A 114,720-nucleotide genomic window follows, 5' to 3' on the forward strand; every position below is an offset into this window, starting at 1 on the left:
TGCTCGCGATGACGGACCGACATTCAACACCTTCATTGACTGTCAAACCGCTATCGCGAGCAAGCTCGCTCCCACAATAAGCGCTGCGTGTTCTACATATTCCCAAAAGCCCTGAACACACCAATCATGGCCGGACCAATGGCGACCAGGAAAAAACTCGGCCACAGACAAAAGATCAACGGAAAGATCAGCTTGGTGCCTATCTTGGCCCCCATTTCTTCCGCCGCCTGGGTCCGCCGATCACGAAACTCATCAGCGTAGATGCGCAGGGTATCGGCCACACTGGTACCAAAACGGATACTTTGCGCCAGCAGACTGACCAGCCCCTGGATATCCTCCAGGCCGGTGCGCACGGCCAATTGCTTGAGCGCCTCGGTGCTGGTGATGCCCGCCCGGATCTGCGCATTGACCAGCGCCAGCTCCTCAGCCAACTCAACCTGACTGACCGACATTTCTTCAGCCACCCGTTCAATCGTCGTGGGCAGGGCCAGGCCCGACTCGACGCAGACCACCATCAGGTCCAATGCATCCGGGAACGCGGCGCGCAACCGGCCTTGTCGTGCCTGCTTGCGTTTGCCGACATAGATCGCCGGCAGCAACCAGCCAATGCCTGCCACGAGGGTCACCGCCAACAGGCCGATGACCACTGAAACCTTGACCATCGGCAACAGCAACAACGCAACGCCGACCAGCAACAACGGCAACATCAGGCGCACGGCCCAGTACATCTGCACCGCCGAGGCAGAGCGGTAACCGGCGTGGGTCAACAAAGTCTGGGTAGCGGACGTGTGGGCTTGGTCGGTCGAGGCAAAGCGCTGACCGACCCGTTCCAACAAGAGCTGCAGGTTACTGGGCGCCTCTTGCCCGGTATTGCCACCGTAACCACGCTTGATCAGCGCCAGGCGCCGCTGCACCGGATCCTGCAGGCCCAGCAACAATAGCAGGAGCGCGACGGCCGCCAGCACTGTACTGAGGCCAATCGCGGCAATGAACAACAGGCGCGCCAGTTCTTCGTTACCGGTAAACCGACTCAACAATCCGAGCAAAAAGTCCATGACTGAAACCTCTCGGCGCGACAGCGCTTAAACCTGGATCCGGATGATTTTTCTTATCCAGAAAATCCCGATCAACATGGCGCAGAACGCGCCGATGATCAGCTTGTGCCCTATGGGGTCATTGATCAGCACCGGCATGTAGCTGGGGCTGGTGAGCACGATGGCGATCGCCAGCACGAACGGGATCGCCACCAGCACCCAGGCCGACATGCGCCCTTCCGCCGACAGCGTCCTGATCTTGCGCTGGAAACGAAAACGTCCACGAATCAGGCGGCTCAGGCGCTCCAGCACTTCGGTCAGGTTGCCGCCGGTCTCGCGGTGGATGAGGATCGAGGTCACCAGCATCATCACCGTCATGCTCGGCATGCGCTCCAACAGACCGAGCATGGCCCGGCGCACGTCGTTACCATAGTTGATGTCGGAAAACGTCATGCCGAATTCCTGGGCGACCGGCCCCTTGTGCTCCTCGGCGACCAGACGCAGGGTTTCGTTGAACGGGTGGCCGGCGCGCAAGGCCCGGCACATGGCGTCCAGCGCATCCGGCAAACCCTCTTCGAACGCGGCGAAACGCTTGCTGCGGTCACGCAGGATCTTCAACACCGGCACCCAGGTCACCGCAAATGCCGCCAGCAGCGCCATCCACCAGACCGGCGAGACCATCAGCACCAGGGCACCGGCCGCCACTCCCAGGATCAGACCGAGCAGCATGACCCGATAAGCCCGGTATTCATGACCGGCCTGCTCGATCAGTTGCGTCAGGTTGGCCATGAACGGCAGTTGTTCCAGACGGGCTTCCAGGGGCGACAGGCGCGTCAGGTATTTCTGCCGCAACACAGTCTGCATGTTGGGCAAGTGGTTGGCCTTCTCCAGCACATGCAAGCGCCCGCGAATGCGCTTGCGCATCTTGCCGGCCTCGCCGAACACCGGCACCACCACGCCCTGGGACAGCAGGAACACGGCAATGAACACCATGCCAAGGAAAATCAGGATGAACTCGCCGGGAATATTGTTCATGACGACCGGCCCTCCATCCACTCAGGGCGAAACAAGGTCAGCGGCAACTCGATGCCACGTTTGGCCAGCACATCGCGGAAGGCCGGGATCATGCCACTGGGCCGATACTCCCCGAGCACCTCGCCGTGCTCGCCGATGCCTTGGCGCACGAAGGAGAAAATTTCGGTCATGGTGATGACCTCCCCTTCCATCCCGTTGATCTCTTGCATGCTCACCACGCGTCGCTTGCCGTCTTCTTGACGCTCCAGTTGGATCACCACATCGATGGCCGAGGCAATTTGTTGACGCATGGCCTTGATCGGAAAAGTCGCCCCGGTCATCGACACCATGTTCTCGATTCGCCCCAGGGCATCCCGTGCTGTGTTGGCGTGAATGGTGGTCAGGGAGCCGTCGTGGCCGGTGTTCATCGCCGTGAGCATGTCCAGCGCCTCGGCACCGCGCACCTCGCCGATGACAATGCGGTCCGGACGCATGCGCAGGCTGTTGCGCACCAGTTCCCGCTGGCTCACCTCGCCGCGCCCCTCGATGTTCGAAGGCCGGGTCTCCAGGCGTACCACGTGGGGCTGCTGCAGTTGCAACTCGGCCGAATCCTCGATGGTGACGATGCGTTCGTTATGGGGAATGAAACTGGAGAGCACGTTGAGCATGGTGGTCTTGCCGCTGCCGGTCCCGCCGGAGATCAGCACGTTCAGGCGACCGCGAACAATGGCCTTGAGCAGCAAGGCAATGGCCGGGGTCATGGTGCCGACCTGGATCAGGCTGTCGGTGTTGAGCAGGTCCACGGCGAAACGCCGGATCGACATGCTCGGACCGTCGATGGCCAGCGGCGGAATGATCGCGTTGACCCGCGAACCGTCCTTGAGCCGGGCGTCCACCAACGGTGAGGATTCGTCGATACGGCGTCCCAGGCTGGACACGATGCGGTCGATGATGTTCAGCAAATGCTGGTCGTCGCGAAAACGCACATCGGTACGTTGCAGCTTGCCGAAGCGTTCGACATAGACCGAGGCAAACCCGTTGACCAGGATGTCGGACACGCTATGGTCGGCCAACAGCGGTTCCAGCGGCCCGAGGCCGAGCACTTCGTCGGTGATCTGCTTGATGATCAACTGTCGGCTGGCGGTACTCACCGGCGCCGAATGCTCCTCGAGCAGGCGCTGACAGATATCGCGGATCTGCCGCGCGGCCTCGACTTGTTCGAGGGCATCGAGCAACGACAGGTCCATGACCTTGAGCAATTGCTGGTAGATCTTCTCCCGCCATTCGGCCTCCACCGGGGTGACCTGGCTGCGGGTTTCGTAAAGCACATCCGGAATGGCCTGCTCCCAGGCCATCAACGCGTCTGTCGGGTCCGGCAGGCCGTCATTGGGCGGGGTACCCACTGAGGCGCCAGGTTTGGCGGGCTGTTTGCGCAAGCGGTTACGAAAGTCGCTGATCATGGGTCATCCCCCGAAAAAACGGTTGAAGGCACGTTTAAGCAGGCCCTTGTCTGTGGCCATCTGGTGACCGACCAGGTCTTCGGTCAAATCGCGCAAGGCGGCGGTGATGGCCGCCTTCGGCGCATGCAGCCCCAATGGCACGCCAGTGTTCTGACTCTGGCTGACCAGGTTGAAGTCATTGGGCAATTTCGACAGGTTCGCGCAACGCAGGGCTTCGCCGATGTCCTTGAGGCTGACGGCGGCGGATTTGTCATAGCGGTTGACCACGATCTGCAACTGATCGCCGCGCACGCCCAGGTCTTCGCGCAGGATCCGCACCAGGGCGCTGGCATCGCGCAGGTGGCTGACGCTCTGTTGCACCACCACGTACACCCGGTCCACCTGTTCCAGCACCGAGCCGGTGAGGTGATCGATCTGCCGCGGCAGGTCCACCACCACCCAGTCATAACTGGCACGGGCCAGTTGCAACAGGGCATCGAGCTGTTCGGGTTGGGCGTCCTGGGGCAGGCACAACTCGCCAGCCCGGCCACCGAGTATGTGCAGGGTCGGACTGAAGTGACTGCAAAAACCCCGCAGCGCGACGCTGTCCATGTCGTCGATCTGCTGCAGCACTTCCAGATGGCTGTGGGACTGCGCCACGTCCAGGTAATGGGTCACACTGCCAAATTGCAGGTCCATGTCCAGCAACAAGGTATTGCCCGCTCGAGCGCTGAGCTGCTGGGCCAGGTTGCACGCTACCAAGGTCCCGCCTGAGCCGCCCTTGGCGCTGATCACCGCGACCAGCTTCCCTTCGTTCCCGCTGCCGAGGCGGACTTCCATCACCAGGCGATTGAGCGCCGCGACCAATTCCGCATCGGCGACGGGTTCGGGCAGTACATCCCGAGCGCCGGCCTGCATCGCCAGACGCATGCCCTCCTGCTCGCCCAAAGGACCACACACCAGCATCGGTGGACGTTCATGGGCCGGACGCTGCAACAATGCCGACAGTTCTTCGCGCCACAGGTGGCTGACGCGAAGCAGCAGCAGGTCGGGCATGCGCTCCAGGCCGTAGAGCGGGTCGACATGCCCATTGCTGACCAGGCGTGTACTGACCTCAAGGCCAGGCATACGTTGGCAGACGCATTGCAGGTCGCGCAGGGCCGTGGCATCGCGGCTGCTGATCAGTATCCGCAGCCCGGCTCTGCCAGTCGTGGTCGAAAGCGGAGTTTCCCTGGTGTTCAGCATGGTGTGATCTCCCCGGAATCGGAATGACGCCCAAGGCTTTCGCGTGGCAAGGTTGCCCTGAAGGTGGGCAAGGTAATGGGCACGCCTAAGCCGGGAATGAACAGGTTGAAAACGAAGTTCTGCACGCTCAGCCGGACATAGCGGACGGCACGAAAGCCCGTGCTGCCGGATGTATCGGCGGGGTTCGCCACCACGGCGCCATTGACGTCCAGGTAAGTCAGCGCCAGGTTCGAGGTCGCCAGGCTGGTGATCAGTTGGCTGGTACCGGCGTCCGTCGCGGCGTTGAAGATAGCCCGGCGCAACACCACCGGATCGCTGATATTGCACACCGCCGCCAGGCGCACCCCACGCCGTGCCGCTTCATCCAGCGCGTTGACCGTAAAGTACAGCCGGCCCATTTCCACCACACCGAACAACAGGATGAACACCAGTAAGCCCACGAAGGAAAACTCCACGATGTAGGTGCCGCGCATGTGTTTATGGTTCATCACAGCGCCCTCATGACGGTGGTCGCGACCAACTGGATGCCCAGCGGAATGGCATTGCCGAAAAATCCTGGAATCGACCCGGTGCAGTTACCCGCACCGATCACCGGGCAAAAGGTGTAGGTAATGGTGACGCGCACATGATCGATGCCCTCGGCGGCGACCTGCACGTTAGCCGTGGTCAGCCCTGACACCACAGCGGTGCCGGCAGCACTGGGCACGCCATACACCGCGACGTTTTTCGTCTGGGTCAGTAGCGTGTTGTTCAACGTGATACCGCCGAGAGTGGCGTTCCACGCCTGGCTGGCGACGAAGCGGTCGGCATCGCGGCTGGCCTGAAGTAGTACGTTGTACTGGTAGAGCATGCGGCCGAACTCGCCGAAGGCCAGCAGCAACAACAGCAGCAACGGCAGCACCAGGGTGAACTCCACCAGGGCCACGCCTCGCTGGGCTTGCGCCGGTTTGAAATGAGAAAGTCCCATGACGCCTCCTACGAGTCGGTACTCGGAGTGCCGCTGCCGTTGAGGTAGGTTTTGTAGAGCTGGATGATCTGTGGGCCCGAATCGGTAGACGGCGTGGGACCGGGTACGTTGTCGCCCTCGCACTCCTGGACGAACTGGCCGAAAACCAAGGAGTCCGAGCCCCCGCCATCCACCGGCTGCACAACGAAATAGCAACCGAATCCCAGAACCGGAATCGAGGTGGAACCGCCCTGCTTACCGGTGCAATTGCCAATCACGATCTTCAGCATCCGACGCTCGAAAACCCCGTTGCTTTGGCAGCCGCTGGCGCCTCCCGCCACGCAGGCGGCAACCTTGGCCCGCCAGTCGTTGTAGTCCTGTATTGCCTCGCCGCCCGCCGAGAGGTCGCCGTTGCTCGACGTGACGGCTTTGCCTTTGTATTGCGCCTGGGAGAGTGCATCGTTGTAGGTGATCGCCGGGGTGCCTGAGGCCGTGACCAGATCCGGTGGGTAGTCCGAAGAACTGACCGGGCCGTTGTAGATACCAAAGCGAGTGTTCAAGCCTTGGGAGGTCGGGCCGGCTTTATTGCCTGGCGCAGTCTGGACGTTATCCCCGACATTGCGGCAAACCGAGCCACCGCCGGCCAGGTCTTCACGGACTGCACTGCCGCCTGAGCCGAAATCCAGCAACTGGAAGTTGCCCGGGCCGATGGGTGATGTGTTCCCCGCAGCGGTTTTCAAGACTTCCAGGTCGCCAAATTGATACCCCCAGAAGTTGCCGGCGGCGGGGTTGTATTGAGTGGGATCGCCACAAACCATCAACGGCGCCAGGTCACAAGGCGAGGTCGGACTGGGCCCGGCAGTGGCAATCGCCGCGACTCGCTTGTTACCCAAGCCAGCGCTGCCCATCGTTTGCACGAAGCTCCAGAAAAACCCGCTCAATTGATAGCTGGACACCGACACCCGTACGTACTTGGCATCGGTAGGTCCTGGGTAGGAGAACGGGCCGTAGACGCTGCTGGACAACTCCACCACGGCAAACGCGCCGGGGTTGCCAGCAATCGCCGTTGCCAACTCGGTGTTACCGGCGGCGTTGGCATTCCTGTTGAGCGTGTCCAGGGCCGCCGCGCGGGTGGTGCTGGCCATGTTGATGCCGCCGCTGACCTGGCTCAGGGTCTTGGCACCGCCCAAGGCGGCGGCATCCACCGCATTTTGCAGGCGCGTCTTGTTCAGCAGCATGTGCCCGCCATCCAGGGCCAACGCCGCCATCATGGAAATCGCCACCAGCGCGATCACCATCAGAACACTCACCGCCCCTCCCTGGCGCCGGATATTGGCATTCATCATCGAGCCCTCATCTGCAACATTTGAGGATCGGCATCACCACGGCCCGGGAGAGCCTGGCATGGAGGCGTTATTCAGCGAACATTGATCACGCTGCTTTCAATCCCGCGGATCAGCGTGATCGACCCGCCTTGGGGCTTGGCACTGCGCTGCACCACAGGTTTTGGCGGCGCAGCGGCAGCCACCGCCATGACCGGCGCAGGGGCTGGCGGGGCAACGGCCACGGCCTTTTTCTCCAGGTTCAGCGGGTTGCGCAAGGCCAATTGCAGCTTGCCTTCGGTTTGCGCAGTGACCAGCGCTTCCGCTTCGCTGGCGGACATTTCCAGCGTCACGGCCCGCACCACCACCGGCTGGGTCTTGTCGGTGCCCGCCGTCTGGTCCACCGCCAGCACCCGCAGGTTTTCCAGGATGGTCCGCGACGTGGCGCTGTTGCTGCCGGCGCTGGTGGTCTTGGTTGCCAACACATCGACCCGGTTGCCCGGCAAGAGGAAGCCGCCCACGCCGACCACATCATCCACGCGTACCGATATGGCCCGCTTGTCCGGCGCGATCAGCGAAGCCAGGGTGCTGCCGCCCAAGTGCTCGCTCAGACGCGCGCCTCGCACGATGTCGCCGCGCAGGATGTCGAAGGTGGCAATCTTGCCCACAGCCTGTTCGCTGGAATCGAAGGCATCGTCCGGGATCGTGTCCATGGGCATGCGCACGGTGGTGACTTGCTGGGCCTCGACCATCTGCCCGAAGGGGATTTCCACCGTGGCGACCACCACGCTTCGCAGGTGATCATCGGGGGTCGCGTTGAGTCGCGCGCTCAGCCAGGAGTCAGCCATCCATGCGGCACCAAGGCCCATTACCAGGGAAACGCCTATCAGCGGAAGCGTACGAGAGCTCATGTCGGTATCTCCAGATCAAAGGAAGTCGAGCTGAACGAAGTAGTTGTGCCAGGCCCATTCCAGTTCTTGCGGCAACAGGGGGCCGGAACCGCCCAGGTAACGCTGGCGGTCGAGCGCCATGTTCAACAGGTCACGGGGATGGCAAGGCACCAGCGGCATGCCTTCGCCTGCATACAGCCGCTGCAGGACATAGCGCACCAGCAGCGGATCGTAGGGGATGCCCAGGCGTTCGCACTCCTGGCGCCAGATGCGTTCGTATTCCTCGGGCTTGAGGTAACCGAACTGCACCTTGTAGCCGATGCGCCGCAGGAAGGCCTCGTCGGCCAATTCGAGGGGGTTGAGGTTGGTGGAAAACACCAGCACCAGGTCGAACGGCAGCTCGCAATGCCGGCCGCCCCCCAGGTTGATGAAGTCGCGCTTCTCCTCCATGGGCACGATCCAGCGATTGAGCAGCTCGGCCGGGGCCATGCGCTGGCGGCCCATGTCATCGATGATGAACAGCCCGTTGCTGGCCTTGAGCTGCAACGCCGCCTGGTATTGCCGGGTGAACGGGTCGTAGCGCACGTCCAACTGCTCCATGCTCAGCTCGCCGCCGGTGATGACGATCGGGCGTTTGCAGCACAGCAGCCGGCGGTCGATGCCTTCGTTGAGCATCAGGTTGTTCGCTTGGCCGTTGTCATCCAGGCGCTGATGCACCTGCGGGTCGTAGATCTCGATCACCGACTCGTTGATGACGATGGCATGGGGCACCCAGATGGCCTCGGCGAACAGCCGGATCAATCGGCTGCTGACGTAGGTTTTGCCCGTGCCCGCCGGGCCGTAGATCATGATCGCCCGCCCGGAATTCAGGGCGACGCCCAGTTGGTCGAGCATGCCTTGGCTCAGCACCAGGCCGGCCAAGGCTTGGTGCATGTCCTTGGCGGTGATGCGGCCATGGTGAATGGTCTGGATCTTGATCAGCGAGCGATAGGTGCTCACCGGAAACGGGGCCGCGCCGATGTAGCCGCTACGGGCCAGGGCATCGCGGGCCGAACTGCGGCCGCGCTCGGTCAGGCCATAACGCAGCGTCTGCACGCCCGTTTGTCCCAACTGGCCCAGCACTTCGACGCGACCGTCCTTGCGCAGGAACGCCAGGACTTCTTCCAGTACCGCGCCGGTCAGGGCCAGGCGCTCCACCAGCCGAGTCATGTCCAGCACACCGGCATCGTGCAGATGCTTGCATACCAACTCACCCAGGAAACTGTCGGTCAGGCCGGTGTCGCGAATGGTGCATGGCTGTGGCGCCAGGCGTTGCACCGCTTCCCGTTCGCTGGGGTAGGCATCGCTATCGTTGATGACGTGCATGACTAGACTCCCCAGCCGCCGGCAACCAGTTGCCAGTAAACGCTGTTCAAAGTACCGATCAGGATCGCAATCGAATAAGGAAAGGGTTTGCCGGCCACTTCATCCGAAGTCGGCGCCAGATAAGACTGGGCGCGCACAATCAGCCAGTAGCGCCCCAGGGTCTGGAGCAGTTGGCCGCGGGCCAGGACGATCAGGAAACCGCACACACCGCCGGCGATCAGGCTGAACAGCGCCGCCCACAGTGCGTAATGAAAAGGCAGGAAGCTGCCGACCATGGTCATCAGCTTGACGTCACCGGCGGCCATGCCACCGACGGCGTACATGGGCAGGAACAGCCCGAAACAGATCAGCATGCCCAGCAGGCTATCGCCCAAGCCGCCGATCCCGCTGGTATAGACCTGGCCGGCCAATCCCAGGGCAAGGCCCAACAGGACCAGTGTGTTGGGAATGCGGTGGCGAAGCAGATCGCTCACCACCGCCACACCCAGCAGTCCTAGCAGCAGTACCGTCGACACCAGCAGTTCCATGGACATGATGCGTCTCCCTAGAGTGGTTTTCGTTAGCAGGCGACGTTGCTATTGACGACCTGGCATAGCGCCCGGATCTTGGTATCGACGGCGCCGCCCAGAAGGACGAATGCCGCCGCCACCAACACCGTGATCAAGCCACCGGCCACCGCGTATTCAACGATGGTCAGGCCGTCTTCATCTTTGGCGAACTTGCTGATCGAAGTACTTATTGTCTGGAGAGTCATGGCATGGACCTCACGCTCGTAAGTAGTACTGCTACGAACTTAAGTTGGAGGGGACAGCGCGAAGTCCATTTGATTTATTCGTTGTACTCACTGCAAAAGAGTCGCAAGCGTTATTCCTTGAGAGTTGCCGTGTCCCCGTCAACGCAAGTGGCTGCTGTCAGCAGGCAACGTTGCCGTTGACCGCCTGGCACAGCGCACGGATCTTGGTGTTCACGGCGCCGCCCAGGAGAACAAACGCGGCGGCCACCAATACGGTGATCAACCCACCAGCCACGGCGTATTCCACAATGGTCAGGCCATCTTCATCTTTGGCGAACTTCAGTACCGAAGCCTTGATTGTTTGAAGAGTCATTTCGCACACCTCATCGGGGTTGTTTTCTCAAGGGGCAGTACATTGCGAACTGCCTGATGCAACCCTAGTCAGCAGGTGGTGATAGCCGTTAGGAGGATTTTGCACATCGCTAGGATTTTTTTGCGGGGGCGAGAACGGCTGCGAGGTCGGAAAACCCATCCGTGCCGCAGCGCAAACGGGCGCTCGCCAGCATTGCGTGGCAAGGGATGACGCTAAAAGATCGAATTTTTATAAAAATTTATTCGGCGAAGTGATAGCACAGTGACAATACTGCTAGCTAAAGGGCAGAAAGAACCTGTGAGTAGTCGTCCTATGGCGTCAATCCCGACTGAAAAGCCGAAGCTGTTATGGTTCGATCTGACTCATGATCGGTCCACCCAGGAACTCGTCGCCCAGTTCCAGGACGCGTGCGACTGCACGCTGGCAAAAAACGCCATGCTGCCCAGCGGGGAACAGGTCGACATGATCTGCATCCACTTCGATCGCCCGGACACCCCAGGCCTGCGGCGCCTGCTGGAGATCAAGCGAACCGTTCCCACCATCCCCATCACCATGTTCACCGTGCAGCACTCCGAAGAACTGGCGGTATGGGCCATGCGCTCCAGCGTCTGGGAATACATGGTGTTGCCCCTGTCTGTCGCCGAGAGAAAGCGCTACCTGACGGCCGTGATGCAACTGTGCGAGCTGCGCCGCACTGCCAATGGTCGGGGAAAGACCTCGCAGATCGATCACTCCCCAACCCTGCCCGACAGCATCCGCCTGACCGCTGGACACCAGAAGCACCAGGCCCTCAGCCACATCATGCTGTACATCGACCAGCATTTTCGCGAAAGCATCGATCAGCGCGATCTGGCCAAGCGCTGTGGCATGACGACGTTTCGCTTCAGCCGGGTGTTCAAGGAAGCCAATGGGCTCGGCTTCACCGACTACGTGCTGAACAAACGCATGAGCTTTGCCAAGGAACTGCTCGACAACAGCCAGATGCCCATCACCAGTATCGGTTATGAAGCAGGCTTCAAGGACCCATCCTACTTCGCCCGCGCCTTCAAGCAATACGCCAATTGCACCCCCAGCGAATACCGTCTCGCGTACCAGATGCGCAGTGCAAGTCCTGCTGCGCCGCCTCCGGATGAGGCGGCCCTGGAAGCGATTGAAAACCTGGTGCATAGCCTTGAGGGATAAAAGGGGCCCTCACTTCCTTTAGTTCCATTGTGCCCGCGCACTTGTATCCAAATAATAAAATTCGCACCCGCCAGATTAGAAAAAACAATACATCCCCCATATTTACGGCGCCTGGGCCGCCAAGCTGAAACAACATGAATCATCATGTCGTTATCGGTAATTCTTTTTAGACTGAAACCAACTCTGCCAGCCTTGCATAATGCCGGCCGTTTCCAAATGGATTAACAGGTTTCGTCCGTGGACCGCTCCAGGTACAGCGGAGCGAGTTCTCTAGTTGGCATGTTTTATCCAAAAATCAAATAGAGCGCTGATGTATATATGAAGGCAATCAGTTTAGTGAGCGCGCAAAAGTTGAGCTTGGTGAGTCTCGACGAATTCAAAACGCTGCCCGCCGATGGTGTAGAAATAGAAATCGTCCTGTCCGGCATCTGCGGAACAGATTTGGCGGTATTGTCAGGGCGCGAAGAAGGACAGGTGGGAATCGTTCGTGGTCACGAAGCGGTCGGCGTCGTTGTCAATGTAGGAACAGATGTTACCCGCACGCGTAAAGGTATGCGCGTGGTTGTAGACCCCAATGAATATTGCGGCAATTGTGCGTACTGCAACTCAGCCAAAACCCATCTATGCAGTGGTGGTTCAAATGCGGGCCTGAACATCGCCGGGGTCAACAAGCACGGTACATTTGCAGAGCGATTTATCACACACGAGCGTTTTGTACACGGCATCCCGGACGACATGAGCTGGGAAACAGCCGTCTTGATTGAACCCGTAGCGTGCATCTTGAACAACATCGAGCAGGCGTCCATCAAGGCGGGAGATCGGGTGCTGCTTCTGGGATCGGGCCCAATGAGCCTGGTCGCACAAATACTCTTGCGCGGCATGGGCGTCCATACCCGTGCGACCGATTTGAACACCTTTCGAATTGAATTCGGGCACTCCTTGGGTTTGGACATCATTCATCCCCGGGACCTTGAGTGCCTTGGGCCAAACCAAGAAAAATTTGATGTCGTCATCGATACCGTGGGTAATCAGCTCGAAACCGCCGCCAGTAGAGTCAGCCGAGGCGGCAGGATTGTCCTGTTCGGATTTAACGGGGACTACAAATACTCGCTCCCTGCAAAGCATTTTCTGGTCAATGCCATCAGCATCATTGCCGCGGGCGAATACAACCAGCACTTTCCCCTGGCGCTGCGTATTGCCCATGGGCTTCCAGAACTTGGAAAACTGGTCACCCATCTCTATCCCCTGGAAGCGTATTCAGCAGTCTTTGACAGTTTGTTGAATGATCCTTGCGCCCCCACGATAAAAAGCGTCTTCACACCCAATCCCAAGCACCTGTCACGCTAAAACTCACAAGTACTCCAAGTGGACTCGCCTTATGAAAGTTACTGTATTTAGTCAGATCTCCATTGACGGCAAACTGACGCTCGGCAATGAAGCATCGAGCAAACCGCTTTTCCAGCACTTCGACGATGAGGACATGCGTTTTATTCACAAATTCCGTGGGGAAGTCGATGCGATCATGGTCGGGCGCAACACGATTATCACCGACGATCCCCAATTGACCAATCGCTACGGGAGTGGTCGCAACCCGGTTCGCATCATTCCGACGACATCGCTGAACTTTCCAGCGTCGGCAAAAATTCTAAGTTCTCCCGAGCGAACGATCATCGCGACCACAGAACAGGCTCGTGACCACGAGATGATCGAGCAAATCCGCGCCCATGGTAAAGAGGTACTTTTTGCGGGCAGCGCACGCGTCGATTTCAAACAGCTTTTCCCGATGCTGGAAGCCCGCGGAATAAATCACATCATGGTCGAGGGTGGCGGCCAACTGAATTGGCAGGTATTCAACCTCGACTTGGTCGACGAAATCATGCTCATGCAACTCCCCATCATTATTGGTGGAGCGGACACCACTACGCTAATAGATGGCGAAGGCTTTCAAGATATTGAAATGACCAAATCATTCAAGCTGCATGAATTTGAAGCACGCTCGAACTATAACTTTCTGCATTTCAAGCGCGCCCCTAAACAGCAGAGCGCACATTGATGCGGGCTATTCAAGGCTTCATTTTTGATATGGATGGCGTTCTGGTTGACAGTGAGCCCGTCTATATGAAACAGGAAAGAGACGCTTATTCGCGTCATGGCGTAGTGCTCGATGAGGCAGAACTGTCACGTTTTGTAGGCACTACGCAGCGTCATATGTGGAGTACCATCAAAACCGAATACGGGCTTGCGGATTCCCTGGACTGCCTTATGACGGAGCATCATCGGCAGTTAATGGAGGTGTTACATTCAACCCCCTTGCCTCCCATGCCAGGGGTGACAGAACTTCTCGATGCATTAAAGAAAGCAGGAATACCCTGTGCAGTCGCCTCCTCTTCACCTCGAGAACTCGTTGAACTGATTTTGCGTAACGCCGGGCTACGAACTTTTTTCAATGAAGTCGTTTGTGGCAATGAGGTTAAGCACAGCAAGCCAGACCCCGAGATTTTTCTCATGGCCGCCAAGCGCTTGGGTATTGCGCCCTCTTCCTGTGTGGTGATTGAAGACTCCGCCCATGGCGTGGCGGCGGCAAAGGCCGCCACCATGTTTTGTATCGGCTTGCTCAACCCCAACTCTGGGCGGCAGAACCTGAGTGCGGCGGATTTATGCGTGCACCAGCACAGTGAAATAAGCCATTGGTTTTCCGGGCGATAAAAAATATGAAAACACTGAACATTTCAGACTGGACTTGGATTAACGTACCCGAGCGATCGACCATCAGCGATCGGGAAATAATTATCCACACTTCGCCCGACACTGACTTCTGGCGAGGCACTTACTATGGCCTGGAGTATGACAATGCACCGGCCATCGTGGTTGCAAGCCAGGAACGCTACTGGACATTGAAAGCCAAGGTATCCTTTTCCTCAGATACCTACTTTGACCAATGCGGCCTTCTTATCTATCAAGATAAAGACAACTGGATGAAAAGCGGCATCGAGTATCAGAAAAACGGTTTTCAACAACTGTTCTCTGTCGTGACCAACAATGGTTTTTCGGACTGGTCCATGGCTGACTTCGATCGTGTCACCCAGACCATGTATTACCGACTGAGCCGAAGAGGCAGTGACTTCCTCCTTGAAAACTCCGTTGACGGGAAACAGTTCTGCATGATGCGGATGTTCCACTTGTTTCATGCAGAAGAACTTGTCCAATTCGGTTTCTTTGCCAGTAGCCCAGGCGATTCATCTTTCGCAGCACATTTCTCAGAGATTGAATGGACTGAAGGCTGTTGGAAAGAGCACGGCGCTCCACGTTTCTAATCTCAAGAGTTCTATACCTGATGCTGTCTGCGCTCCCCCCTAGTCGCCACGCGCTCTACGCTTGTTATGCCGCCATGATGTGTCTGGCCATGGCACTCAATTTTCTGCCGGTCTATCTGACCACGTTCAGTGATGCCTTCGGCCCCTCGTCAGGGCTGACAACGGAGCAACTGGGACGAATTCCCGCAGTCATGTTTCTCAGTTTCATAATCGCCATTTTGATCACCGGGCCATTGGCAGACAGAGGGAACGCCAAGCTGATCATTCTCTCTGGACTGATGACCACTGCAGCAGGCCTGGGCCTTATGGCTTTCGCCCCCTCCTATGCCTTCCTGCTACTGGCCGTTGCCATCATGGGTTTCGGTGCGGGTGTGCTGGATATGATCCTCAGCCCCATTGTCGCAGCCCTACAACCCGAACGCCGGAGTGCCGCCATGAACTGGCTGCATTCGTATTTCTGCATCGGCGCGGTAAGTGCCGTGCTGATCGCAAGCATTGCGTTGAAGTGGGATATTTCCTGGCGCATGGTTGCCCTGGGCTTGACCATTGCCCCGCTTGCAACCTTTCTATTGTTCATGCGATTAACCTTGCCGCCCCTGATACAGGAGCACGTGCAGCGTGAATCCATGCCCACGCTTATCAGGCAGCCCTATTTCATTGCCTGCATGATCGCGATCTTCCTGGGTGGGGCTACGGAAACGGGTCTGTCCCAATGGCTACCCGCCTTTGCTGAACAAGGGCTGGGCTATTCGAAAGAAGTGGGTGGCTTTGCGCTTGCCGGTTTTTCAGTGGGCATGGCCCTCGGGCGCATGGCCGCCGCCTTGCTGCACGAGCGAATACCCGCCGTTTCACTGATGCTGGGCTGCTGTGCCGTTACCGTCGTCCTGTTTTTCGTGATCAGTTTTGCCCCCAACCCCGCAATCGCGCTAACCGCCGCCATCGCCGCAGGCTTCTCAGGGAGTTGCCTGTGGCCAACGATGCTCGCCATTTCGGCAGATGCCTACCCTCAAGGTGGCGCAACCATGTTCTCTGTGCTGACTGCTGCGGGTAATGCCGGGTGCAGTCTGATTCCATGGCTCGTGGGGATTGTTTCAGCGCATTCGAATTTGCACATCGGTTTGTTGACGGTCACTCTCTGCCCCGCCGCCATGATGCTCTTACTCGTATGGATGTCTCGCTGGCCGCATAGGCTTGCCCATCCGTCCCGGAATTAGCCATGGCCGGGGAGCGACCTTGTCGATCGACCACTCCCCAACCCTGCCGGACAGGCGCCCCGACTCACGGGGCGAGCTTTCTTCTCTCGATAGGAATGGACAGGACAATGCTGGTACGCGTCTCTCCGTACGCGTTGATTTTCGCAATGATGTCCTCGATCTCAGCCATGGATCGGGCGTAGATCCGGATCAGATAGGAATCGTTTCCCGTGATGTGCAGGCACTCGACGACTTCGGGTATGTCGGTGAGTGTCGCGATCAATTTGGCTTTCGCCGGCTTGAGGGTGGTGATGCCGACAACAGCCGATATGCCATACCCCAGCTTGGTTGGATCTAACTGAGCGCAATAGCCCTTGATGACCCCTGAGTCTTCCAGTTTGCGCAACCTGTCATTGGTGGCAGGAATAGAAAGACCCGCGTGCTTGGAAAGCTCTGTGATGGAAATGCGACCACAGTCCTGTACCTTACCCAGGATTTTGACGTCTATACGATCCATGTGCGTTTTCCCCGGTTAAAAGTATAAAATTTAATGAAAAGCCCGCGTTTTTCATTAAAAAAAGCATGCACCAAAATAAAGCATGGCGCTAGTCTATTTCCAGCCTGAAAAACCTGAAAAGAACCGGGCAATCAATAGCCCTGCTCTTTAGCGTGACCCACTCATAATAAAATGTTCTCTCCAGGGATGGTGTTCGCATGGAAGATGAAAAAATAAAGTGTGGAAAAAAGTCATACTCTTTCGCCCATTACATTGGCACGCAAGTCCTAAGTCTTCGCAGCTTCAAGAAGGATCAGGTCCTGATGTACCTGACGGGTGTCTGTTTCTTTTCGCTGGGTGCCAAATGTTTCATCATCAGTCAACTGGGTACCGACCCATTGGACGTCCTGATCATCTCGATCGATAAAATACTTATGCTTGGCATGGGCATCTGCTCGGCGATCGTATCCCTCTTCTTCCTGACATGGTGGATGCTCTGGAACAAAAAATACCCGCCGATAAGTCCCTTCGTTACAACTACGCTGACAGGCCTGTTGATTGACCTCTGGACAGGGTTGGGACTCGGAGAGTATTTGATCGCCAGAATGAATGAGTACACGTTATTGGCGACGGGACTGATCTTGTGCGCCTACTCTTCCGCATTGATCATCATGAGCGGTATTGGCATCAGAATCATGGATCTCGTGGTACTGACCATGGTCTCCAAATGGGGCTGGTCCTTCACCAAAGCCAAAATGATCATTGAAATTGGCATCTTTTCCAGTGGTTGGCTGTTAGGCGGTCCCTTCGGCGTGGGAACGATTGCATTTCTGTTAGTGATCGGCCCGCTTATTCAACCCTTCATGAATATGAATGCCAAGCGCTTTTCACTCAAGAATCATGGATTGATTCGCGCTTCGTCCGCTTACTAATACCTATGAAGATAACTGCCGTCCATGGCGGCTGGATTATTTCGCCTCGACTTTTTTAACCGATGATATCGATAGCAACTTCCGTGATGAGGAGTGAGAGATGGACACTACAAAAAATAAAAACTGGACCTTGGAAAGCAGCCCGGCAAAACTGGAAGAAATCCTTCCAGGGGGCGCCGTCAAGTGTCATCTTTCCCCACGAAACTGTGTCATACAGGAAGGCAAGGTAGGTTTTTGCAAAGTGCGCGGAAACCGAGGCGGCAGACTCGTTACATTGAACTACGGCAAAGGCGTTCATAGCACAGAAGAAACGATTGAAACCGAAGCCGTTTTCCACTTCGCTCCTGGGGAGCGGATCCTGTCCCTGGGCAATATCGGTTGCATGCTCAACTGCGGCTACTGCCACAACTGGAAAACCTCACAAGCCAAGTATGTAACCGACAAGGATGTTTACTACTACACCCCTGAACAGGTTGTGGAAACCGCACTCAAGCACGGAATACGTGTCATTTCCTGGACGTATAACGATCCCGTTGTCTGGCATGAATTCATCCTCGACACGGCGAAGCTGGCCAAGGAAGCGGGCCTGATCAACCTGTATAAATCGGCGTTTTTTATCAGTGAAGAAGCCATTGATGAGTTATTGCCGGTCATCGATATTTTTTCGATTTCGCTGAAATCCATTTCCCCGGAGTACTACCGCAAGGTCACAACCGGCTGGGTAGAGCCAGTCCTGGCCGGCATCAAGAAAGTCTATGACGCTGGCAAATACGTTGAGGTCAGTACCTTGATGGTGACCGACATCAGCGATGACGAGGAAACGGCCAGGAAAATCAGCCAGTGGGTACTCGATGAACTGGGCCCGAATGTACCGCTGCACTTCGTCAGGTTCCACCCCGACTACAAAATGAGCAACAGCATCCGTACCCCCGTGGACAGGCTGCTCAAGGCACGGGAGGTGGCTCGCAGCATGGGCGTCGAGCATGTCTATCTGGGCAACGTGAATGATGTCGAGGGCACCAATACCAGCTGCAACAACTGTAACGCCCTGCTCGTCACCCGCTACGGTTTGAACGCTGAAATCATCGGGCTGGACAGCAAGGGTTGCTGCTCTCAATGCGGGCACGATGCGCATTTCAAATTACTGGGCGAACACCAAGCCAACATCACTGTCGAGCTGCCAGAGGATGAACTGAGCGCTCACGAGAAGCGAAAGTTCGAGTGGCATGGGGATATCGTGTCGCTGCACGCCCAAGTGCTCAATACCGAAGATTTCGAACAGACCGTCTACCTGCGACGTAATTATACGGACGGGCACAACAGCGATTGGAAATCACTGACGCTGCGGCCGCATGAAAGCTATCGATTCATTATTGCCAAGGCTCGCATCGATGAAACCGGTCCTGAGGTCTGGCTACCCAAAGGGGTGAATTCGAATCTTCATGAAGTATTCGACAGGGCTCACTTCCCGACAGAGTCGATTGAAGAAATTGGTATTTCGCAAAATGACATTACCCCGACCATTGGTTATGAGGGCAAGCAAAACATGTATGAACAAGTCATCAAACTGGTCAGCCAAGCATGAAAGTGTCGACTGAAATACTTCATATCAAGGTGGATGACCGGGACGCCCGTCCTTCGGTAACGCCCATTTATCAGTGCAGCGCTTTCAGCGCTGACTCGGCCTTCTTCTACTCAAGGAAGGCCAATCCCAATGTGACTGAACTGGAGCAGGTTGTCGCGTCCTTGGAGGGCAGCGAATATGCCCTGGCCTACAGCACCGGGATGAGCGCCATCTACATGGTGTTGGAACTGTTGAAACCGGGTGCTTCGCTGGTCATCAACAAATACATCTATGGCTGCTCTTATAAATTGTTCCAGCGGTATGCGGCCCGCATCGGCGCGCACCTGACGATTCTGGATCTCACCACACAAGAGGGGCTGAAGGCCTTGCCGGCGAACGTCGACATGGTCATTTTCGAAACACCGACCAACCCTTTCCTGAAGGACATTGATATTCATGGGGTCAGCAGGGCCGTCAAGCAAAACAACCCCCAGGCGCTGGTGGTCGTTGACAACACCTGGGCCACGCCGATCTTCCAGAAACCGTTGAACTTTGGCGCCGACATCTCACTGTACAGCGCAACCAAATACTTCTCTGGACACAGCGATGTCATGGGCGGCCTGGTTCTGGTCAACAATCAGACGATTTATAACCGTCTCCTTGAGGGTCGCTTTTATTCGGGCACGATATTAACCCCCAATAGCGCATGGTTGCTGCGCAGAAGCATGCAGACGTTCAACCTGCGCATGGAGAAACACAGCCAGACCACAGCAAGCATGCTCAACTATCTGCGCGAGCTGCCTTTTATTGAGCATGTCTATTACCCACGAATCGATGGCAAACAATTAACCGGTTATGGCGGCATCGTGTTTGTTGATATTCGGCCCGATCTGGTTCCCTTCTACAAAACATTCACCAGCGCGCTCAAATGGTTCGGCACGGGCACGGGAATGGCTTGCGTGACGTCGATGGTCGCCCAGCCCTTCAGTGGCAGCCATGCCTCGATGACGGACCAGGAAAAAGCGGACATGGGCATCGAGAAAGGCCTGGTCCGATTGTGCTTTGGCCTGGAGGACCTGGAAGACCTCAAGGAGGACCTGCTACAAGCATTCGAAGCCATGGAGCACAAGATCGATCAAGAAAGCTCTGTCGATCCGGCCTAGCGAGTGTTGATCATGAGCAACGGGCCTTCGATGGCTCGTTGCTTTTTTATGGAGAAACGAAAGTGTCCAGCGCATTCGAAAACACGATATTCGAAGACCCCATCCTGAACGTCATCCACCTTCTAAACTCCATCGCCCAAGAAAACCCAGCGGCCATTTCATTGGCCTCCGGTCGCCCTGATGATAAGCAGTGCGACCCTTCGCTCATCGACAGGGGCCTGGCCCGCTATAAACACCACGTTGCCGGCACCGAGCATTCGCTGGCGACGCTGCTTTGCCAATATGGAAAAACCTCTGGAATCATCAATGAAATAATCGCCACCTATTTGCGGGTGGATGAAGGGATAACCGTTTCCAACCCTGAAAGCATTGTGGTGTGCATGGGTTTCCAGGAAGCCTGCACCTTGACGCTCCTGTCCATCTTTGAAGGCGGCGGTGTTTTGTTAGTGCCTGACCCGGTGTTTTCCGGGATCACGGGTATCGCAAAACTGCTGGGCATAAAAATAGTCCCCGTCCCCATGGCGACTTTTCTCGATCCGAGCGCCCTGCGCAAGATCGTTGAAAACCTTGAATCCCGAGGGGAAAAAACCAAAGCACTCTATGCCGTCCCAGACTTCAGCAATCCGACCGCCGACAGCCTTTCCTGCTACGCCAGGAGCGCCATGCTTTCCTTGGCCAGTGAAAAGAACTTTTTCATTCTGGAAGACACGGCCTACCGTTACTTCAGGTACGAAGGTGATGCCATTGCGTCCATGAAGTCCATCGACAGCAGTCGGGTGTTCTTGCTGGGCTCCTTTGCCAAGTCGATTTTTCCGGGCTTGCGCATGGGCTATGTGGTCGCCCCAGAGGGCCCTGGGGTCATGTCCTTCAGCGGCCGATTGTGCAAGGCCAAAAGCTTGATCACCGTCAACACCCCTGCCCTGTGCCAAGCGGTCGTTGCCGGCTTGCTGATCGAGAACGACTACTCGTTGAAAGGGCTGAACCACCCCAGGGTATTGTCTTATACGAAGAAAAGAAACCACATGCTTGAATGCCTTGAGCGGGAATTCCCACTCAAGGTCGGCGCCCAAAGAACGGTCAGCTGGAATCATCCGGCAGGTGGCTTCTTCGTCAATGTGCAACTGCCTTTCGTCTTTGGATACTCTGAAATGCGCGAATGCGCCAAGCTGTTCAAGGTGATTGTATTTCCCACCACCTTGTTTTCGCTGATGAATGAGGCTGCCACCCAGGTCAGGCTGTCGTTCAGCAATGCAACAACCTCAGAAATCACCCAAGCGATAAGCCGTTTCAAGGCATACGTCGAGTTCAGGCTGCAATAAAACGTCCTACGGATACCAAGGCTTATACATCGCTCGGCGAGGGATAAGCCTTGTGACTCTCCCGATTCAGGTTCCTGTGGCCAACATGACGCCGGTGGCCACCTGGTAGGCCCCGAGGATGGTGATGGTTGCCCCTGAAAGATAGTTGATCAACCTTAGCTTTGATTGAGCAATCCGCGCCTTGAAAATGGAGGAGAACCCGCTCAACCCCAACCACCAGGCAGCCGAGCCGAGGAATATACCTGCCACCATCGGCAGCACGGAGTACTGGCTGCCCTGATCACTGGCCATGCCGTCACTCAACGCGGCAAATATCGCGATGAACGACAAGATGGTCATGGGGTTCGACAGGGTCAGGAACAGCGTGGTCGAGTAGGCCTTGAACATATTGGCCCGCTCACCCGCCATGGCGGTCGCGCCACCTTTCGACCGTATTGTTTGATAGCCGATGTAGGCGAGGAACAGCCCACCAACGATACACAACCAAGGTTTAAAACTGATGAGCGTCGCAATGATGGCCGTGATACCCAGGGCGCCGATGAATCCATAGATCGAATCGGCGGTGGCCGCCCCCAATCCCGTCGCGAAACCGGCTCGCCATCCAAGCATGAGACTTCTCTGTATGCACAACAGCCCAATGGGTCCCACGGGGGCTGCAATGCAAAGCCCAATGACCATCGATTTAACAAAAATCAGCATAAGTGCACCTCCAGAATGGGTACTGGAAGGTTAGGAGAAGCGCTTTTTTTTAGGAATGAACTATTAATCTTCCTAAAGGTTTTGCCTTAAGTTTTGTATGAAGTACTCGCGCTTTACCTTCATTATTAAGGAAAAGCACCACAGCCCCCCTCAGACAGCGAAAATCACTGGCTAAAGGCACGTGAGCGCGGAAATGGCTTTTTCACGCGCATAAAAAAACGCCGCTCGATGAGCGGCGTTTTTTTGAATTTGGAGCGGGAAACGAGACTCGAACTCGCGACCCCGACCTTGGCAAGGTCGTGCTCTACCAACTGAGCTATTCCCGCAAATGGCGTCCCCTAGGGGACTCGAACCCCTGTTACCGCCGTGAAAGGGCGGTGTCCTAGGCCACTAGACGAAGGGGACACGCTGCCCGGAACACATGGTGTGTGTTCCAGTGCCCAGATCCGCCTCCGAAGAGTTGGTTCTGGTTTCACTCAGCTTTGCCCGAAAGCAACGCTGTTTAAAATTGGAGCGGGAAACGAGACTCGAACTCGCGACCCCGACCTTGGCAAGGTCGTGCTCTACCAACTGAGCTATTCCCGCATTGGCGTCCCCTAGGGGACTCGAACCCCTGTTACCGCCGTGAAAGGGCGGTGTCCTAGGCCACTAGACGAAGGGGACACACGTACAACATTCACTGCTTACAGCGTTTGGCTGAGTGCTTTACGCTGTAAGTGGCGCGCATTCTATGGATGGATTGAAGGGTCGTCAACCCCCAGATATAAATTTATTTAAATCAATGACTTCGCCCTGTTTAAGGGACGTATCCGGACATTTTGCTTGTCCAGTCTCTGGCGCCTATATTCTGTCACCCGCCGGGGCGCTATAGTCGCGCCCGGCAAATGATGGCAATGTGCACCCACCCGGTTGTGCTTCCTATAAACAGCACGACGCCCGTCTAATCGCGTCGCTCGGGCCTATGCGCTTAAAAGCCAAGCCACTACACTCATGACATGCGTACCCTAATAAAGAGGTCTTACCGGTGACACCACTCATGATCACCCTGCTCGTCGTAGCCGGGATCGCCCTGTTGATCGCCATTGGCTACATGAACCACGTGGTGGAGAACAACAAGCTGGAAAAGGCCCGCACCAAGGTAGAACTCAACGACCGGATGCGTCGCTGCGGCGAACTCACCGAAACCTTCCCCGGGCAGTTGATGACGCCGGCCCTGAAGTTGTTGATGACGCGCCTTGAGATGAATGTCTGCCAGCGCCTGCTGAACCTGGATAAAACCAATTCCGCAGTCAAGGCACGCCTGGACGAGCTGAGTGCACTGGCCGCCCAGGGTGAATCGATCCCGGTGAACAATCCGCCGGCGCCGATCCAGACCGAAGCCAAGGCCAAGGACGTACGTTTCCTGCTCGAGGCCTTGCACGGCCAGATCACCCGCGCCGCCCAGGATGGTTTCCTGCCGCCTAACGAAGCCAAGCGCTGGATTCGCGAAGTCCGACATATCCTGGTGCTGCTGCACATCGAGTTCTTCAACAACCTCGGCCAGCAAGCCCTGCAGCAAGAACAGCCTGGACAGGCCCGCCTGGCCTTCGAGCGCGGCGTGCAGTACCTGCGCAAGCAACAGGAACCCCAGGTCTACGCCGAACAACTGGCCTACCTGGAGAAACTCCTGGCCCGGGCCAATGCCCAGGTCCTGGCCAGCACCCAGCCGGTCGAAGGCGAGGTCAACCAGTTGACCGAAGGTTTGAAGGACGACGAAATAAACGACGAGTGGAAGAAGAAAAAAGTCTACGACTGAGGTTGGAGGGCCGGATCGGGTTCCCTTGTGGCGAGGGAGCTTGCTCCCGCTGGGCCGGTCCGGCGCTTCGGGCGCGCTAGCCCTTTAGTGATGGGGGCTTCGCCCCCAAACGGGAGCAAGCTCCCTCGCCACGGCTTACAACTTGAAATGCCCCACCATCCCCTTGAGCTCAATCCCCAACTGCGCCAGCTCAATGCTGGAAGCGGCATTGCCGCGCATCGCCAGGGAGGATTGATCGGCACTGGCGCGTATGCTGGTGACACTGCGATTGATCTCTTCGGCCACCGAACTCTGCTGCTCGGCCGCCGCCGCGATCTGTTGGTTCATCTGCTGGATCAACGACACCGCTGCCGCAATACTGCCCAATGCGCTTTCGGTCTGCAGTGCATCACTGACGGCCATTTTCACCAACTCGCCACTGCTCTGGATCTGCTGCACGGAAGCCTGGGCCGCTGAGCGCAAGGCGCTCACCAGTCGCTCGATTTCCTCGGTGGACTGTTGCGTGCGCCTGGCCAATGCCCGCACTTCATCGGCCACGACCGCGAAGCCCCTGCCCTGTTCCCCGGCCCGGGCTGCCTCGATAGCAGCATTGAGCGCCAACAGGTTGGTTTGCTCGGCCACGCTCTTGATCACGCTCAGCACCGTACCGATGTTCTGGATCTCGGCACTGAGGCTTTCGATGCTGGAACTGGCCGACGTGGCCGAATCGGCCAATTGCTCGATGCGCACCATGCTCTGACGCACCACCTGCTGACCGCTTTCGACCTTGTCGTCGGCGGTCTGGGCCGCTTGGGCCGCTTCTTCGGCGTTGCGTGCCACGTCATGCACTGTGGCCGTCATCTGGTTCATCGCCGTAGCGACCTGCTCGGTTTCCTCTTTCTGGCTGCTGACTTCCAGGTTGGTCTGTTCAGTCACGGCCGACAGCGATTGGGCCGAATTGGCCAACTGCTCGATACCGGCCTGCAAGCCGCTGACGATACTGCTCAGCCCCGCGCCCATCTGTTGCATCGCCTGCATCAACTGACCAATTTCGTCCCGGCGCGTCACTTCGACCGTGGCGCTCAAGTCGCCCGCCGCAATCCGCTGGGCAACACGAATGACACTGCGCAACGGCGTCACGATCAGCCGGGTGATGACCCACGCCGCGATCAATCCCACCAGCAACGCCAAGGCCGACGAACCGATGATCAGCAGCGAGTTTTTCTTCAGTTCGGCCTGCATGGCATGGTCTTCGGCACTGAAGGCCTGGTCCACCCGCTCCACCACCTGGGCGGCGCGCTCGTGCAGTTGCTGGTAGACGACTTTTTCCTTTGCCAACAGACCGGTGTATTCGGCCAGTTGATCATTGAAACCGCCAATATGCCCGGCCACTTCATTCAGAACGGTCTGGTAACCCGGGTCCTTGACGGTGGTCTTGAGCGCTTCGGCCAGTTTCATCGCCTGCTCGGCCTGCTCGATGCTGCCTTGCCCGGCGCCCTCGACATTGCCCTTGCGGCTCTGATCCAAGCGGACCCGCGCTTCATTCATGGCTTGCAACATCAACCGCGACACTTCGCTGACCTGGTTGGCCTGCTCGATGAACTCGGCCCCCTCCTTGCCTTCGGTGTCTTTCAAGGTATAGGCGCCGTCATCCGCCAGCCCGGCCTGCAACACGTCCAGGTTATTGGCGACGCTGGACACCGACCAACTGGCCATTTCCAGCGCCAGGTCCTTGCTCTGGCTCAACCCGACAAATTCGTCGAACGCCTTGCGATACGCGGCCAGCGCCTGCTCCACGTCGTTCATCACTGGTACGTTGGCAGCCGACTGCACCTTGAGTTCGTTCGCCTGGGCCACCAGCCCATCGACACCCTGGCGCAGGGCGTCGGCGGTCTTGGGGTCGGAACGCGAGGCGTATTCCTGCTCCAGCAGCCGGACCTTGAGCAATCCGCTGTTGAGGGACGACATCTGTTTCAGGCCGTCGAATCGATAACTGATGGTCTGCAGGGACCAGACACCGATGGCCGCGACCACGGCGGTCAGCAGCAACACCAGGACAAACCCGATACCCAGTTTCTTTGCCATACCCAGGTTGGCAAAACGTCCTTGCACGGCCGAAATCATTGCGCTCAGTCCTCTGCCAGTGTGTGTTGATCGCAGATTCGCAACGAGACGCCCTGCAACACAAGATGCTGGCGTCGGAATAATGGCAAAAAGCTACAGCCGCGTCGTTTTCAGGACACTCGAGGTCGATCCAGAGCCGCGGCCCGAAAGAATGCCTGCGCTCTGGGGTCCCGGGCATAGGCCACGTTGATCCGTAGCCAGTCGCTGTCGGCGCCCGAAGGGCTGAACGCTGTACGCGAAGACAGCTGCACGCCGAACCGCTTGGCCAGGCGCTGCACTCCAGCGTAGTCACACAATGGCGGTCTTGCCCAGATGAAAAGCCCACCGGCCGGTTTGCCAAAGACCTCCCAGTCGGCGTCCTCCAATACCTGCAACAACACCCCCATATCGGCGCCCAGGCGCTGGCGCTGGCGTTGGACCAGCTTGCGATAGGCCCCATTGGCCAGGAGGCAGGCAAGGACCGACTCACAGAACCGCGACCCACCCATGCTGGTAATGCCCTTGACCTCACTCAGCCGCGCGATGATGGATGGCCCGGCCACCACGAAACCGACGCGCAACGAGCTGCTCAGGGTTTTCGAGAAACTGCCCACGTAGACCACATCGGGATCCAGCGCCGCCAGCCGGGTCCGTGCCGAGCTCTGGAAGTCGCCATAAGCATCGTCTTCGATCACCAGCACGGCGTGTTCCTTCGTCAGTTGCAGCAGCCGTTGAGCGACGGCCGGAGCCAGGCTGCTACCGGTCGGGTTATGGCAGACACTGTTGACGAACAACGCAGTAGGCCGGTGCATCGCCAGCAGGTCTTGCAGCGCATCGACGTCCGGGCCGCGCGGAGTCCTGGGCAGTTCGATCATGTCGATCTTGTGCAGCTTGAGCAGGTCGAACAGGTTTGAATAGCCGGGACTCTCCACCACCACACAGGAGCCTGGCGGCAACAGTGTCCGTACGATGAGGTCCAACCCATGGGTCGCCCCGGTGGTGGTCAGGATCAGGTTTTTATCGGCCTCGATACTGAATTGTTTCAGACGCCTGGACAGTTGCTCGCGCAGGGCGGGCAGCCCCAACGGCGTGCTGTAGTTGAACAACCCCGCCATGTCGGTACGGGTGACCTGACGGATCGCATAACCCAGGTCATCACTTTCACGCCAGCTCTCGGGCAGCCCGCCACACCCCAACTTCAATTCCCGTTGCGCGCTTTCGCCCCCATCGGCAAGCGCATCTGGCTGTCGATTCTGGTCAGTGGGCTCGTGCACGGGGGAAAGGGGTGGTGCGACAAAGAAGCTGGAACCATGGCGGGACGCCAACAGGCCTTGGGCGACCAGGCGTTCGCACGCTTCATTGACGCTGGACTGGCTGAGCAGGTTCTGCCGCGCCAGTTGGCGGACGGATGGCAGTCGAGTCCCCGGTTGCACCGCATCCTGTCGGATCCAGCCCGCCAGCCCGTCGACAATTTGCTGCACGACGGGCACCAGGGCCTGTCGGTCGATTCTCAATTCCATGAGTAACCAAGCTCCTAAGCGTTTGTTTTATTTCCGGAAACAGTTAAGCACAGGCCGCCGCCAGACGATGTAAGACAACAACATCAAAACCGCTGATTCTCACTCTTTGAAACACATTGATGGTCCCTTCCAAGAACTTTTGCGCCGCCCAAGAAAAAGCCCGCAACCAGTGCGGGCTATTTCCTACAGTCTTGGCAGACCGTCCTCAGAAAGCCGTAACCCCGCCGTCCACCGCCAGGGAATGCCCTGTGGTGAACGCTGCACCATCACTGCACAAATACAACACAGCGCTGGCGATTTCCTCGACTTTGCCAATACGCCCCACCGGGTGCATGGCATTGGCGAACTCGCCTTTTTTCGGGTCCGCCTCATAGGCACGACGGAACATGTCGGTGTCGATCACCGCCGGGCAAACCGCATTCACGCGGATTTTCTTCTTTGCGTACTCGATGGCGGCCGATTTGGTCAGGCCGATCACGGCATGCTTGGACGCTGCATAGATACTCATCTTCGGCGCGGCACCCAGGCCAGCCACCGAGGCCGTATTGACGATCGCGCCGCCGCCCTGGGCGAGCAATAGCGGCAACTGGTACTTCATGCACAGCCAGACGCCCTTCACATTGACCCCCATGATCGCGTCGAACTCATCAAGGGTACCGTCGGCCAACTTGCCCTTCTCGATCTCGATCCCGGCGTTATTGAAGGCATAATCCAGGCGACCGTAGGTATTGATCACCTCGTTCATCAGATGCTGTACGTCGCTTTCCAACGTCACGTTGCAGCGCACGAATACTGCCTCGCCGCCCGCCTCCCGAATCGACTGCGCCGTGCCCTCGCCGCCCGCCACGTCCAGGTCAGCCACCACCACTTTCAGGCCCTCGGCCGCGAACGCCAGGGCAGTGGCGCGGCCAATGCCTGCGGCTGCGCCCGTGACCACGGCGACTTGTCCGGAAAACGTCATGCTCATTGTCTGTTCCTCGAAGAATGCGGGGGATGCCGCCAGTCTAGTCACAGGTCTCGAGGACGCGGCAGCACTATCCAATTGCCGTTTGAGCATTCATGGGCGCCAGTGATAAGGCCCTGGGGCGAACTATCACCAGCTTGGATCGAACTGCATTCGCTGGATCAGCAAACCTTGCGGCAAACGCTTCGAAGGTCTATCAACAAGACTCCATTCATCTTGAGTGCCAGCCATGACTGCCCAGACCAATCGCCAGTTCCTGCTCGCCAAACGCCCGGTAGGCGCGGCGACCCGTGAGACTTTCACCTTTCAACAAGTCCCGGTGGGCGAGCCGGCAGCCGGCCAGATCCTGGTAAAGAACGAATACCTGTCCCTGGATCCGGCCATGCGCGGCTGGATGAACGAGGGCAAGTCCTACATCCCGCCGGTCGGCATCGGTGAAGTGATGCGGGCATTGGGTGTCGGCCATGTGATCGCCTCGAACAACCCTGGGTTCGCGGTCGGGGACTACGTCAACGGTGCGTTGGGCGTGCAGGATTATTTCCTCGGCGAGCCAAGAGGTTTCTACAAGGTCGATCCGAAACTGGCGCCGCTGCCACGTTATTTGTCCGCGCTGGGCATGACCGGCATGACCGCCTATTTCGCCCTGCTGGACGTCGGCGCGCCCAAGGCCGGCGAGACCGTGGTGCTGTCGGGTGCCGCCGGGGCGGTGGGGAGCATTGCCGGGCAGATCGCCAAGATCAAAGGCTGTCGTGTGGTGGGCATCGCTGGCGGGGCCGATAAATGCAAGTTCCTGATCGATGAGCTGGGCTTCGACGGCGTCATCGACTACAAGAACGAAGACGTCCACGCCGGCCTCAAACGCGAATGCCCCAAGGGCGTGGATGTGTATTTCGACAACGTCGGGGGCGACATCCTCGACGCCGTGCTCAGCCGTTTGAACCTCAAGGCTCGCGTGGTGATTTGCGGTGCCATCAGCCAGTACAACAACACGGAAGCGGTGAAGGGCCCCGCCAACTACCTGTCGCTGCTGGTCAATCGGGCGCGCATGGAAGGTTTCGTGGTCATGGACTACGCCTCGCAGTTCGCCGCCGCCGGGCAGGAAATGGCCGGCTGGATGGCCAAGGGGCAGCTCAAGAGCAAGGAAGACATCGTCGAAGGGCTGGAAACGTTCCCCGAGACACTGACCAAATTGTTCAGTGGGGAGAATTTCGGGAAACTGGTACTTAAGGTCTAGTCACAAAACACCTGTGGGAGCGGGCTTGCTCGCTCCCACAAGGGATCTTCAGGGTTTACTCAGGCCAGCTCGGCCACGACCGCCGCCAACGCCTTGGCCGGATCGGCCGCCTGGCTGATCGGACGGCCGATCACCAGGTAATCGGACCCAGCGTCCAATGCCTGGCGCGGAGTCAGGATACGACGCTGGTCGTCCTGGGCGCTGCCCGCCGGGCGAATCCCCGGGGTCACCAGTTGCAGCGACGGATGGGCCGCTTTCAAGGCGCTGGCTTCCAAGGCCGAACAGACCAAGCCGTCCAGGCCGGCCTTCTGCGCCAGCGCCGCCAGCCGCAGCACCTGCTCCTGAGGCTCGATGTCCAGGCCGATCCCGGCCAGATCCTCACGCTCCATGCTGGTCAGCACGGTCACGCCGATCAACAACGGTTTCGGCCCACTGCGCTGGTCCAGCACTTCACGGCAGGCCGCCATCATGCGCAGGCCGCCGGAGCAATGCACGTTGACCATCCACACGCCCATCTCCGCGGCAGCCTTGACGGCCATGGCGGTGGTGTTGGGGATATCGTGGAATTTCAGGTCCAGGAACACTTCGAAACCCTTGTCACGCAAGGTCCCGACGATTTCCGAAGCGCAACTGGTGAACAGTTCCTTGCCGACTTTGACCCGGCAGAGCTTGGGGTCCAACTGGTCGGCCAACTTCAGGGCGGCGTCACGGGTAGGGAAATCCAGGGCGACGATAATGGGCGTCTGGCAGGCGGACATGAGCGGGCTCTCAGGCAAGTCGAAATCGGCGCGCATTGTAGCGGAACCAGCGCCCGTGCGGGACCCGATAATCGGTAAATCATCATCGCGTCCAGAGCAGCATGGACGATACCGGCCTTTGTGTCTAAGCCGATACATTCATGACATGCGCGCAACACGCCGACACGCTACCGTCTGGCGCCGCAACCCGTCCTTTCAGCGCTTCACGCCCTGCGGCGCGAAGCCTATGCTGAAGCCTCAACCTCGCCGCCTTCTTTGCGGTTGGCAGCTTACCTGGCAGATGATGCATCCATGCAGAACACCCCTGTTGCAAATTCTGACGATCAAAAAGTGCCCGACGATGACAAGCGCTGGAGTACCCGCGCGCTGATCGTCGATGACGATGTGCCGATCCGCGAGCTGCTGATCGATTACCTGGCCCGCTTCAGCATACGGGCCAGCGGCGTGAGCGATGGCGCGGCGATGCGCCAGGTGATGCAGGCCGAGCACTTCGACGTGATCGTGCTAGACCTGATGCTACCGGGGGAAGACGGTCTGCAACTGTGCCGCTGGCTGCGTGCAGAATCGGACATCCCGATCCTGATGCTCACCGCTCGCTGCGAACCCACCGACCGCATCATTGGCCTGGAACTGGGCGCCGATGACTACATGGCCAAGCCGTTCGAACCCAGGGAACTGGTGGCGCGTATCCAGACCATCCTGCGCCGGGTGCGCGACGACCGTACCGAGCAGCGGGCCAATATCCGTTTCGACAACTGGCGGCTCAACAGCGTGCTGCGCCAACTGATCTCCGCCGACGGGCTGGTGGTGCCGCTGTCCAACGCCGAGTTCCGCCTGCTGTGGGTCTTCATCGAACGGCCGCGCCGGGTGCTCAGCCGCGAACAACTGCTGGACGCGGCTCGCGGGCGCTCCATCGAGGCCTTCGACCGCAGCATCGACCTGCTTGTATCGCGCCTGCGCCAGAAGCTGGGCGACGACCCCAAGGCCCCCCAACTGATCAAGACCGTGCGCGGTGAAGGCTACTTGTTCGACGCCCGGGACATCGGTTGATGCGACTGCGCCTGGACTCCCTGTTCGGCCGCCTGTTTGGTGTGCTCCTGCTGGCGATTGTCCTGGCGCACCTGTTGGCCTTTGCCTGGTTTTTCCATTACGACCAGCCACCACCCGGGCCGTCACCTGGCATGAACCAACAAGGCGAAGCCCCTCCGCGATACGGCCCGCCCCCCAACCGTCCACCACGTCCTTGGTTCGGTGGCCCGGTGGTGCCGTTGACCTTTCAATTCGTGTTCCTGATCGTCGCGGCCTGGTACGGCGCCAAACTCCTGACCCGACCAATCCAGCGCCTGAGCGAGGCGGCCGAGCGCCTGAGCGAAAACCTCGACAGCCCGCCGCTGGATGAAAACGGGCCCCGTGAGGCGCGTCAGGCAGCCCATACATTCAACCTGATGCAGAAGCGGATCCGCGAGCAAGTGCAGCAACGTTCGCGCATGCTCGGCGCCGTGTCCCATGACCTGCGCACGCCGCTTTCGCGGCTCAAGTTGCGCCTTGAGCAGATCGATGACGTCAAGCTGCAAAGCCAGATGCGCCAGGATCTGGACGACATGATCGGCATGCTCGATGCCACCCTCACCTACTTGCACGAACAGCGCACCAGTGAAGAGCTGCAATGGATGGATGTGCAGGCCTTGGCGGAATCGTTGAGCGAAAACGCCCAGGACCGGGGCGCCGATGTGCACGTCAGCGGCAGCTGCGCCCCCCTGCGGGTACAACCGATGGCGCTGCGCTCGTGCCTCAACAATCTCATCGACAATGCCCTGCGCTACGCCGGCCATGCAGAGATTACCCTGGAGGACCAGCCTCAACGGGTTCTGATCCGGGTCATCGACCACGGTCCCGGTATTGCCGCAGACAAACGCGAAGCCGTGTTCGAGCCCTTCTATCGCCTGGAAGGCTCGCGCAACCGCAATTCCGGTGGTGTTGGCCTGGGCATGACCATCGCCCGGGAAGCCGCCGAACGCCTGGGCGGACAATTGACCCTGGAAGAGACACCGGGGGGTGGGTTGACGGCGGTGATCAGCCTGCCTCGTACCTGAGAACACACCTATCACCTGTGGGAGCGTCGATCTGAAGGTTTTGTACAGCCACCGGTACAAACTCCACATACCCACGACAACTACCCCGCCGAGGCTGCATAAGCCGGTGCACCCACCGGCTATCCCAGCCCAAGGAGAGCGCCCATGATTGGTAGCGTCAGCAGTTACTCGACCTATACCAGCACCAGCAGTACCGCAACCAGCAGTGCCCGCAGCCAGCAGTTTCAAAAGGAACTGCTGAGCAAGCTCGACAGTGACGGCGACGGTTCGGTCAATCAGGAAGAGTTGAGCACCGCCCTGTCGCAAAAAAACGACGATGGCATTCTGGTCAGCCTGAGCGACAATTTCGGCGACCTGGACAGTGACGGCAGCGGTGACCTGAGCGGCGAGGAAATGGCCGCAATGGCGCCGCCACCTCCGCCGCCACGAGACCAGGCGCCGAATACCGAACTGGCTGATGCGCTGCTCAGCGTCCTGGACACCGACGGTGATGGTGTGGTCAGCAGCGATGAGTTGAGCAACGGCCTGGCCAGCACGGACAGCGATGCCGACAGCCAGCAAGTGTTCTCGGCCTTGGACAAGAACGAGGACGGCACTGTCAGCCTTGACGAACTCGCCGCCAGCCTTGCGCCACCGCCACCACCGCAACAGACCTCCAGTGAAGAGCTGTTCAGCCAGCTCGATGCCGATGGCGACGCCACCGTCACCGCCAGCGAACTGAGCAGCGCCTTGCAGGCCAGCAACGGTACGTCCACGAGCACCGACACCAGCGCGATGCTGATGGAAGCACTCGACAGCGACAGCAGCGGTGGTGTCAGCAGCGACGAATTCAACAGCGCCTTGCAGGCCGGTCGCCGCAGCGACAGCTCCACCGAACAGGCCAATGTCAGCGAAGCGTTGAACAGAATGATCGCCAACCTCAGCCGGCAATACTCGCTGGATAACGTCGCCACCGTGGGTAAACACCTGAACGTGGCAACCTGATTCACCGGCAAGCCTGGATTGAAACTCACTTGTGGCGAGGGGATTTGTCCCCGCTGGGTTGCGCAGCAGCCCTAAAATCAGACGACCCGGAGTGTCAGGCTGAACGAGCCGGCAGTTTTTGGGGTCGCTTCGCAACCCAGCGGGGATAAATCCCCTCGCCACAAAGGTTTGTGCTTGCCTCTGGGGTGGGCTACCGCGCCTGGCTTTTGCTCCAGTCCGTCAACAGGCTATACGCCACCGCCAGCAAGGTCGGACCAATGAACAGGCCGATGAAGCCGAAGGCGATCAACCCGCCGAACACCCCCAACAGCACGATAACCAAGGGCAGGTTTCCGCCACGGCTGATCAGGTAGGGTTTGAGCACGTTGTCCACGCCACTGATGATGAACGTGCCCCAGATGCCGAGGAACACCGCCATCCCGTACTCCCCCTTCCACGCCAGCCACGCCGTGGCGGGGATCCAGACCAGGGGTGGCCCCATGGGGATCAGGCTCAGCAGGAAGGTGACGATACCCAGTACCAGCGCGCCCGGCACCCCGGCGATCAAGAAGCCGATCAGCGCCAGCACGGCCTGGGCCGCCGCCGTGCCAATCACACCGTTGACCACCCGCTGCACCGTACCGGCCACCAGTTCGATGTAGTAACCGGCACGGTCGCCGATCAGGCGCTCCAGCAAGCCGTGGACAAACACCGCCAGGCGCGGGCCGTCGCGATAGAAGAAGAACACGAACACGATGCTCAGGGTCAGTTCGAGCATGCCGCCGCCAATCTGCGCGCTGCGGGCCAGCAGCCAATTGCCGACCTGGCCCAGGTACGGCTTGATGGACACCATCATCGCCGCACCCTGCTGGTCGATGCTGTTCCAGATGCCTACCAGTCGCCCGCCTACCAACGGCACGCCGGCCAGCCAGTCGGGGGCTTCAGGCAAGCCGTCGACCTGCACGTCCTTGATGAACGCCGTGGCATCGCGTACATGGTCGGCCAGGTTGAACCCCAACCACACCAGCGGCACCGCCACCAGCAGCATCCAGCCCACCGTCAGCAACGCCGCCGCCAGGGATTCGCGGCCATTGACCCAGCGGGTCAGCAGGCGCATCAGCGGCCAACTGGCGAAAGCCAGCACCGCGCCCCAGAACAGCGCCGACCAGAACGGCGCCATGACCCAGAGGCTTGCGCCGAACAACACCAGGAGCAGGATCTGCACCAACAGCCGATCGTTATTGAGCATGTAGGGTCTCGAAAAAATGAACAGGACCGAAGCAACGCGGTGAAACCCGCTGCCCCGAGATAGCTTAGCGCAGCAACTCCAGGTGCAATCCCGCCGCTTCGCCGCTAGCGGTCTCCATCCGCGCCGCCCGGACACCCTGGCTCGCCAGAGCCTCGAGCCAGGCCTCGGCCCTGGGGCCGGCAATGCTGACCCGCAGGCCCGTGTCCAGGTTCAGCGCCCGGGACAACAGGCGCAACCAGGTGTCGTCGGGTTCACCGGCAAGACGCGGCAAGTCCAGGACTCCAGTGTCCTTGAGCTGGCGCAGCAGCGTGGCCGATGTCGGCAGCAGGTCCCCCAGCGCCGCGTTCGCCTCGAACTGCTCGACATGCAGGTAGGCCTTGCGATTGCCGCGGGTGATGGCATACAGCGCAATCAGCGTGTTGTCCGCCGGCGGCGCCAGGCGCAGCAACAAGAAGGCCTGGCCACTGTCGGCGCCATAGAGTTTGGCATTGCCGAAGACGTCGTTGGCCCACAAGCTGCTTTCGCCGCAATCGCGGGCCTGGCACCAGAACAACAGCTCGGCCCCCTGTTTCTGCAGCGCTTCACGCGCCGCGGTAAAGGCCTGGGTGGCGGAATGCTCCGGCGGCAGTTCGTACGTGACCGAGGTGACATTGCCACGGGCATCGACCTGCCCGTCGAAACGCAGCTGACCGCTGATCTTGCGGATCGAGCCCATGGGGTAGACGCGTTCCAGGTCGCTGGTTTGCCGATAATCGACAATCTGCGCGTCGGGCATGCGCGGCACGCGCTCCAGGTCGTGGCTGCCCGGCACATCGACGGCGAACGACGCCGGGCTGAGGCAGGCCAGCACCAGCAGGACGAGTGAATGAACGGATACTTTCATTGGATCGGCTTGGCCTGGGACGCTTGGACGCAACGGGCGTCGTCGATGCACCGCGCGGCTGCTAAACAGAGGTCTGTCATGGTTGTCTCCCTTTCAACCCGCTCAGCCTCGACAGTTGCCCGGCGCAAGTCAAGGAACGGTGAAGAACCGATTGAAACAGTCTGCTACAAGCGCGGCACCGGCCTCGTCGTTCAGGTGCAAATGATGGCCGCCGGGCAACTGCTCATGACTGAAGGGTAGACGCTCCAGCAGCTCCGGGTGCTGGGCCAGCATGCCGTCAGCCGCCACCACCAAATGCGCCGGACAAGCGACCCGCGCCACGAATGCCATGGCCTGTTCATCGGTCAGGCGCAGGGGCGATGGCAGGGTCAGGCGGTTGTCGGTGCGCCAGGTATAGCCCCCGGGCACCGGCATCAGGCCGCGTTGGGCCAGCAATTCGGCGGCCTCGCGGCTGACCGCCACCAGCCCCTTCATCCGCGCCTCGATGGCCCGGTCGAGGGTTTTGTAGACCGGCTTGCGTTTTTGCTGCAAATCCAGCTGCGCCTGCAGGGCCATGCCCATGCGTTCGGCGGCGTTATCGCCTTTGGCTGTAGGAGGAATCACCCCGTCGATCAAGCCCAGGTGCGTCACCCGTTCCGGCAGGGAACCGGCCAGCACCAGCGACACAATGGCGCCCATGGAATGCCCCAACAGGGCGAAACGCTTCAAACCCAGTTGTTCGGCGACTTGCAGCACATCATGGGCGTAGTCCCAGAGGGCATAGCCGGCACCGGCTGGTCGATGCCCGGAGTGCCCATGGCCGGCCATGTCCAGGGCAATCACTCGCAGGCCCTCGAGCCTGGGCGCCAGGCGGGCGAAGCTGTTGGCGTTGTCCAGCCAACCGTGCAGGGCAATCACCGGCAGCCCGTCTTCCGGGCCGAACAAGTGGGCCGCCAGCTCGATGTGAGGCAGGCTCAGGCGGACTTCCTCGACCACACTCATGCGCTGCGCCCTTCCCAACGCTGGAACAGGTTCTTGAGCAGGTTGGCCGTGTCCTGTGGACGTTCGAGGGGGAACATATGGCCGCCGGGCATGCTCAGGGACTCGCCATGGGGCATACGCCCCACCGAGCGGGTGTGATGGCGCATCACCACGCGACTCTGCCGGCCCCGCACCACTGCCAGCGGCACCTTGAGCTTGCGGGGTCGCCCGGGACTGGTGTGCGGCACGCCGCGGTAGATACTGATTTCAGTGGCGGGGTCAAAGCGCAGCCGCAATCGGTCGCCGACTTGTTGCAACCCGTGTTGCAAGTAGGCGTCGAAGCATTCCGGGTCAAAACCGCGGAACAGGGTCTTGCCGGCAAAATACTCTCGGGCCGACGCCAGGTCAGCAAACTCCTCACGCCGCCCCAGGGTCCGTCCAGCCGGGGTCAGGCGGTCGATGAAACCCAGGCGCTTGGCGGCCAGGATCACCCACTGGTCGGTACGGGTCAGCACCGGCGAATCGAGCATGACCACGCCGCGATACAGCTGTGGGCAACGCAACGCCGCGTGCAGGTGCAGCACACCACCCAGGGAATGCCCGACGCCCCATACCGGCGCCGGTTGCTGTTCCAGGTGATGGATCAGTTCATCCACCAGGTTGTGCCAGTTATCGTCCACCGGGAAACGCGGGTCATGCCCGTGCAACTCCAGATGCGCGACCTGGTACTGCGGCGCCAGGGCAGCGAACAGCTTGCCGTAGGTGGCCGAAGGAAAACCATTGGCGTGGGTGAAAAATATCTGTTGCGACATGACAGCCGATCCATTGGGGGAACTGGGGCAGATTGTCCGCAGAACCCGACGGCACGGCAATGACCGTAACTGACAGGAATGATGACAGTCGGGGTTGGGCTATGGGGCTATCAAGCTGTGAGCACTGCCCCATGTGGCGAGGAGACTTGTGGGAGCAAGGCTTGCCCGCGATGCAGACGCTGGGGTGGATCAGGTGTTGCGCGTCGACTCCATCGCGGGCAAGCCTTGCTCCCACAGAAAATCCCCTCACCACAGGATTGCATCCCACTAGAGCATCAACGCGCCGGCGGTTGCTCGCCCAGCGGCACCACCGCCATGGTCAGGCGCGACACACAGTTGACCTTGCCCTCGTCATTGACCAGGCGGATGTCCCAGACCTGGGTGGTGCGGCCCAGATGAACCATCCGGGCCGTGGCGGTCACCCGTCCGCTGCGCACGCCGCGCAGATGGTTGGCATTGATTTCCAGGCCCACGCAGTAGAACTTGCTGGCATCGACACAGAGATAGGCGGCCATGGACCCGACCGTTTCGGCCAGCACCACCGAAGCACCGCCATGCAGCAGGCCGAACGGCTGGTGGGTGCGCTGATCGACCACCATGCTGGCGGTCAGGGATTCGTCGTCGAAAGACTCGAAACGAATGTCCAGCACCTCGCTGATGGTGTTTCTACCGGCGGCGTTCAGTTGCTCGATGTTGGGGGTGGTGCGCCACAGACTCATCGTTGCCCTTCCTGTGTGATTGTTGTTTTGCCCAGTGCTGCAATCGACCGGTTCAGGGATACCTGATCCCTTTGAGCCTCATCGTTCCGGCCAGCGGCATGTCGCCTTCCAGCTCAGCCAGCCCGGCGGTTTGCACTTGCTCGGGGTGTTGCAGGTGGCCGTGTTGCAGAAAGCCCAGCAGGCTGCCCACCAAAGGGTTATGACTGACCAGCAGCACATTGTCCTGGTCCTCGAGGCGCTCCAGGACTTTTTGCGGCCGGGTGTCCGGCGTGAGCCAGTTCACCGTGATCAGCTCAGGCTGAAAACCCAGCGCTTCGCGCACCAGTTGTGCGGTCTGCTGGGCGCGCAAATAGGGGCTGGCGTAAATGGCGGTCAGCGGCTGGCCGATCAAATGCGCGGCACTGCGCAACACTTCCTCGCGACCGTGAGCCGTCAGGGCCCGCTCCGGATCGGGACGGGCACCGTACGGCTCAGCCTCACCATGGCGCAATACCCACAATTTCATAGCTTCGGTTCCTCGTCCCGAACGGGATGCGGAGCCGGTGCCACGGTGTGAGGGGCTTCGCCTTCAGGCGTGCGCGGAGTCGGCCAGTCCGCGAACGGCCAGGGTTTCTGGTCGCTGTGGAAAGTGCCGAAACGGCCGATCTGGGCCAGGAACTGGCTCAGGCTGTCGCCGAAATTCATCAGGCTGGCACTGGGCGCGCCGTAGATCAGCCGATAGATCAATTGCACCAGCACCACGGCACCGAGGATGAATTGCGCCACCTGCCAGACCAGCAGATAAATCACCATCCACAGCACACGCAGCAGGATGGATTCGTATTGGGGTTGCCCTTGCGGATCGTTCATGGCTCGCTCCTGCTTGCGATCAATAGCGGTTCAATTGAAACCGCTGGTGGAAATGAAATCGACGTCGGTCTTCGGTTCGCCACGCATCAACAACTCGATCACCTGTTCAAGCGTGCGCCCTTCGAACAGAATCGCGTGCAGCCCGGCGACCAGCGGCATGTACACTCCCGCCTCCTGGGATTTTGCCTTGAGCACCTTGAGGGTGTTGACCCCTTCGGCCACCTCCCCCAGGCGCGACACGGCCTCATCGAGACTCAAGCCTTGGCCGAGGGCAAAACCGACCTGGTAATTGCGACTCTTGGGCGAGGAACAGGTGACGATCAGGTCGCCCACGCCGGCCAGTCCCAGGAAGGTCATCGGATTGGCGCCCTGGCTGACGGCGAAACGGGTCATTTCCGCCAGCGCACGGGTGATCAGCATGCTCTTGGTGTTCTCGCCCATGCCCAGCGCCACCGCCATGCCGGCAATGATCGCATAGACGTTCTTCAACGCCCCGCCCAGTTCCACACCGAAACGGTCGGCACTGGCGTAGACCCGAAAGGTGCGGCCATGCAAGGCGGCCTGGACCCGTTGGCACAGCTCTTCATCTTCACTGGCGACCACTGTGGCGGTCAGGGCATGCTCGGCGATTTCCCGCGCCAGGTTCGGCCCGGAGATCACACCGATCCGGGCCTTGGGGGCGATTTCTTCGAGAATCTCGCTCATCAGCTTGAAGGTCTGGGCTTCGATGCCCTTGGTCAGGCTCACCAACAGCTTGCCGCTCAAGCGCTCGGCATAGGGCGCCAGTACCGAACGCAAGGCGCTGGACGGCAAGGCGACGAAGAACAGGTCGCTACCCTCCAGGGTTGCCTGCAAGTCAGTCACCGGTTCCACTTCCGGGCGGATCTTGATGCCCTTCAGGTAACGCGGGTTCTCGCGGTTGACCCGGATGGCCTCGGCCTGCTCCGGGTCACGCATCCACTGGCGCACCGGGTGACCATTCTCGGCCAGCAGGTTAGCCACGGCGGTACCGAAACTTCCGCCCCCCAGGACCGCAATCGGGCGCTGTTCAGTCATATGCAATCCGTTCATCCATACCAAGTGGCAATGCGGGGCATTATACGGAGCGGCCAGATCGCGACCAGCCCCGGCAACAATTACCGCCAGCTGTAGGAAGCTGACCATCAATTCCTAGGAAAATGCTGTCAACGTGAATGGAAAAGTCGTTCAGCTCGGTTAACATGCCCGCCATCCTCCCATTATCAAAGGTTGTGCCGTGTCCGTTGGCCCCTCCCGTCCAGGTTCGTCCCTGTTATTGGCACTGATCATCAGCCCGCCAGTGCTAGGCGACGACTTGTTCGTGGACAGCCAGCCCCTGCCCCAGGTGCTGACGGCCACGCGCCTGAAGCAATCGCCAGCGGCGGTGCCGGGCAGCATGACCGTGCTCGACAGCGAGTTGATCAAGGCCAGCGGCGCCCGCGATATCAGCGAACTGCTGCGCCTGGTGCCGGGCATGATGGTCGGCAACATCAGCGGCAACCAGGCCACCGTGAACTACCACGGCACCAACGCCAGCGAAGCCCGCCGCATGCAGGTGCTGATCGATGGCCGCTCGGTGTATCGCGCCGGGTTGGCAACGGTAGACTGGAGCGACATCCCGGTGGCCATGGAAGACATCGAGCGGATCGAAGTCTTTCGCGGGCCCAACACCGTCAGCTACGGCGCCAACGCACTGATGGCAGTGGTCAACATCATCACCCGCGCCCCCGCCGACAGCCACGGCACCCGGCTGAAAATCACCCGGGGCCAACGCGGCATCAGCGACTGGTACGCCAGCCAGGGTAGCGGCTGGGAAGGCGGCGACCTGCGGCTGTCGCTGTCCGGCCAGGAAGACGATGGCTTTGACAGCGACCGCAACGGCGCCGATTACCGCGACAGTCGTCGCCTGAACCGCTTCAACTTGTCCGTCAGCCAGACCCTGGACGAACGACAGAGCATCGACTGGCAATTGAACGCCAAGGACGGGACCAACCAGCGGCCCTATACCTACCGCCCCGTGTTTGCCGGGATTACCGCCGCCGGGGATAACTCTGACGTCATCGCCAAGGACTACGCCGGCTCGCTGCGCTGGAACCTCGATCTGGACCCCGACCACAGCGTTTATGTACAAGGCTCGATTCAACACTGGGATCGCCAGCAGACCTGGCGCGCCTGCGATGCCGAGGTGTCCTTCAGCCCGCAACTGACCGACCTGTGGCAACTCAACCCCTACTATGCCGAGAAGCTGGCGCGCAATATCCCCAGCTACATCAACAGCGGCGCGCCAGCCGGCACGCCACAGGAACAGGCGTTGGCCAATCAGGTGCTCGACCAGTGGCGCAACGGCGCCTCGCAAACCCTGTGCGGCGATATCGACCAGAGCGCCCGGGAATCGCGTTACGACCTGGAGATCCAGGACACCCTGAGCCTGTCCGACAGCCTGCGCCTGGTCACTGGGGCCAACTATCGCTACGACCGGGCCGACTCGGAGACGTACTTCAACGGCACCCTGGACGACACCACCTGGCGCCTGTTCGGGCAGCTCGAATGGCGGGCCACCGAGCATTGGCTGTTGCAGGGCGGCGCGATGTTCGAAGACACCCGCCTGACCGGCAGCTCGCTGACTCCACGGGTCGCGGTCAACTACCTGATCACCCCGCGCCACGGCCTGCGGGCGGTGTACTCCGAAGCTGTGCGCTCCCCGGACATGTTCGAGAACAACGTCAACTGGAGCTATCAGGTCACCAACCTGCAACCCGCCGCCTTCGGCCAGAACAGTGCCCGTTACTTCGTCCGGACGCGCGGCCCGGGCAACCTGGAACAAGAGCACATGCGCTCCCGGGAACTGGGCTACAACGGTTATTTCGTGGACCTGGGGCTGGCGATTGACGTGAAACTGTTTCATGACGAAATCACCGGCATGATCAGCGAGCCGCTGCGCAACAATCAGTACATCGCCAGCAACGCCAACCAATCCCAGTTTTCCGGGGCCGAAACCCAGTTCGACTGGCGTGTGACCAGCGCCGACCGTCTGCGCCTGACCTACGCCTATGTCGATGCCCAGGCCAGCAACCCCCTCGACGAGCAACTGACCGCCCGCAACAGCGGCTCGGCCGGTTGGCTACGGGACTGGGGCCAGGGCTGGAACAGCGCGCTGTTCTATTACGGCGCCGACGCCCTGAACGGCTATCGCTTCGAACGGGTGGACACCCGCCTCGCCCGGCGTATCCCCCTGGGCAAGGCCAGCCTGGAATTGGCGGGGGTCCTGCAACAACGCCTGGACAACCAGCCCACCACCTTCAGCGACAACCGCTACGACTCCCGCCATGTCGTGTACTTCAGCGCGGAGTTGTCGTTCTAGATGTCTCGGCATCCACTCCGCAAGTCGCCATTTCATGGCCGCCTGACGCTGGCGCTATGCCTGGTGTTTGCTGCGTGGCTGGCGCCCATCCAGGCTAGGGCGGCCGAAGTCCTGTTGACCGGTGCCGCGGACAGCCCCGGCGTGCAGTCTTTCACCCAGGCCCTGAAAGCCCTGCGCCCCGAAGACAGCGTGCGGTTTACCCCGCTGGCCAATCTGCCGGCACCAGACAAGTTGCCGGGCAATGTCCGCCTGGTCCTGCTTGACCTGCCCAGCCTCGACTGGCGCCTGCAAGACGCCCGGGGACCGGCCACCCTGGTATTGCGTATCAGCCGCCAGCAAGCCCGCGACCGCCTGGGCGAGACGACGCCGGCTCACCTGAGCCTGCTGTGGAGCGATCCACCGATGGCGCGGCAATTACGGCTGATCCGCACCATCCTGCCGCAAGTGCGACGCGTCGGTGTGCTTTACGACAGCCACAGCGAATTCCTGCTCAAGGACATCCAACAGGCCGCGGCACCGCTGGGCCTGGCCATCGTCAGCGAACGCTGGGACGACACCAACGACAGCCGCCCCCTGCACAACCTGCTGGGCCAGAGCGACGTGCTGTTGGGCCTCGACGACCCCGACTTGTACAACCCCAAGACCGTAAAGAACCTGCTGCTCAGCAGCTATGCCCGGCAACGCGCCCTGATCGGGCCCAGCGCCGCCTTCGTCAAGGCCGGCAGCCTGGCCAGTACCTACAGCGACCAACAAGACTGGCTGGCGATTCTCGACGAGCTGCTCGACCGCCCCGCCACGACCTGGCCGCGCACGCTGTATCCAGACCGTTTCAAAGTCCTGGGCAACCGGCAGGTCTCCCGCTCACTGGGGATCGAACCGATTGACGCCGAATCCGTCGCGGCAACGTTGGCCGAAGGAGAACACCGACCATGACCTTGCGTCGCCGTTGGGACATCAACACCCGTACCCAGCTCATCGCCCTCGGCCCGGCGTTGCTGCTGACCGTGCTGCTGATCAGCTTCTTTACCTTCGTGCGGATCCAGGACTTGCGCCAGGAACTCAATCACACCGGGCAACTGATCGCCAACCAACTGGCTCCCGCCACGGAGTACGGGGTGATTTCCGGCAACAACGAAGTCCTGGAAAGCCTGCTCACCGCGACCCTGGCGACCCCACACGTGCGCTTCCTGGAGGTCCAGGACAGTACCGACAAGGTCTTGGTGTACGTCGAACAACCCGAACAAACCCGCAGCCGCGCCCAGCAGATCGAAGTCTTCCAGGCCCCGGTGCGCCTGCAGCGCATTGCCCTGAACAATGATTTCCTGCAGGGCAACAGCACATCCGTCGAGGCGTCCGGCGAAGACTACCTGGGCCGCGTGATCGTCGGCATGTCCAGCGACGCCTTCAGTCAGCGACAGCAGGAGATCCTGTTCAAGGCCGCGATCCTGGCGCTGTTCGCCCTGTTGTTCACCTTCCTGGTGGCGCGTCGGCTGGCAACCAACCTGTCACGGCCGATCCGCGACATCGGCAATGCGGTCAAGGCCATCCAGCAAGGCGACTACAGCACCCCACTGCCCATCGTCGATGACGCCGAACTGGGGGCCTTGTCGCGGCACATCAACAACCTGGCCGGCGGTCTGGAGCAAGCCAGCCGCGAACAGCACCAGGCCATGGCTCAACTGATCAAGACCCGCGAAGAGGCCGAAAAAGCCAACAGCGCAAAGTCCGAGTTCCTGGCGATGATGAGCCATGAACTGCGCACGCCCATGAACGGCGTACTGGGCATGCTGCAACTGCTGGAAACCACCCGCATGACCGACGAGCAGCACGAGTACACGGCGCTGGCGTCAGAATCCACCGAACACCTGCTGAAGGTGATCAACGACATCCTCGACTTCTCGCGCATCGAACGCTCGGCCCTGGAACTGGAGCACATCCCGTTCAACCTGGCGGAGCTGGTGGGCAGTTGCGCGCAGTCTTTTCAGCACAGCGCTGCGCAGCGCAAGCTGGGCCTGGACCTGCTGGTCCCGGACGACATGCAGGCCCTGCAGGTCCAGGGCGATCCGACGCGGATACGGCAGATTCTGGTGAACCTGATCGGCAACGCCCTGAAATTCACCGAGCAAGGCCGCGTCACCGTGCAATGCCAATGGCAAGCCCTGGACCACGAACTGCTGTGGTTCACCTGCACGGTGCGCGACAGTGGCATCGGTATCCCGGCCGAGAGCCTGGAGCGCATGTTCGATGCCTTCCAGCAGGCCGACAGTTCGATCTCCCGGCGCTACGGCGGCACTGGCCTGGGCCTGCCGATCGCCCGTACCCTGGCCGAACGCATGGGCGGCACACTGCGGGCCCAGAGCGAAGAAGGTCGGGGCTCGGTGTTCACCCTCGAGATCCCGCTGGCCCTGTCGCGCCAGACGCCAACGCCCCTGGCGCCGCGACTGGCCGTCGGCAGCGGCGACGGCGAAGGCCGCAACGTGTTGCTGGTGGAGGACAATCCGGTCAATCAGACGGTGATCGAAGCCATGCTGCGCAGCCTGGGCTTCACCGTCAGTGTCGCCACCGACGGCGCCCAGGCGGTACGCAGCGCCGAAAGCCTGATTTTCGAGGCGATCCTCATGGATTGCCGGCTGCCCATCATCGATGGCTACGAAGCCACGCGGCAGATCCGTCAGTTGCCGGGCTGCGGCGAGGTGCCCATCATCGCCCTGACGGCCAACGCGTTGCAGGGCGACCGCGAAGCCTGCCTCGCGGCGGGCATGAACGATTACCTGGCCAAGCCGTTCAAAAGGATCGATCTGCAGCAGATTCTGCAGCGCTGGGTGAACTAGAACAGGTCACTGGACCATCTGTGACTGGCGTGAAAGGCGAAAGTGCGGCAGTCTTAGGCACCCGAACAAGCCTCGATTGGGGCTTGAATAAAAATTTCAGTGCACAGGTGTACATTCATTTCCCGTGTGCTGTGACTTTCACTACAACGCAATAGTCTATGAGTAGGCTGTCGATTCGAGGCATGAACGCTTCGATCGGCCGGGAAGATTTGCCCCACCCTGCCGCACGGGACTATTGAGGAGCTCGCATGACCAAACAAAACGCCTTTACCCGGGAAGATCTGCTGCGCTGCAGTCGCGGTGAGCTGTTCGGCCCAGGTAACGCGCAACTGCCCGCCCCGAACATGCTGATGGTGGATCGCATCACCCATATCAGCGAAGAGGGTGGCAAGTACGGCAAAGGTGAATTGGTCGCCGAGCTGGATATCACTCCGGACCTGTGGTTCTTCGCCTGCCACTTCGAAGGTGATCCGGTCATGCCGGGCTGCCTGGGCCTGGATGCCATGTGGCAATTGGTCGGTTTCTTCCTCGGCTGGCAAGGCCTGCCGGGTCGTGGTCGCGCCCTGGGCTCGGGCGAAGTGAAGTTCTTTGGTCAGGTCCTGCCGACCGCCAAGAAAATCACCTATAACATTCATATCAAACGCGTCCTCAAGGGCAAGCTGAACATGGCCATTGCCGATGGTTCGGTTGCCGTGGACGGTCGCGAGATCTACACCGCCGAAGGCCTCCGGGTCGGCGTTTTCACCTCCACTGACAACTTCTAAGGGTTATCCGCATGCGCCGCGTCGTTATCACTGGTCTGGGCATCGTTTCGTGCCTGGGCAATGACAAAGAGACCGTCTCCGCTAACCTGCGTGCAAGTCGCCCTGGCATCCGGTTCAACCCGGAATATGCTGAAATGGGTCTGCGTAGCCAGGTTTCCGGCTCCATTGACCTTCCCCTCGAAGAGCTGATCGATCGCAAGATCTACCGTTTCGTCGGCCATGCGGCGGCTTACGCCTACCTGGCCATGAAGGACGCCATTGCTGATTCCGGCCTGACCGAAGAGCAGGTTTCCAACCCGCGTACCGGCCTGATCGCCGGCTCCGGTGGCGCCTCCACCTTGAACCAGATGGAAGCGCTGGACATCCTGCGCGAAAAAGGCGTCAAGCGCGTCGGCCCATACCGCGTCACGCGGACCATGAGCAGCACGGTTTCCGCCTGCCTGGCCACGCCGTTCAAGATCAAGGGCCTGAACTACTCCATCGCCTCTGCCTGTGCCACCAGTGCCCATTGCATCGGTACCGCCATGGAACAGATCCAGATGGGCAAGCAGGACATCGTGTTCGCCGGCGGCGGTGAAGAAGAACATTGGAGCCAGTCGTTCCTGTTCGACGCCATGGGCGCCCTGTCCAGCAAGCGCAACGACACGCCGGAAAAAGCTTCCCGTGCCTACGATGCCGACCGTGATGGCTTCGTCATCGCTGGCGGCGGCGGCATGGTCGTGGTCGAGGAGCTGGAACACGCCCTGGCCCGTGGCGCGAAAATCTACGCGGAAATCGTCGGCTACGGCGCCACTTCCGACGGCTACGACATGGTCGCACCAAGCGGTGAAGGCGCCGTGCGTTGCATGCAGATGGCCATGTCCACCGTCGATGCACCGATCGACTACCTCAACACCCATGGCACCTCGACTCCGGTCGGCGACGTCGCGGAAATGAAAGGTGTGCGCGAAGTGTTCGGCGACAAGGCCCCGGCCATCAGCTCCACCAAGAGCCTGTCGGGTCACTCCCTGGGCGCCGCCGGCGTTCACGAAGCGATCTACTGCATGCTGATGATGGAAGGCAACTTCATGGCCGGTTCGGCCAACATCGATGAGCTGGATCCGGAAGTGGCCGACCTGCCAATCCTGACCAAGACTCGCGAAAACGCCACAATCAATACCGTGATGAGCAACAGCTTCGGCTTCGGTGGCACCAACGCCACCCTGGTACTGAAGCGCTGGCAGGGCAAGTAAGCCCCGCCGCTAACGCCACACAGAAAAACGCCCCGACTGGTTCGGGGCGTTTTTTTGCCTGGCAAATACACCTGGGTTCATTTGTGGGAGCGAGCCTGCTCGCGATAGCGGTATGTCAGTCGACATTTCTGAGACTGTCCCACCGCCATCGCGAGCAGGCTCGCTCCCACAGTTTTTGATCTGTGGTGGATGGATTCAGCGCACGACAAACCGCTGCTGCGTCAGCAGCCGATCCCCCTGGAACACCATGAACCGCCACTCCCCCGGTACCACTTCGTGGCTTTCGGTGAACTCGTAGGCCATCACATCCTGCGGCGCGCCAGGCACCAGTTTCTGGATGACTTCGAATTTATCGTGACGCACGCCATCGGGAGTGCGGATGCCGGGGGTGAAGTACAACAGGGTCAACGGCTGGTCATCGGCGACCTTGCCGGCCAACTGGTAGCGCATGCCGAACTTGGTGCCCAGCTTCGCCAGCACGCTTTCGGTCTGGCGGATCTGTTCGTTGCTGCGCCGCAGGACCCGCTCTCCCGATTGCAGCTCGGCTTGCGGCCCTTCGAAGACGCCGTATTCCACCGGACCTTCGACACGGACTTCGGCCTGTGCCAGACCGCAGGTCAACAACAGCGCGACCAGTGCGCTTGAACGGGTGAGGTGCATAGTGCGCTCCTTGATTGAGATGAGCGCGAGGGTATGACGCGGGCGTGACAGGCTGATGACAAAGCGATGTTGGTCATACCACCAATAGCCCGGGGATAGGATTGACCTGTGGCGAGGGAGCTTGCTCCCGCTCGACTGCGCAGCAGTCGCCAGACGTTGGGGCTGCTGCGTAGCCCGGCGGGAGCAAGCTCCCTCGCCACAAAAGCGGACTCAGCGAGCCACTGAACGCGGCAATACCGAAAGGAAGTTATCCCGCGCCACTTTCCTCGCCACGTCTTCCGGCAAGGCATCCAGGAACGGATCGAAGCTGTGCAACTCCTTGCCCAACTTGTCGAAACGCCCGACCACATCCGCCCCCACCATGAAGCGCTCGGGAAAGCGCTCCACCAGCTTTACCCATTCGTCCCGGGGCTTGCCCGCCTCGTCCAGCAAGTACGGCGTGAGCACGCTCCAGGACAGGTCTATGTACAAATTGGGGTAGGCCTCGAGCATGCGACTCAGGGTCGGCAACAGAAAATCCAGGCGGGTCTGGTGGCGATGGATTTCCATGCTGGTGCCGGCGTGGGCCCAGATAAAGCGTGTGTGTGGGTGATTGCGCAGCGGCTCCTCGATTTCTGCCAGGTACAACGGGTTTTTCTCGCGCTTGGAAGTGATGTTGGAATGCAGCATCACCGGCAGGTCGTTCTCGGCCGCCAGGTGATAGATCCGCGTCATGGCTTCGTTGTTGGCCCGCGGGGTGTCGCCCGAGGTGAGCGCCGTGAGGTCATCATGGCGAGTGAATACCTCGCCGAGGCCTTGCCACAATCCTGGGTAGAGATCGAGCATGCGTTGGATGTGGGCGGCGGAGTTCTTGTCGTTGGGATTGAAGCCCGACAGGAACGGATGAAAGTGCTGGCGTTGCTCGGCGGTCAGCTTGCTCACCGCGGCGGCGACAATCACGTCGGTGGCGCTGTACCAATAGGCATCCGCGTCGTCACCGGCGTAATAACGAGGACGCTTGGGCTCGTCCTCATGCCATTTCTTGGCCACCGGAACACCGGAAATCATCACATGCTCGATACGGTTGTCCGCCATCGCCTGGAGCAGCTTGGGCATGCCGGCGGTTTCCTGAAAGAAATCGACGTAATGCAGATGCGCATCACTGTAGGCATATTCGCGGGCCACGGCACCGCTACTCGAAACGACCAGCAGCCAGGCGAAGATCAAACGGGTCAAGGGCATGGGGGTCTCCAAAAGCCATGAACAGCGTAGACCCCAACCGTCCCGCCGGGGTTCAAGGCGCCTCTGCCGCGTCTGCCGGCGGCGGGTTATGCTTGGTGCAACCGTTGTTCAACCTGGAAGACAACATGACCACGCCCCTGACCGTTCACCCCCGCGCCGAAGACGTCGAAGGCCAGCCGATTCTTCGTCCGCTACCCTCCGCCAAGTGCCGCAGTGTCGGGCCTTTCGTGTTTTTCGATCACATGCTGCAAACCACCTATCCGGCCGGCAGAGGCATGAACATCCGCCAGCATCCCCACATCGGCCTGTCCACCCTCACCTACCTGTTCGCGGGCAAACTCCAGCACAAGGACAGCCTCGGTTCCGACCAGGTGGTGGAGGCTGGCGATGTCAGCTGGATGACCGCCGGCAGCGCCATTGCCCATGTCGAGCGTACGCCCGAATCGCTGCTGAACAGCGCTTTCATCATGCATGGGTTGCAAGTCTGGCTGGCCTCGCCCAAGTCCCACGAAGAGGGCCCGGGGCACTACAGCCATCACCCGGCACACAGCCTGCCGGTCAGCGATAACCTGGGGGTCAGCATCCGCATGATCGCCGGGTCAGGCTTTTGCCTGGAATCACCGGTACCGGTGCTGTCGCCTACGTTGTATGCCGAATTGAACCTGCAAACTGCGACGTCGCTGCTGATTCCCACCGAACATGAAGAGCGGGCGCTGTATGTACTCAGCGGCGAAGCACGGCTTGAAGGTGAACCGGTGGAACCCCATTCGCTGGTGGTCCTGCCGGTCGGCGAAGAGATGACGCTGTTTGCCGACAGCGACTGCCATGCCGTGCTGTTCGGCGGCGCGCCATTGGATGGGCCGCGACGGATCAACTGGAACTTCGTCTCCAGCGACCCGGCCCGGATCGATGAGGCCCGCCGGCGCTGGGCGGCCGGGGACTGGCCGACTGTGCCGGGGGAAAGCGAGCGGATCGAGTTACCCTAGAACGGGTGCCATTGAACCTGTGGGAGCCGAGCTTGCTCGCGATGGCGGTGTGTCAGTCGGTATCAATGCCGATTGATACACCGCCATCGCGAGCAAGCTCGGCTCCCACAGGGTTCTGCTTCAACCCAACCTCAGTCTTTGAACACCTCATCCAACAAGTTATGCATCGACCTGAACGCACGCCCGGCGACCTTGGCGTCGTACATCATCTTGCCCGGCACATTGGCCTGCGGGTCGGTGAACGAATGCACCGCGCCACCGTAGCTCAGCAGTTGCCAATCCACGCCAGCGGCGTTCATTTCATCCTCGAAGGCTGGCAGTTGCTCTTTCGGCACCAGCGGGTCGGAGGCGCCATGCATCACTAACACCGCGCCCTTGATGCTCTGCGCATCGGCCGGATTCGGTGTATCCAGGGTGCCGTGGAATGAAACCGCGGCTTTGAGCGGCGCACCGCTGCGAGCCAGCTCCAGGGCACAACAGCCACCGAAGCAGAAACCGAACGTAGCGAGCTTCGACGCATCGACCTCCGCTTCGCCCTGATTCAGCAATTGCTCGAGCGCCGCCTGCATGCGCTGGCGCAACAACGCCCGGTCATTCTTGAGCGGCATCATCGCTGCCCCGGCCTCATCGGCATTGCTCGGGCGTACATCCTGGCCGTACAAATCGGCGATCAACACGACATAGCCGTTAGCGGCTACCGACTTGGCGATCTCCTCGGCCCCCGCCCCTACGCCCATCCAATTGGGCGCCATCAGCAACCCCGGGCGCGAACCCTGCTGGCTGACGTCGAAGGCCAGGCGACCTTCATAATTTTGACCTTCGATCTGATAGACCAGCGAACGAACCGTAACCTGACTCATGACGGACTCCTCTTGAACGGAACACCAGAAATGAAAAAACCCGCCGAAGCGGGTTTTTCCTGCACTTGCTTAAGCTGACAGTTCAACCAACAGCTTGTTCAGGCGACGCACATACGCCGCCGGGTCCTTCAGGCTGTCGCCAGCTGCCAGGGCCGCCTGGTCGAACAGGATGTGCGACAGATCGCCGAAGCGCTCTTCGCTCTGCTCGTTGTCGAGTTTTTCCACCAGCGGGTGGGCCGGGTTGAATTCGAAGATCGGCTTGGAGTCCGGGACTTTCTGGCCGCTGGCTTCGAGGATCTGGCGCATCTGCAGACCGAGGTCCTGCTCACCGATGGCCAGGATCGCCGGGGAGTCGGTCAGGCGGTGCGAGACCCGCACTTCGCTGACAGCATCGCCCAAGGCCGTCTTGATTCGCTCGACCAGGCCTTCCTTGCTCTTGGCGACTTCTTCGGCGGCTTTCTTGTCTTCTTCCGAATCCAGGTTGCCGAGGTCCAGGTCACCACGAGCCACGTCGACGAAGCTCTTGCCGTCGAACTCGTTGAGGTAGCTCATCAGCCACTCGTCGATGCGGTCGGTCAGCAGCAGCACTTCGATGCCTTTCTTGCGGAAGACTTCCAGGTGCGGGCTGTTCTTGACCTGTGCATAAGTTTCACCGGTCAGGTAGTAGATCTTGTCCTGGCCTTCCTTGGCGCGGGCCAGGTAATCGGCCAGGCCAACGATCTGCTCGCCATCGTCACCCTGGGTCGAGGCAAAGCGCAGCAGGCCGGCGATCTTCTCTTTGTTGGCGAAGTCCTCGGCCGGGCCTTCCTTCATCACCTGGCCGAAGTTTTTCCAGAAGCTCTTGTACTGCTCGGGCTCGTTCTTCGCCAGCTTTTCCAGCATGTCCAGCACGCGCTTGGTCAGCGCCGACTTCATGGAGTCGATGATCGGGTCTTTCTGCAGGATTTCCCGCGAAACGTTCAGGGACAGGTCGTTGGAATCGACCACACCCTTGATGAAGCGCAGGTACAGCGGCAGGAACGATTCGGCCTGGTCCATCACGAACACACGCTGCACGTACAGCTTCAGCCCGCGTGGCGCTTCGCGCTGGTACAGGTCGAACGGCGCACGGGCCGGCACGTACAACAGCGAGTTGTATTCCAGCTTGCCTTCGACCTTGTTATGGCTCCAGCTCAGCGGGTTCTCGTAGTCGTGGGCGATGTGCTTGTAGAACTCCTGGTATTCCTCGTCCTTCACTTCAGTGCGCGGACGGGTCCACAGGGCACTGGCGCGGTTGACGGTTTCCCACTCCACTTCCGGTTTTTCTTCACCTTCGGCAGCGGCGACTTCCTTCGGCAACTCGATCGGCAGCGCGATGTGGTCGGAGTACTTCTTGATGATGTTGCGCAGGCGCCAGCCATCGGCAAACTCGTCTTCGCCGGACTTGAGGTGCAGCACGATGCGGGTACCGCGATCAGCCTTGTCGATGGTAGCGACTTCGAACTCGCCTTCGCCCTTGGACGACCAGTGCACGCCTTCGCTCGCAGCGAGGCCGGCACGGCGGCTGAACACTTCGACCTGGTCGGCCACGATGAACGCGGAATAGAAACCGACGCCGAACTGACCGATCAGGTGGGAATCTTTCTTCTGGTCGCCGGACAGGTTCTTCATGAAATCGGCGGTGCCGGACTTGGCGATGGTGCCCAGGTGCGTGATCACCTCTTCGCGGCTCATGCCGATGCCGTTGTCTTCGAGGGTGACGGTTTTTGCGTCCTTGTCGAAGCTCACACGGATTTTCAGCTCAGCGCCGCCTTCCAGCAGTTCAGGCTTGGAAAGGGCTTCGAAACGTAATTTGTCGACAGCGTCAGAGGCGTTCGAAATCAGCTCGCGAAGGAAAATTTCCTTATTCGAATACAGCGAGTGAATCATCAGGTGCAGCAGCTGCTTCACCTCGGTCTGGAAGCCCAGGGTTTCCTTTTGAGTTTCCACGCTCATGGTCATCAAACTCCAAGTGGATGGTGGTGTCCGCCTCGCTGAGATTGGCGGCGGGATGTCCACAAGGTGGGGGCAAAGGGGATGATTTCAAGGGCGCGCGGGTTTTGACGGTTCCTGGATCTTGAAATGCGCCCGGGCGGTGGCGATGGGTTCGGCCTCGACGTCTTGCCAGGCGGTGATCGCGACGTTGGCGACCCGCCGACCCTGGCGCCAGACCTGGCATTTGGCGTAGGTGTCGCGAAACTGCCCGGTGCGTAGGTAATCCAGGGAAAAGTCGATGATTTTCGGCACGCCCGGTGCGCCGGTGGCGATCAACAGATGCACCGCAGCCGCCAGTTCCATGAAACCAGCAATGACCCCACCGTGGATGGCCGGCAGTAAAGGGTTACCAATGTTGTCCTTGTTGGCCGGCAAACGAAATACCAAATCGTCGCCCTGGCGCGTGCAGTCGACGCCGATGAGTTGGGCATAGGGGATCGAGGCGAGCAGCAGTGCGTAGTCGCCCTGCTCACAGGCGCGGCGTAGTTGTTCCTGGGTGGTATCGGTCATGGCTGGCCCACGGCGGTCATCGGACTGGCTTTTCCCATGCCCCTGGCATGCTGGCCCAGGCGCATGAACGTGCCCACCACATGGGCGATGGGTTGCTCGGGGTCGTCCTGATAGGCGAAACCGCGGGTGAAGATCACGTCCGGGGTCACCCGATAGCACTGGGCGAAGCCGTAGACGTCCTTGTGGGGTTCGGCGGCGTGCATGTAGTCGATGCGCAGGTCGAGGGTGGGGCAGACTTCGAATTGTGGCAGCACACACAAGGTCGACATGCCGCACGCGCTGTCCATCAATGAAGTCAACGCGCCACCATGGATGATGCCCGTCAGGGGATTGCCAACGATTTGCGGGCTGAACGGCAGGATGAGCGTCAGCCCATCACGACTGGCGCTGTGCAACTTCAAGCCCAACACCTGGCAATGCCGCAGGGCGGATAAAAAGCGCGTGGCACGCTCAAAAATGGGATCTTCAGCCATGTCCATCAATGCCCTTGTTTGTTTATAGGCCTGGCAACAGGCGTGTCCGCTAAAGTTCCGCGACCGTGCAAAGTTATATATCTGTAGCAAAAGAGGAACTTAACCTGAGGGGGGTCGCTCAAAAGGCCAGTAGTTATTTCCATAAGGAGAAACACCCCATGCGTAAGACTTTTGCTATTGCCTTGATGTTGGCCGCCTCCCTCGGTCTCGCTGCCTGCGATAAAAAATCCGAGGACAAGGCTCAAGATGCCGCAAAACACGCCGAGCAAGCTCAGCAAGACATGAACAAAGCACAGGATAAAGTGAACGACGCGGCAAAAGAAAACGCCGATGCCGCCAAAGCTCAGGCTGAATCGAACGAAGCAGCTGCGAAAGAAGCCCCTGCTACCGCGCCTAAAACCAACTAATACGGTTTTAGCAGTAAAAGAAAACCCGCCTGGTGCGGGTTTTCTTTTGCCTGCGATTTGGAGACCCCTGTCACGCCGCGTCCTTGACGACCTCGGGCGCTGGCGCTTCCGTGGGGGTATAGACCATCACATCCAGCACATCAGAATGAAATTCGCGCTGATACAGCACGAACACCACGCCAGCACTCATCAACATGAATAACCAGGGGCTGACGAACCACGCCAACATGGTCATGCCGAAGTAATAGGAACGCAGGCCGAAGTTGAACTGGTTGGCGGCCATGGAAATGACCCGCGCCGCCCTGAGTGCAAACGCCTTGCGCTCCTGCTCCGAGACATGACGCTCGCCGATCATCGGCGCCGAACCCACCAACACCGCTGCGAAGTTGTATTGGCGCATGCACCAACTGAACGTGAAGAACGCATATACGAACACCAATGCCAGGCAGAGCAACTTGACCTCCGCCATGCCCTGGGAAGCCTGTTGCACCATGGGTATGTCGGCCAACAACGACACCGCCCGATCAGACGCCCCGAGCACCGTCAGGATACCGGCCAGGATGATCAGCGTGCTGGAGGCGAAGAATGAGGCATTGCGTTCGAGATTGCCGATCACGCTGGCATCGGCGATACGATTCTCACGCAACAGCATGCGGCGCATCCAGTCCTCGCGGTACAGGTGCATCACACTGGCCAGGCAGGCCGTGTCGCGCGCCTTCCAGGTGGCGTAACGGGTGTAGCCCGCCCAGCAGATGATGAACCAGGCGGCGGCAAGCAGATGGATCAGGTTGGCTTGGATGAATGACATTCGATTTCCTGTGACGAAACAAACTCTGCGGCAATAATATCAGCGAACCCTGTGGGAGCGAGCCTGCTCGCGATAGCGATATAACTTTCACTTCTATATCGACAGTTCCGACGCTATCGCGAGCAGGCTCGCTCCCACAGTCCACGAAAAAAGACACCGCACCCAAAAAAAATGCCCCGTATCGATTGATACGGGGCATTTCGGTTGTAGCCGGTGAATCTGCCTGAAGCTGCTTAAGCCAGTGCTTCGCTGCGCTTGCCCAGCAGACGATCACACACCACCGCGACCGCCAGGGTCATCACCGAAGGCACCAGCCAGGCCAGGCCTTGTTCGCTCAGCGGCAGGTGGGCCAGTTGCGTCGGCATCCAGTCCGCCAGCCCGGCGCCCTTGAGCGCATCGATCAGGCCAAACAGGAACGACACCAGCATCACTGGGCCAACGATGCGCCCCTGCTCGTGCCAGAAGTCCTTGCAGAAGCTCAGGGCCACCAGGGCGATGCACGGCGGGTAGATCGCGGTCAGGACCGGGATCGAGAAAGCAATCAGCTTGGTCAGGCCCAGGTTGGACACCAATAGCGAGAACGCCGCCAGGATCACCACCAGCGTCTTGTAGGACAGCGGCAGCACGCGGCTGAAGTACTCGGCGCAGGCGCAGGTCAGGCCGACTGCGGTCACCAGGCACGCCAGGGAGATCAGCACTGCCAGGAAACCGCTGCCCAGGCTGCCGAACGTGTGTTGCACGTAGGCATGCAGCACAGCAGCGCCGTTGGTCGCGCCCACTGCCACTTCATGGCTGCCCGAACCCAGGCGGAACAGGCTGACGTAGACCAGTGCCAGGCCCACCCCGGCGATCAGCCCGGCAATGATGGCGTAGCGGGTGATCAGGGCCGGCGACTCGACGCCCCGGGAGCGGATCGCGTTGACGATGACGATGCCGAACACCAGCGCACCGAGGGTATCCATGGTCAGGTAACCATTGATGAACCCCTGGGAAAACGGCGCCGCAACGTACTCGGGAGTTGCCACGCCGATATCGCCAACTGGCAAGGCAAACGCCGCGATCCCCAGCACGGCCAGGGCAATGATCTTCAATGGCGCGAGGAAACGGCCAACGGTGTCCAGCAGGCGGCCCGGGTAGAGCGAGATGAAGAACACCAGGAGGAAATACGCTGCACTGTAGAGCAACAGCGCCAGCGGGCTTTCACCGGTCAACGGTGCGAGGCCGACTTCGAACGAAACGGTGGCGGTACGCGGCGTGGCGAACAGCGGGCCGACAGCCAGGTAGCACACCGCTGCCAACAAGCCGCCGGCGACCTTGCCGATGGGGCTGCTCAAGGCATCCATCGCGCCACCGACCTTGGCCAGTGCGACGACGGTGATGACCGGCAGGCCGACCGCCGTGATCAAAAAGCCCAGCGCCGCCATCCAGACATGAGGCCCGGATTGCAAACCGACGATAGGCGGGAAGATGATGTTGCCGGCCCCGACGAACAGGGCAAATGTCATGAAACCAAGTGCCAGGATGTCCTGGCCTTTCAACACTTTCATTAAGGAAACCACACTACTGAATCGGAATTTAGAGAGGGATTTCCCTTATGGGTGAGGGAAATGCTGTCGATCCGTATAAGACCGACCCGTTTAGCGCGTCGCTTCCTTGTGGGCAGCAGTCGCAAAAATGGCTGCTAGCCTAACGAATTTGGCGATAAAACGCACTGTAAAGGGGCGAAGTATCCGATGTGCGACATTCGTGTGTCGCGTTTACGTATCTATTTTCCTGCGAAGCCCCTGTGGCAAGGGGATTTATCTGTGGGAGCAAGGCTTGCCCGCGATGCAGGCGACTCAGTTCTATCAGTCAGATCACGTCGATGCCATCGCGGGCAAGCCTTGCTCCCACAAAGCCTTGCTCCCACAGTGCCAGAAACGACAAAGGCCACCCGAAGGTGGCCTTTGTTGCTGGAACGAAAAGGTCAGCCGAAGCTTACTTCTTCATTTCCCAGCCTGTCAGCTCGGCCAGGGCCTTGCCGATGTCTGCCAGCGAACGCACGGTTTTCACGCCTGCGTCTTGCAGTGCAGCGAACTTCTCGTCTGCAGTGCCTTTGCCGCCAGAGATGATTGCGCCAGCATGGCCCATGCGCTTGCCCGGAGGAGCAGTCACACCAGCGATGTAGGAAACAACCGGCTTGGTCACGTTGGCCTTGATGTAGGCAGCAGCTTCTTCTTCAGCGGAACCGCCGATCTCACCGATCATGACGATCGCTTCGGTCTTCGGGTCTTCCTGGAACAGCTTCAGGATGTCGATGAAGTTCGAACCTGGGATCGGGTCACCACCGATGCCGACGCAAGTCGACTGACCGAAACCGGCGTCAGTGGTCTGCTTCACGGCTTCGTAAGTCAGGGTGCCGGAACGGGAAACGATACCGACCTTGCCTGGCAAGTGAATGTGACCTGGCATGATGCCGATCTTGCATTCGCCTGGAGTGATCACGCCTGGGCAGTTAGGGCCGATCAGGGTGATACCCAGCTCGTCGCACTTGACCTTGGCTTCCAGCATGTCGATGGTCGGGATGCCTTCGGTGATGCAAACGATCAGCTTGATGCCGCCGAACGCTGCTTCAAGGATGGAATCCTTGCAGAAAGGAGCTGGAACGTAGATCACGCTGGCGGTGGCGCCAGTGGCAGCTACAGCGTCTTTCACGGTGTTGAACACTGGCAGGCCCAGGTGCTCGGTGCCGCCTTTGCCCGGAGTTACGCCGCCAACCATCTTGGTGCCGTATTCCAGGGCTTGCTGGGTGTGGAAACTACCTTGCGAACCGGTAATACCCTGGCAGATAACCTTGGTGTCTTTATTGATCAGGACGCTCATTATTTGCCCTCCGCAGCTTTGACAACTTGTTGAGCAGCGTCGGTCAGGCTGGTAGCAGCGATGATGTTCAAACCGCTTTCTGCCAGTACTTTAGCGCCCAGCTCAGCGTTGTTGCCTTCGAGGCGAACAACAACCGGGATTTTCACGCCGACTTCTTTCACGGCGCCGATGATGCCTTCGGCAATCATGTCGCAACGAACGATGCCGCCGAAGATGTTGACCAGTACTGCAGCGACGTTGGTGTCGGACAGGATGATCTTGAACGCTTCGGTTACGCGTTCCTTGGTAGCACCACCGCCCACGTCGAGGAAGTTGGCTGGCTTGCCGCCATGCAGGTTGACGATGTCCATGGTACCCATGGCCAGGCCGGCACCGTTGACCATGCAGCCGATGTTACCTTCCAGGGCCACGTAGTTCAGTTCGAACTTGGCAGCGTGCGCTTCGCGCGGATCGTCCTGCGACGGATCGTGGAAAGTCTTCAGCTTAGGCTGACGGTACATGGCGTTGGCGTCGATGTTGATCTTGGCATCGAGGCAGTGCAGGTCGCCGTCGGCCTTGATCACCAGCGGGTTCACTTCCAGCAGCGCCAGGTCGTGGTCCTGGAACAGCTTGGCCAGACCTACGAAGATCTTGGCGAATTGAGTGACCTGCTTGCCTTCCAGGCCCAGCTGGAATGCCAGCTCGCGACCCTGGAATGGCTGTGCGCCAACCAGTGGGTCGATGGTGGCCTTGAGGATTTTCTCAGGGGTGTCGTGAGCGATTTTCTCGATGTCCACGCCACCTTCGGTGGAAGCCATGAACACGATGCGGCGGCTCGAACGGTCAACGACCGCGCCCAGGTACAGCTCTTTAGCGATATCAGTGCACGATTCAACCAGGATCTTGGTGACTGGCTGACCGTTGGCGTCAGTCTGGTAAGTCACCAGACGCTTGCCCAGCCACTGCTGTGCGAAGGCTTTGGCGTCTTCTTTGCTGCGAACCAGCTTTACGCCGCCCGCTTTACCGCGACCACCGGCGTGAACCTGGGCTTTGACAACCCATTCGCTGCCGCCGATTTTGTCGCAAGCTTCTGCTGCCGCTTCCGGGGTGTCTACCGCGTAACCGGTGGATACTGGCAGGCCGTACTCAGCGAACAGCTGCTTACCCTGATACTCGTGAAGATTCATGCTTATTACCGTCTTCGTTAGGTACTGCGCATTCGGTGCTGCACCGTTCTGGTGCCGCACCACCTGTGACTGCTGCTTGCGTAGCTTTCCGGTCAACCGGTTCGGCTACGCAAGGCTGCGTCCAGCGGATATTCCGCGGTGAGTCTTGCTCGCAAGGCTCACGACGGGCCATACCGCCGTGGTTTCTTATTGTCTATTAACGCTTTTTGCGGTTGGCCACGTGGATGGCGCCGCCATTTACGGCCAGGGCCGCTTCGTGCAAGGCTTCAGACAGGGTCGGATGGGAGAAGACCATCATGCCCAGGTCTTCAGCGCTGGTGCCGAATTCCATACCGATCGCGCCTTGCTGTACCAGTTCGGCAGCGCTTGGGCCAATGACGTGAACGCCCAACACGCGGTCCGTCTTGGCATCGGCGATCACTTTGACGAAACCACCGGTATCGTTGGCTGCCATGGCACGGCCACTGGCGGCGAACGGGAAGGTGCCGACGTTAACTTCAACGCCTTCGGCTTTCAAGGCCTGCTCGGTTTTACCGACCCATGCGATTTCCGGGTGGGTGTAGATGACCGATGGGATCAGGTCGTAGTTCATCTGGGCTTTGTGGCCCTTGATGCGCTCGACGACCATGATGCCTTCTTCGGACGCCTTGTGCGCCAGCATCATGCCGCGTACCACGTCACCGATGGCGAAGACGCCTGGTACGGTGGTGGCGCATTGATCGTCAACCTGGATGAAACCGCGCTCGTCGATTTCCACGCCGCTATCGGCAGCCAGCAGATCGGTGGTCACCGGGCGACGGCCGACCGCAACGATCAGCTTGTCGAAGGTGATGGTCTGTTCGCCGTTGCTGTCGGTGTAGTTCACCAGGACTTCTTCACCGTTGACCTTGGAACCGGTCACGCGAGCGCCCAGTTTGATGTCCAGGCCTTGCTTGGTCAGGGTCTTCAGCGCTTCCTTGGAAACCGCGGTGTCAGCGGCCATCAGGAAGGTGTCGAGGGCTTCGAGCACGGTCACTTGTGCGCCCAGGCGCGACCAGACCGAACCCAGCTCCAGGCCGATCACGCCAGCGCCGATCACGCCCAGGCGTTTTGGCACGGACTGGAATTCCAGGGCGCCGGTGGAGTCGACGATCACGTTCTGATCGACTGGAGCCGGTGGAATGTCGATCGGACGCGAGCCCGGTGCCAGGATCACGTTCTCGGCTTCGATCACTTCAACCGAACCGTCTGGCTTGGTCACTTCGACTTTCTTGCCCAGCAACAGCTTGCCGTGGCCTTGGATCGAGGTCACGCCGTTAGCCTTGAACAGGGTGGCAACACCGCTGGTCAGGTTCTTGACGATGCCAGCCTTGCGGCCAACCATCGCTGCGACGTCCATCTTGACTTCGCCGGTGGAGATACCGTGGACGTTGAAGCTTTCTTTCGCTTCCTTGTACTTCCAGGAGCTGTCCAGCAGCGCCTTGGATGGAATGCAACCGACGTTCAGGCAAGTACCGCCCAGGGCCAGCTTGCCCTCGCCATCGGTGTATTTCTCGATGCAGGCAGTGGTAAGGCCAAGTTGCGCGGCCTTGATGGCCGCTACGTAACCGCCAGGGCCCGCACCAATCACTACCACGTCGAATTTCTGAGTCATGAGTCATTCCTTTTCGAATCAAACCGGACGGTCACTTGTGGTGACCGTCGTGGGGACGAAACCGGTTGTTTCAGCAAGAGGCCGGTCAACCGACCGGCCCTCGCGGCGAAATCAGATATCCAGCAGCAGACGAGCCGGATCTTCAAGCAGGTTCTTGATGGTTACCAGGAAAGTCACGGCTTCTTTACCGTCGATCAGGCGGTGATCGTAGGACAGTGCCAGGTACATCATCGGACGAATCACGACCTGACCGTTGATCGCCATCGGACGTTGCAGAATGTTGTGCATGCCCAGGATAGCCGCTTGCGGCGGGTTGACGATCGGGGTCGACATCATCGAACCGAATGTACCACCGTTGGTGATGGTGAACGTACCGCCGGTCATCTCTTCGATGGACAGCTTGCCGTCACGGGCCTTCTTGCCGAAGGTGGCGATGCCGCCTTCGATTTCGGCCAGGCTCATCAGCTCGGCGTTACGCAGTACCGGGACCACCAGGCCACGGTCGCTGGAAACCGCAACACCGATGTCGGCGTAGCCGTGGTAGACGATGTCGGAACCGTCGATCGACGCGTTGACGGCCGGGAAACGTTTCAGCGCTTCGGTGGCAGCCTTGACGAAGAACGACATGAAGCCCAGGCGTACGCCGTTGTGGGACTTCTCGAACAGATCCTTGTACTTCGAACGCAGGGCCATGACTTCGGTCATGTCGACTTCGTTGAAAGTGGTCAGCATCGCCATGTTCGACTGGGCTTCGACCAGACGCTCGGCAACCTTGGCCCGCAGGCGGGTCATCGGAACGCGTTTTTCAACACGATCACCGGCAGCGAACACCGGCGCGGCAGCAGCAGGCGCGGCTGGCTTGGCGGGTGCGGCGGCTGGAGCGGCTTTCTTGGCGGCAACGGCGGCAACCACGTCTTCCTTGGTCACACGACCACCCTTGCCAGTACCGGCAACGGAAGCGATGTTGATGCCGTTCTCTTCGGCGATCTTGCGCGCAGCAGGCGCAGCGACTGGATCGTCTTCGCCGTCGGCAGCTGGAGCAGCGGCCTGGGCGGCAGCCGGTGCAGCGGCGGCGGCAGGAGCGGCGGCGGCAGCGCCGCCTTCTTCGATCGAGCCCAGGACCTGGTTCGACAGAACGGTAGCGCCCTCCTCGGCAACGATTGCGCCCAGCACGCCGTCAGCTTCGGCCAATACTTCCAGCACGACCTTGTCGGTCTCGATGTCGACGATCAGGTCGTCACGCTTGACGGCCTCGCCTGGTTTCTTGTGCCAGGTGGCAACGGTGCCATCGGCAACCGATTCCGGGAATGACGGGGCTTTGATTTCGATAGCCATTATCTGTGGGTCCTTAAAATTCGGTTTCAGTCAGCGCGAAGGCGTTAAACAGTGAAAGCATCTTGCAGCAGTTTTTCCTGCTGCTCGGCGTGCATCGACGCATAACCACACGCAGGTGCAGCGGAAGCATCACGGCCAGCATATTCAAGGCCCAGGGCCTTGTTATGGTTGCCAATGCTGCGACGCAGATGATGCTGGCTGCTGTACCACGCGCCCTGGTTCATCGGTTCTTCCTGACACCACACCACGTGGGTGAGGTTGGTGTAAGGCGCGATGGCCTCCATCAGGTCTTCTTCCGGGAACGGGTAAAGCTGCTCGATACGCACGATGGCGATGTCTTCGCGGCCTTCGGCACGACGTTTTTCCAGCAGGTCGTAGTAGACCTTGCCGCTGCACAGGATCAGGCGAGTCACCTTCGCCGCGTCCAGGGTGTCGATTTCCGAAATGACGGTCTGGAAGGAGCCTTCGGCCAGATCTTCGAGCGTGGAGATCGCCAGTTTGTGACGCAGCAGCGACTTCGGTGTCAGCACGATCAACGGCTTGCGCAGCGGACGGATGACCTGACGACGCAGCAGGTGGTAGATCTGTGCCGGGGTGGTCGGTACGCAGACCTGGACGTTGTGCTCGGCGCACAGTTGCAGGTAACGCTCCAGACGTGCCGAAGAGTGCTCCGGCCCCTGCCCTTCATAACCGTGTGGCAACAGCATGGTCAGACCGCAGAGACGGCCCCACTTGTGCTCGCCGCTGGTGATGAACTGGTCGACAACCACCTGGGCGCCGTTGGCGAAGTCGCCGAACTGGGCTTCCCAGATCACCAGCGCATTCGGCTCGGTGGTGGAATAGCCATATTCGAACGCCAGGACGGCTTCTTCGGACAGCAGCGAATCGTACAGGTCGAAACGGGGCTGGCCTTTGTACAGGTGTTGCAGCGGGATGTAGGTGCTGGCGTCTTTCTGGTTGTGCAGCGCCGCGTGGCGGTGCGAGAAAGTACCGCGACCTACGTCCTGGCCGGTGATGCGAATCGGGTGACCTTCGAACGCCAGGGTCGCGTACGCCATGGTTTCGGCGTAACCCCAGTTGATCGGCAGGCCGCCGGCTTGCATCTTCTGCCGGTCTTCGTAGATTTTCGCGACCTGGCGCTGAACCACGAAGCCTTCCGGGATTTCCAGCAGCTTGGCGGACAGTTCCTGCAGGGTCTTGAGGTCGAAACGGGTGTCGTGACGCGCGGTCCAGGCATGGCCCAGATAAGGACGCCAGTCCACGAACAGCTCTTTGTTCGGCTCTTTGACCAGGCTTTTTACAACGTGCAGGCCGTTATCCAGGGCATTGCGATATTCATCGACTTTTTCCTGGACGCGCTCGGCATCCAGCACGCCGCCTTGGGTCAGGCGCTCGGCATACAGTTCACGGGTGGTGCGCTGCTTGGCGATCTGCTGGTACATCAACGGCTGGGTGCCGCTTGGCTCGTCGGCCTCGTTGTGGCCGCGACGACGGTAGCAGACCAGGTCGATCACCACGTCGCGCTTGTACTGCATGCGGTAGTCGATGGCCAACTGAGTCACGAACAGCACGGCTTCCGGGTCATCGCCATTCACATGGAGAATCGGCGCCTGGATCATTTTCGCGACGTCGGTTGCGTACTCGGTGGAACGCGAGTCCAGCGGGTTGCTGATGGTGAAGCCGACCTGGTTGTTGATCACGATGTGCACGGTGCCGCCGGTCTTGAAACCGCGGGTCTGCGACATCTGGAAGGTTTCCATGACCACGCCTTGACCGGCGAATGCCGCGTCACCGTGGATGGAGATCGGCAGCACCTTCTCGCCAGTCGGGTCGTTGCGACGATCCTGACGGGCACGGACCGACCCCTCGACCACCGGGGAAACGATTTCCAGGTGGGACGGGTTGAATGCCATGGCCAGGTGGACTTCACCGCCGGTGGTCATCACGTTGGACGAGAAGCCCTGGTGGTACTTGACGTCACCGGAGCCCAGCTCGACCTTCTTCTTGCCTTCGAACTCGTCGAACAGCTCGCGCGGGTTCTTGCCGAAGGTGTTGACCAGCACGTTCAGACGGCCACGGTGGGCCATGCCGATGACGACTTCCTTGGTGCCGTAGGAACCGGAACGCTGGATCAGCTCGTCGAGCATCGGAATCAGGCTTTCGCCGCCTTCCAGGCCGAAACGCTTGGTGCCCGGGTATTTGGTGCCCAGGTATTTCTCCAGGCCTTCACCGGCAGTGACGCGCTCGAGCAAGTGGCTCTTGATCTCGGCGGAGTACGTCGGACGGCCACGAACGCTTTCCAGACGCTGCTGGAACCACTGGCGCTGCTCGGAATCGGTGATGTGCGTAAATTCAGCGCCGATGGTGCGGCAATATGTCTGCTGCAACGCTTCGTGAATTTCGCGTAGGCTCGCTTCCTCTTTGCCGATGAACAGGTCGCCGGCACGGAAGGTCGTATCAAGGTCGGCATTGGTCAAGCCGTAGTGAGTGATCGACAGGTCTGCAGGTGCAGGACGCTGCCACAGCCCCAGCGGGTCGAGCTGGGCTGCCTGGTGGCCTCGCATCCGGTAGGCCTGGATCAGTCGCAGCACTTCAACTTGCTTCTTCTCGTGCTCGGAGCTCACGCTGCCGGCAGACACCGGTTGAGCGCGGCGCTGGTTCTTTGCCAGCAGCACGAAATGATCGCGAATCGTCGAGTGCGAAACATCAGTGGCAGAGTTACCGTCAGCCGGCAACTTCTGAAAGTAGGTGCGCCATTCTTCTGGCACAGCGTTAGGGTCGTGCAGGTAGAGCTCGTAGAGCTCTTCCACATAGGCAGCGTTACCACCGGAGAGGTGGGCACTGTTCCACATGCGCTGCATCACGCTTTCTTGCATGCTTGGTCACCCTCGATTAGGGGAACACCACCGGCGAAAACACCGAGCAAACTTGCAGAAGTCCGAGTGCAGCGACTAAAACAAGCCACTTAGGATCACGCTGATAGTCCGGGTACCAGCCCGGATGCCCCTGCTTGTCTCATTTCTTCAAAATAAGAACCGCCGCTTTGTGAGCGGCTGTTCTGGTTATAGCCAAGACGCGGGTTGAAGCCCACGCCCTGGCCTTTACGGGTACAGCGGTTCTACGGGTACAGCAGCTGAATCACACGCCGCTTTGCAGCAACATGTTACGTACGTGACCGATGGCCTTAGTCGGGTTCAGGCCTTTCGGGCAGACGTTGACGCAGTTCATGATCCCGCGGCAGCGGAATACGCTGAACGGGTCATCCAGTGCAGCCAGACGCTCGGACGTCTTGGTGTCACGGCTGTCTGCCAGGAAGCGGTACGCTTGCAGCAGGGCGGCCGGGCCCAGGAACTTGTCCGGGTTCCACCAGAAGGATGGGCACGAGGTCGAGCAGCAGGCGCACAGGATGCACTCGTACAGACCGTCGAGCTTCTCACGCTCTTCCGGAGACTGCAGACGCTCGATGGCCGGAGCCGGCGTGTCATTCTGCAGGTATGGCTTCACCTTCTCGTATTGCTTGTAGAAGATGCTCATATCGACGACCAGGTCACGGATAACCGGCAAACCTGGCAGCGGACGAACGATCAGCTTGTTGCCCTTGACCACGGCGGACAGCGGCGTGATGCAGGCCAGGCCGTTCTTGCCGTTGATGTTCATGCCGTCGGAGCCGCAAACGCCCTCGCGGCAAGAGCGACGATAGGAAAAACCTTCGTCCTGTTCCTTGATCAGGGCCAGCACGTCCAGCACCATCAGGTCCTTACCACCGGTATCGACCTGGAAATCCTGCATGAACGGCGCAGCGTCCTGATCAGGGTTGTAGCGATAAACACTGACTTGCAACATGGCGGCCACCCTTAATAAGTCCGAATCTTAGGTTCAAAAGTCGGAACAGTCTTCGGCGAGAAGTTCACGGCACGCTTGGAGACGCGTTTTTCACCCGGGAAGTACAAGGTGTGGCACAGCCAGTTTTCGTCGTCACGATCTTCGAAGTCTTCACGGGCGTGAGCGCCGCGGGACTCTTTACGTACTTCGGCAGCGATGGCGGTAGCTTCAGCCACTTCCAGCAGGTTCTGCAGTTCCAGCGCTTCGATACGGGCAGTGTTGAACGCCTGCGACTTATCGTTGATCTTCACGTTGGCGATTCGTTCACGCAATTGTGCCAGCTGGGCAATACCCTTCTGCATGTATTCGCCGGTACGGAATACACCGAAGTAGTTCTGCATGCAGTTTTGCAACTCGCGACGCAGGGTCGCCACGTCTTCGCCTTCGGTACGCTCGTTCAGGGCGGACAGACGCGCCAGGGCCGCTTCGATGTTGGCGTCGGTGGCGTCGTCGTACTCGATACCGTCGGACAGCGCCTTCTCCAGGTGCAGGCCGGCAGCGCGGCCGAAGACCACCAGGTCGAGCAGCGAGTTGCCGCCCAGGCGGTTGGCACCGTGAACCGATACGCACGCCACTTCACCCACTGCGAACAGGCCAGGGATGATTTCGTCGATGCCTTCGGCGTTCTGGGTGATCGCCTGGCCGTGGATGTTGGTGGCAACGCCGCCCATCATATAGTGGCAGGTTGGAACCACTGGAACCGGCGCAACGACTGGGTCGACGTGAGCGAAGGTCTTGGACAGCTCGCAGATACCTGGCAGGCGGCTGTGCAGCACTTCCTCGCCCAGGTGGTCGAGCTTGAGCATCACGTGGTCGCCGTTCGGGCCACAGCCGTTGCCGGCGATGATCTCTTTAACCATCGAACGAGCCACGACGTCGCGACCGGCAAGGTCCTTGGCGTTCGGAGCATAACGCTCCATGAAACGCTCGCCGTGCTTGTTGATCAGGTAACCACCTTCACCACGGCAACCTTCGGTCACCAGTACACCGGCGCCGGCGATGCCGGTCGGGTGGAACTGCCACATTTCGATGTCTTGCACCGGAACGCCAGCACGCAGGGCCATGCCGACGCCGTCACCGGTGTTGATCAGGGCGTTGGTGGTGGAAGCGTAGATACGGCCAGCACCGCCGGTCGCCAGCACGGTGGCCTTGGCGCGGATGTAGGTGGTTTCGCCGGTTTCAATGCAGATCGCAATCACGCCGACGAAGGCGCCGTCCTGGTTTTTCACCAGGTCAACGGCGTAGTACTCGTTCAGGAACGTGGTACCGGCCTTCAGGTTGCCCTGATAAAGGGTGTGCAGCAGTGCGTGACCGGTACGGTCGGACGCCGCGCAAGTACGCGCAGCCTGGCCGCCCTTGCCGTAGTCCTTGGACTGACCACCGAACGGACGCTGGTAGATGCGGCCGGTTTCGGTACGTGAGAACGGCAGGCCCATGTGGTCCAGCTCGAACACCGCGGCCGGGCCTTCCTGACACATGTATTCGATAGCGTCCTGGTCACCGATGTAGTCGGAACCCTTGACGGTATCGTACATGTGCCAGCGCCAGTCATCGTTCGGATCGGCCGAAGCAATGGCGCAGGTAATGCCGCCCTGGGCGGATACAGTGTGCGAACGGGTCGGGAAAACCTTGGTGATCACGGCAGTCTTGTGACCGCCCTGTGCCAGTTGCAGCGCTGCGCGCATGCCGGCACCGCCACCACCAATGATGATGGCGTCGAAAGAAATCGTTGGAATGTTAGCCATGGATCAGATACCCCAGAGAATCTGCACACCCCAGACGAAGTAAGCGAACATCGCAACGCCGCATACTGCCTGGAAGAGGAAACGTACGGCAGTCGCCGATTTGCCGAACGCCATTGGCGTCAGGTAGTCGGTCGCGATGGTCCACATGCCGACCCAGGCGTGAGCGCCCAGTGCGACGAGTGCCAGCAGACTGAAGATACGCATCCAGTTGTTTGCGAACAGTTCATGCCATTGGGCATAGCCCAGGCCAGGGTTTGCCACGACATATCCGATCAGGAAAATGAAGTAAGCCGCGAGAACGACCGCAGACACACGCTGGGCCATCCAGTCATAGAGGCCCGAACGCGAAAGGTTCGTGACGTTGGTTACCATATCCAGACTCCTGCCAGAACGATCAGCACCGCAGACACGGCGATAATGATTTTCGAGCCCAGCTTGCCGCCTTCCAGCGTCTCACCGATGCCCATGTCCATGATCAAGTGGCGCACACCGGCGACCAAGTGATACAGCAAGGCGGACAGGATGCCCCAAATCACTAGCTTGGCTAGCGGACTGGTCAGACACGCTTTCACCTGACCGAAGCCTTCTTCCGAATCGAGCGACTTGTCCAATGCATAAAGCATGATGGCCAGGCTGACGAAGAGGATGACACCGGAAATACGGTGAAGAATGGACGTGTAAGCAGTGACTGGGAGTTTGATGGTCCTTAGGTCTAGGTTTACAGGTCGTTGGCTTTTCACGGCTTTTTTTTCACACTGAAGAGCCCCTAACAATCAGGGCAAAGTTGTTGGGGCGCGCACTGGTCAGGTACTCACCACCCAGGGAGTGACGACCCCCAAGAAAGCAGGCCCAAAAGCCCCTGGCGGTCGGTGGCCGAGTATAGACAGTTAGGCTACTAATGACAACGCGTTCACCTTCCCCTAATAGCGCATTGCACATATGCGGCAAAAGGCGTAAACGGCAGGCAATTTCGCGGAAAAAGTCCGGTTAAAGCCTTCTGGAGCAAGACTTTAGGCAAATTGACATTCGGATTTATCTCACTATAGTGGTGCGGGCCCTGCGTGGGGGGTCTGTCTGATGATTTCAAGCATTAATAGGAGGCCACATGGCTGACAAAAAAGCGCAGTTGATCATCGAGGGCGCAGCCCCCGTCGAGCTGCCCATTTTAACCGGCACCGTTGGTCCCGATGTAATCGACGTACGGGGCCTGACGGCCACGGGCCGTTTCACCTTTGACCCAGGTTTCATGTCGACCGCCTCGTGCGAGTCGAAAATCACCTACATCGACGGCGACAACGGCATCCTGCTGCACCGCGGCTACCCGATCGAGCAACTGGCTGAAAAATCGGACTACCTGGAAACCTGCTACCTGCTGCTCAACGGCGAGCTGCCAACCGCAGAGCAAAAGGCCCAGTTCGTCAGCACCGTGAAGAACCACACCATGGTTCACGAGCAGTTGAAGACCTTCTTCAACGGCTTCCGTCGCGATGCCCACCCGATGGCCGTCATGTGCGGCGTTGTCGGCGCCCTCTCGGCCTTCTACCACGACTCCCTGGACATCAATAACCCCCAGCATCGCGAAATCTCCGCGATCCGCCTGGTGGCGAAGATGCCAACCCTGGCAGCCATGGTCTACAAGTACTCCATGGGCCAACCCATGATGTACCCGCGCAACGACCTGACCTATGCAGAGAACTTCCTGCATATGATGTTCAACACCCCGTGCGAGATCAAACCGATCAGCCCGGTACTCGCCAAGGCCATGGACCGGATCTTCATCCTCCATGCCGACCACGAGCAGAACGCCTCCACGTCCACCGTGCGCCTGGCCGGCTCCTCGGGTGCCAACCCGTTCGCCTGTATCGCCGCCGGTATCGCCGCACTCTGGGGCCCTGCCCACGGCGGTGCCAACGAAGCGGTACTGACCATGCTCGATGAAATCGGCGATGTCTCGAACATCGACAAGTTCATCGCCAAGGCCAAGGACAAGAACGATCCGTTCAAGCTGATGGGCTTCGGTCACCGGGTCTACAAGAACCGCGACCCGCGCGCCACCGTCATGAAGCAGACCTGCGACGAAGTGCTCAAGGAACTGGGGATCACCAACGATCCGCAACTCGAACTGGCCATGCGCCTGGAAGAGATCGCCCTGACCGACCCGTACTTCATCGAGCGCTCGCTGTACCCGAACGTCGACTTCTACTCGGGGATCATCCTCAAGGCGATCGGCATTCCAACCAGCATGTTCACCGTGATCTTCGCCCTGGCGCGGACCGTGGGCTGGATCTCCCACTGGAAGGAAATGCTCTCCAGCCCGTACAAGATCGGCCGCCCACGCCAGCTGTACACCGGCTACGAGTCGCGTGACATCACCAAGCTGGAAGACCGCAAGTAAGACCTGCCTTGCAATAAGGTCCCAAGCTGCACCAAAACAGCCCCTGCTTCTTATATAAGAGCAGGGGCTGTTTTGTTTGTGCCCTCCTTATCTGATCCAGAATCTGCTGTGACAGACCCGGCGCATCGCGAGCAGGCTCGCTCCCACACTGGAATGCACTCCCCTTGTGGGAGCGAGCCTGCTCGCGATGGCGTCATCACTCACACCACTGTTATCGCACACAAAAAAATACCCCAGCCTCTCGACCGGGGTATTTCTTCAAGCACTTACCACTACATCAATGGTTAACCGCCCCGCTCGCCCCCAAACCAGTCTGCGAACGCACGAACTGCGGGAAGAACAGCGCCCGCTCGTTTGCGCCTTCAGCCGATTTGTCGGTGATGGAGAAGAACCAGATGCCGACGAAGGCAATCGCCATGGAGAACAGCGCCGGGTATTCATACGGGAAGATCGCCTTCTCGTGACCCATGATCTGCACCCAGATGGTCGGACCGAGCACCATCAGGCCCACGGCACTGACCAGGCCCAGCCAGCCACCAATCATGGCGCCACGGGTGGTCAGTTTCTTCCAGTACATCGAAAGCAGCAGTACCGGGAAGTTGCAGCTCGCCGCGATGGAGAACGCCAGGCCCACCATGAACGCGATGTTCTGCTTCTCGAACAGGATACCCAGGCCGATCGCCAGCACCGCCAGGGCGATGGTGGTGATTTTCGACACACGAATCTCTTCTTTCTCGTTGGCCTTGCCTTTCTTGATCACGCTGGCATACAGGTCATGGGACACCGCCGAGGCACCGGCCAGGGTCAGGCCTGCTACCACCGCCAGGATGGTGGCGAACGCTACGGCCGAAATGAAGCCCAGGAAGATACTGCCGCCCACGGCGTTGGCCAGGTGCACCGCCGCCATGTTATTACCACCGAGCAAGGCACCTGCCGCGTCCTTGAAGGCCGGGTTGGTGCTGACCAGCAGGATCGCGCCGAAGCCGATGATGAAGGTCAGGATGTAGAAGTAGCCGATGAAACCAGTGGCATACAGTACGCTCTTGCGCGCTTCCTTGGCATCGCTCACGGTGAAGAAGCGCATCAGGATGTGTGGCAGGCCGGCGGTACCGAACATCAGTGCCAGGCCCAGGGAGAAGGCCGAGATCGGATCCTTCACCAAACCGCCAGGGCTCATGATCGCCTCGCCTTTAGGGTGCACCTTGACCGCTTCGGCAAACAGCATGTTGAAGTCGAAGTTGACGTGCTTCATGACCATCAACGCCATGAACGAAGCACCCGACAGCAACAGCACCGCCTTGATGATCTGTACCCAGGTGGTGGCCAGCATGCCGCCGAACAGCACGTAGAGGCACATCAGGACACCCACCAGGATCACCGCGACGTGGTAGTCCAGGCCGAACAGCAGCTGGATCAGCTTGCCGGCACCGACCATTTGCGCGATCAGGTAGAACGCCACCACCACCAGCGAGCCGCAGGCGGACAGACTGCGGATCTGGGTTTGCCCCAGGCGATAGGACGCCACATCGGCAAAGGTGTATTTACCCAGGTTACGCAGGCGCTCGGCGATCAGGAACAGAATGATCGGCCAGCCCACCAAAAAGCCGATGGAGTAGATCAGGCCATCGTAGCCAGAGGTAAACACCAGGGCGGAAATACCCAGGAAGGACGCTGCCGACATGTAGTCGCCCGCGATTGCCAGGCCGTTCTGGAAGCCGGTGATCTTGCCGCCGGCCGCATAGTAGTCGGCCGCCGAGTTGTTTTTCTTGGATGCCCAGTAGGTGATGTATAAAGTCGCGCCAACGAAGGCCACGAACATCAGGATAGCCGGGACGTTGAGGGGCTGTTTCTGCACGGCACCGGTCAGGGCTTCAGCCGCCCAGGCGCCCGGAGCGAACGCTGCGATGCTCAATAGAGCCAGTAGACGCCGGATCATTGCTGAGCCTCCTTGAGAATCGCATTGTTCAGGTCGTCGAACTCGCCGTTGGCGCGCCGCACGTAAATACCGGTCAGGATGAAGGCCGAGACAATCAGACCGACACCGATGGGAATGCCCCAGGTAATGGTGGACTCAGGCGTGATCTTGGCCCCGAGAATGTGTGGCCCGTAGGCGATCAGAAGAATGAAGCCGGAATACAGCCCAAGCATGATCGCCGAGAGAATCCAGGCGAACTTTTCCCTTTTTCTCACCAGCTCCTTGAAGCGCGGGCTGTTTTGAATCGAGAGGTAAATGCTGTCGTTCATTGTTTTTATCCTCGCAGCACAGATTTAATTGGAACGACTCTACTCTATGCGGCTCAAGGCGAGGTTCCAGACGACCTTAGTATTAGAACGACATGACGGTTTTGCCAGTTTTCCGCAAACTTTAGCTACGCCCTCCTCAAGTGGGAGCGAGCCTGCTCGCGATTGCAGTAGCACATTCAGCATAGATGCAAGCAGATGCACCGCTATCGCGAGCAGGCTCGCTCCCACAAGGGATTTGCATGCACTTGAGAATTTCGGGCACAAAAAAACCGCATGACACACGCTCATGCGGTTTTCGGAACAGTCAGACCAGGTCGATTACTTGATCCACTCCGCCACGCGATCCGGGTGCTTGGCGACCCAGTCCTTGGCAGCGGCTTCCGGCTTGGCGCCTTCCTGGATCGCCAGCATGACTTCGCCGATCTCGTCTTTCGACGCCCACTGGAATTTCTTCAGGAACGCTGCCACTTCCGGGGCCTTGGTATCCAGCTCCTTGCTGCCGATGCTGTTTACAGTCTCAGCCGCGCCGTAGACGCCTTTCGGGTCTTCCAGGAAGCGCAGTTTCCACTTGGCGAACATCCAGTGCGGCACCCAACCGGTGACGGCGATGGATTCGTTTTTCTTCTCGGCACGGGTCAGCTCGGCGATCATGCCGGCGCCGGAACTGGCCTTGAGTTGATAACCGGTCAGGTCGTAATCCTTGATCGCCTGTTCGGTCTTGAGCATCACGCCTGAACCGGCGTCGATGCCGACGATGCGCTTCTTGAAGGAATCGTCGGTCTTGAGATCCTCGAGCGACTTGGCCTTGACGTACTCCGGCACGATCAGGCCGATTTTCGCGTCCTTGAAGTTGGGGCCGTAATCGACCACGTTGTCTTTGTTCTTGGTCCAATAGTCGCCGTGAGTCACCGGCAGCCAGGCCGAGAGCATCGCGTCGAGCTTGCCGGTGGCCACGCCTTGCCACATGATCCCGGTCGCGACCGCTTGCAGTTTCACGTCATAACCAAGTTTCTGCTTGATCACTTCGGCGGCCACGTGGGTGGTCGCGACGCTGTCGGACCAGCCGTCAACGTAACCGATGCTCAGGGTTTTGGTTTCGGCGCTGGCCAGGGTGGAGCTGATCGCCAGTACCAGTGCGGCACCTGCGCCCAAGAGTCGTCGCATCTTCATCGTTACTTCCCCGAAAGTGCTGCGCCCGGCGGATGCCGAGCGACGTCAACGTATTGTTATGGTGCTCAGCGCCCCCATCACGCTCACCTGCAAACCGGCCCGCACGCCAGTGGAGTACTGACTCGTTGATCATCAACCTGCGCCGATCCGGAACCTGCTCTGCCTGCGACGTCGAAGCAACGAGAAACGACATCAGAACGCCACCCCCCCTTTTGTTCCAGGCATTAGTAGCAGCGCCACACGAAAGATTTTGCGGTCAAATCCGGCAAACGCCAGATAACTAGCCGCCACCACGCCCGACCGTGTATCGTCCCGCTACTATCGCACCCCGTCCGCGCCTGTTTTGTGCCCGTCATGGCACTTGGCTCTGCTTCGGTGGTCATAGCCTGCGAACCTCATTCGGCACCTTCCTCTAAGGGATTCAGTCATGCTCCGTTCCTTGCGCTTCGCTGCCCTTCTCGGCGGCCTTATCCTGAGTGCGTCCGCGCTGGCGGCAGATATTGACGCCGCCAGCTATGGCTACCCCTTGACCAACCCGTTCGAGGCGACCATCGCCACCACGCCGCCGGACCTGCGTCCGGAGCTGCCGCTGATCGAAGACATCAACCAGGCCGACCACAGCCTGACCCTGCGCCCGGAACGCGAGTTCATCCTGCCGGACAACTTCTGGCCGGTGAAAAGCCTCACCTACCGCATGGCCACCCAGGACAAGCCCGCGCCGCTGATTTTCCTGATCGCCGGCACCGGTGCGCGCTTTGACAGTAGCATCAATGAATACCTCAAGCGCCTCTACTACAAGGCCGGCTACCACGTCGTGCAGTTGTCATCGCCCACCAGCTTCGACTTCATGAGTGCCGCTTCGCGCTTCGCCACGCCAGGCATTTCCAAGGAAGACGCCGAGGACATGTACCGGGTGATGCAAGCCGTGCGCGCGCAAAACCCCAAGCTGCCCGTGACCGAGTATTACCTCACCGGCTACAGCCTCGGCGGCCTGGATGCGGCCTTCGTCGCCCACCTGGACGAAACCCGGCGCAGCTTCAATTTCAAGAAAGTGCTGTTGCTCAACCCACCGGTGAACCTCTACACCTCGATCACCAACCTGGACAAACTGGTCCAGACCGAGGTCAAGGGCATCAACAGCACCACGACCTTCTATGAACTGGTGCTGAACAAGCTGACCCGCTACTTCCAGCAAAAGGGCTACATCGACCTCAACGATGCCCTGCTCTATGACTTCCAGCAGTCCAAGCAGCACCTGAGCAACGAACAGATGGCGATGTTGATCGGCACCTCGTTCCGCTTCTCGGCGGCCGACATCGCCTTCACCTCGGACCTGATCAACCGTCGCGGCCTGATCATCCCGCCCAAGTTCCCGATTACCGAAAGCACCAGCCTGACGCCGTTCCTCAAGCGCGCGCTGCAATGCGATTTCGACTGTTACCTCACCGAGCAGGTGATCCCCATGTGGCGCGCGCGCACCGACGGTGGCAGCCTGCTGCAACTGGTCGACCAGGTCAGCCTGTACGCACTGAAGGATTACCTGCACGACAGCCCGAAGATTTCCGTCATGCACAATGCCGACGACGTCATTCTTGGCCCGGGCGACCTGGGCTTCCTGCGCAAGACCTTTGGCGATCGCCTGACGGTTTATCCACTGGGCGGCCACTGCGGCAACCTTAACTACCGCGTCAACAGCGACGCCATGCTGGAGTTTTTCCGTGGCTAAATACCTGCTGCTTATCGCCGCGTTAATGAGTGCGGGCATGGTCCATGCCGACAACAGCAAGGCCAATGCGCCTGTGGTGGTGGATTCGGACGGTTTCAAGGAACCGCTGACCAAGCTCAAGTTCAACCCGGGACTGGACCAGCGCGAGTTCGAGCGCTCCACGCTCAACGCCCTGAACGTCTATGACCCGCTGGAGTCCTGGAACCGTCGGGTCTATCACTTCAACTACCGCTTCGACCAGTGGGTATTCCTGCCCGTGGTCGACGGCTACCGCTACGTCACGCCCAGCTTCGTGCGCACCGGGGTGAGCAACTTCTTCAATAACCTGGGGGACGTGCCGAACCTGATGAACAGCCTGCTGCAATTCAAGGGCAAGCGTTCGATGGAAACCACCGCGCGACTGTTGCTCAACACCACCGTCGGCATTGCCGGCCTGTGGGACCCGGCCACCGCCATGGGCCTGCCGCGCCAGAGCGAAGACTTCGGCCAGACCCTGGGCTTCTACGGTGTGCCTGGCGGCGCGTACTTCGTGCTGCCGATCTTCGGCCCTTCGAACCTGCGCGACACCTCGGGCCTGCTGGTGGACTATACGGCTGAATCTGCGATCAACTTCCTGAACGTCTCCGAAGTCAGCGGCAACCACCCGGAACTCCTGCTCCTGCGTGGCGTGGACAAGCGCTACCAGACCAGCTTCCGCTATGGGCAACTGAACTCGCCGTTCGAGTATGAAAAGGTGCGCTACGTGTACACCGAATCGCGCAAACTGCAGATTGCCGAATAACTTCTGGCTACCCCAAAACCCACTGTGGGAGCGAGCCTGCTCGCGATAGCGATCTGTCAGCCGACATGAAGCTGACTGTCAGGCCCTCATCGCGAGCAGGCTCGCTCCCACAATGGTTATGTATTGCCCGATTCAGCCTTTCAGCGCCTTCCAGACTTTGCCAACCGCCAGCACACCCACCAACACGGCTGCCCCCGCGACAATCCCCGCCACCGCATTCAATAACATCGGCACGATAAACCCGGCACCGCCGGCGCTGGCCGTCACGCCTTCGATCCAGTGATGCACCACTGGCACGCCATGGGTGAGGATGCCGCCGCCCACCAGGAACATCGCCGCCGTGCCGATCACCGACAGGCTTTTCATCATGTAGGGCGCGGCGCGCAAGATGGCACCGCCGATGTTTTTAGCGACTTGTCCGGGCTTCTGCGTCAGCCAGAGCCCCAGGTCATCGAGCTTGACGATCCCGGCCACCAGGCCATAGACGCCAACGGTCATGACGATGGCGATGCCCGACAGCACGATCACCTGCTGGGTCAGTGCGGCATCGGCAACGGTGCCAAGGGTGATGGCGATGATTTCCGCCGACAGGATGAAGTCGGTGCGTACGGCGCCCTTGATCTTGTCCTTTTCAAAAGCCACCAGATCGACCGCCGGATCCGCCACCGCCTCGACCAGTTGCGCGTGTTCGGCCTGGTCTTCGGCCGGGCTGTGGAGGAACTTGTGGGCCAGCTTTTCGAACCCTTCGAAACACAGGTAGGCGCCGCCCACCATCAACAGTGGCGTCACCAACCAAGGGACGAAGGCACTGATCGCCAGCGCCGACGGCACCAGGATCAACTTGTTGATGAACGATCCCTTGGCCACCGCCCACACCACCGGCAGCTCCCGCTCGGCACGCACACCAGAGACTTGCTGGGCATTGAGCGCCAGGTCATCGCCCAGCACGCCGGCGGTTTTCTTGGCGGCCATCTTGGTCATCAACGCTACGTCGTCGAGCACGGTGGCGATATCGTCGATCAGTACCAGCAAACTGCTTCCGGCCATGGAGGGGCTCCTTGAACAATAATGCTGCGCAGCATACCGCGAGCAGCGCCCCCATAGGGCATTCTTGAGCGCCGCGCGAGGCCGGTGCTACCATGCGCCACCGCCAGAATAGGCAAGGAACCCCTGGGTTTATGAGCACGATCCGCGAGCGCAACAAAGAATTGATCCTGCGTGCCGCCAGCGAAGAATTTGCCGACAAGGGCTTCGCCGCGACCAAGACCAGCGACATCGCGGCCAAGGCAGGCCTGCCCAAACCCAACGTCTACTACTATTTCAAATCCAAGGAAAACCTCTACCGCGAGGTCCTGGAAAGCATCATCGAGCCGATTCTCCAGGCTTCGACACCGTTCAATGCCGACGGCGTGCCCGGTGAAGTGCTGAGCCATTACATCCGCTCCAAGATCCGCATCTCCCGCGACCTGCCCTTCGCCTCGAAAGTCTTCGCCAGCGAGATCATGCACGGCGCCCCGCACCTGAGCCCCGACCTGGTGGAACAACTCAACGCCCAGGCCCGGCACAACATCGATTGCATCCAGACCTGGATCGACCGCGGCCAGATCGCCCCCATCGACCCCAACCACCTGATGTTCAGCATCTGGGCCGCCACCCAGACCTATGCCGATTTCGACTGGCAGATCAGCGCCGTGACCGGCAAGGCCAAGCTCGATGAAGCGGATTACGAAGCGGCGGCGCAGACGATTATCCGGTTGGTGTTGAAGGGGTGTGAGGTGGATCGCTAGGCTCAGGACCGAGTAGCCGCCATCGCGAGCAGGCTCGCTCCCACAGGGTTCTGCTGTGAATGTAGATTCTGCGAGCAACCTAAATCCCTTGTGGGAGCGAGCCTGCTCGCGATAGCGGTAACTCGATTTCATGTCAAAGCCAAATGGCATCCCACAGCGGATAATCGCCAAGTCGCTTCACCAGGCCAGCCCGCAATGGGTTAGCGACGACATAGCGAGCCATTATTATCAACTCGTCCTCCCGCCGCAGGGCCCGGTCATGAAATCCTTGCTGCCAAAGGCTGACTTTAATTACCCAGGCGCAGATTTACAGCTTTGGTACTCAATGATTTGGTCCTTTGCATCAACTCACTCAAAGATCCCCTGCGCAATTCGATCAACCAATGGAAATGATCAGGCATGACCACCCAGGCCAATGAGTCGGCCCAGCCTTGTTCCTGAGCTTTTCGAAATTGCTCAACGACCAATCTACCCAGGACAACGTCCTTAAAAACTGGTACGCGGCCAGATGTGTTGGTGGTCAGTAAATAAACCCGACTGGATTCGGCGTAGCGACCGAGGCGCAGTTTATGTGAAGCAGGTGAACCAGGCATTCCTTGCCCCTTTAATGATTGACTCATGAAGAAGGCTAGATCTGTGAATGCCTGGATAGGAGGCAAACTTTTTAGCTTGATGTGTCTGCTAGATGGCCATCGCGAGCAGGCTCGCTCCCACAGTGTGGATTTGCGGCGTTTGCAGAATCTGTGCCCAACTCCACCCTCTGTGGGAGCGAGCCTGCTCACGATAGCGAACGATCAACCACCGCAAATCAAATAGTAACCCCCACATCCGCCCTCAACAGCACCGCCTCCACGGCCCTGACCGCCACCTGCTCATCCACATCCGAAACATCCCCACTGACACCAATCGCCCCCAGCACCCTCCCATCCTGATCCCTGATCAACACCCCACCCGGGGCCGGTACGACGCTGCCCTGCCCCAACCCATTCAACGCGGCAAAGAACGCCGGGCGTTGCTGGGCGTCCTGGGCGAGCAGGCGCGAGCCTTTGCCCAGGGCGATGGCGCCCCAGGCCTTGCCGATGGCTATTTGTGGGCGCAGCAGGCTGGCGCCGTCTTCGCGTTGCAAGGCAACCAGGTGCCCGCCGCTGTCCAGGACCGCGACGGTCAAGGGTGCGGCGCTGATTTCACGACCCGCGGCAAGGGCCTGCCCCGCCAGGTTGACGGCAATTTCCAAGGTTAGAACGCTCATGGGTGCTGTCCTTCTTTTGTTATGGGAGAGCCTTGCTGGCTTCACTTTCAGCAAAACCGAACACAACAAATAGAACACAACATCACATATTTTTGTATACAATAATTATCTCAATTTCCATAAAGCGATGAAATACCGCAGCGAAACCTAGGTTCAGACGAATGAAACAGGCGCTTGATGAAATGAATTGACCTGCGCCGTTTGCCATGAATACACTCTGCGCAAAGCCGCTTGTATACAATTACAAAACGTAAGAGGCACAAAACCATGAGCAAAATGAGAGCAATCGAAGCCGCCGTCCTGGTGATGCGCCGTGAAGGCGTGGACACCGCCTTCGGCATCCCGGGTGCTGCAATCAACCCGCTGTACTCGGCCTTGCAGAAGGTGGGTGGCATCGATCACGTCCTCGCTCGCCACGTTGAAGGCGCCTCGCACATGGCCGAGGGTTACACCCGGACCAAGGCTGGCAACATCGGCGTATGCATTGGCACCTCGGGGCCGGCCGGCACCGACATGGTGACCGGGCTCTACAGCGCTTCGGCCGATTCGATCCCGATCCTGTGCATCACCGGGCAAGCACCCCGCGCCCGCATGCACAAGGAAGACTTCCAGGCCGTGGATATCACCAGCATCGTCAAGCCGGTGACCAAGTGGGCGACCACCGTGCTGGAGCCGGGCCAAGTGCCGTACGCGTTTCAGAAAGCCTTCTATGAAATGCGTTCCGGCCGGCCGGGCCCGGTGCTGATCGACCTGCCGTTCGATGTGCAGATGGCCGAGATCGAATTCGACATCGACGCCTACCAACCGCTGCCCCTGGCCAAACCCGCGGCCAACCGCGTGCAGATCGAGAAAGCCCTGGCGATGCTCAATCAGGCTGAGCGGCCATTGCTGGTGGCCGGCGGCGGCATCATCAATGCCGATGCCAGCGAGCTGCTGGTGGAGTTCGCCGAGCTGACCGGCATCCCCGTCATCCCTACCTTGATGGGCTGGGGCACCATTCCCGACGATCATCCGCAGATGGTCGGCATGGTCGGCCTGCAAACCTCCCACCGCTACGGCAACGCCACCTTGCTCAAATCGGACGTGGTGCTGGGCGTCGGCAACCGCTGGGCCAACCGTCATACCGGTTCGGTGGACGTCTACACCGAAGGCCGCACGTTCATTCACGTGGACATCGAGCCGACTCAGATCGGCCGCGTATTCACGCCCGATCTGGGCATCGTTTCCGACGCCGCCTCGGCCCTGACGGTGTTCATCGAAGTGGCCCGCGAATGGCAAGCCGCCGGCAAGCTGAAAAACCGCAGCGAATGGCTGCAAGACTGCCAGCAACGCAAGGCCAGCTTGCAGCGCAAGACCCACTTCGACAACGTGCCGGTCAAGCCACAGCGTGTGTATGAAGAAATGAACCAGGTGTTCGGCAAGGACACCTGCTACGTCAGCACCATCGGCCTGTCACAGATCGCCGGGGCGCAATTCCTCCATGTCTATAAGCCACGGCACTGGATCAACTGCGGCCAGGCCGGCCCGTTGGGCTGGACCATTCCGGCCGCGCTGGGGGTGGTCAAGGCCGACCCCAGTCGCAAGGTCGTCGCGCTGTCGGGTGACTATGATTTCCAGTTCATGATCGAAGAGCTGGCGGTGGGAGCGCAGTTCAAGCTGCCTTACATCCACGTCGTGGTAAATAACTCCTACCTGGGCCTGATTCGCCAGGCCCAACGCGGGTTCGACATGGACTACTGTGTGCAACTGTCCTTCGACAACCTCAACGCCCCGGAACTCAACGGCTATGGCGTGGACCACATCGCCGTGGCCGAAGGCCTGGGGTGCAAGGCGCTGCGGGTGTTCGAACCGGCCGGTATCCAACCGGCCCTGCGCCAGGCCCAGGCGATGATCGAGGAGTTCAAGGTGCCGGTGATCGTCGAGATCATCCTGGAGCGGGTCACCAATATTTCCATGGGCACCGAGATCAACGCTGTCAATGAGTTTGAAGACCTGGCGCTGGTGGGTAACGATGCACCGACAGCCATTTCGTTGCTCGATTGACATACCAGTGTGGGAGCGGGCTTGCTCGCGAAGACGGTTTCAGATCCAACAAAGATGTCGGCTGACACACCGCTTTCGCGAGCAAGCCCGCTCCCACAGGGACCTACCAATATTTGCCGGAGACCTACCATGCCGCGTTTCGCCGCCAACCTGTCCATGCTGTTCACCGAGCAGGATTTCCTCGCCCGTTTCGAAGCCGCCGCCAAGGCCGGTTTCACGGGCGTCGAATACCTGTTCCCTTACGACTACAGCTCGGCCGAACTCAAGGCCTTGCTCGATGCCAACGGCCTGGCCCAAGTACTGTTCAACCTGCCAGCCGGCGACTGGGCCAAGGGCGAGCGCGGCATCGCCTGCCTGCCGGACCGGGTCGAGGAATTCCGCGCCGGTGTCGACCTGGCGATTGCCTACGCCCAGGTGCTGGGCAACACCCAAGTCAACTGCTTGTCGGGAATTCGTCCGCAGAACTGCTCTGAAACCCTGGTGGAGAAAACCTTCGTCGCCAACTTGAAGTACGCCGCCGAGAAGCTGCAAGCCAAGGGCATCAAGCTGGTCATGGAAGCCATCAACACCCGCGACATTCCCGGCTTCTATCTGAACAACACCGCCCAGGCCCTGGCGATTCGCGAGCAAGTGGGCAGCGCCAACCTGTTCCTGCAATACGACATCTACCACATGCAAATCATGGAGGGAGACCTGGCCCGTACCCTGGAAAGCAACCTGGCGGCGATCAACCACGTGCAACTGGCGGATAACCCCGGTCGCAACGAGCCGGGCACGGGCGAGATCAACTACCGCTTCCTGTTCGAACACCTGGACCGCATCGGCTACCAGGGTTGGGTCGGCTGCGAATACAAGCCGCTGACCAGCACCGAAGCGGGATTGGGCTGGTTGAAAACCTTGTGGGAGCGAGCCTGCTCGCGATAGCGGTAGTCCAGCCAGCATCTTTGTTGAATGTAGAACCGCCATCGCGAGCAGGCTCGCTCCCACAAAAAAACTGTCTCCCATTTGCTTGAAGCAATACAAAAACAAGAGGATTTCCCCATGGCTAAAATCGGATTCATCGGCACCGGCATCATGGGCCACCCCATGGCCTTGAACCTGCAAAAGGCCGGGCACAGCCTGTTCCTGTCCCAGCACCACGACGCGGCCCCGGCCGATCTGCTGGCCGGCGGCGCGGTGGCGTTGGCCAACCCGAAGGAAGTGGCCCAGGAAGCCGAGTTCATCATCGTCATGGTCCCGGACACCCCGCAGGTCGATGACGTGCTGTTCCGCGCCGATGGCGTGGCGGCTGGCGTGGGAGCGGGCAAGATCGTGATCGACATGAGTTCGATCTCCCCCACCGCCACCAAGGCATTCGCGGCGAAGATCAATGAAAAAGGCGCCCAGTACCTCGACGCCCCGGTGTCCGGCGGTGAAGTCGGGGCCAAGGCTGCGACCCTGAGCATCATGGTCGGTGGCGACAGCGCCGCTTTCGAGCGCGCTCTGCCGCTGTTCCAGGCCATGGGCAAGAACATCACCCTGGTGGGCGGTAACGGCGACGGCCAGACCGCCAAAGTGGCGAATCAGATCATCGTCGCCCTGAACATCCAGGCCGTGGCCGAAGCCCTGTTGTTCGCCGCGAAAAACGGCGCCGACCCCGCCAAGGTCCGTGAAGCCCTGATGGGCGGCTTCGCTTCGTCGAAGATCCTCGAAGTGCATGGCGAGCGCATGATCAAGGGTACCTTCGACCCGGGCTTCCGCATCAGCCTGCACCAGAAGGACCTGAACCTGGCCCTGCAAGGCGCCAGGGAACTGAACATCAACCTGCCCAACACCGCCAATGCCCAGCAAGTGTTCAGCACCTGCGCGGCCATCGGTGGCAGCAACTGGGATCACTCGGCGTTGATCAAGGGGCTGGAACATATGGCCAGTTTCTCCATTCGCGATAACTGACATACCCCATAACCCTGTGGGAGCGAGCCTGCTCGCGATAGCGGACTTTCAGTCGACATCGATGTTGGATGTCAGATCCTCATCGCGAGCAGGCTCGCTCCCACAGGTCATGCGTCACTCAGCCAATAATAAGAATCGGGAGCCCGCCATGTCGGTCGATCCGCAACAATTGCTGCGCGAGCTGTTTGCCACAGCCATCGACGCGGCCCATCCGCAGCACGTCCTTGAACGCTATCTGCCAACCGATCGCAGCGGTCGGGTGATCGTCATCGGCGCCGGCAAGGCGGCCGCCGCCATGGCCCAAGTGGTCGAGCGCTGCTGGCAGGGCGAAGTCTCTGGCCTGGTGGTGACCCGCTACGGCCATGGCGCGCCCAGCCAGAAAATCGAAGTCGTGGAGGCCGCCCACCCGGTGCCTGATGCCGCTGGCCTGGCCGTGGCCCAGCGGGTACTGGACATGGTGAGCAACCTCAGCGAAAACGATCGCGTCATCTTCCTGCTGTCTGGCGGCGGTTCTGCCCTGCTCGCCTTGCCCGCCGAAGGCATCACCCTGGCCGACAAGCAATCGATCAACAAAGCCTTGCTCAAATCCGGCGCGACCATCGGCGAGATGAATTGCGTGCGCAAGCATCTCTCGGCGATCAAGGGCGGACGCCTGGGCAAGGCTTGCTGGCCGGCGACGGTCTACACCTACGCGATCTCCGACGTACCGGGGGACCTCGCCACGGTCATCGCCTCCGGCCCCACCGTGGCCGATCCGAGCACATCGGCCGAAGCCCTGGCGATCCTCAAGCGCTACCACATCGATGTGCCGGCCTCGGTGCGCCACTGGTTGCAAAGCCCCGAATCGGAAACCGTCAAGCCCGGCGACCCAAGCCTGGCCCGCAGCCACTTCCAATTGATCGCCCGTCCCCAGCAATCGCTGGAAGCGGCGGCGGTAAAGGCGCGCCAGGCTGGTTTCAGCCCATTGATCCTCGGCGACCTGGAAGGTGAATCCCGGGAAGTGGCGAAAGTCCACGCTGGCATCGCCCGGCAGATCGCCTTGCATGGCCAGCCACTGGCGGCGCCGTGCGTGATCCTCTCCGGTGGCGAAACCACCGTCACCGTGCGCGGCAATGGCCGTGGCGGACGCAACGCCGAATTCCTGCTGAGCCTGACCGACAGCCTCAAGGGCCACCCTGGCATCTACGCGCTGGCCGGCGACACGGACGGCATCGATGGTTCCGAAGACAACGCCGGCGCCCTCATGACCCCGGACAGCTATCGCCGCGCCGCCGAACTGGGCCTGAGCGCCAGCGACGAGCTGGATAACAACAATGGCTACGGCTACTTCGCCGCCCTGGATGGGTTGATCGTCACTGAACCGACCCGCACCAACGTCAACGACTTTCGCGCCATCCTGATCCTCGAGGAGCCCAACCATGACGCCTGATAAAAAGGTCAAGATCCTCGCGACCCTCGGCCCCGCCACCCGTGGCATCGATGACATCCGCGAGCTGGTACAGGCTGGCGTGAACATCTTCCGTCTGAACTTCAGCCACGGCGAGCATACCGACCACGCCCAGCGCTACCAGTGGATTCGTGACGTCGAGCAGCAGCTCAATTACCCGCTGGGTATTCTCATGGACCTGCAAGGCCCGAAGCTGCGGGTTGGCCGATTCGCCGACGGCAAGGTCCTGCTGCAACGCGGCCAGGCCCTGCGCCTGGACCTGGACCCGACGCCCGGTGATCAACACCGGGTCAACCTGCCTCACCCGGAAATCATCGCGGCCCTGGAGCCCGGCATGGACCTGCTGCTGGACGACGGTAAGTTGCGCCTGCGCGTGACTGCCAGGCACGCCGACGCCATCGATACCGAAGTGCTCAATGGCGGTGAGTTGTCCGACCGCAAAGGTGTGAACGTGCCCCAGGCCGTGCTCGACCTGAGCCCGCTGACGGCCAAGGACCGGCGTGACTTGAATTTCGGTCTGGAACTGGGCGTGGACTGGGTAGCGCTGTCGTTCGTGCAGCGCCCCGAGGACATCCGCGAAGCCCGGGCGCTGATCGGCGACAAGGCGTTCCTGATGGCGAAGATCGAGAAGCCATCGGCGGTGACCCAACTGCGGGAAATCGCCGAATTGAGCGACGCAATCATGGTGGCTCGCGGAGACTTGGGCGTCGAGGTGCCGGCCGAGAGCGTGCCGCAGATCCAGAAGAACATCATCGGCACCTGTCGCGCCCTCGGCAAACCGGTAGTGGTGGCGACCCAGATGCTCGAATCGATGCGTTTCTCCCCGGCACCGACCCGTGCGGAAGTCACCGACGTAGCCAACGCCGTGGCCGAAGGGGCCGATGCGGTGATGCTGTCGGCGGAAACCGCTTCAGGCGATTACCCACTCGAAGCCGTGCAGATGATGAGCAAGATCATCCGCCAGGTGGAAAGCGGTCCCGACTACCAGTCTCAACTGGACGTCAGCCGGCCAAAAGCCGAAGCCACGGTGTCGGATGCCATCAGCTGCGCGATCCGGCGCATCAGCAGCATCCTGCCGGTGGCGGTGCTGGTGAACTACAGCGAGTCCGGCAGTTCCAGCCTGCGCGCGGCACGGGAACGGCCGACGGTGCCGATCCTCAACCTCACGCCGAACCTGCAGGCCGCCCGCCGCCTGACCGTGGCCTGGGGCGTGCACTCGGTGGTCAATGATCGGCTGCGGCAGGTCGATGAGGTGTGCTCCACCGCCCTGGAAATTGCCCAGGCCCAGGGCATGGCCCAGCGTGGCGATACCTTGCTGATCACAGCGGGCGTACCGTTCGGGCAGCCGGGGTCGACCAATTCGTTGCGCATTGAGACGTTGCTCTAGCGCCTGTACTGGCCACATCGCGAGCAGGCTCGCTCCCACAGGGGGGTTTGTGATCGCCGCAAATCCAGTGTGTGGGAGCGAGCCTGCTCGCGATGAGGGCAACTCGGCCCATCAGACATTATCCGCCATGCCCCATACCCACTGCCCCGACTGGGCCACCGCCCTGCTCAACGGCTTCAGCCAGATCTTCCTCCAGCGCCATCCGCTGTGCGGCCTGCTGTGCCTGCTGGCGATTCTGCTCACTGCACCCGCCCTGGTCGGTGGCGCGTTGCTGGGTGGGGTGGCCGGGTTGCTCACGGCCCAGCGACGCGGTTACGCCAAGGCTGACCGGCAAGCCGGCCTGTTCAGCTACAACGGCATCCTGCTGGGCTTGTTGCTGAGTCTTGTATTGCCCTGGTCCGTGCTGTTACCACCGCTGATCATTGCCGCAGGCGGTCTCGGCGCAATGCTGACCCAGCAATGGCTCAAGTGCACCCGAGGCTCTCAGTGCCTGCCCGCCTACACCGCGCCCTTTGTAGGGTTGGCTTGGCTGCTGATGGGCTTCACTCTGCCGCCGTCCCCCGGCATCTCGATTGAAATGACGATACCCAACCTGCTGGCCGCTCATTTGAGCGGGCTGGGCCAAGTCATGTTTCTCGGCCACCCTGCCGCCGGTGCGCTGATTGTGGTGGGCCTGCTACTGGCCGACCGTCGCGCCGCCGGTTGGGCATTGTTCGGTTCCGCCGCCGGCCTTGCCTGCGCATTGTTACAGCATGAGAACCCAACCGCCCTTTCCGGCCTGGGCGGTTACAACCCGGCGTTGGTGGCGCTGGCCCTCAGCCAACAACGCCGCCCATGGCTGCCGCTGATGGGCATCCTCCTGGCGGTTTTGCTCACGCCAGGCTTTATCGCCCTCGGTCTGCCGCCCCTGACCGCACCGTTCATCCTCGCCTGCTGGTTGATCCAGGCCACCGGCCGAGCGTGGCGCCAAGCCAGCCTCGACAGCGCGCCTTGCGCTCTGCGGGGCAATCGCCCTAGGCTTCGCTGATTCCGATTCAGGCGAAGATTATGCAAAGCAGCGACAACTGGCGTGAACGCCTCTACGTGATCATCTTCCAGACCGACACCGTGGCCGGCCGACGCTTCGACAGCACCCTGCTGTTGATCATCCTCGCCAGCCTGGTGATCGTGATGCTCGACAGCATCGACAGCGTGCACAAAAACTATGCGGCCCTGCTGGCCGGTATCGAGTGGGGCTTCACCTTCATCTTCATCGTCGAATACGGCCTGCGCCTGTACTGCTCGCCCAAGCCGTTGCGCTATGCCTTCAGTTTCTATGGCCTGGTGGATCTGCTGGCGATCGTGCCGGGGATCCTGGCGCTGTACTACAGCGATGCCCAATACCTGCTGATCATTCGGATCATCCGCATGCTGCGGATTTTCCGCGTGCTCAAGCTCAGTCCTTACCTCAAGCAAGCCAACTACCTGATGGCGGCGCTGCGGGGCAGCAAACAGAAAATCATTGTATTCCTGGTCAGCGTCTCGACCCTGGTGACCGTCTTCGGCACGCTGATGTATGTGATCGAAGGCCCTGAGCACGGTTTCACCAGCATTCCCAAGGGCATCTATTGGGCTATCGTGACACTGACCACGGTGGGCTTCGGCGATATCGTGCCCAAGACGCCACTGGGCCAGGTGGTGTCATCCCTGGTGATGATCACCGGTTACTCGATCATCGCCGTGCCTACGGGTATTTTCACGGCAGAGCTGGCCACGGCCATGCGCGGTGACCAGCTCAAGCACGATTGCCCGGTGTGCAGCAAAAACAACCACGAACACGGTGCCGCTTTCTGCTCCCGCTGTGGCAATGCGTTGTTTAAGAAATTGGAATAAGCAAAGCACTTTTTAATGCTTGATGGCCTATTAGCTTGCCGCTAGTGTGCTGGCTAATTGCCCGGAACCCCTTTCAAATAAAAAGGAATTCGCAGTGAAGAACTTCTTTGGCGCCTCCCTTCTCGCCGCTGGCCTGGCCTTTGGCAACCTGGCTCACGCCGCCCCGACCCTGCTCAACGTTTCCTACGACGTGATGCGTGATTTCTACAAGGACTACAACACCGCCTTCCAGAAACATTGGCAAGCCGAGCACAACGAAAACATCACCGTGCAGATGTCATTCGGCGGTTCCAGCAAGCAGGCGCGCTCGGTGATCGACGGGCTGCCGGCGGACGTCATCACCATGAACATGGCCACCGACATCAACGCCCTGGCGGACAACGGCAAACTGGTGCCCGAAAACTGGGTCACCCGCTTGCCGAACAACAGTGCCCCGTTCACTTCGGCCACCGTATTCATCGTGCGCAAAGGCAACCCGAAAGCGCTGAAAGATTGGCCTGACCTGCTCAAGGACGGTGTGCAGGTGATCGTGCCCAACCCGAAAACCTCCGGCAACGGTCGCTACACCTACCTGTCGGCCTGGGGCTACGTGCTCAAGAATGGCGGTGACGAGAACAAGGCCAAGGCCTTCGTCGGTAAGCTGTTCAAGCAGGCGCCGGTGCTCGACACCGGCGGTCGCGCCGCCACCACCACCTTCATGACCAACCAGATCGGCGATGTGCTGGTGACCTTTGAAAACGAAGCCGAGATGATCGCCCGCGAATTTGGCCGCGACCAGTTCGAAGTCATCTATCCGAGCGTTTCTGCCGAAGCCGAGCCACCGGTGAGCGTGGTCGATAAAGTGGTCGAGAAGAAAGGTTCTCGCGAGGCCGCCGAGGCCTACCTCAAGTACCTGTGGTCGCCCGAAGGCCAGGAAATCGCCGCCGCCAACTACCTGCGTCCACGGGACCCGGCGGTACTGGCCAAGTACACCGACCGTTTCCCGAAAGTGGACTTCCTGTCCGTGGAAAAAACCTTCGGCGACTGGCGCACGGTGCAGAAGACTCACTTCAATGACGGTGGGATTTTCGACCAGATCTACAGCGGGCAGTGAGGCACTGATCGCATAGGGTTGCCAGAGAGCTTTTGTGGCGAGGGAGCTTGCTCCCGCTGGGTGGCGAAGCCGCCCTGAAAAACGATGAGCGCTTCGCACTCAAGCGGGAGCAAGCTCCCTCGCCACATAAAGCACTCATCACAGCAACCATCATCAACCACAGGCATGTCTGATATCAGCCACAAAGCTCTGTTCCAGAGCGGCACAACTCTTTAGCCTCACGCCATCTTTCCTGTTCTGACGAGATTGCCATGAGTGCCCACCCCGCCACCCTGACCCGAGGCATGGTCCTGCTGTTCGCCTTCTGCTGCGGAGCCATCGTCGCCAACATCTACTACGCCCAACCGATCATCGAACTGATCGCGCCGGATGTCGGCCTGAGCAGCACCATGGCCAGCCTGATCGTCTCGTTGACCCAGATCGGTTATGCCTTGGGCCTGTTTTTCCTGGTGCCGCTGGGGGACTTGCTGGAGAACCGCCGGCTGATGATCCTCACCACGCTGGTGGCGATTGCCAGCCTGTTGGGGGCGGCGTTCACTGACCAGCCGAATGTATTCTTGCTGGTCTCCCTGCTGGTGGGGTTCAGTTCAGTGTCGGTGCAAGTCCTGATTCCGTTGGCCGCGCACCTGGCGCCGGAAGAATCCCGGGGCCGGGTCGTCGGTGGGATCATGGGCGGCCTGCTGCTGGGGATCCTGTTGGCGCGGCCGATCTCCAGCGTCGTGGCCGATCACTTCGGCTGGCGGACCATGTTCATCATCGCCGCCGCGTTGATGGCCGCGATCAGCATCGTCCTGGCACTGACCGTGCCCAAGCGCCAACCCGACCATAGCGCCACTTATGGCCAACTGCTGGGCTCGCTCGGCACCCTGCTGCGCCAACAACCGTTGTTGCGGCAACGGGCTTTCTACCAAGCCTGCATGTTCGCCACGTTCAGCCTGTTCTGGACCGCCGTGCCGCTGGAACTGTCACGCGTCCATGGCCTGTCCCAGACTGAAATCGCCCTGTTCGCCCTGGTCGGTGCCATAGGCGCCATCGCCGCGCCTATCGCCGGTCGCCTGGCGGATGCCGGCCATACCCGCATTGCCTCGCTACTGGCGATGCTGTTCGCCAGCCTGAGCTTCCTGCCAGCGTTCATCCATCCGCTCTACAGCGTGATTGGCCTGGCGGTGACCGGGGTGGTCCTGGATTTTTGTGTGCAGATGAACATGGTCCTGGGCCAGCGCACCATCTACGCACTCGATGCCAAGAGCCGCAGCCGCCTGAATGCGCTGTACATGACCAGTATCTTCGTCGGTGGCGCCTTCGGCTCATCGATTGCCAGTGCGGTGTACGAACACGGCGGCTGGTTGTGGGTGGTGATCGTCGGCAGCGCCTTCCCGCTGTTGGCCTTGCTACGTTTCTTGAGCGCCTCGCAGAAACCTTCCCTGGCAACGGCCTGAATACCCACGCATAAAAAATGCCCGGTCGTTCGAAGCGACCGGGCATTGTTGTGGAGCGGTCAAATCCGCACGTTGCCACGCGGCCCGGCAATCGCCCAGATGATCAGGCCCAGCACTGGCAACAGCAGGATCAGCAGCACCCAGAGGATTTTCATCCCGGTTTCCGCGCCGCTCTTGAGTACATTGATGATCGCCCAGATATCGAGCGCCAGGATAATCAGGCCGACCAGGCCGTTGAAGGTGGAACCCATGGTGTCGCTCCCAAATGGTGATAGGCACCCTTAGGATAGCGGGCCCCAGGCAAGGGTTCCGTTTTATTGCTTCAGACGTGGACCGCGATCTTGAGGGCTTCCAGGGACGGTGCGGCGGCGATGCCGACTTCGGCACACAGTTGCAGTACCCGCGGCACGTCGTTGCCGTAGACCAGCACCATTTGCAATTCATCGTCGAGCAACTGGCTGAAGTTCATCAGCACGTAGCCGCCGTTTTCCTTGTTCAGGCTGCTCATCTGGATCTGGATACGGTTGAGCGCGGTCAAGGCTTCGGTTTTCGCCAGTTGCTTTGGCTTGAGATTGAACGCCACGCCGGGGCCGAACGAGGCGACGATCTGTTCGAACAGGTCCACGTAAGTGTCGGCCTGGAACAGCACGGTGTCCGGCAGGCTGCCCACTACCACCCACTCACCCAACGGGATAGGGAAGGTGTCGTCGTAGTTGATATCGGGGTTGGCCGCCAGGAAAGCTGTCGGATCGGCGTAGGCCTGGGCCGCTTCGTCGGCGATTCGCTCGATGTCAGCCTCGCCAAGGCAGCCGGAGCTGATTTTAGCGATGAGTTCGATGAGGGCGGCTTTCATGAGGGTGAATCCTGTGGCGAAGGGTGTTTTGAGGGCGGGCAGGATAACGCATTCGCATGCGAATTAGGATTGGAGAAGGACCTGTGGCGAACGAGCATTTTGTGGGAGCAAGGCTTGCCCGCGATGAAAACAACACGGTCTCTCTGGAACCCAGGTGCCTGTATCGCGAGCAAGCTTTGCTCCCACAGCCTATCAGCCCAACAACTTTTCCAACTGCGCCGTGGTGTCCACCGCCCCCATGGTCCTGGCCGCATCCAGGGCCGAGACGCCGTTGGCGTCCTTGGCTTTCGGGTCAGCACCTTTGCCGATCAGGTAGTCGACGATTTCCACCCGGTTGAACATCGCCGCCATCATCAGTGCGGTACGGCCATCGAAGGAGGCGCCTTCCACCTGCGCGCCGCCGTCCACCAGCGCCGAAACCACTGCCAGGTCGCCCTTGAACGCCGCACCGGCAATCGGGCTCTGGCCGTTGTCGTTGCGGATTTCCGGATCGGCCTTGTGCTCCAGCAGCACCTTCACCGTTTCCACATGCCCGTGGTAAGCGGCCAGCATCAACAGGGTGTCACCCTTGTGGTTACGCAGGTTGGGCGGCAGGCCCTTGCTCAGCAGCGCGGCCATCATGGCTGCATCGCCCTGGCGTGCGACGTTGAACACCTGTTCGGCAAACTCGGCAGCCTCTTCCGGGGTCATCTGGCGGCTTGTATCGGACATGGGAAACTCCACTCGGGTCTTCGCAAAACGGCTAGTTTCCCGAGGGACCCGGGCGCTGTCATCCCTTTTTTCACTGTGCCCGCCATAGCCAGAATCAATAACGCAGTTGTCCGTCCTGGATCCGGGTCGCCAGTTGCCGATCCACCCGCACATAAGTATCGGTGCCCGGCAGCCAGGCATAGACCGGTTCATCCCCGGTGACGCATGGGTCGAACGCTTCGGCCTTGAGGCGGGTCTTCTGGTACTTGAAGGTGCCGGTGGTGTCCATTTTCACCTTGATGCGCAGGAACAGCGGCACGGCATAGGCGGGCAACTTGCATTGCAAGAACTGCAACAGCTCGCTGAAATCCAGGGTCGCCAGGGATTCGGACGGAGTGATCGCCGCCATGCCGGCACGGCCATTGGTGCCGTTGATCTCCACGCCGTAGGCCACCGCCTCGGCTACCTGGGGATGTCGCAGCAACACATTTTCGACTTCCGTAGTGGAGACGTTTTCGCCCTTCCAACGATAGGTATCACCGAGGCGATCAACGAACTGCCCATGCCCGAAGCCAATGTTACGCAACAGGTCGCCTGTGTTGAAATAACGGTCGCCCGGCGCAAAGACATCCCGGCAGATGGTTTTTTCGGTCAAGGCCTGCTCGGTGTAGCCGTCCAGCGGCGCCTTTTCGTCGATCCGCGCCAGCAGCAGGCCCGGTTGGCCCCTGGGCACTTTTTGCATACGCCCCTGCAGATTGCGCAACGGCAGGCCACTGTCATGGTCGTACTGCACCAGTTCCCAGCCCATCAGGGAAAAGCCGACGGTGTTGTCGAAATTCAGGATGTTGGTAAAGCCGATATTGCCGTCGCTGGCCGCATACAGCTCGCAGATGTGGTCGATGCCGAAACGTGTCTTGAAGGTCGACCAGGCCCCGGGCCGCAGGCCGTTGCCGATCATTTTCTTCACACCGTGATGGCGGTCATCGGCAGCGACAGGCTGATCGATCAGGTAGCGGCACAACTCACCGACATAACCCAGCGTGGTCGCCCGGTAACGACGTACGTCGCTCCAGAACTGGCTGGCGCTGAACTTGCGCCGGATCGCAAACCCCGATGCACCACAGATCGCCGCGCCCCAGCACACGCACAGGCCCGTGGCGTGATACAGCGGCAAGGTGCAATACACGACATCGGCGGGTTGCATGTCCAGGGCGATCAGACCGAAGCTGGTGGCCGTGCGCATCCAGCGGCCATGGCGAAACACCCCGGCCTTGGGCAGCCCGGTGGTGCCCGAGGTGTAGAGATAAAAGCACGGGTCGTTACAGAAAACCTGGCGGCTGCACGCGGGGTTAGCACCTGGGTAACCCTCGCAGCCAGCCATCAGGTCGATAAAACCGGACGGGACGTCGGCACTGTCCTGATCCGCGACCCACCAGGTCCTGGCGCTCGATAACGCCGTTCGCTCTCGCACATCGTTGAAAGCCGCAACCCGTTCATCCCCGACCACTATCGCGACCGGATTGACCAAGGCCAGGCTGTGCACCAGCGCATCGCCGGTTTGCGAGGTATTGAGCATGGCACTGACCGCACCCACCTTCGCCATCGCCAGCACGCTGATCAACAGCTGTGGCCGGTTCTCGATGAATATCGCCACGCAGTCGCCCTTGCCGATGCCCTGGGCCAACAGGTAATGGGCGATGCGATTGGCCTGGGCGTTGACCTGTGCATAACTCAACACTGTATCGCCGCACAGCAGCGCCGGGCCGTGGGGATTGCGTTGGGTGGCCTGTTCGAAACACCAGCCCAGGCCACAAGGCTGGGTCGGGTCCTGGACGTTGGCCTGCTTCATGCCTTTGACGATCCGGGGGACGGCTTTGGCAATGACTGGCAGCTTGCGCAGCATCATGCCCCAGGTAATAGCGTCGCTGGGTATACGACTCATGGTGATCTTCCCCGTTCGACCTCGTGGGTCTCGGTTCTTGTTATGGGCTGGCGGTGATTTTGGCTCGAAAGTACGCCCGCGATTGCGGCGCTGTACACGCGGTTTTTGCAATGTTTTGTATCCGCTGGCCGAGGCAGGCGAAGCGTGAGCACCGGAAAACGATTTGGTTCCAAAAATCATTGTCCGACCACGCAAAATGCAGGATGCACGATGGCTATTCATGCAAGTTGCACGAAAGCGAAAATCCAACAAAAACATAACTTATTGTTTTTAAATGATTTTTTAGAAACAAAAATGCTGGCATAGACAGTGCAACCATCCCTCCACGGTTTGCCATACCATGGAGCAGTCAACTATGAACATGATTCAAGAAAAGTTTGCATCCCTGTTTTCCAACTACGAAGTGACCACTCAGCCCCGCCCGGATGGCGGCATTCTGCTGACCTTGCGTAATAGCGACGGCAAGCTGTTCAAACGCACGATTTCCTATGCTCAATTGCATGCCGGGGATCAGTTGTCCTGGGCGATCAGCGCGATTCGTCGTGACCTGGCTGAACAGGCCAGCGAGTTGCCACAGATCACACTGTTGCAGAGCCAGCATCGGTTTGCGCTGCCGACTTACCACAGCGCTTGAGTCTGCTGGAAAATCCGCTTTGCTGTTCACATAGAAAAACGGCGCTTCTCTCAGAAATAGGAAGCGCCGTTTTTTTGGGGTGTTTCTTTTGGGGCCAAACGCGGATCAATCCTCCAATCGAGGAAACCGGCGAGCAATATCATCCCCGGTGAGCTCAGCAACCACCCCCTGCGGATCACCAGACAAACGGATCGTAACGAAATGCGGCCGCTCCCCCCCGTCAAACCAATGCCGCGTACCAGCAGGCACCGTTATCAGGTCGTTCCTCTCACACAAAACCGCGTAGACATAATCGCCGATGTGCAGGTTAAACAAACCACGACCGGTGACGAAAAACCGTACTTCGTCCTGGCTATGGCGGTACTCATCAAGCACCCCCGCTTGTTCCGGGTGATCGCTGCTGACACTGACCACATCGACCGCTACGTACCCCCGCTCAGTCATCAACCCATCGATCTGAATCTGGTAAGCCGCAATGAGGTCTTCCTCGCGGGCACCAGGCTGGATTTTCGCCGCCGCTTCCCAACGGGCAAAGTGAATGCCTTGTTCGATCAGTGTCGCGGCGATGTCTTCGAAGTGGGTCAACACCTTGTTCGGGATATCGGGGCTCGAAACGTGATAGACGGCGAGGCTGCTCATGACAATGGCTCCAGCAAATTAACGGTTCGAAGGCTCATGGCCGATCCTCTTGCATACGTGTCGCAATGATAACGGCTGCCGCGAAGGCGGCGAGGCTGGCGAGGCTGAAGGTCCAACTGGCGCCCAGGGCGTTCCAACTGTAGCCGGAGTACAACGCGCCCAAGGCCCCGCCCGTGCCCGCCAGCGCCGCGTACAGCGCCTGCCCCTGGCCTTGCTGGCGAGGGCCAAAGCTGCGTTGCACGAAATGGATGGCGGCGGCGTGAAAGCTGCCGAAGGTCGCCGCGTGCAGCACTTGCGCGAATAACAACACCCAGAGGAATTCGGCCAGCGAGCCCAACAACAGCCAGCGCAACGCCGCCAGCAGGAAACTCGCCAGCAATACCCTGCGCACGGAAAATCGCGACAGGATCCGACTCATCAGCAGGAAGACCAGAACTTCCGCCACCACACCGACCGCCCACAGCATGCCGATCAAGCCGCGACTGTAGCCCAGGTGTTCGAGGTGCAACGTCAGAAAGGTGTAATACGGCCCGTGGCTCACCTGCATCAGGCCCACGCAGATGTAGAACGCCAGTACGCCAGGGTTGCGCAGTTGCCGCAGGAAGCCTTCCCCCGCGACTCGCGCCCCCTGCAATGGCTGGGCGTTGGGCACCCAGAAGCTGGCGAGGATGATGCCGGCCATGATCAACACCAGCGCCACCGGGTAGATGTCCAGGCTCAGCCATTCGAACAACCGACCAAGCAGGACCACGGTGATGATGAAACCGATGGAGCCCCACAGGCGGATCTGGCTGTAGCGCGACGCCTGGCCGCTCAAATGGGCCAGGGTAATGACTTCGAACTGCGGCAACACCGCGTGCCAGAAGAATGCATGCAGCGCCATGACCATCGCCAGCCAAGCGTAGCTTTTATCGATGAAGACCAGCGAGAAGGTCAACAGCGTACAGATCGCACCAAAGCGCACGATCGCCAGGCGTCGGCCAGTGTAATCCCCCAGCCAGCCCCAGATGTTCGGCGCCACACAACGCATCAGCATCGGGATGGCCACCAGCTCGCCGATGCGCGCTGCGTTGAACCCCAGGTGATCGAAATACAGCGCCAGGAATGGCGCCGTCGAACCGAGCAGGGCGAAATAGAACAGATAAAAACTGGAGAGCCGCCAGTACGGCAGTGCCGCCATGGTCGTCAGGCCACGGCGGTCGGCAGGCCAGCCATCAAAGCTGACCCAGCACCGGGGTGCCGACCCGCACATCGGCGTTCTGGCCGCGATGACGCAGCAGGTGATCCATCAGCACGATCGCCATCATCGCCTCGGCGATGGGCGTGGCACGGATGCCGACGCACGGGTCGTGACGGCCCTTGGTGATGACGTCCACCGGGTTGCCATGAATATCGATGGAGCGGCCCGGCGTGGTGATGCTGGAGGTCGGCTTCAGGGCCAGGTGAGCAACGATTGGCTGGCCCGAGGAAATGCCACCGAGGATGCCGCCGGCATTGTTGCTCAGGAAACCTTGCGGAGTCAGTTCGTCACGGTGCTCGGTGCCGCGCTGGGCGACACAGGCGAAACCGGCGCCGATCTCCACGCCCTTCACCGCGTTGATGCTCATCAGCGCATGGGCCAGTTCGGCGTCGAGACGGTCGAAGATCGGCTCGCCGAGGCCAGGCATCACGCCTTCGGCGACCACGGTGATCTTCGCGCCGACCGAGTCCTGGTCCCGGCGCAACTGGTCCATGTAGGCCTCGAGCTCCGGGACCTTGTCTGGATCAGGGCAGAAAAAGGCGTTCTGTTCTACCGAGTCCCAGGTCTTGAACGGGATTTCGATGGGCCCCAACTGGCTCATGTAGCCACGAATGACGATGCCCTGGCTGGCCAGGTACTTCTTGGCAATCGCCCCGGCCGCCACGCGCATGGCGGTTTCCCGGGCCGAGCTGCGACCGCCGCCACGGTAGTCGCGCTCACCGTATTTGTGGTGGTAGGTGTAGTCGGCGTGGGCCGGGCGGAACAGGTCCTTGATGGCCGAGTAGTCCTTGGACTTCTGGTCGGTGTTGCGGATCAACAGGCCGATGGCGCAGCCGGTGGTGCGCCCTTCGAACACACCAGACAGGATTTCGACTTCATCGGCTTCCTGGCGCTGGGTGGTATGGCGACTGGTGCCGGGCTTGCGCCGGTCCAGGTCGCGTTGCAGGTCGTCCAGGGAAATCTCCAGGCCCGGCGGGCAGCCGTCGACAATGGCGACCAACGCCGGGCCATGGCTTTCGCCCGCGGTGGTGACAGTGAACAGCTTGCCGTAGGTATTGCCGGACATGCAGGGTGCTCCGTGAAAAACGCTGAGAGACTCAACCTTGGATTCGTAGTGGGCGCCAGTATACGCAGGCTCCCCGCGTAGTTCATCCTCGAACCTTATCGGCGGCCGCCAGTCCAACCGGCACCTTCGCAACTAATGGCGTGATGATGTTAAAGCTGCTTGCCTTAAGCCTTACCTTGTTAACCGGCCTGTTTTGCGGCCTGGCCCAGGCCACGGTGCTGCAACGCCCGATCAGCCTCGACACGGGCAGTGGTGAACTTTTCGGCTCGTTGTTGCTGCCAAAGTCCGACACGCCAGTGCCGGTCGTGCTGATCATTTCGGGGTCCGGCCCTACGGATCGCGACGGCAACAACCCCGAGGGCGGGCGCAACGACAGCCTCAAGCGCCTGGCCTGGGTCCTGGCCAGGCATAACATTGCCAGTGTGCGCTACGACAAACGCGGTGTGGCCGCCAGCCTCGCGGCGACACCGGACGAGCGCAACCTGAGCGTCGAGGCCTATGTGGCCGACGCCGTAGCCTGGAGCCACAAGCTCGCCGCCGATCCGCGCCTGGGCCCGGTGATTTTGCTGGGCCACAGTGAAGGCGCGTTGATCGCCAGCCTTGCCGCGCCCCAGGCCAACGCAGCGGCGGTGATTTCGCTGTCCGGCAGCGCCCGGCCAATCGACCAGGTGCTGCGTCAACAACTGAGCAACCGCCTGCCACCGCCCCTGATGCTGCGCAGCAACGAACTACTCGACAGCCTCAAGGCCGGTCGAGTCGACGACAACGTGCCGGCGCAACTGCAGGTCATTTTCCGCCCCAGTGTGCAGCCGTACCTGATCTCGCTGTTCCGCCAGGACCCGGCCCGTGCCTTCGCGGCGCTGAAGATGCCGGCCCTAATCATCCAGGGCAGCAACGACATCCAGGTCAGCATCGATGACGCCAAGCAGTTGAAAGCCGCCAAGCCCGACGCCGAACTGGCACTGATCGACGGCATGAACCACGTGATGCGCATCGTGCCCAACGACGTGAAGCGGCAACTGGCTTCCTACAAGGACCCGAACCTGCCCCTGGCGGCCGAGCTCGGTGCACGGATTCTGCGTTTTATTGACGCGTTAGCCGCCCGTTGAGCGGTTTTAGTGGCAACTAGCCCTCCAGTCCTTTAAAAAACGGCCGATAGCACTGTGTCGGATAGCGCAATGGCTACCGACCAGCCGGCCTGGACAGGACTTTGCCGTTATGACTGAAACTCAAACTTCCCCCGACACCGCCGCCGAAGCCCCCGCCTCGTCTGCGGTGGAGTTGCCGTGGGCCGACGTGCACACCGAGCATCACAAGATGCTCCGCCTGGCCCCGCTCAAGACCGACCGCGCCACCGGTGTGCGGCCGCTGCGGTTTGTCGAGTTCAGCTATGTCGAGCGCCACAGCAAGGAGCGCAGCCTGCTGCGCATGAGCATCCAGCTGCCGAACCAGCGCGTGCGCAAGGAACAGAATCACCTGGACGTCTGGGCCGACCACGTCGAAAAACGTTTGTTTTTTTCCCCGGACAATCTGCAAGTCGAGCCGTTTAACCGTGGCATCGGCCGCTTCCTCGCGGCCCAGGGCATTACCTGGGCCAAGAAACGCTGGTCGGCCTACCAGGTAGACGGTACCGACCTGGATAACAAGGACGCCCTGAACGAAGACACTCGCCTGCGCCGCGACCGTTTTCTCAAGGCCCAAGGCTTCGAAGTGGCCTACGCCGACGCCCAGCACCTCAAGGGCAGCGTCAAGCCAACCCACGTTGGCGATCTGCTGGGGGACTGGAACACCGAGAAGCTGCAGTTCGTGGAAATCCTTGAAGCCGCGCAGATGCTGCAACAAGCCGAGCAGAACCTGGCGGAACAGGAAGTCAAACTCAAGCAGCAAGAAGAAAAGGTCAACAAGTTCAAGCGTGAAGACACCGGCCTGCGCTTCACCATCACCTGCCTGGTGGCTTTCGCCATGTTCCAGGCGGGGTTGCTGATCTGGATTGCGACGCGGCACTAAGACTGCACACTGCAAGTGAGCTCTGTGGGAGCGAGCCTGCTCGCGATAGCGTCGTGTCAGCGGCACTTAAGTGACTGACACACCGTCATCGCGAGCAGGCTCGCTCCCACAGGTTGGCTCCCCGAAATCAATCGGATCACACTCGCGAAGCAAACACCGCCTGGTGCTGACGGCACTGCTCGGCGCTGAGCATGAACACACCATGACCACCGCGCTCGAAGTCGAGCCAGGCGAAATCGACTTCCGGGTACAACGCCTCGACGTGCACCTGGCTGTTGCCCACCTCGACGATCAACAGCCCCTTCTCGGTCAGATGATCGGCCGCCTCGGCCAGCATCCGGCGAACCAGGTTCAAGCCGTCATCGCCACAGGCCAGGCCCAGCTCCGGCTCATGCTGGTACTCCGGCGGCATGTCGGCGAAATCTTCCGCGTCGACGTAGGGCGGGTTCGACACGATCAGGTCGAAACGTTGCCCCGGCAATCCCTCGAAACCATCGCCCTGGACGGTGAACACGCGCTCGTCGACACCATGCCGCTCGATGTTCTGGTTGGCCACTTCCAGCGCTTCGAACGACAGGTCGGCCAGCACCACTTCGGCCTCCGGGAACTCATAGGCACAGGCAATGCCGATGCAACCGGAACCGGTGCACAGGTCGAGAATCCGTGCAGGCTCCTGGCCCAACCAAGGCTCGAAACGCTTTTCGATCAGTTCGCCGATAGGCGAGCGCGGAATCAGCACCCGTTCGTCGACGATAAAAGACATCCCGCAGAACCAGGCCTCACCCAGCAGGTAGGCCGCCGGGATGCGCTCGGCAATGCGTCGGCGCAACAGACGCTGCACATGGACCAGCTCTTCGTCTTCAAGGCGGCAGTCCAGGTAGCTGTCGGCAATTTCCCATGGCAGGTGCAATGCGCCCAACACCAGTTGCCGGGCTTCGTCCCACGCGTTATCGGTGCCATGACCGAAAAACAGATCCTCCCCATGGAAACGACTGACGGCCCAACGGATATGGTCGCGCAGGGTACGGAGACGGGAAGTGATCACGGCGGCAAACTCCAGAAAAATCGACGGGCGAGTCTATCAGCCAAACGCGGTGCTGCCCAAACACGCGCCGATGACGAACGAAAATACCCGAAGCAATCGTAGGAATTATCCGTTTTTTGATTCACCTATTGAACAAGACGGGCATCTTGACAAGGCTGTAGGCCAGCAACGGCGGCCCTTGCGATGGAAGCGATTCACAGAACCGCTCAGCCAGAGGACAATGTCGCAAAAGCCCCACTCGAAGGAGCCCCAGAATGTCCGTTCCAAAAACGATGTTTCAACTCAGCGGCCGTGGTTATGCGGCGGCCAATCTGAGTCAAGCGACCCTGATCATCATCGATGCCCAGAAAGAATACCTCGCAGGTCCCCTGGCCCTGAGCGGCATGGATGCAGCCGTCGCGAACATCAAGCAATTGCTCGGTGCGGCCCGTGCAGCCGGTCGACCGATCGTGCATGTGCGCCACCTGGGCACCCATGGCGGGCTGTTCGATCCACAAGGCGAACGCGGGGAGTTCATTCCCGGCCTCGAACCCCAGGGTGACGAAACCGTGGTCGAAAAGTTGCTGCCCAGCGCCTTCCACGGCACCGAACTGAAAAAGCGCCTGGAAGACTTCGGCCCCCTGGACCTGATCGTGTGCGGGTTCATGAGCCATTCCAGCGTCAGCACCACTGTGCGCGCCGCCAAGAACCTGGGCTTTCGCTGCACCCTGGTGGAAGACGCCTGCGCCACCCGCGACCTGCCATACAAGGGCGGCGTCCTCAGCGCCGAGCACGTACAACAGACCGAAATGGCGATCATGGCCGACAACTTCGCCACCCTGGCCCTGACCCGCGACTTCATCTGATGCGCCTTGATGAGCGGCCCGCCCTGCCGCTCATCCGCAAAAGCCTCTCATTTGCCGCAATTGCCCTACCTTCAGGAACAACCCGAATATCTTCCGGTCGAAGGGCCGATACCCATTGAGGAAGGTCGGAATGAAGTTATCCGATGGTTTTGACGCACGTCGCTTGCGGCCCAAGGGCCCGAGCAACTGGCGGTTTCGTTTCGGCGCGGCGATCGCTGCGCTCCTGGCAACACTCGGTGTATTACTGGCCATGGCCGGTGCGGCCAGCCTGCTGGGCCGTCCCCCCGCACTGGGCGAGTTGAATGCCACCCCGCTGGGTTCGGCGATCATCCTGGCTGTCGGTCTTGTCGTATTGCTGTTGGGCGTCTGGCTCTGGCGCCGTTGCCGCCGTCGCGCCCGCCAATCCCTGGAGCTGGCCATGGCTCCGCACCTGATGAAAAAGCACGACTGACCCACCATCCGACGTTTTGTCGCGCCTGATCCCGCCAGAGTTGGGTAAACTGGCCGGCCTTCGCGGAGGCTGACATGCAAGACGACGACTTTTCCCTGTTCAAAAGTGCGATCCAGGGCGTAAAACCGATCAAGCACGACCGTGCCGAGACCGGCAAGCCCAAGGCTGATCGCGCACAGATCGCCAAGCTGCGCCAGGCCGCCACCGTACGCACCGACGCCACGACCGTGGACGGTTTGTCCGATCAGTTCGTGATCGACGTCGGCCCGGAAGACGAGTTGATGTGGGCGCGCGACGGCGTCCAGGAAAGCCAGATGCGCAAGCTGAAGGTCGGCCAGATCCCCTTCGAAGGCAGCCTCGACCTGCACGGCATGAGCGTCGAAAAAGCCCGGGAAACCCTCTGGGCATTCCTGGCCGAAGCCACCAGATTCGAAATCCGCTGCGTGCGCGTCACCCACGGCAAAGCCGTGCGCCTGGACGGCAAGCGGCCCATGATCAAGAGCCACGTCAATACCTGGTTGCGCCAGCACCCGCAAGTGCTGGGATTTACCTCTTGCCAGGCGAAACACGGCGGTGCCGGGGCGGTGTACGTGATGCTCAAGCGCACCATGATGGAAGGTCGCGACGAGTAGCCCCCGATTGCCGAGCTTGCAGCGCCGTGTCCGCCACCGTACCCTTGCCCTTTGCGTAAAATCCCACAGGTAGTTTCATGTCTCTGGAACAGAATTACACCGCGATTCTCGGCCAACTGGGCGAGGACGTTTCCCGCGAGGGCCTGCTCGACACGCCCAAGCGTGCTGCCAAGGCCATGCAGTACCTCTGCCGCGGTTATGAACAGACCCTGGAAGAAGTCACCAACGGTGCCTTGTTCAGCTCCGATAACAGCGAGATGGTGCTGGTCAAGGACATCGAGTTGTACTCGCTGTGCGAGCATCATCTGTTGCCTTTCATCGGCAAGGCCCATGTGGCCTATATCCCGAGCGGCAAGGTGCTGGGGCTGTCGAAAGTCGCGCGCATCGTCGATATGTATGCCCGTCGCCTGCAGATCCAGGAAAACCTCAGCCGCCAGATCGCCGACGCGGTCCAGCAAGTGACCGGCGCCCTGGGCGTGGCGGTGGTGATCGAGGCCAAGCACATGTGCATGATGATGCGCGGTGTGGAAAAGCAGAATTCCTCGATGATCACCTCGGTGATGCTCGGCGAGTTCCGGGAAAACGCCGCGACCCGCAGCGAATTCCTCAGCCTCATCAAGTAATCCGTGGCGTTTAAAAAACCGGCATGCATCGCCGGTTTTTTTTCGCCCGGGAAAAATCAGGTAAGCTGCGCGCCCTCTTCTTCCCTGCCGCGAGGCTTAATACCGTGATTGTCAAAGCGCTTCGAGTTGGCCTGGGCCAGCTCATCATCTTCATCGACTTCATCACCCGCCCCGGCAAGAAACAGCGCCCGGCCGAGGCCCAGGCGCAGGTCGACCAGGCCGCCCGCAGCCTGACGCTCTATCAATTCCACGCCTGCCCGTTCTGCGTGAAGACCCGCCGCACCCTGCGCCGCCTCAACGTGCCGGTGGCCCTGCGCGATGCGAAAAACAACGAGCAGGATCGTCAGACACTGCTGGAACAAGGCGGCAGGATCAAGGTGCCGTGCCTACGTATCGAAGAGAATGGCCAGACCTCCTGGATGTATGAGTCCAAGGTGATCATTGATTATTTGGATAAGCGGTTTTCTGCGGTCTGATAATTGTGGTGTGTTTGCGGACCCCTATCGCGAGCAGGCTCGCTCCCACAATGAAACTGTAGGTAACTGGAGAGCCCTGTGGGAGCGAGCCTGCTCGCGATGGGGCCCGCCCAGTCACCGCATGACTCAAGCTGCTTTCACCGCCAAAGCCCCCCGCACTACCCCCGCCAACCGCTTGAGCCCTTCATCCAACCGCGCCGGGTCAATGTGGCTGAAATTCAAGCGCAAGTGCCCCGGATGCTTGTCCGGCTCCGGAAAGAACGGCTCCCCCGGCATGAACGCAACATCGGCCGCCAGCGCGGCGGCGAGCAAGGTGCGGGTGTCCAGCGGTTGTTTGAGAGTCAGCCAGAAAAACAATCCGCCCTGGGGCACGTTCCAATCCGCGATGTCGGAAAAATGCTTTTGCAGCGCAGCCTGGAAGCGGTCGCGACGGTCGCGGTAGAAATCCCGCAGCTCACTCAAATGAAGACGGTACTGCTCGGTGCCGATCCATTGCAGCGCCTGCCATTGACCGATGCGATTGGTGTGCAGGTCCGCCGACTGCTTGAGCCGCAACAGGTGCGGGAACAGATCCGCACTGGCGATCAAATAACCCACCCGCAGCCCCGGCAACAGGGTTTTCGACACCGTGCCGGTGTAGATCCAACTGGCCTTCTTCAAGCGACTGGCAATCGGCGTGGCGCTGCTGCCATCGAAGGTCAGTTCGCGGTAGGGTTCGTCCTCGATCAGGGTCACGCCGAACTCATCCAGCAAGGCCGCCACCGCGTCGCGCTTGGCCTCGCTGTAGCGCACCGCCGAAGGGTTCTGGAAAGTCGGAATCAGGTAAATGAACGCCGGCCGATGCCGCTCCAGGCGAGCCCGCAACTGCTTCAGGTCCGGGCCGTCGGCTTCCAGGGGCACGGTGATGCAGTCAGCGCCGAACAGCTGGAAAATCTGCAACGCCGCCAGATAAGTCGGCGCTTCGAGCATCACTTCGGTACCCACGTCGATGTGCAGCTTGGCCGCCAGGTCGAGGGTTTGCTGGGAACCGCTGACCACCAGCACCTGGCTCGCCTCGCAGGCCAGGCCCAAGGAACGTGCCTGAGCCGCCAAGGCTTCGCGCAGGGCCGGTTCACCTTCACTCATGCCGTACTGGCCCATGGACAATGGCATGGCCGCCCACTCCACTTTCGGCAGCATGGCCTCGGCCGGCAGGCCGCCAGCGAACGACATCACTTCCGGGCGCTGCGCCGCCGCGAGGATTTCTCGAATCAAAGAACTTTTGAGGCGCGAGACACGTTCGGAAAAAGCCATGGGATCACCTGTAGCGGGTCACTGGAAAAATGAGTCAAACTTATTGACCGAAATTACTCCGACCTCTCTGGATACGTCAACATGATTGACCTTAAAAACCCGACTTCCCAACAAATGGCCATGGAAGCGTTTTTCTTCGGTTACCAGGCGTTCACCGCCAAGGCCGATGAAATGCTCGAGCGTCGTGGGTTGAGTCGGGTCCACCAGCGCATCGTTTTTTTCATCGCCCGCTATCCCTCGTTGAGCGTAAAGGAGTTGCTGGCCCTGCTCGGAGTGAGCAAACAGGCGCTGAACATGCCGTTGCGGCAGTTGATGGAAATGCACCTGGTGAACAGCGTCGCGTCCGAGACTGACAAGCGTAAGCGCCTGTTGGAACTGACGGCCGAAGGCGAGCGCTTCGAGCAGGCGTTGCGGCGTGAGCAGGTGAAATTGCTGGAGCGGGTGTTTGCCGAGGCTGGGGAGGCGGCGGTGGATGGGTGGTTGGCGGTGAACCTGGCTCTGGGGAAGAGTCCTGTGCCTATTGACTGAGTTTTCCGCAAGATTTGTGGCGCCAGGGCTATTGCTATCGCGGGCAAGCCTTGCTCCCACAATCGAACTCATTGGGCACCGCATCCCTCTGTGGGAGCAAAGCTTGCTCGCGATAGCGTCCGCATGGGCGATATATCCCTATCGCCAGACATTTCGTCGACAACACAGAAAACATTATTTGCTTTATTTGTATACAAAAGCATAATTCGCTTCGTGCGAGTTCCTGACCAAAAGGTCAACATACTTCGCCAGCCTTACCTGCCTCAGCGCATCGCAGCCACCCCAGGGTGTGTGCGGTGCTGGAAATAACAATAAGACTCTTGAGGAGTACTCGCTGTGGAAAGCCGCAAACCCGAAGCCCAGACGCTGGACCTTTCGCCGCCACTACGCAGTGGCTGGCTGGAACGCCTCTTCAAACTCAGCTTGCACGGCACCACGGTGAAGACCGAGCTGATTGCCGGCCTGACGACCTTCATCACCATGGCCTACATCATCTTCGTCAACCCCAACATCATGGCCGACGCCGGCATCGATCACGGCGCGGCATTCGTCGCCACTTGCATCGCCGCCGCCCTGGGTTGCCTGTTGATGGGCCTGTACGCCAACTGGCCGGTGGGCCTGGCGCCGGGCATGGGCCTGAACGCCTTCTTCACCTACACCGTGGTCGGCACCATGGGCTACAACTGGGAAACCGCATTGGGTGCAGTGTTTATTTCCGGTGTGCTGTTCATGATCCTGACCTTGTCCCGGGTGCGGGAGTGGCTGCTCAACAGCATTCCGGTGAGCCTGCGGTTCGCCATGGGCGCAGGGGTCGGGTTGTTCCTCGGGCTGATCGGCCTGAAAACCGCCGGGATCATCGTCGACAGCCCCGCCACGCTGATCAAGCTCGGCTCGTTGCGCGAACCCGGTCCGCTGCTCGCCGCCGTGTGCTTCCTGATGATCGCCGTGCTCAGTTATCACCGGGTATTCGGCGCGATCCTCATCAGCATCATCGCCGTGACCCTGGCCGGTTGGGGCCTGGGGCTGGTGCAGTACAACGGCATCATGTCCACACCGCCGAGCCTGGCACCGACCTGGATGGCGATGGACGTCACTGGCGTGTTCAACGTCAGCATGATCAGCGTGGTGCTGGCCTTCCTGTTCGTGCACATGTTCGACACCGCCGGCACGCTGATGGGCGTCGCCCAGCGCGCGGGCCTGGTGAAAGCCGATGGCAGGATCGAGAATCTCTCCCGTGCCTTGAAAGCCGACAGCGCCTCCAGCGTATTCGGTGCCATGGTTGGCGTGCCGCCAGTGACCAGCTACGTGGAAAGCGCCGCCGGTGTGGCCGCCGGTGGCCGCACGGGGCTTACCGCCGTGACGGTTGGTGTGCTATTTATTGCCGCGATGTTCTTCGCGCCACTGGCCGGGATGATCCCGGCCTACGCCACCGCCGGGGCCTTGATCTACGTCGCCATGCTGATGATGGGCGGCATGGCCCACATCGAATGGGACGAGGCGACCGACAGCATCCCGGCCATCGTCACGGCCATCATGATGCCCCTGACGTTCTCGGTCGCCGACGGCATTGCCCTGGGTTTCATCACCTATGTGGTGCTCAAGGCCGGCACTGGCAAACGCAAGGAAATCTCCGTCAGCCTGTGGGTGCTCTGCGCGATCTTCATCGCCAAGTTCATCTTCTTGTAAGCGATACCGTAACCCCCGCCTCACCCATTGGGTGAGGCTTTTGTCCATCAGGAGCAAAGCAATGAATCTGGAAACCTGGCTGTTGTTCAGCGGCGCCGCCTTGGTGGTGATCCTTATCCCCGGCCCGTTGTCGCTGTTGATGATCGGCAACAGCCTGAACTACGGCCTGCGCCGCTCGTACCCGGCGTTCCTCGGCGGAGTGATCGCCTCGATTTGCCTGCTGAGTGCCTCGGCGCTGGGGCTCGGTGCGTTGTTGCTGGCGTCGGAGCAGTTGTTCAGCGCCCTGAAGATCGTCGGTGCGCTGTACCTGTTCTACCTGGCCTGGCAGAGCTGGCAGCAATCGCGCCAACCTGCCCAAGGCGCTGAAGTGCCCCAGGCCGCCGCCGTTCCACGTTTTCGCGCCTTGTTCGGCCGGGCATTCGTGCTGGGCGCCAGCAACCCGAAGGACATCCTGTTCTTCGCCGCTTTCCTGCCGCAGTTCTTGAGCGCCGAGCAAGCGTTCCTGCCACAACTGTTGATCATGATCGCCACCTGGACTGTACTCGACCTGCTCTGCAAGCTGGCCTACGGCCTCGGCGCCCACGGTGCGGCGCGGTATTTGCGTACGGGCAAAGGCCAGAGTTGGTTCAACCGCATCAGTGCAGGATTATTTGGCGGTGCTGGCGCAGCCTCCTTACTGTCGACCCATTGAGGCGCGTTATTTTTTTAATCACTTCATCTCTTAAGGTTCAAGGCCCTCGCAAAACGTCGCAACAACCAATTGATATACACCTCTCAGAAAAATACTTTACATAGAAGGCCATTCATTATCGTTGAACAAGGAAGTTCACAATGGCCAAGGTGTTTCACCTCGACTCCGTTTCTCACGACACTGGCGTAGTTATTACCGATCTAGGCTTGCAGGCCAATGAACATGACGTCGAGACGCTCGACTTCCGGGCCGGCGATGAAACGCCGATCGACCCGCAACACAGACAAAGACAGGCCCAACTCGAAGTTGTAGATAAACTTTATGGCCCGCTACACATCGGTTCCGTGACAGTGACCCGTTCAGCCTTGGACGCCTTGGGTGCAATCACCGATGGACAGCCTCTGAATGGCGACAATACTTTTTTCCGCAGCCCCCATCGCGTTTTCGTGGACACCTTGCAGTTCAACCCGGTTGATATCCAAGCCTGTATAAACCGCACCGTTGACGCGAACGACTATCGGCTGCCAACGCTATTGTTCGAAATCGCCAGCCAGCGCCCACCCACCGCGCGCCCTTTGTTGCGGGAGATTCCAGATATACCGGCTGAACCCGGCGATTATCGAGGCTCGCTTGAAAGGCTTTTAAACGCCGCTCAAAAACTGAATACCTCTGTGCTCACACAACGAACCTTGAGTTGGGTGAATAAAACCAAGAGTAATCTCCTCATCCCAACGGGCCTCGGACTCCAGGCCTTCGGCATCTACAGCGGCTTACGCGGTTTGCAAGACGCCATCCGGAACAAGGACGCCTATCAGTCCGTCTTCAACGGGGCCAGCGTAACGGCCGAGCTGGCTTCAATTGGCCTCGAGGCCGCGATAACCAGGCAAGCCATGCAGATGCTCACGGCCGGCCAGAGCGCCCTCGGGAGTTTCGCCAAGACCTCATTCGCCTTGAGGCTAGGGCGCGCAAGTGGCTTGATCGCCAGCGTGCTGACGCTTCCCTTCGATATCATCGCCGCCGTTGATTCGCTCAAGGCCGCCGCCAATGGCCGTGACGCCACGGACCATTACGTCAACGCGGCATTGAGTATGACCAGCGCGGCCATGACCGTGACCATCGGCGTAGCGGCGCTGGCAGGGTTTACTTCAGCCGGTCCGGTGGGCCTTGCCGCAGGACTCATCCTGGCGGTGGGTTCGCAGATCTGGGGCGCGATTCGTGAAGTCGACGAGATCGACGACTACATAGAACTCACCGTCCATGAGCGCCTGCGTACAGGGTGGTTCGCCTTCTGGATGATCAGCCCTGATGACGATATTCAGCAGCGCTACACCACCGCCAAGACCACCGCTGAACATACCCGGCAACTTCGGGCCACTGCCTTGAAATTACTGCAAGGCACATTAAGAGACAGCACCGAAGCCATCGTAAACGGCAAGTTCAATGTCGAACTGGAAGCGGTGACGTACAACACCTGGAATTGGTGGACCGGTGAACGATACCAAGCGACTCGAGTCCGTCCCACGATCAAAGACAGCGACGACACTATTGACGCGCGCGACGGTGTCACTGTCGATACGCCCGGTGCAGTCCTTGGCACCTCGGCGGAACACAAGGGTATCCATTGGCATATCGGTGGAGGAAACGACACCATCTCGGGCGTTGAAAAAAAACCGAACGTCTTCCATTACGGCGCAGGCGTTAAAAAACTGACTGGAGGTGAGAAAGATGATGTTTTCATTTTCGAAGGTTCGCCGCAGACGCTCCGCACAAACCCGCCCTTGCCACCCAATCGGTTAGTGGGCGGAAAAGGCAATGACACGATTATTTTATCCGGCCGAACCAAAGGTCCCCAGGAACAACTCGGCTACCACGTCGATCTGGAAGCCGGGCACCTGTCCATCATCATTCAAGAGCAAGCGAAGGTGCACTATCCCCATGCAGTCCTGGAAAGCATCGAGCATGTAGAGATACAGGAGGGCAGGACCAACGTCATCAGGGGCACCGCCGGCTCGAACATCATTAAATCCCGCGGCAATGATTCAATCGAGGCCGGGGCAGGCGATGACCAGATTTTCCTTCTAGGTGCCGACAACCGCGACGCAGACGGTGGGCCGGGCAATGATGTCTATGCCATCGCCCATAAACCGGGCAGCGTATCGATCAGCGAGGACGGCATCGACAATAGCGTGATTGCCCTGGACTGGAGGGCCGACCTGATCGAAGGCTGGAAGATCGAAGGGGACAACCTCGTCGTGACCTCGGGCTTTGACGCAGATGACTGGCAACTGCGGGAAGTGATCATCAAGAAGGCCTACCGACCCGTCGACAACAAGCGGCACATTCGAAACAACAAACTGACCTTCGTGACAAAGGATGGCTATCACTTGGTGCCCGACCTGCCCGATACGATCGAACAGAGCCTGCCCCTCGACATCGAAGCGGTCATCACCCAACAAGGAACACCGCGCAGCCCGATTATCTTGAACAACCAGAAAACGCACCGGGTCGCACATGACAAGGACACCAGTTATTACCTGTCACGCCTTACCGCGTCGACGACGCTTCAGGTCATACAACGCAGCGACTTCACCACCACGGTGCATCTGGATTATGCCAGCGCCGAACTGACGCGGATCGAAGCCCATTACAATGTCCAAGTCACCCACGACGATGATGATTGGAACACCGTAAAGTATGGGGAATGCGGCCTGACCTTATACTTCGGCGCGCATCAAGTTGCCCTGAAGAACCTGGCCAGCTCCGATGAGCGTTACACCGCACAGAATACCCGCACCAAGCGACGTGCATTTTCCGCCCTGGGTTCGAACCACCTCGTTACGCTCATCATGAATGACGGTGTGTCCTACCGCCTCGTCCAACCGACACCCGACTATGGCCTTCTACTGGACGAGACATTCATTGGCCAATCGTCGGTGGGCTGGAAAACCGACGTGGCATTGCCCCTCACGGCGACCAGAAAGAAACATATGCATCTTGCCCCCTCGGAAAAGTCGCCTCATTACATGCGCAATCGAGCCACCTGCGCGCAGCTCACCTCCCCCTCGGAACAAACCGGTATTGAAGTTTTGATCGGCGAAGGCGCGACCTACCTCGTGCATCTAAGCCCGGACATGACGCTACGACTATCCACACCCGGTGCCCTGGCCGGGGCCAAGCCCCGATTGCCGAATGCCTCGACATGGGAGCTCGACGCCACGCACTTGGGGACGGTCGAGATCAATCTTTCTGCCAACCTGTTGCAGATAGGCACAACGATTATTCATCTCCCCACCTATGAGGCTGAAGACCTTGTCGACAAGATACGGGTCATCACTGCCCAAGGCATCGTGTATGCGGTCGATACCTTATTCGAACGGGTTTATGTAGAGGCGCTCGACGCTCGGTATTTCACTTTCCCCCTCGATCCCTCGGCGGCATGGCCCAGCGAACTGTCCGCTCTTGCCACCAGAGATTTGAAAGTACTGAATATCGCGCTCAAGGATGGCGCTCGCGGCGGTCTGAGCTACAGCCTTGAAACACGCAAATGGACCCTGGAGACCGATAAGACTCGCCCCATCGAAAGCCAGGATCTTCGAAAAACAAATCTTTGCGATCACCACCTCAACTTCTACCGGGATCTGGCGAGCGAAGGCCTTGGTCAAAACCCACCGACGGACGATGGCGCACTTCGCGTGCTGCGGGAAAAGTGCGTGGCACTGGCGGAAAGCCTCACGCTGGGCAATTCGAAATTCCTCTCGCAAACCCTGACGCTCAGCCTCGCGTTCGGGATGACCGCCCCTCAATTAAGCAGACTTCTTTCGTTGTATGGGTCCCTCCCAACCCTGTTTACAAGCCCCCCTATACATATGTAGTGCACGGGCTTGAGCAGTTTCAAGGAACATCCTCAAGCCGGTGACCTGTCGATGCGTAGAACGCAAGGCAGGGCATTGCTTCACGATGAATGAATGAGTCATTCATCACTCTCCAAACCTGAAGGAACAGGAATCCCAATGAGCCCAAGACGAAACACCCGCCCCAACCTTCCAACTTCGTCCCCCGACACGCCCCACAGCAGTCGCGATGCGTCACTGGAAACAGTGCCCAGAAGCCCCTCCCGAGGAGAAGGAACCGACCAGGCGCCCGTCACGTCGCCCGGACGACAACCTGAAGCCACCGAACCCCAGTCTCCCACCATCCAGTTCGCCGAAATCACCTCGCAGACGCCCATCCAGGAGTTCACCACGGCAGTGTCGCTGGACCATTATCATCTTTCACCCGAACTGGTCCCCCTGTTATCGGAGCCCGACGCAACCTCCGGCATCCGCACGTTCAGGACACGCACCTATGTGCAATTGTCGGAAGGCGGCACGGTGCTATTGGGTCGCGATGCCGACCAGAATTACCGGGCCCGGCTAGGCACTGAACTCATCGCCTCCGGACCACGCCTCGAACAAGTGGAAGGCAGTCTCCTGTGGCGACGCGTTCCGGACGATGCCACGGCGCAAGGCAACGATCCCCAACCCACCTCTTCGCGCCGAAGGCCGTCGGACGATGAGCCTGCGCAGGAGGTTGCCCCCAAGCGCGCGAACACCGCAACGGCCCCCTTCAAGCAACACTGGGAACTGCTGCCGTATCCACCGGCAGGGACCGCCTTCATCACGGTAGAGGGTACCCACTACAAGGTGCTGACACGCAGCGACGCACGGGAATATCCGATCACCTATATCCAGGCCCCGGACCATCCACACTATGAATTCGAGACGCTGGAGATAGTGCTCAAGAGTACCCCCGACGAGCAACCCCGAGGCGCCATGCGCCTGTCGCCCGACAATCGCTGGGAAATCGATCCCAGGCTTCCCTTCGACAAACCATTGACGGATTACGTCAAGGCAGCCTTTCCTGAATTATCTGCCAGGACGGCGGAGAACATCGCCAGGAAGCAATTCGAACTCGCGAACGATTCGTCGGTTGCCGACGCCGCGGGGTTGACTGCGCTCCGGCAGATTTATAGCAGTTGGCAAACGGGCACGCCGTCATTGCATCCACAATGGTCCGATCCGTTGTTGATGCTACCCATTACCCCGACATTACCTCCCACCACAGGCAACTCCCGCTCGATCCAACTGCCGAGTACGGTGTCGATGAGATCCCTGGATCGCCTGGACTTCGATCCCCAGCAGTTCCAGCAGCAATGGGACTACGTAGCCTCGTCTTACTCGCCCACAGACATCAAGCGTTTCATGGCCGACGTCCTGACTCGTAATGGCTATACCGTCCTCGAACCCAGCACCTTCAACAGTTTTGCCGCCCTGGTATTCAGTCGAAGAGGCCATGATTATCTGTTTTTCATTAGCCTGCATCGCACCAAGGGTCAGAAGATTTATCTGCCATCGCACACCGATCCGAACACGGCCAGCGTCAGCCTGGACCTGCAGGTCGGAGCAACTGCCGCGAAAGCCGTCAGGAGGGCCCATGAAAGGGGCGAGATCATCTGGCTCAAAGGCGGCTGCCAGATCCGGGCCGGCTACCCGGACACGGTTTTCATCATCCGGGATAACAATTCCAGGCTGTGAGCGGCGAGATAAAAAAGCCCGCAGTGTGAGCGGGCGAAAAACCAAAGAAGCGCCATGCGCAGTCGCTTCCAGGACAAGGCAGCTGCTTGGGGGTCAACTGCCTCGATAGGTGGAATAGGCGTAAGGCGAAATCAACAAGGGCACATGGTAGTGCTCCTGCTCGGCTGAAATGCCGAAGCGCAGCACCACCACGTCCAGGAACGCCGGATCGGGCAGTTGCACGCCACGGGCGCGGTAGTAATCGCCGGCGTGGAATTGCAATTGATAGACTCCCGAACGGTAGTCATCCCCTTGCAACAGCGGCGCGTCGCAACGGCCGTCGCTGTTGGTCAGCGCGCTGGCGACCAGTTGCAGTTGCGAACCTTCCACACGGTACAACTCGACCTTGATCGAGCTGCCCGGGCAGCCATGTGCGGCATCCAAAACGTGAGTAGTCAAACGTCCCATTGATTGTGCGCGCCTCGCTGCAGTGCAGTCCGACACGACGCCTCCTGAATCAGTTGAAAGACAGGCCGCACCGTTTCGGAGCACGAAACGCCACGGCGATGAACGAATTAAGACACTTTAAAAGAAAATTGTACACAATAAAAAACCGATATTTTGCCTATGCCTGTTCCGACCCTGGTTCCTGCCCAATCTCAAGTCGAACCAACGAATACGCTATTCTTACCCCTATTAATTGACCAAATGGGCAGGTTTCTTGCAGTGTAGACAAACCAGGGACAGCAGTGAAAAATGCAAAAAACCGGGCTTACAAATCGCACATAAAGTTGTATACAATCACCCCATCGTCGTGACGCCAGCCTGTGCCCCATCGCCAGGAGCGCCACCCACATGGTTCGAACAAGAAGGAAGACTGCAGTGAGCGCTGACTACCCACGCGACCTGATCGGTTACGGCAGTAACCCTCCCCATCCCCAGTGGCCGGGCAATGCCCGCATCGCCCTGTCCTTCGTGCTCAACTATGAAGAAGGCGGCGAGCGCAACATCCTGCATGGCGACAAGGAGTCCGAAGCATTCCTTTCGGAGATGGTCGCGGCGCAACCGTTGCAAGGCGAGCGCAACATGAGCATGGAATCGCTGTATGAGTATGGCAGCCGCGCCGGGGTCTGGCGGATCCTCAAGCTGTTCAAGGAGTTCGACATTCCGCTGACCATTTTCGCCGTGGCCATGGCCGCCCAGCGCCATCCGGACGTGATTCGCGCCATGGTCGCCGCCGGTCACGAAATCTGCAGTCACGGCTATCGCTGGATCGACTATCAATACATGGATGAGGCCCAGGAACGCGAGCACATGCTCGAAGCGATCCGCATCCTCACCGAGATCAGCGGCGAACGTCCGCTGGGCTGGTACACCGGCCGCACCGGCCC

The 114,720-nt window shown here is 60.0% G+C and carries 107 protein-coding genes, 4 tRNA genes and 2 pseudogenes (1 of these 113 cut by a window edge); 49 read left to right on the top strand and 64 right to left on the bottom strand.

The window, feature by feature from the left end; genetic code table 11:
- Positions 1-92: 92 nt before the first annotated feature.
- The 12 genes from DTP52_RS17055 to DTP52_RS17110 form a co-directional block, all read right to left on the bottom strand.
- The gene (locus tag DTP52_RS17055) at positions 93-1,055 is read right to left on the bottom strand and encodes a type II secretion system F family protein (protein ID WP_109754411.1); all 963 of its coding nucleotides are present in this window, start codon (positions 1,053-1,055) and stop codon (positions 93-95) included.
- 27 nt (positions 1,056-1,082) lie between these two features.
- Positions 1,083-2,069: a type II secretion system F family protein gene (locus DTP52_RS17060; RefSeq protein ID WP_109754412.1), complete on the bottom strand. Its 987-nt coding sequence runs from the start codon at positions 2,067-2,069 to the stop codon at positions 1,083-1,085.
- Positions 2,066-3,508 carry a CpaF family protein gene (locus DTP52_RS17065; RefSeq protein WP_109754413.1) on the bottom strand — a complete coding sequence of 481 codons (1,443 nt, stop codon included), beginning with the start codon at positions 3,506-3,508 and terminating at the stop codon, positions 2,066-2,068. The genes DTP52_RS17060 and DTP52_RS17065 overlap by 4 nt, the downstream gene beginning before the upstream one ends.
- A 3-nt stretch (positions 3,509-3,511) precedes the next feature.
- Positions 3,512-4,732: an AAA family ATPase gene (locus DTP52_RS17070; RefSeq protein ID WP_109754414.1), complete on the bottom strand. Its 1,221-nt coding sequence runs from the start codon at positions 4,730-4,732 to the stop codon at positions 3,512-3,514.
- Positions 4,726-5,220, bottom strand: coding sequence for a TadE/TadG family type IV pilus assembly protein (locus DTP52_RS17075; protein WP_109754415.1), 495 nt, complete (start codon positions 5,218-5,220; stop codon positions 4,726-4,728). The genes DTP52_RS17070 and DTP52_RS17075 overlap by 7 nt, the downstream gene beginning before the upstream one ends.
- On the bottom strand, positions 5,220-5,699 hold the full coding sequence (locus tag DTP52_RS17080) for a TadE/TadG family type IV pilus assembly protein (RefSeq protein ID WP_109754416.1): 480 nt from the start codon (positions 5,697-5,699) through the stop codon (positions 5,220-5,222). The genes DTP52_RS17075 and DTP52_RS17080 overlap by 1 nt, the downstream gene beginning before the upstream one ends.
- Positions 5,700-5,707: 8 nt before the next feature.
- The gene (locus DTP52_RS17085; protein WP_109754417.1) at positions 5,708-7,024 is read right to left on the bottom strand and encodes a TadE/TadG family type IV pilus assembly protein; all 1,317 of its coding nucleotides are present in this window, start codon (positions 7,022-7,024) and stop codon (positions 5,708-5,710) included.
- Between the two features lie 71 nt (positions 7,025-7,095).
- Positions 7,096-7,911, bottom strand: coding sequence for a Flp pilus assembly protein CpaB (gene cpaB, locus DTP52_RS17090; protein ID WP_109754418.1), 816 nt, complete (start codon positions 7,909-7,911; stop codon positions 7,096-7,098).
- A 15-nt stretch (positions 7,912-7,926) separates the two neighbouring features.
- Positions 7,927-9,255 (bottom strand): AAA family ATPase, encoded by a 1,329-nt coding sequence (locus tag DTP52_RS17095; RefSeq protein ID WP_109754419.1) that lies wholly within the window; start codon positions 9,253-9,255, stop codon positions 7,927-7,929.
- Positions 9,256-9,257: 2 nt separating this feature from the next.
- Positions 9,258-9,788 carry a prepilin peptidase gene (locus tag DTP52_RS17100; protein WP_109754420.1) on the bottom strand — a complete coding sequence of 177 codons (531 nt, stop codon included), beginning with the start codon at positions 9,786-9,788 and terminating at the stop codon, positions 9,258-9,260.
- Between the two features lie 26 nt (positions 9,789-9,814).
- The gene (locus DTP52_RS17105) at positions 9,815-10,009 is read right to left on the bottom strand and encodes a Flp family type IVb pilin (protein WP_109754421.1); all 195 of its coding nucleotides are present in this window, start codon (positions 10,007-10,009) and stop codon (positions 9,815-9,817) included.
- Between the two features lie 157 nt (positions 10,010-10,166).
- Positions 10,167-10,361, bottom strand: coding sequence for a Flp family type IVb pilin (locus tag DTP52_RS17110; RefSeq protein ID WP_008070254.1), 195 nt, complete (start codon positions 10,359-10,361; stop codon positions 10,167-10,169).
- Positions 10,362-10,673: 312 nt separating this feature from the next.
- On the opposite strand from DTP52_RS17110, the gene DTP52_RS17115 reads away from it, so the two are divergent.
- The 6 genes from DTP52_RS17115 (at position 10,674) to DTP52_RS17140 (ending at position 16,071) form a co-directional block, all read left to right on the top strand.
- Complete coding sequence (locus tag DTP52_RS17115) at positions 10,674-11,543, top strand: DNA-binding response regulator (RefSeq protein WP_109754422.1); 870 nt, start codon at positions 10,674-10,676, stop codon at positions 11,541-11,543.
- Positions 11,544-11,861: 318 nt separating this feature from the next.
- Complete coding sequence (locus DTP52_RS17120; protein ID WP_109754423.1) at positions 11,862-12,890, top strand: zinc-binding dehydrogenase; 1,029 nt, start codon at positions 11,862-11,864, stop codon at positions 12,888-12,890.
- Positions 12,891-12,921: 31 nt separating this feature from the next.
- The gene (locus DTP52_RS17125; RefSeq protein ID WP_109754424.1) at positions 12,922-13,596 is read left to right on the top strand and encodes a dihydrofolate reductase family protein; all 675 of its coding nucleotides are present in this window, start codon (positions 12,922-12,924) and stop codon (positions 13,594-13,596) included.
- The gene (locus DTP52_RS17130) at positions 13,596-14,249 is read left to right on the top strand and encodes an HAD family phosphatase (RefSeq protein ID WP_109754425.1); all 654 of its coding nucleotides are present in this window, start codon (positions 13,596-13,598) and stop codon (positions 14,247-14,249) included. Before DTP52_RS17125 ends, DTP52_RS17130 begins: the two co-directional genes overlap by 1 nt.
- Before the next feature lie 5 nt (positions 14,250-14,254).
- Complete coding sequence (locus DTP52_RS17135; protein ID WP_109754426.1) at positions 14,255-14,857, top strand: DUF1349 domain-containing protein; 603 nt, start codon at positions 14,255-14,257, stop codon at positions 14,855-14,857.
- Between the two features lie 77 nt (positions 14,858-14,934).
- Positions 14,935-16,071, top strand: a complete 1,137-nt coding sequence (locus DTP52_RS17140; protein ID WP_256594261.1) for a sugar MFS transporter — start codon at positions 14,935-14,937, stop codon at positions 16,069-16,071.
- Positions 16,072-16,135: 64 nt separating this feature from the next.
- On the opposite strand, the gene DTP52_RS17145 is transcribed toward DTP52_RS17140, so the two are convergent.
- Positions 16,136-16,567: an Lrp/AsnC family transcriptional regulator gene (locus tag DTP52_RS17145; protein WP_060741195.1), complete on the bottom strand. Its 432-nt coding sequence runs from the start codon at positions 16,565-16,567 to the stop codon at positions 16,136-16,138.
- Positions 16,568-16,764: 197 nt separating this feature from the next.
- Here DTP52_RS17145 and DTP52_RS17150 point away from each other — a divergent pair, with 197 nt between their 5' ends.
- The 4 genes from DTP52_RS17150 (at position 16,765) to DTP52_RS17165 (ending at position 21,524) form a co-directional block, all read left to right on the top strand.
- Positions 16,765-17,478 (top strand): YitT family protein, encoded by a 714-nt coding sequence (locus DTP52_RS17150; RefSeq protein WP_109754428.1) that lies wholly within the window; start codon positions 16,765-16,767, stop codon positions 17,476-17,478.
- Positions 17,479-17,578: 100 nt separating this feature from the next.
- Positions 17,579-19,063, top strand: coding sequence for an AmmeMemoRadiSam system radical SAM enzyme (amrS, locus tag DTP52_RS17155; RefSeq protein ID WP_109754429.1), 1,485 nt, complete (start codon positions 17,579-17,581; stop codon positions 19,061-19,063).
- Entirely contained in the window at positions 19,060-20,205 is a 1,146-nt protein-coding gene (locus tag DTP52_RS17160; RefSeq protein ID WP_109754430.1) for a PLP-dependent aspartate aminotransferase family protein, read from the top strand. The genes amrS and DTP52_RS17160 overlap by 4 nt, the downstream gene beginning before the upstream one ends.
- A gap of 62 nt (positions 20,206-20,267) precedes the next feature.
- Positions 20,268-21,524, top strand: a complete 1,257-nt coding sequence (locus tag DTP52_RS17165; RefSeq protein WP_109754431.1) for a PLP-dependent aminotransferase family protein — start codon at positions 20,268-20,270, stop codon at positions 21,522-21,524.
- A gap of 66 nt (positions 21,525-21,590) precedes the next feature.
- Here the strand turns inward: DTP52_RS17165 and DTP52_RS17170 are convergent, their stop codons facing one another.
- The 5 genes from DTP52_RS17170 to DTP52_RS17190 form a co-directional block, all read right to left on the bottom strand.
- Positions 21,591-22,223: a LysE family translocator gene (locus DTP52_RS17170; protein ID WP_109754432.1), complete on the bottom strand. Its 633-nt coding sequence runs from the start codon at positions 22,221-22,223 to the stop codon at positions 21,591-21,593.
- A gap of 250 nt (positions 22,224-22,473) precedes the next feature.
- Positions 22,474-22,549, bottom strand: a tRNA-Gly gene (locus DTP52_RS17175).
- Positions 22,550-22,552: 3 nt separating this feature from the next.
- A tRNA-Glu gene (locus DTP52_RS17180) sits at positions 22,553-22,628 on the bottom strand.
- Between the two features lie 104 nt (positions 22,629-22,732).
- Positions 22,733-22,808 (bottom strand) — tRNA-Gly (locus DTP52_RS17185).
- A gap of 2 nt (positions 22,809-22,810) precedes the next feature.
- Positions 22,811-22,886, bottom strand: a tRNA-Glu gene (locus tag DTP52_RS17190).
- A gap of 373 nt (positions 22,887-23,259) precedes the next feature.
- Here DTP52_RS17190 and DTP52_RS17195 point away from each other — a divergent pair.
- Positions 23,260-24,018 (top strand): hypothetical protein, encoded by a 759-nt coding sequence (locus tag DTP52_RS17195; protein ID WP_109754433.1) that lies wholly within the window; start codon positions 23,260-23,262, stop codon positions 24,016-24,018.
- Positions 24,019-24,153: 135 nt separating this feature from the next.
- Here the strand turns inward: DTP52_RS17195 and DTP52_RS31650 are convergent, their stop codons facing one another.
- The 4 genes and pseudogenes from DTP52_RS31650 to DTP52_RS17210 all read right to left on the bottom strand — a co-directional run bounded on the left by DTP52_RS31650 (position 24,154) and on the right by DTP52_RS17210 (position 28,587).
- Positions 24,154-25,035, bottom strand: a complete 882-nt coding sequence (locus DTP52_RS31650) for a methyl-accepting chemotaxis protein (RefSeq protein ID WP_370873828.1) — start codon at positions 25,033-25,035, stop codon at positions 24,154-24,156.
- A gap of 27 nt (positions 25,036-25,062) precedes the next feature.
- Positions 25,063-26,121: pseudogene (locus DTP52_RS31655) on the bottom strand (HAMP domain-containing protein); the annotation flags it as partial.
- Positions 26,122-26,231: 110 nt separating this feature from the next.
- Positions 26,232-27,620, bottom strand: a complete 1,389-nt coding sequence (locus DTP52_RS17205; protein ID WP_109754435.1) for a PLP-dependent aminotransferase family protein — start codon at positions 27,618-27,620, stop codon at positions 26,232-26,234.
- 205 nt (positions 27,621-27,825) lie between these two features.
- Positions 27,826-28,587, bottom strand: coding sequence for an SDR family oxidoreductase (locus DTP52_RS17210; protein ID WP_109754436.1), 762 nt, complete (start codon positions 28,585-28,587; stop codon positions 27,826-27,828).
- A gap of 226 nt (positions 28,588-28,813) precedes the next feature.
- On the opposite strand from DTP52_RS17210, the gene DTP52_RS17215 reads away from it, so the two are divergent.
- Positions 28,814-29,818, top strand: coding sequence for an NADP-dependent oxidoreductase (locus DTP52_RS17215; RefSeq protein ID WP_109754437.1), 1,005 nt, complete (start codon positions 28,814-28,816; stop codon positions 29,816-29,818).
- Positions 29,819-29,877: 59 nt separating this feature from the next.
- Here DTP52_RS17215 and pyrF read toward each other — a convergent pair whose 3' ends face one another.
- Positions 29,878-30,576 (bottom strand): orotidine-5'-phosphate decarboxylase, encoded by a 699-nt coding sequence (pyrF, locus tag DTP52_RS17220; RefSeq protein WP_160893102.1) that lies wholly within the window; start codon positions 30,574-30,576, stop codon positions 29,878-29,880.
- A gap of 291 nt (positions 30,577-30,867) precedes the next feature.
- Between pyrF and DTP52_RS17225 the strand changes: the two genes are divergently transcribed.
- The 3 genes from DTP52_RS17225 (at position 30,868) to xopAW (ending at position 33,653) form a co-directional block, all read left to right on the top strand.
- Positions 30,868-31,626 carry a response regulator gene (locus DTP52_RS17225; RefSeq protein ID WP_109754438.1) on the top strand — a complete coding sequence of 253 codons (759 nt, stop codon included), beginning with the start codon at positions 30,868-30,870 and terminating at the stop codon, positions 31,624-31,626.
- Complete coding sequence (locus DTP52_RS17230; RefSeq protein ID WP_109754439.1) at positions 31,626-32,669, top strand: HAMP domain-containing sensor histidine kinase; 1,044 nt, start codon at positions 31,626-31,628, stop codon at positions 32,667-32,669. The genes DTP52_RS17225 and DTP52_RS17230 overlap by 1 nt, the downstream gene beginning before the upstream one ends.
- 144 nt (positions 32,670-32,813) lie before the next feature.
- Positions 32,814-33,653: a XopAW family type III secretion system calcium-binding effector gene (xopAW, locus tag DTP52_RS17235; protein WP_109754440.1), complete on the top strand. Its 840-nt coding sequence runs from the start codon at positions 32,814-32,816 to the stop codon at positions 33,651-33,653.
- Between the two features lie 190 nt (positions 33,654-33,843).
- Here the strand turns inward: xopAW and DTP52_RS17240 are convergent, their stop codons facing one another.
- The 8 genes from DTP52_RS17240 to DTP52_RS17275 form a co-directional block, all read right to left on the bottom strand.
- Positions 33,844-34,881, bottom strand: coding sequence for an AI-2E family transporter (locus tag DTP52_RS17240; RefSeq protein ID WP_109754441.1), 1,038 nt, complete (start codon positions 34,879-34,881; stop codon positions 33,844-33,846).
- A gap of 64 nt (positions 34,882-34,945) precedes the next feature.
- Complete coding sequence (locus DTP52_RS17245) at positions 34,946-35,764, bottom strand: DUF4892 domain-containing protein (protein ID WP_109754442.1); 819 nt, start codon at positions 35,762-35,764, stop codon at positions 34,946-34,948.
- 129 nt (positions 35,765-35,893) lie between these two features.
- Positions 35,894-36,745, bottom strand: a complete 852-nt coding sequence (locus DTP52_RS17250; protein WP_109754443.1) for an alpha/beta hydrolase — start codon at positions 36,743-36,745, stop codon at positions 35,894-35,896.
- Positions 36,742-37,536: an alpha/beta fold hydrolase gene (locus DTP52_RS17255; RefSeq protein WP_109754444.1), complete on the bottom strand. Its 795-nt coding sequence runs from the start codon at positions 37,534-37,536 to the stop codon at positions 36,742-36,744. The genes DTP52_RS17250 and DTP52_RS17255 overlap by 4 nt, the downstream gene beginning before the upstream one ends.
- Before the next feature lie 275 nt (positions 37,537-37,811).
- Entirely contained in the window at positions 37,812-38,255 is a 444-nt protein-coding gene (locus tag DTP52_RS17260; RefSeq protein WP_024617123.1) for a hotdog fold thioesterase, read from the bottom strand.
- A gap of 52 nt (positions 38,256-38,307) precedes the next feature.
- Positions 38,308-38,760 carry a phosphohistidine phosphatase SixA gene (gene sixA / locus DTP52_RS17265; protein ID WP_109754445.1) on the bottom strand — a complete coding sequence of 151 codons (453 nt, stop codon included), beginning with the start codon at positions 38,758-38,760 and terminating at the stop codon, positions 38,308-38,310.
- Positions 38,757-39,104, bottom strand: coding sequence for a DUF4389 domain-containing protein (locus DTP52_RS17270; RefSeq protein ID WP_109754446.1), 348 nt, complete (start codon positions 39,102-39,104; stop codon positions 38,757-38,759). Before DTP52_RS17270 ends, sixA begins: the two co-directional genes overlap by 4 nt.
- Positions 39,105-39,134: 30 nt before the next feature.
- A complete protein-coding gene (locus DTP52_RS17275) occupies positions 39,135-40,160 on the bottom strand; it encodes an NAD(P)H-dependent glycerol-3-phosphate dehydrogenase (RefSeq protein ID WP_109754447.1) in 1,026 nt (341 codons plus the stop codon).
- Positions 40,161-40,359: 199 nt separating this feature from the next.
- Between DTP52_RS17275 and DTP52_RS17280 the strand changes: the two genes are divergently transcribed.
- From DTP52_RS17280 to fabB, 5 genes are all read left to right on the top strand, one after another.
- Positions 40,360-42,483, top strand: coding sequence for a TonB-dependent siderophore receptor (locus DTP52_RS17280; RefSeq protein ID WP_109754448.1), 2,124 nt, complete (start codon positions 40,360-40,362; stop codon positions 42,481-42,483).
- A complete protein-coding gene (locus DTP52_RS17285; protein WP_109754449.1) occupies positions 42,484-43,416 on the top strand; it encodes an ABC transporter substrate-binding protein in 933 nt (310 codons plus the stop codon).
- Positions 43,413-45,314, top strand: a complete 1,902-nt coding sequence (locus DTP52_RS17290) for an ATP-binding protein (protein WP_109754450.1) — start codon at positions 43,413-43,415, stop codon at positions 45,312-45,314. Before DTP52_RS17285 ends, DTP52_RS17290 begins: the two co-directional genes overlap by 4 nt.
- A gap of 248 nt (positions 45,315-45,562) precedes the next feature.
- Positions 45,563-46,078: a 3-hydroxyacyl-[acyl-carrier-protein] dehydratase FabA gene (gene fabA / locus DTP52_RS17295; RefSeq protein WP_003204400.1), complete on the top strand. Its 516-nt coding sequence runs from the start codon at positions 45,563-45,565 to the stop codon at positions 46,076-46,078.
- An 11-nt stretch (positions 46,079-46,089) separates the two neighbouring features.
- Entirely contained in the window at positions 46,090-47,310 is a 1,221-nt protein-coding gene (fabB, locus tag DTP52_RS17300; protein ID WP_109754451.1) for a beta-ketoacyl-ACP synthase I, read from the top strand.
- Positions 47,311-47,505: 195 nt separating this feature from the next.
- On the opposite strand, the gene DTP52_RS17305 is transcribed toward fabB, so the two are convergent.
- Together DTP52_RS17305 and DTP52_RS17310 are read right to left on the bottom strand one after the other, a co-directional pair.
- Positions 47,506-47,970 (bottom strand): DUF3859 domain-containing protein, encoded by a 465-nt coding sequence (locus tag DTP52_RS17305; protein ID WP_109754452.1) that lies wholly within the window; start codon positions 47,968-47,970, stop codon positions 47,506-47,508.
- A gap of 210 nt (positions 47,971-48,180) precedes the next feature.
- The gene (locus DTP52_RS17310) at positions 48,181-49,191 is read right to left on the bottom strand and encodes an amidohydrolase family protein (protein ID WP_109754453.1); all 1,011 of its coding nucleotides are present in this window, start codon (positions 49,189-49,191) and stop codon (positions 48,181-48,183) included.
- A 125-nt stretch (positions 49,192-49,316) separates the two neighbouring features.
- Between DTP52_RS17310 and DTP52_RS17315 the strand changes: the two genes are divergently transcribed.
- On the top strand, positions 49,317-50,177 hold the full coding sequence (locus tag DTP52_RS17315; protein ID WP_109754531.1) for a pirin family protein: 861 nt from the start codon (positions 49,317-49,319) through the stop codon (positions 50,175-50,177).
- 131 nt (positions 50,178-50,308) lie between these two features.
- Here the strand turns inward: DTP52_RS17315 and DTP52_RS17320 are convergent, their stop codons facing one another.
- From DTP52_RS17320 to DTP52_RS17335, 4 genes are all read right to left on the bottom strand, one after another.
- Positions 50,309-51,037 carry a dienelactone hydrolase family protein gene (locus DTP52_RS17320; protein WP_109754454.1) on the bottom strand — a complete coding sequence of 243 codons (729 nt, stop codon included), beginning with the start codon at positions 51,035-51,037 and terminating at the stop codon, positions 50,309-50,311.
- Between the two features lie 69 nt (positions 51,038-51,106).
- Positions 51,107-53,011 carry a molecular chaperone HtpG gene (htpG, locus tag DTP52_RS17325; protein WP_109754455.1) on the bottom strand — a complete coding sequence of 635 codons (1,905 nt, stop codon included), beginning with the start codon at positions 53,009-53,011 and terminating at the stop codon, positions 51,107-51,109.
- An 87-nt stretch (positions 53,012-53,098) separates the two neighbouring features.
- The gene (locus tag DTP52_RS17330; protein ID WP_109754456.1) at positions 53,099-53,560 is read right to left on the bottom strand and encodes a PaaI family thioesterase; all 462 of its coding nucleotides are present in this window, start codon (positions 53,558-53,560) and stop codon (positions 53,099-53,101) included.
- On the bottom strand, positions 53,557-54,033 hold the full coding sequence (locus DTP52_RS17335; protein ID WP_092171195.1) for a PaaI family thioesterase: 477 nt from the start codon (positions 54,031-54,033) through the stop codon (positions 53,557-53,559). The genes DTP52_RS17330 and DTP52_RS17335 overlap by 4 nt, the downstream gene beginning before the upstream one ends.
- 158 nt (positions 54,034-54,191) lie before the next feature.
- Here DTP52_RS17335 and DTP52_RS17340 point away from each other — a divergent pair, with 158 nt between their 5' ends.
- Positions 54,192-54,440, top strand: a complete 249-nt coding sequence (locus DTP52_RS17340) for a hypothetical protein (RefSeq protein WP_109754457.1) — start codon at positions 54,192-54,194, stop codon at positions 54,438-54,440.
- A gap of 70 nt (positions 54,441-54,510) precedes the next feature.
- Here the strand turns inward: DTP52_RS17340 and DTP52_RS17345 are convergent, their stop codons facing one another.
- From DTP52_RS17345 to sdhC, 11 genes are all read right to left on the bottom strand, one after another.
- On the bottom strand, positions 54,511-55,248 hold the full coding sequence (locus DTP52_RS17345; RefSeq protein WP_109754458.1) for a DUF599 domain-containing protein: 738 nt from the start codon (positions 55,246-55,248) through the stop codon (positions 54,511-54,513).
- A gap of 233 nt (positions 55,249-55,481) precedes the next feature.
- Positions 55,482-56,795, bottom strand: a complete 1,314-nt coding sequence (brnQ, locus tag DTP52_RS17350) for a branched-chain amino acid transport system II carrier protein (RefSeq protein ID WP_109754459.1) — start codon at positions 56,793-56,795, stop codon at positions 55,482-55,484.
- A gap of 430 nt (positions 56,796-57,225) precedes the next feature.
- Positions 57,226-58,110: a succinate--CoA ligase subunit alpha gene (gene sucD, locus DTP52_RS17355; protein WP_014339581.1), complete on the bottom strand. Its 885-nt coding sequence runs from the start codon at positions 58,108-58,110 to the stop codon at positions 57,226-57,228.
- Complete coding sequence (sucC, locus tag DTP52_RS17360; protein ID WP_003179235.1) at positions 58,110-59,276, bottom strand: ADP-forming succinate--CoA ligase subunit beta; 1,167 nt, start codon at positions 59,274-59,276, stop codon at positions 58,110-58,112. Before sucC ends, sucD begins: the two co-directional genes overlap by 1 nt.
- Positions 59,277-59,472: 196 nt before the next feature.
- A complete protein-coding gene (gene lpdA, locus DTP52_RS17365) occupies positions 59,473-60,909 on the bottom strand; it encodes a dihydrolipoyl dehydrogenase (protein ID WP_109754460.1) in 1,437 nt (478 codons plus the stop codon).
- 111 nt (positions 60,910-61,020) lie between these two features.
- Complete coding sequence (odhB, locus tag DTP52_RS17370) at positions 61,021-62,244, bottom strand: 2-oxoglutarate dehydrogenase complex dihydrolipoyllysine-residue succinyltransferase (protein ID WP_092201798.1); 1,224 nt, start codon at positions 62,242-62,244, stop codon at positions 61,021-61,023.
- A gap of 44 nt (positions 62,245-62,288) precedes the next feature.
- Positions 62,289-65,120 (bottom strand): 2-oxoglutarate dehydrogenase E1 component, encoded by a 2,832-nt coding sequence (locus DTP52_RS17375; protein WP_109754461.1) that lies wholly within the window; start codon positions 65,118-65,120, stop codon positions 62,289-62,291.
- A 262-nt stretch (positions 65,121-65,382) separates the two neighbouring features.
- A complete protein-coding gene (locus DTP52_RS17380) occupies positions 65,383-66,087 on the bottom strand; it encodes a succinate dehydrogenase iron-sulfur subunit (RefSeq protein ID WP_018610098.1) in 705 nt (234 codons plus the stop codon).
- An 11-nt stretch (positions 66,088-66,098) separates the two neighbouring features.
- Complete coding sequence (sdhA, locus tag DTP52_RS17385) at positions 66,099-67,871, bottom strand: succinate dehydrogenase flavoprotein subunit (protein ID WP_109754462.1); 1,773 nt, start codon at positions 67,869-67,871, stop codon at positions 66,099-66,101.
- Positions 67,872-67,874: 3 nt separating this feature from the next.
- On the bottom strand, positions 67,875-68,243 hold the full coding sequence (gene sdhD / locus DTP52_RS17390) for a succinate dehydrogenase, hydrophobic membrane anchor protein (RefSeq protein ID WP_003204438.1): 369 nt from the start codon (positions 68,241-68,243) through the stop codon (positions 67,875-67,877).
- The gene (gene sdhC, locus DTP52_RS17395) at positions 68,237-68,611 is read right to left on the bottom strand and encodes a succinate dehydrogenase, cytochrome b556 subunit (RefSeq protein WP_003179220.1); all 375 of its coding nucleotides are present in this window, start codon (positions 68,609-68,611) and stop codon (positions 68,237-68,239) included. Before sdhC ends, sdhD begins: the two co-directional genes overlap by 7 nt.
- Positions 68,612-68,976: 365 nt before the next feature.
- Between sdhC and gltA the strand changes: the two genes are divergently transcribed.
- Positions 68,977-70,266, top strand: a complete 1,290-nt coding sequence (gene gltA, locus DTP52_RS17400) for a citrate synthase (RefSeq protein ID WP_092224685.1) — start codon at positions 68,977-68,979, stop codon at positions 70,264-70,266.
- 277 nt (positions 70,267-70,543) lie between these two features.
- Here the strand turns inward: gltA and DTP52_RS17405 are convergent, their stop codons facing one another.
- The 3 genes from DTP52_RS17405 to DTP52_RS17415 all read right to left on the bottom strand — a co-directional run bounded on the left by DTP52_RS17405 (position 70,544) and on the right by DTP52_RS17415 (position 73,680).
- Entirely contained in the window at positions 70,544-72,202 is a 1,659-nt protein-coding gene (locus DTP52_RS17405) for a cation acetate symporter (protein ID WP_109754463.1), read from the bottom strand.
- Positions 72,199-72,510 carry a DUF485 domain-containing protein gene (locus DTP52_RS17410; protein ID WP_060741155.1) on the bottom strand — a complete coding sequence of 104 codons (312 nt, stop codon included), beginning with the start codon at positions 72,508-72,510 and terminating at the stop codon, positions 72,199-72,201. Before DTP52_RS17410 ends, DTP52_RS17405 begins: the two co-directional genes overlap by 4 nt.
- Before the next feature lie 318 nt (positions 72,511-72,828).
- On the bottom strand, positions 72,829-73,680 hold the full coding sequence (locus DTP52_RS17415; protein WP_109754464.1) for a glycine betaine ABC transporter substrate-binding protein: 852 nt from the start codon (positions 73,678-73,680) through the stop codon (positions 72,829-72,831).
- Between the two features lie 427 nt (positions 73,681-74,107).
- Between DTP52_RS17415 and DTP52_RS17420 the strand changes: the two genes are divergently transcribed.
- Complete coding sequence (locus DTP52_RS17420; RefSeq protein WP_109754465.1) at positions 74,108-75,406, top strand: serine/threonine protein kinase; 1,299 nt, start codon at positions 74,108-74,110, stop codon at positions 75,404-75,406.
- On the top strand, positions 75,399-76,187 hold the full coding sequence (locus tag DTP52_RS17425) for a VacJ family lipoprotein (RefSeq protein ID WP_109754466.1): 789 nt from the start codon (positions 75,399-75,401) through the stop codon (positions 76,185-76,187). Before DTP52_RS17420 ends, DTP52_RS17425 begins: the two co-directional genes overlap by 8 nt.
- A gap of 132 nt (positions 76,188-76,319) precedes the next feature.
- On the opposite strand, the gene DTP52_RS17430 is transcribed toward DTP52_RS17425, so the two are convergent.
- Complete coding sequence (locus DTP52_RS17430; RefSeq protein ID WP_109754467.1) at positions 76,320-77,234, bottom strand: DUF808 domain-containing protein; 915 nt, start codon at positions 77,232-77,234, stop codon at positions 76,320-76,322.
- A 131-nt stretch (positions 77,235-77,365) separates the two neighbouring features.
- Between DTP52_RS17430 and DTP52_RS17435 the strand changes: the two genes are divergently transcribed.
- Positions 77,366-77,974 (top strand): TetR/AcrR family transcriptional regulator, encoded by a 609-nt coding sequence (locus DTP52_RS17435; protein ID WP_046065644.1) that lies wholly within the window; start codon positions 77,366-77,368, stop codon positions 77,972-77,974.
- Positions 77,975-78,107: 133 nt separating this feature from the next.
- Here the strand turns inward: DTP52_RS17435 and DTP52_RS17440 are convergent.
- A pseudogene (locus DTP52_RS17440) lies at positions 78,108-78,567 on the bottom strand (transposase).
- Positions 78,568-78,782: 215 nt separating this feature from the next.
- Positions 78,783-79,223, bottom strand: coding sequence for a heme-binding protein (locus DTP52_RS17445; protein ID WP_109754468.1), 441 nt, complete (start codon positions 79,221-79,223; stop codon positions 78,783-78,785).
- 267 nt (positions 79,224-79,490) lie between these two features.
- On the opposite strand from DTP52_RS17445, the gene gcl reads away from it, so the two are divergent.
- The 9 genes from gcl to DTP52_RS17490 all read left to right on the top strand — a co-directional run bounded on the left by gcl (position 79,491) and on the right by DTP52_RS17490 (position 90,436).
- Positions 79,491-81,266, top strand: coding sequence for a glyoxylate carboligase (gene gcl / locus DTP52_RS17450; protein ID WP_109754469.1), 1,776 nt, complete (start codon positions 79,491-79,493; stop codon positions 81,264-81,266).
- A 129-nt stretch (positions 81,267-81,395) separates the two neighbouring features.
- Positions 81,396-82,190 carry a hydroxypyruvate isomerase gene (gene hyi, locus DTP52_RS17455; protein ID WP_109754470.1) on the top strand — a complete coding sequence of 265 codons (795 nt, stop codon included), beginning with the start codon at positions 81,396-81,398 and terminating at the stop codon, positions 82,188-82,190.
- Positions 82,191-82,307: 117 nt separating this feature from the next.
- A complete protein-coding gene (locus tag DTP52_RS17460) occupies positions 82,308-83,198 on the top strand; it encodes a 2-hydroxy-3-oxopropionate reductase (RefSeq protein ID WP_109754471.1) in 891 nt (296 codons plus the stop codon).
- Between the two features lie 148 nt (positions 83,199-83,346).
- Complete coding sequence (locus DTP52_RS17465) at positions 83,347-84,627, top strand: glycerate kinase (protein WP_109754472.1); 1,281 nt, start codon at positions 83,347-83,349, stop codon at positions 84,625-84,627.
- Positions 84,617-86,032 (top strand): pyruvate kinase, encoded by a 1,416-nt coding sequence (gene pyk / locus DTP52_RS17470; protein ID WP_109754473.1) that lies wholly within the window; start codon positions 84,617-84,619, stop codon positions 86,030-86,032. The genes DTP52_RS17465 and pyk overlap by 11 nt, the downstream gene beginning before the upstream one ends.
- A gap of 127 nt (positions 86,033-86,159) precedes the next feature.
- Positions 86,160-87,059, top strand: a complete 900-nt coding sequence (locus DTP52_RS17475; protein ID WP_109754474.1) for an urea transporter — start codon at positions 86,160-86,162, stop codon at positions 87,057-87,059.
- 20 nt (positions 87,060-87,079) lie between these two features.
- Entirely contained in the window at positions 87,080-87,904 is an 825-nt protein-coding gene (locus tag DTP52_RS17480; RefSeq protein ID WP_109754475.1) for an ion transporter, read from the top strand.
- 94 nt (positions 87,905-87,998) lie between these two features.
- On the top strand, positions 87,999-88,997 hold the full coding sequence (locus DTP52_RS17485; protein WP_109754476.1) for a sulfate ABC transporter substrate-binding protein: 999 nt from the start codon (positions 87,999-88,001) through the stop codon (positions 88,995-88,997).
- Positions 88,998-89,248: 251 nt separating this feature from the next.
- A complete protein-coding gene (locus tag DTP52_RS17490; protein WP_109754477.1) occupies positions 89,249-90,436 on the top strand; it encodes an MFS transporter in 1,188 nt (395 codons plus the stop codon).
- Between the two features lie 59 nt (positions 90,437-90,495).
- Here DTP52_RS17490 and DTP52_RS17495 read toward each other — a convergent pair whose 3' ends face one another.
- The 4 genes from DTP52_RS17495 to DTP52_RS17510 all read right to left on the bottom strand — a co-directional run bounded on the left by DTP52_RS17495 (position 90,496) and on the right by DTP52_RS17510 (position 93,921).
- Entirely contained in the window at positions 90,496-90,687 is a 192-nt protein-coding gene (locus tag DTP52_RS17495) for a PLDc N-terminal domain-containing protein (protein WP_003204476.1), read from the bottom strand.
- Between the two features lie 71 nt (positions 90,688-90,758).
- On the bottom strand, positions 90,759-91,289 hold the full coding sequence (locus DTP52_RS17500) for a hypothetical protein (RefSeq protein ID WP_109754478.1): 531 nt from the start codon (positions 91,287-91,289) through the stop codon (positions 90,759-90,761).
- Between the two features lie 192 nt (positions 91,290-91,481).
- Positions 91,482-92,000, bottom strand: a complete 519-nt coding sequence (locus DTP52_RS17505) for an ankyrin repeat domain-containing protein (protein WP_109754479.1) — start codon at positions 91,998-92,000, stop codon at positions 91,482-91,484.
- 94 nt (positions 92,001-92,094) lie between these two features.
- Positions 92,095-93,921 (bottom strand): long-chain-acyl-CoA synthetase, encoded by a 1,827-nt coding sequence (locus DTP52_RS17510; RefSeq protein WP_109754480.1) that lies wholly within the window; start codon positions 93,919-93,921, stop codon positions 92,095-92,097.
- 355 nt (positions 93,922-94,276) lie between these two features.
- Between DTP52_RS17510 and DTP52_RS17515 the strand changes: the two genes are divergently transcribed.
- Positions 94,277-94,555 (top strand): DUF3509 domain-containing protein, encoded by a 279-nt coding sequence (locus DTP52_RS17515; protein ID WP_003204481.1) that lies wholly within the window; start codon positions 94,277-94,279, stop codon positions 94,553-94,555.
- Positions 94,556-94,660: 105 nt separating this feature from the next.
- Here DTP52_RS17515 and DTP52_RS17520 read toward each other — a convergent pair whose 3' ends face one another.
- The 3 genes from DTP52_RS17520 to aroC are packed head-to-tail and all read right to left on the bottom strand — an operon-like array spanning position 94,661 to position 97,500.
- Entirely contained in the window at positions 94,661-95,194 is a 534-nt protein-coding gene (locus tag DTP52_RS17520; RefSeq protein WP_109754481.1) for an acireductone dioxygenase, read from the bottom strand.
- Between the two features lie 34 nt (positions 95,195-95,228).
- Positions 95,229-96,374, bottom strand: coding sequence for an MFS transporter (locus tag DTP52_RS17525; protein ID WP_109754532.1), 1,146 nt, complete (start codon positions 96,372-96,374; stop codon positions 95,229-95,231).
- A 34-nt stretch (positions 96,375-96,408) separates the two neighbouring features.
- Positions 96,409-97,500 (bottom strand): chorismate synthase, encoded by a 1,092-nt coding sequence (gene aroC / locus DTP52_RS17530; protein WP_109754482.1) that lies wholly within the window; start codon positions 97,498-97,500, stop codon positions 96,409-96,411.
- A gap of 143 nt (positions 97,501-97,643) precedes the next feature.
- On the opposite strand from aroC, the gene DTP52_RS17535 reads away from it, so the two are divergent.
- Positions 97,644-98,609 (top strand): alpha/beta hydrolase, encoded by a 966-nt coding sequence (locus DTP52_RS17535; RefSeq protein WP_109754483.1) that lies wholly within the window; start codon positions 97,644-97,646, stop codon positions 98,607-98,609.
- 109 nt (positions 98,610-98,718) lie between these two features.
- Entirely contained in the window at positions 98,719-99,507 is a 789-nt protein-coding gene (locus DTP52_RS17540) for a hypothetical protein (protein ID WP_109754484.1), read from the top strand.
- A 136-nt stretch (positions 99,508-99,643) separates the two neighbouring features.
- Here the strand turns inward: DTP52_RS17540 and prmB are convergent, their stop codons facing one another.
- The gene (gene prmB / locus DTP52_RS17545; protein ID WP_109754485.1) at positions 99,644-100,552 is read right to left on the bottom strand and encodes a 50S ribosomal protein L3 N(5)-glutamine methyltransferase; all 909 of its coding nucleotides are present in this window, start codon (positions 100,550-100,552) and stop codon (positions 99,644-99,646) included.
- Between the two features lie 254 nt (positions 100,553-100,806).
- Between prmB and DTP52_RS17550 the strand changes: the two genes are divergently transcribed.
- The 5 genes from DTP52_RS17550 to DTP52_RS17570 all read left to right on the top strand — a co-directional run bounded on the left by DTP52_RS17550 (position 100,807) and on the right by DTP52_RS17570 (position 103,579).
- Positions 100,807-101,397 carry a cysteine hydrolase family protein gene (locus tag DTP52_RS17550; RefSeq protein WP_014339619.1) on the top strand — a complete coding sequence of 197 codons (591 nt, stop codon included), beginning with the start codon at positions 100,807-100,809 and terminating at the stop codon, positions 101,395-101,397.
- A 130-nt stretch (positions 101,398-101,527) separates the two neighbouring features.
- Complete coding sequence (locus DTP52_RS17555) at positions 101,528-101,848, top strand: hypothetical protein (protein WP_109754486.1); 321 nt, start codon at positions 101,528-101,530, stop codon at positions 101,846-101,848.
- A 74-nt stretch (positions 101,849-101,922) separates the two neighbouring features.
- Entirely contained in the window at positions 101,923-102,480 is a 558-nt protein-coding gene (locus tag DTP52_RS17560; RefSeq protein ID WP_053146321.1) for a Smr/MutS family protein, read from the top strand.
- Positions 102,481-102,557: 77 nt separating this feature from the next.
- Positions 102,558-103,103, top strand: a complete 546-nt coding sequence (gene folE / locus DTP52_RS17565) for a GTP cyclohydrolase I FolE (protein WP_003204506.1) — start codon at positions 102,558-102,560, stop codon at positions 103,101-103,103.
- A gap of 104 nt (positions 103,104-103,207) precedes the next feature.
- Positions 103,208-103,579 carry a glutathione S-transferase N-terminal domain-containing protein gene (locus DTP52_RS17570; RefSeq protein ID WP_109754533.1) on the top strand — a complete coding sequence of 124 codons (372 nt, stop codon included), beginning with the start codon at positions 103,208-103,210 and terminating at the stop codon, positions 103,577-103,579.
- A gap of 126 nt (positions 103,580-103,705) precedes the next feature.
- Here the strand turns inward: DTP52_RS17570 and DTP52_RS17575 are convergent, their stop codons facing one another.
- A complete protein-coding gene (locus DTP52_RS17575) occupies positions 103,706-104,872 on the bottom strand; it encodes a PLP-dependent aminotransferase family protein (RefSeq protein WP_109754487.1) in 1,167 nt (388 codons plus the stop codon).
- A gap of 81 nt (positions 104,873-104,953) precedes the next feature.
- On the opposite strand from DTP52_RS17575, the gene DTP52_RS17580 reads away from it, so the two are divergent.
- From DTP52_RS17580 to DTP52_RS17600, 5 genes are all read left to right on the top strand, one after another.
- Complete coding sequence (locus DTP52_RS17580) at positions 104,954-105,400, top strand: MarR family winged helix-turn-helix transcriptional regulator (RefSeq protein WP_109754488.1); 447 nt, start codon at positions 104,954-104,956, stop codon at positions 105,398-105,400.
- A gap of 336 nt (positions 105,401-105,736) precedes the next feature.
- On the top strand, positions 105,737-107,086 hold the full coding sequence (locus DTP52_RS17585; RefSeq protein WP_109754489.1) for an NCS2 family permease: 1,350 nt from the start codon (positions 105,737-105,739) through the stop codon (positions 107,084-107,086).
- Positions 107,087-107,147: 61 nt separating this feature from the next.
- Positions 107,148-107,777 (top strand): LysE family translocator, encoded by a 630-nt coding sequence (locus DTP52_RS17590; protein ID WP_109754490.1) that lies wholly within the window; start codon positions 107,148-107,150, stop codon positions 107,775-107,777.
- 140 nt (positions 107,778-107,917) lie between these two features.
- Positions 107,918-111,649 carry a calcium-binding protein gene (locus tag DTP52_RS17595; protein ID WP_109754491.1) on the top strand — a complete coding sequence of 1,244 codons (3,732 nt, stop codon included), beginning with the start codon at positions 107,918-107,920 and terminating at the stop codon, positions 111,647-111,649.
- A gap of 93 nt (positions 111,650-111,742) precedes the next feature.
- On the top strand, positions 111,743-113,350 hold the full coding sequence (locus DTP52_RS17600) for a hypothetical protein (RefSeq protein ID WP_146206865.1): 1,608 nt from the start codon (positions 111,743-111,745) through the stop codon (positions 113,348-113,350).
- A 93-nt stretch (positions 113,351-113,443) separates the two neighbouring features.
- Here the strand turns inward: DTP52_RS17600 and uraH are convergent, their stop codons facing one another.
- Positions 113,444-113,797 (bottom strand): hydroxyisourate hydrolase, encoded by a 354-nt coding sequence (uraH, locus tag DTP52_RS17605; RefSeq protein ID WP_109754493.1) that lies wholly within the window; start codon positions 113,795-113,797, stop codon positions 113,444-113,446.
- Between the two features lie 414 nt (positions 113,798-114,211).
- Between uraH and puuE the strand changes: the two genes are divergently transcribed.
- Positions 114,212-114,720, top strand: partial view of an allantoinase PuuE gene (gene puuE, locus DTP52_RS17615; RefSeq protein WP_109754495.1) — the 5' portion only. Its footprint extends 433 nt past the window's final position; only the first 509 of its 942 coding nucleotides appear in the window; it begins with the start codon at positions 114,212-114,214; its stop codon lies off the right edge, out of view.

The organism is Pseudomonas sp. 43mfcvi1.1 (assembly GCF_900115935.1).
In the GTDB taxonomy this organism is placed as follows: domain Bacteria; phylum Pseudomonadota; class Gammaproteobacteria; order Pseudomonadales; family Pseudomonadaceae; genus Aquipseudomonas; species Aquipseudomonas bijieensis.

Coding starts and splice junctions, on each gene's coding strand:
- DTP52_RS17480 (WP_109754475.1), top strand. CDS start 87,080: ATGCAAAGCAGCGACAACTGGCGTGAACGCCTCTACGTGATCATCTTC.
- fabA (WP_003204400.1), top strand. CDS start 45,563: ATGACCAAACAAAACGCCTTTACCCGGGAAGATCTGCTGCGCTGCAGT.
- DTP52_RS17505 (WP_109754479.1), bottom strand. CDS start 92,000: ATGTCCGATACAAGCCGCCAGATGACCCCGGAAGAGGCTGCCGAGTTT.
- hyi (WP_109754470.1), top strand. CDS start 81,396: ATGCCGCGTTTCGCCGCCAACCTGTCCATGCTGTTCACCGAGCAGGAT.
- DTP52_RS17240 (WP_109754441.1), bottom strand. CDS start 34,881: ATGCTCAATAACGATCGGCTGTTGGTGCAGATCCTGCTCCTGGTGTTG.
- DTP52_RS17070 (WP_109754414.1), bottom strand. CDS start 4,732: ATGCTGAACACCAGGGAAACTCCGCTTTCGACCACGACTGGCAGAGCC.
- DTP52_RS17540 (WP_109754484.1), top strand. CDS start 98,719: ATGACTGAAACTCAAACTTCCCCCGACACCGCCGCCGAAGCCCCCGCC.
- DTP52_RS17130 (WP_109754425.1), top strand. CDS start 13,596: ATGCGGGCTATTCAAGGCTTCATTTTTGATATGGATGGCGTTCTGGTT.
- DTP52_RS17125 (WP_109754424.1), top strand. CDS start 12,922: ATGAAAGTTACTGTATTTAGTCAGATCTCCATTGACGGCAAACTGACG.
- htpG (WP_109754455.1), bottom strand. CDS start 53,011: ATGAGCGTGGAAACTCAAAAGGAAACCCTGGGCTTCCAGACCGAGGTG.
- DTP52_RS17435 (WP_046065644.1), top strand. CDS start 77,366: ATGAGCACGATCCGCGAGCGCAACAAAGAATTGATCCTGCGTGCCGCC.
- DTP52_RS17075 (WP_109754415.1), bottom strand. CDS start 5,220: ATGAACCATAAACACATGCGCGGCACCTACATCGTGGAGTTTTCCTTC.
- DTP52_RS17285 (WP_109754449.1), top strand. CDS start 42,484: ATGTCTCGGCATCCACTCCGCAAGTCGCCATTTCATGGCCGCCTGACG.
- DTP52_RS17230 (WP_109754439.1), top strand. CDS start 31,626: ATGCGACTGCGCCTGGACTCCCTGTTCGGCCGCCTGTTTGGTGTGCTC.
- DTP52_RS17380 (WP_018610098.1), bottom strand. CDS start 66,087: ATGTTGCAAGTCAGTGTTTATCGCTACAACCCTGATCAGGACGCTGCG.
- DTP52_RS17600 (WP_146206865.1), top strand. CDS start 111,743: ATGAGTCATTCATCACTCTCCAAACCTGAAGGAACAGGAATCCCAATG.
- DTP52_RS17260 (WP_024617123.1), bottom strand. CDS start 38,255: ATGAGTCTGTGGCGCACCACCCCCAACATCGAGCAACTGAACGCCGCC.
- DTP52_RS17500 (WP_109754478.1), bottom strand. CDS start 91,289: ATGAAAGCCGCCCTCATCGAACTCATCGCTAAAATCAGCTCCGGCTGC.
- DTP52_RS17415 (WP_109754464.1), bottom strand. CDS start 73,680: ATGAAGATGCGACGACTCTTGGGCGCAGGTGCCGCACTGGTACTGGCG.
- DTP52_RS17100 (WP_109754420.1), bottom strand. CDS start 9,788: ATGTCCATGGAACTGCTGGTGTCGACGGTACTGCTGCTAGGACTGCTG.
- DTP52_RS17495 (WP_003204476.1), bottom strand. CDS start 90,687: ATGGGTTCCACCTTCAACGGCCTGGTCGGCCTGATTATCCTGGCGCTC.
- DTP52_RS17460 (WP_109754471.1), top strand. CDS start 82,308: ATGGCTAAAATCGGATTCATCGGCACCGGCATCATGGGCCACCCCATG.
- DTP52_RS17330 (WP_109754456.1), bottom strand. CDS start 53,560: ATGACCGATACCACCCAGGAACAACTACGCCGCGCCTGTGAGCAGGGC.
- fabB (WP_109754451.1), top strand. CDS start 46,090: ATGCGCCGCGTCGTTATCACTGGTCTGGGCATCGTTTCGTGCCTGGGC.
- uraH (WP_109754493.1), bottom strand. CDS start 113,797: ATGGGACGTTTGACTACTCACGTTTTGGATGCCGCACATGGCTGCCCG.
- sixA (WP_109754445.1), bottom strand. CDS start 38,760: ATGAAATTGTGGGTATTGCGCCATGGTGAGGCTGAGCCGTACGGTGCC.
- DTP52_RS17245 (WP_109754442.1), bottom strand. CDS start 35,764: ATGAAAGTATCCGTTCATTCACTCGTCCTGCTGGTGCTGGCCTGCCTC.
- DTP52_RS17320 (WP_109754454.1), bottom strand. CDS start 51,037: ATGAGTCAGGTTACGGTTCGTTCGCTGGTCTATCAGATCGAAGGTCAA.
- DTP52_RS17345 (WP_109754458.1), bottom strand. CDS start 55,248: ATGTCATTCATCCAAGCCAACCTGATCCATCTGCTTGCCGCCGCCTGG.
- DTP52_RS17405 (WP_109754463.1), bottom strand. CDS start 72,202: ATGATCCGGCGTCTACTGGCTCTATTGAGCATCGCAGCGTTCGCTCCG.
- DTP52_RS17160 (WP_109754430.1), top strand. CDS start 19,060: ATGAAAGTGTCGACTGAAATACTTCATATCAAGGTGGATGACCGGGAC.
- DTP52_RS17335 (WP_092171195.1), bottom strand. CDS start 54,033: ATGGCTGAAGATCCCATTTTTGAGCGTGCCACGCGCTTTTTATCCGCC.
- DTP52_RS17270 (WP_109754446.1), bottom strand. CDS start 39,104: ATGAACGATCCGCAAGGGCAACCCCAATACGAATCCATCCTGCTGCGT.
- DTP52_RS17445 (WP_109754468.1), bottom strand. CDS start 79,223: ATGAGCGTTCTAACCTTGGAAATTGCCGTCAACCTGGCGGGGCAGGCC.
- DTP52_RS17085 (WP_109754417.1), bottom strand. CDS start 7,024: ATGATGAATGCCAATATCCGGCGCCAGGGAGGGGCGGTGAGTGTTCTG.
- DTP52_RS17465 (WP_109754472.1), top strand. CDS start 83,347: ATGTCGGTCGATCCGCAACAATTGCTGCGCGAGCTGTTTGCCACAGCC.
- odhB (WP_092201798.1), bottom strand. CDS start 62,244: ATGGCTATCGAAATCAAAGCCCCGTCATTCCCGGAATCGGTTGCCGAT.
- DTP52_RS17210 (WP_109754436.1), bottom strand. CDS start 28,587: ATGAGCATGACGTTTTCCGGACAAGTCGCCGTGGTCACGGGCGCAGCC.
- DTP52_RS17140 (WP_256594261.1), top strand. CDS start 14,935: ATGTGTCTGGCCATGGCACTCAATTTTCTGCCGGTCTATCTGACCACG.
- DTP52_RS17055 (WP_109754411.1), bottom strand. CDS start 1,055: ATGGACTTTTTGCTCGGATTGTTGAGTCGGTTTACCGGTAACGAAGAA.
- DTP52_RS17195 (WP_109754433.1), top strand. CDS start 23,260: ATGATCACCCTGCTCGTCGTAGCCGGGATCGCCCTGTTGATCGCCATT.
- DTP52_RS17550 (WP_014339619.1), top strand. CDS start 100,807: ATGTCCGTTCCAAAAACGATGTTTCAACTCAGCGGCCGTGGTTATGCG.
- lpdA (WP_109754460.1), bottom strand. CDS start 60,909: ATGACTCAGAAATTCGACGTGGTAGTGATTGGTGCGGGCCCTGGCGGT.
- DTP52_RS17595 (WP_109754491.1), top strand. CDS start 107,918: ATGGCCAAGGTGTTTCACCTCGACTCCGTTTCTCACGACACTGGCGTA.
- DTP52_RS17375 (WP_109754461.1), bottom strand. CDS start 65,120: ATGCAAGAAAGCGTGATGCAGCGCATGTGGAACAGTGCCCACCTCTCC.
- sucD (WP_014339581.1), bottom strand. CDS start 58,110: ATGAGCGTCCTGATCAATAAAGACACCAAGGTTATCTGCCAGGGTATT.
- DTP52_RS17430 (WP_109754467.1), bottom strand. CDS start 77,234: ATGGCCGGAAGCAGTTTGCTGGTACTGATCGACGATATCGCCACCGTG.
- pyrF (WP_160893102.1), bottom strand. CDS start 30,576: ATGTCCGCCTGCCAGACGCCCATTATCGTCGCCCTGGATTTCCCTACC.
- pyk (WP_109754473.1), top strand. CDS start 84,617: ATGACGCCTGATAAAAAGGTCAAGATCCTCGCGACCCTCGGCCCCGCC.
- DTP52_RS17115 (WP_109754422.1), top strand. CDS start 10,674: ATGGCGTCAATCCCGACTGAAAAGCCGAAGCTGTTATGGTTCGATCTG.
- DTP52_RS17250 (WP_109754443.1), bottom strand. CDS start 36,745: ATGAGTGTGGTCGAGGAAGTCCGCCTGAGCCTGCCTCACATCGAGCTG.
- gcl (WP_109754469.1), top strand. CDS start 79,491: ATGAGCAAAATGAGAGCAATCGAAGCCGCCGTCCTGGTGATGCGCCGT.
- DTP52_RS17525 (WP_109754532.1), bottom strand. CDS start 96,374: ATGGCGGCACTGCCGTACTGGCGGCTCTCCAGTTTTTATCTGTTCTAT.
- aroC (WP_109754482.1), bottom strand. CDS start 97,500: ATGTCCGGCAATACCTACGGCAAGCTGTTCACTGTCACCACCGCGGGC.
- DTP52_RS17555 (WP_109754486.1), top strand. CDS start 101,528: ATGAAGTTATCCGATGGTTTTGACGCACGTCGCTTGCGGCCCAAGGGC.
- DTP52_RS17150 (WP_109754428.1), top strand. CDS start 16,765: ATGGAAGATGAAAAAATAAAGTGTGGAAAAAAGTCATACTCTTTCGCC.
- DTP52_RS17225 (WP_109754438.1), top strand. CDS start 30,868: ATGCAGAACACCCCTGTTGCAAATTCTGACGATCAAAAAGTGCCCGAC.
- DTP52_RS17095 (WP_109754419.1), bottom strand. CDS start 9,255: ATGCACGTCATCAACGATAGCGATGCCTACCCCAGCGAACGGGAAGCG.
- DTP52_RS17510 (WP_109754480.1), bottom strand. CDS start 93,921: ATGAGTCGTATACCCAGCGACGCTATTACCTGGGGCATGATGCTGCGC.
- DTP52_RS17590 (WP_109754490.1), top strand. CDS start 107,148: ATGAATCTGGAAACCTGGCTGTTGTTCAGCGGCGCCGCCTTGGTGGTG.
- DTP52_RS17580 (WP_109754488.1), top strand. CDS start 104,954: ATGATTGACCTTAAAAACCCGACTTCCCAACAAATGGCCATGGAAGCG.
- DTP52_RS17255 (WP_109754444.1), bottom strand. CDS start 37,536: ATGTCGCAACAGATATTTTTCACCCACGCCAATGGTTTTCCTTCGGCC.
- DTP52_RS17305 (WP_109754452.1), bottom strand. CDS start 47,970: ATGCACCTCACCCGTTCAAGCGCACTGGTCGCGCTGTTGTTGACCTGC.
- DTP52_RS17475 (WP_109754474.1), top strand. CDS start 86,160: ATGCCCCATACCCACTGCCCCGACTGGGCCACCGCCCTGCTCAACGGC.
- sucC (WP_003179235.1), bottom strand. CDS start 59,276: ATGAATCTTCACGAGTATCAGGGTAAGCAGCTGTTCGCTGAGTACGGC.
- DTP52_RS17065 (WP_109754413.1), bottom strand. CDS start 3,508: ATGATCAGCGACTTTCGTAACCGCTTGCGCAAACAGCCCGCCAAACCT.
- DTP52_RS17575 (WP_109754487.1), bottom strand. CDS start 104,872: ATGGCTTTTTCCGAACGTGTCTCGCGCCTCAAAAGTTCTTTGATTCGA.
- DTP52_RS17205 (WP_109754435.1), bottom strand. CDS start 27,620: ATGGAATTGAGAATCGACCGACAGGCCCTGGTGCCCGTCGTGCAGCAA.
- DTP52_RS17310 (WP_109754453.1), bottom strand. CDS start 49,191: ATGCCCTTGACCCGTTTGATCTTCGCCTGGCTGCTGGTCGTTTCGAGT.
- DTP52_RS17105 (WP_109754421.1), bottom strand. CDS start 10,009: ATGACTCTCCAGACAATAAGTACTTCGATCAGCAAGTTCGCCAAAGAT.
- DTP52_RS17490 (WP_109754477.1), top strand. CDS start 89,249: ATGAGTGCCCACCCCGCCACCCTGACCCGAGGCATGGTCCTGCTGTTC.
- DTP52_RS17080 (WP_109754416.1), bottom strand. CDS start 5,699: ATGGGACTTTCTCATTTCAAACCGGCGCAAGCCCAGCGAGGCGTGGCC.
- DTP52_RS17145 (WP_060741195.1), bottom strand. CDS start 16,567: ATGGATCGTATAGACGTCAAAATCCTGGGTAAGGTACAGGACTGTGGT.
- DTP52_RS17410 (WP_060741155.1), bottom strand. CDS start 72,510: ATGAACGACAGCATTTACCTCTCGATTCAAAACAGCCCGCGCTTCAAG.
- sdhA (WP_109754462.1), bottom strand. CDS start 67,871: ATGGCTAACATTCCAACGATTTCTTTCGACGCCATCATCATTGGTGGT.
- DTP52_RS17420 (WP_109754465.1), top strand. CDS start 74,108: ATGCTCCGTTCCTTGCGCTTCGCTGCCCTTCTCGGCGGCCTTATCCTG.
- DTP52_RS17515 (WP_003204481.1), top strand. CDS start 94,277: ATGAACATGATTCAAGAAAAGTTTGCATCCCTGTTTTCCAACTACGAA.
- gltA (WP_092224685.1), top strand. CDS start 68,977: ATGGCTGACAAAAAAGCGCAGTTGATCATCGAGGGCGCAGCCCCCGTC.
- DTP52_RS17290 (WP_109754450.1), top strand. CDS start 43,413: ATGACCTTGCGTCGCCGTTGGGACATCAACACCCGTACCCAGCTCATC.
- DTP52_RS17315 (WP_109754531.1), top strand. CDS start 49,317: ATGACCACGCCCCTGACCGTTCACCCCCGCGCCGAAGACGTCGAAGGC.
- DTP52_RS17110 (WP_008070254.1), bottom strand. CDS start 10,361: ATGACTCTTCAAACAATCAAGGCTTCGGTACTGAAGTTCGCCAAAGAT.
- DTP52_RS17170 (WP_109754432.1), bottom strand. CDS start 22,223: ATGCTGATTTTTGTTAAATCGATGGTCATTGGGCTTTGCATTGCAGCC.
- folE (WP_003204506.1), top strand. CDS start 102,558: ATGTCTCTGGAACAGAATTACACCGCGATTCTCGGCCAACTGGGCGAG.
- xopAW (WP_109754440.1), top strand. CDS start 32,814: ATGATTGGTAGCGTCAGCAGTTACTCGACCTATACCAGCACCAGCAGT.
- DTP52_RS17120 (WP_109754423.1), top strand. CDS start 11,862: ATGAAGGCAATCAGTTTAGTGAGCGCGCAAAAGTTGAGCTTGGTGAGT.
- cpaB (WP_109754418.1), bottom strand. CDS start 7,911: ATGAGCTCTCGTACGCTTCCGCTGATAGGCGTTTCCCTGGTAATGGGC.
- DTP52_RS31650 (WP_370873828.1), bottom strand. CDS start 25,035: ATGCAGGCGATGCAACAGATGGGCGCGGGGCTGAGCAGTATCGTCAGC.
- amrS (WP_109754429.1), top strand. CDS start 17,579: ATGGACACTACAAAAAATAAAAACTGGACCTTGGAAAGCAGCCCGGCA.
- DTP52_RS17560 (WP_053146321.1), top strand. CDS start 101,923: ATGCAAGACGACGACTTTTCCCTGTTCAAAAGTGCGATCCAGGGCGTA.
- DTP52_RS17135 (WP_109754426.1), top strand. CDS start 14,255: ATGAAAACACTGAACATTTCAGACTGGACTTGGATTAACGTACCCGAG.
- DTP52_RS17520 (WP_109754481.1), bottom strand. CDS start 95,194: ATGAGCAGCCTCGCCGTCTATCACGTTTCGAGCCCCGATATCCCGAAC.
- DTP52_RS17275 (WP_109754447.1), bottom strand. CDS start 40,160: ATGACTGAACAGCGCCCGATTGCGGTCCTGGGGGGCGGAAGTTTCGGT.
- sdhD (WP_003204438.1), bottom strand. CDS start 68,243: ATGGTAACCAACGTCACGAACCTTTCGCGTTCGGGCCTCTATGACTGG.
- brnQ (WP_109754459.1), bottom strand. CDS start 56,795: ATGAAAGTGTTGAAAGGCCAGGACATCCTGGCACTTGGTTTCATGACA.
- DTP52_RS17535 (WP_109754483.1), top strand. CDS start 97,644: ATGATGTTAAAGCTGCTTGCCTTAAGCCTTACCTTGTTAACCGGCCTG.
- DTP52_RS17340 (WP_109754457.1), top strand. CDS start 54,192: ATGCGTAAGACTTTTGCTATTGCCTTGATGTTGGCCGCCTCCCTCGGT.
- DTP52_RS17215 (WP_109754437.1), top strand. CDS start 28,814: ATGACTGCCCAGACCAATCGCCAGTTCCTGCTCGCCAAACGCCCGGTA.
- DTP52_RS17060 (WP_109754412.1), bottom strand. CDS start 2,069: ATGAACAATATTCCCGGCGAGTTCATCCTGATTTTCCTTGGCATGGTG.